We start from the raw sequence: 111,160 nt of genomic DNA on the forward strand, positions 1-111,160 counted from the left end.
ACCGGCTCACCGCGATCACGGTTGCCCCCGCGCGCGCGGCCATTGCCGTGACGGTGGTGCCGATGCCGCCGCCGCCGGCACCGGAAACCACGACGATGCGACCGTCGAGCCCGAGAAGATCGTCCATGACCTGCTATCTACTGCACCGCTTTGTCCGGACAAGATACCGCGTTCTGTCCTTTGGAGAACACTATTCCCATCGTTGGACTGGGCTGTCAAGGCCGAGACCGCGCGGTGCGGACCCTATTGTCTGGACTAGGAGGAGTTGATAGCGTCCAGCTCAAACGGCTGACGGAAGGACCTCGGCAGGATATGTCCATCGCAACGCAGCCATCCCGGTATGCGGTACCGGAGTCGATCGGCGTCGCGGACGACTGGCGACTCGAGCGGGTCACCGCGCCCAGCCGCCTATTCGGCGCCAACGGCCTGCGCACCGGCCCGGACGGGCGCGTGTACATCGCGCAGGTGACCGGCAGCCAGATCACCGCGCTGGATCACCGCACCGGGGAACTGGTGGTCGTGAGCGCCAAGGGCGGCGAGATCGTGGCGCCCGACGACGTCGCCTTCGACGCGCGCGGCAACCTGTACGCGACCGAGGTCATGGACGGCCGGGTCAGCGTGCGCGACACCGCCGGTCGGACCCGGGTGCTGCGCGACGACCTTCCGTCGGCCAACGGGATCACCTTTCATTCCGGCCGGTTGTTCATCGGCGAATGCCGCGAGGGCGGGCGCCTGCTGGAGTTGGACCTGGCCGGCGGGCCGCCGCGGGTCATGCTGGACGGCGTACCCTCCCCGAACGCGATGGAGGTCGGCCCGGACGGGCTGCTGTATTTCCCGGTGATGGGCGCCAACGAGATCTGGCGCGTCGACCCCGACGGCGGCGAACCGCAGTGCGTCGCTGGCGATCTCGGCGTGCCCGACTCGGTCAAATTCGACCCGCAGGGCTACATCGTCTCCACTCAGGTGGCCAGCGGACAGGTGCTGCGCATCGACCCACGCACCGGCGAGCGGCGGCTGCTGGCGCAGCTGAGCCCGGGGCTGGACAACTGCGCCCTCGTTGGCGACCGGGTGCTGGCGTCCAATTTCACCGGCGAGATCACCGAGATATCGCCGGACGGCGCGACGCGAACGGTGCTGCCCTGCGGTCTGAACTGGCCGCTGGATTTGACCGTGGGCCACGACGGGCGGCTCTACATCGCCGACGGCACGTACTTCTATGTGACCGCGCCCGACGGGTCGTTGCACACCGTGGGGATGCTGTTCAGCCCCGGCTATCCCGGATTCCTGCGCGGCGTCGCGGCGAGCGGGCCCGGCGAGTTCGTCGTCACGACCTCGGGCGGCCAGGTCGGGCGCTATCGGCCGGCGGCGAGCGAAACCGAGGTGCTGGCAGACGGTTTCGATCAGCTTTACGGCGTTGCGCTCGGTGCTGGGGGCGTGGTCGTTGCGGAGCTGGGAACCGGGCGGGTGTTGTCGCTGCGGCCGGGGGGCACCGATGTGCTGGCCACCGGCCTGCGCGAACCGGTCGGCGTGGCGATCGGCGCGGACGGGGCGTGCCTGGTCGCGGAGGCCGGCGCCGGGCGGGTGGTCCGGGTGAACGGATCGGGGATCGACACCGTCGTCGCGGATCTGCAACGGCCCCAGGGCATTTGCGTGCACGACGATGTGCTCTACATCGTCGACGCCGGCGCAAAGGAGTTGGTGGCGTTCGAGGCGACCACCGGGGATCGGCGGACCGTCGCCTCGGGTTTGCCCGTCGGCCCCCCGGCCGGGGTGGTGCCCAAGCCGCTGAAAGGCATGCCGCCGTTTTCCGGTCCGCAGGGTCCCTTCGCCGGCATCGCCGCTGCGGCCGACGGGACGCTCTACGTCTCGGCCGACGGGGAGGGCAGCGTCCTGGCATTGCGCCGAGCGCGGGACGGCCGCTGATGTCCCAAGCCATCTCGAGCGAGCACCGCTACCTGCAGATCGCGCGAACGCTGCGCAAGGAGATCGTCGACGGCGTGTACCCGGTGGGCTCGCAGTTGCCCACCGAACACCAATTGTGTGAGCGATTCGCCGTCAGCCGCTATACCGTCCGGGAGGCGCTGCGGCGGCTGCGCGAGGACAACCTGGTCGCGTCGCGGCCCCGCGCGGGAACGCGCGTGGTTCCCCGCCCGGCGTCCAGTTCCTATGCGCAGGACACGATGTCGATCGACGACCTGCTCGCGTTCGCGTCCGGCGCGCAGCTGAACATCGAGTCCAACGAGATGGTGACGATCGACGACGAACTCGCCGCTCAGACCGGGCTGCCGGCGGGCACGCAGTGGCTGTCCGTGCGCGGCTACCGGCGGTCCGACGGCGCGCCGGCGCCGCTGTGCCGAACGGAGTACTACATCAACCGCGACTTCGCCGCGGTCGGCAGGTTGCTGCAACGCCACACCGGCCCGATCTTTCCGTTGATCGAGGACCTGTTCGGGGTGAGCATCGCCGAGTTGCGCCAGGAGATCGCCGCGGTGTTGCTGCCGCCCGAGCTGGCCGACGGCCTCGGGGTCGCGGCGGGTACGGCGGCCCTGGAGATGCGGCGCACCTATAAGACCTCCGACGGCGAGGTCGCTCAGGTAACGGTCAACACCCATCTGTCGTCGAGCTTTCGGTACGCGATGACCATGCGCCGGGTGAATGATTAGGCCCCGCACAGTGATAGACACGGCGCGGGCGACGGAGGCATACCGGCGCGGCTTGTGGGTCACCACCACGCTGGCCGACTCACTGCGCGCCGCCGCGGAGACCTCGCCACAGCGGACCGTGGTGGTCGATGCGGACACTCGTCTCGACTGCGCCGCGCTGCACGACCAGGCGGCCCGCTTGGCCAACGCCCTGTTGGAACGCATGCCGACCGGCAGCGCGGTGTCATTCATGCTGCCGAACTGGCACGAGGCCGCCGTCATCTATCTGGCCGCGACGCTGGCCGGGATGGTGGTGAACCCGATCCTGCCGTCGCTGCGCGACCACGATTTGCGGTTCATCCTCGAAGACGTCGAATCCGCGATGATCTTCGTCCCGCACCGGTTCGGCGGTCACGACTACGCGGCGATGCTCGACCGGGTGACCGCCGCCATGAGCCGGGCTCCCGAGGTGGTGGTGCTGCGCGGCGAATCCGGGTCGCACACACCGTATCCGGCTCTGCTGGCGGGCGATCCCGATCCCGCGAGGCTACCGGTCCTCGATCCCGACGCCGTACGGATGGTCCTGTACACGTCGGGCACCACCGGCCACCCGAAAGGCGTGCTGCACAGCCACAATTCCATCCACGCCCTGATCAGTCAGATCCGTGACCAGTGGAACGTCGAACCGGGCGATACGTTCCTGGTTCCGTCGCCCATCGCCCACATCGGCGGATCGATCTATGCGTTCGAGTGTCCGTTGCTGCTGGGCACGACCGCGGTACTGATGGACCGGTGGGATCCGGCGGCGGCCGTGGCGCTGATGAACGGTGAACGCTGCACCCACATGGCCGGGGCGACACCGTTTCTGCAGCAGCTGCTGTCCGCCGCCGAACGCGCCGAAACTCGCCTGCCCGACTTGAAGGTATTCATCTGCGGCGGCGCCTCGGTGTCGCCGTCGCTGATCCGGCGCGCCGCCGCGTATTTCGACCGAGCGGTGGTCACCCGGGTCTATGGCTGCACGGAGGTACCCGTCGCGACGGTCGGCGCACCCCGGCGAGACGAAGCGGACCGAGCCGCCGACACCGACGGGCGGGCCGGGATCGCCGAGATCAAACTCGTCGCCCACGACTCCGCAGCCGACGGTGACGGTGAGATCTGTGTGCGCGGCCCGCAGATGCTGCTGGGCTACCGGCATCGGCAGGACGACGCCGATTCGTTCAATGCCACAGGCTTTTTCCGCACCGGGGACCTCGGGCGCTGGGTCGATGGCCAATACCTCGTCGTGACCGGCCGCGCCAAGGACGTCATCATCCGCAACGGCGAGAACATCTCGGCCAAGGAGGTCGAGGACCTGCTCGCCGACCATCCCGGCATCGCCGAGATCGCGGTCGTCGGACTGCCCGACGATCGAACCGGGGAACGGGCGTGTGCGGTGATCGTGCCCGCGGGCGAGTCGAAGCCAGCTGTCGCCGACCTGCTGGCGCTGCTGCAAAGCAAGGGCGTCGCGAAGTTCAAGGCCCCCGAACAGGTGGTCATCTGGGATGCGCTGCCCAAGAACGACGCGGGCAAGGTGCTCAAACATCGGATCAGGGCGGCGTTGACACAACCGGAGTCACAGGATGGGTGAGATACAGGTCGCAATCGTCACGGGCGCAACCAGTGGCATCGGCTTGGGATGCGCAAAGAGACTCGCCGAGATGGGGATGGCGGTCCTGGGCACGGGCCGCGACGAGGACCGACTGGGCGAACTGCAAGAGTCCATCGCCGAGCCGGCGCGGGTCGCGACCCTGGCCGTCGACCTGACCGACGACGACGCGCCGCGGCGCATCGTCGACCTCGCCGTCGACCGCTGGGGTCACATCGACTTCCTGATCAACAACGCCGGGGTCGGCAACCCCAAGCCGCTGCACGAAACGGACGACGAAACACTGGACTACTTCCTGGGTTTGATGCTGCGGGCACCGTTTCGGCTCGCGCGCGAGGTGCTGCCGCACATGGCGCCCGGCTCGGCGATCATCAACATCACCTCGACCTTCGCCGTCGTGGGCGGGCTCCGCGGCGGCGCCTACTCCGCCGCCAAGGGCGGGCTGACCGCGCTGACCACCCACATCGCCTGCCAGTACGGCCCCGCCGGCATCCGCTGCAACGCCGTCGCGCCCGGCGTGACCGTCACGCCGATGGTCGAGAAGCGCCTGCAGGACGAGCGGTTCCGCAAGATCAACACCGAGATGACGCCGCATCAGCGGTTGGGCACCGTCGACGACATCGCCAGCACCGTCGCGTTCCTGTGTTCGCCGGGCGCGAGTTTCATCAACGGGCAGACGATCGTCGTCGACGGCGGCTGGAGCTCGACCAGGTACCTGTCGGACTTCGCGCTGAACTCGGAGTGGTTGGCGCGGTGAAGGTTTCGCCCGCGGCTTTCGTTCGCACCACTCTCCCGCTGGACCTGTCGAGGCTGGCCGATCTGGATACCGGTCGGTACCACTCGATCTGGCTGCCCGACCACATGGTGAGCTTTTGGCCCGACGCGCTGTGGACCCCGGAGTTCACCGACCTCGCGACGGCGTCGCCGTCCCCGCATCGCCACCTCGACGGCATGGCGGTCGCCGCGGCCGCGGCGGTGCTGACCGACACCGTGCCGCTGGCGACCAGCGTCGTGGACACGGTGCGCCGCCACCCCGCGATGCTGGCCCAGAGCGCGCTGACCATTGACCATCTCTCCCGGGGGCGATTCATCCTGGGCCTCGGCAGCGGTGAGAGCGAAAACATCCTGCCCTACGGTTTCGACTTCGCCAGGCCCGTCAGCCGCTTCGAGGAAGCGGTGCGGGTCATCCGCCTGCTCTGGGACAGCGACGGGCCGGTGGACTTCGAGGGCCGGTTCTACCGGCTGGATCACGCCCGGCTGGACACCGAGCCCTACCACGGGCGCTTCCCGCCGATCTGGATCGGCGCCAGCGGGCCACGGATGCTCGACATCGTCGGGCGTTACGCCGACGGCTGGTGGCCCGCCGGGGCGTGGACCCCCGACCACTATGCCGAGATGCTCGGCGCGGTAAGGCAATCGGCCGAGCGGGCCGGCCGCGACCCGATGGCGATCACGCCGTGCTACGTGCAGGTGTGCCTGATCGGCGAGGACGACGACGCGATCGAAAGGATCGTCCGCGCCCCGCTGGTGGCCGCCGTCCTGCTGCAGGTGTCGGCGGACGTGTTGCGCCGCTTCGGCTTCGACCATCCGATGGGCGACGACTGGGGCGGCTTTCATGACATTGACCCGACGACGCTGACGCGTGACCGGATCATCGACTTCCTGGGCCGGGTCAAGCCCGAGGCGATCCGGGCGGTCGTGCCGCACGGCACCCCCCGTCAGGTCGCCGCAATCATCAAGTCGTACGTGGACGCCGGGCTCCGCGTTCCCAAGATCCTGGACTACGGGGCGATGGCCGGGCTGGAGTTCGGCGCCGCGTCGGCGGCCAACGTCCGCAAGACGGAGGACGAATTGCTGGCCTTGTGTGGGGGCCAACCATGACGGCCCGACTCGATGCGGACGCGATGCTCGCCCGCGCGCAGGCCGAGGCGGGACTTGACGACTACGGCGATCCGACGCTGCCGGAGCGGTTCCGCTTGGCCGTCGACCACCTGAACGGTATCGGCATGGACGCCAACGGCATTGACCAGGCCGAGCGCGTCTGTCATTGGCTGCTGACGTCGCGCCTGGAGATGATCGAGGACCGCAACCGCTACCCGATCGCCGCCGAGGTGATCGATCACCCGATGTTCGTGACGGGGGAGCCGCGCTCGGGTACCACGCTCGTGCACGCGCTGATGGCGGTGGACCCGCACGCACGCGCGCTGCGCTTCTGGGAGGTGATGTACCCGTCGCCGCCTCCCGGTACCACCCGCCCGGACGACCCCCGCCGCGCCCGGGCCGACGCCGACTGGCGCGAGATCAACGCCAAGATGCCCAAGTGGCTGCTCAGCCACCCGTACAACGACATGCTCGGCGACGGCCTCCCCGAAGACGAGCGCACCTGGGCCTTCGACTTTCGGGTGATGACCCCGACCGCGTGGTGGCGGGTGCCGATGCAGACCCTCGTCGGTGGTCTGCCGACCGACCCGGCCGCGCAGTACCGCCTGCACAAGGCGATGCTGCAGCAGTTTCAGTACAACCGGCCCCGGAAGTACTGGGTGCTGAAGGGATTCCACGGCTTTCGCCTCGAGGAGTTCTTCGATGCTTATCCCGACGCGAACCTACTGTGGTTGCATCGCGACCCGGTCCAGGTGGCGGCGTCGCGCACCATGATGATGGCCGACATCCTCGACGGCATCGTCGGTCCGATCGATCTCGCGGTCGAGGCGAAGAAGCACCTCGAGATGACCCGGGCCAGCATCGCCAACACCATGTCCAACCCGATGGTGGACGATCCGCGGATCCTGCACGTTCCCTACACCGACTTCGTCGCCGACCCGGTCGCGACCGTCGGACGCTACTACGCCTTTTGCGGGCGGGCCCTCACCGGCGAGGCCGAGGCGTCGATGCGGGATTACCTGGCCGACAACCGCGGCGACCGCTACGGGAAGTTCCGTTACTCCACCAGGCTGCTGACCGACATCGGTGAAAACCTCGAAGACCTGCACGCCGAGTTCGCGCCCTTCCGCGAGCGATTCGGGGTCAGCATCGAGAAGCGCGATTGACATGACCGCGCGCGAACGGCTCTCGGTCCACAACGTGACGTTCCTCGGGGCGGATACCGCTGAGCTACAGAAGAATTGGACCACCCTGGGCCTGCGACACCTGAGCGTCCTCGATACGCAACTGCTCGACCCCGGCTTCGTGCGCCTGATCCGAACCGAAGGGTACGCGGTCGAGGCGGTCTACCATCTGTTCGGCGCCGGTGCGGAATTGTCCCGGCTGATCGACGCGGCCGCGGCCACCGGTGCGCGGTGCATCTACATGCTCACCGGCGGCCGGGGTGGGCTCACCTGGGAGCGGGCGGCGGAGCGGTTTTGTCGCGCGGTCGAGCCGTGCGTGCGACAGGCGGAGCAGGCCGGCGTCGGCCTGGCCATCGAGAACGCGTCGAGCCTCTACGCCGACATCCATCTCGCACACAGCCTGCGTGACACCATCGCGCTCGCCGAGCTGGCGGGGCTCGGCATCTGCGTCGACCTGTTTCACTGCTGGGCCGAAGCCGACCTCGGTGGCCTGCTGCGGCGGGCGCTGCCCCGCACGCAGCTGATCCAATTGAGCGATTACGTGCTGGGGGACCGGGCGCTCCCGGCCCGCGCGGTGCCCGGTGACGGCGCGATTCCGATCGAACCCTTCGTGGCTCAGGCGTTGGCCGAGGGCTATCGGTTCGGTTTCGACCTGGAACTGCTCGGCCCGCGCATCGATGCGGAGGGCAGGTTGGCGGCGGCCGGGCGCGCCTGCGCGGCGGTGAGCGCGATGCTCGACAGGCTCGGCGGCTGAGGAAGGGCGGGGCGCAATGGCTTTCGGTGACGGGCCGGACGATGCGGCGCTCGACCGCGCATGGGGCGAGTTCTGCGAGCGATTGCAGGCCGCCGGCAAGCGGGCGTTCAAGGATCTCAACGCGACCTCCGGCTTGCAGCGCGCCGACGCGTTTCGCTTCCTGACCCAGAACCTGGGTCAGGCATTCGATCTGGCCCTGGAAACCCGCGACACCCGCTATCCGGTGCTGCACACCTTTTGCAATCCGACCCGCAAGCTGGGTGGAGACTGCGCCGATTTCACCTACCAACAGGTCTGGATCGACGGCGAATCGACCTACCGAATCACCGGAACCCGCGGCACCGCGCCGTTTTTCAACATCACCGTGCAGGGGGCGCGGGCGGACGGTCCGAACGTCCTGCACGAGCCGTTCGGCGACGTCCCGGAGGTCAACCTGTTCGGCCACCAACTGCGCGTCGAGCCGGACGGCACCTTCGAGCTCTACATCGGTGGTCGAAAGCGCGACCCCAACTGGCTGCCGACCACCGCGCATTCGCGCAAGCTGTTCATCCGCCAGGGCTTCGACCGCTGGGACGAGAGCCCCGCCCGGATGCGGATCGAGCGCGTCGACATGACTTCGCCGAAGCCGCTGCCCACCCCCGGCACCATGGTCGAGGCCATGCGCTGGGCCGGTGATTTCGTCACCGGGCTCATGAGCGACTGGCCCGAGTTCCCGTTCACGCACGGCGGCGTCGACGGCGAACATCCGAATCGGTTCCCCCGCCCGGACACGTCCGATGCCGACGCCAAGCGCGGCCGAACCGCCGCCAACATGTACTGGGAACTCGGCCCCGACGAAGCCCTCATCGTCGAGTTCGACGCCCACGAGGGCTTGTGGATGATCACGAACATGGGCGCCTATTTCACCAGCATGGACTTCCTGTACCGGCCGGTGAGCTACACCCCGAGCCGCGCATCGGTCGACAACGACGGCAAAGTCAGACTGATTCTGGCCCACCGCGACCCGGGTTTCCGCAACTGGATCGACACCCAGGGATTCGAACGCGGGAACCTCACCTACCGCCACATGCTCGCGGGTCAGCCCGCCACGCTGACGACCCGGCTCGCCAAACACGCCGAACTCGGGCACGCGTTGCCCCCGGAAACCGCGCGCGTCACGAGCGCCGAACGCACCGCTTTGATGTGGGAACGCTTCAACGGAATCCGCAACCGATTTCCCCTCTGATGCGGCTCCGGGCGCGCGTGTCTTCCGCGAATCCGGGCTGCCTCGCAACTAGGCTGGCTGCGATCAAGAGGAGGGGCAGCGACGTATCGGCATCAATCTTGGCGCCGGGCGACAGAGTGGCCAGGGCGCATTAACGACGGACACTGAGCCGGGCGGGAGGTACCCCGCGCCGGCGCGTTCCGCTCGGCGGCCGCGATGGGTCGCCCCCGTGCGCCGCGTCGGCCGGCTCGCGATCTGGGATCAACCGGAACGGCGCAGCGGCATCCCGGCGCTGGACGGGCTTCGCGCGATCGCGGTCGCGCTGGTGCTCGTTGGGCACGGCGGCATCCCGGGCGTCGGCGGCGGCTTCATCGGCGTCGACATCTTCTTCGTCCTCAGCGGCTTCCTGATCACCTCGCTGCTGCTCGACGAGCTCCAGCGCACCGGTCGAATTGAGCTGACCGGCTTTTGGATTCGGCGCGCGCGACGGCTGCTGCCGGCCCTGGTGTTGATGGTGCTCACCGTGGGTGCGGCGCGTGAACTCCTGCCGAGCCAGTCGCTCACCGGGTTGCGCGACGACGCGATCGCCGCGTTCCTGTGGGTCGCGAATTGGCGGTTCGTGGCCCAGAAGACCGACTACTTCACCCAGGGCGCCCCGCCGTCGCCGCTGCAGCACACCTGGTCGCTCGGGGTGGAAGAGCAGTACTACTTCCTCTGGCCGGTCCTGCTCATCGCGGTGACCCTGTTGTTGGCCGCGCGGGCCCGGCGCTACTTCAGGCGGGCCACCGTCGGCGGGGTGCGGTTCGCCACCTTCCTGATCGCCAGCACCGGCGCGCTCGCGTCGGCGGCGGTCGCCATCGTCCTGGCCTCCGACTCCACGCGCGACCGGATCTACTTCGGCACCGACACCCGTGCCGAGGCCCTGCTCACCGGCGCCGCGGCGGCGGCCCTGCTGGTCAGGGATTGGCCGTCGATGAACCGCGGCTGGTGCCTCATCCGGAGCCGGTGGGGCCGGCGGGTCGCCCGAGTTCTGCCGCTGCTCGGTCTGGCGGGGCTGGCGGCGGCGACCCACTTCGCGTCGGGCCGCGCCGGCGAGTTTCGTCACGGCCTGCTCATCGGGGTCGCGGTTGCATCCGTCGTCGTGGTCGCCCCGGTGGCGATGGAGCAGCGCGGTGCCGTCGCCCGCGTCCTGGCCCTGCGTCCCCTGGTATGGCTGGGCACCATCTCCTACGGCGTGTACCTGTGGCACTGGCCAATCTTTTTGGCCCTCAACGGCGAACGCACCGGATGGTCCGGGCTGCGGCTGTTCGGCGCGCGGTGCGCCGCCACGGTGGTGGTCGCCGCCGCGTCGTGGTGGCTGATCGAACAACCGATCCGGCGGTGGCGCCCAGCGCGGGTTCCGTTGCTGCCGCTCGCGGCGGCCACCGTGGCCAGCGCCGCCGCGGTGACGCTGTTGGTGGTCCCGGTGGGCACCGGGCCCGGCCTGCGCGAGGGCCTGCCGCCGGGAGTCTCGGCGGTGGCCGCGGTCTCGCCGTCCCCGCCCGGTGCCGCCCGGCCCGCGCCCCGCGATCCCCACCGGCCCTTCACCGTTTCGGTGTTCGGGGATTCGATCGGGTGGACCTGGATGCACTACCTCCCGCCGACACCCGGGTTCGCGTTCCTCGACCACACCGTCATCGGCTGCAGCCTGGTGCGCGGCACGCCGTATCGGTACATCGGCCAAACCCTTGAGCAGAGACCCGAATGCGACGGCTGGCCCATCAGATGGTCGGCGCAGCTCGGCCAGGATCAGCCGGACGTGGCGCTGCTGATCATCGGCCGCTGGGAGACCGTCGATCGTGTCAACGAGGGGCAGTGGACCCATATCGGCGATCCGACCTTCGACGCCTACCTCAACGGCGAGCTGCAGCGAGCGCTGAACATCCTGAGCGCCAACGGCGTTCGTCTGGTGGTGGCGACCGTGCCGTACAGTCGTGGCGGCGAGAAGCCGGACGGTCGCCTGTATCCGGAGGACCAGCCCGATCGCGTCAACCTGTGGAACACCATGCTCCGCAAAACGGTTGCCCAGCGCGGCGGCGTCCAGATTCTCGACCTGAACAAAAAGCTATGCCCGGACGGGGTTTACACGACCAAGGTCGACGGCATCAAGGTGCGCAGCGACGGCGTCCACCTCACCCCCGAAGGGGTGAAATGGCTGACACCCTGGCTCGAGGAATCCCTGAGATAGCCGTTAATCGCCCGTGCGGCAGCTGATTTCCATGCTGTCGCTCTCTCGGACGAGGAAGTTGAAGCTGACGTATCCGTTGTCCGGGTCGCGCACGCGGTCGAGATAGGGCTGCATGTCCGCGGAGCTGGCGTTGTCCGCGACGATCAGCGCGCCGGTCTTCAGGCGCGGTTCGAGCAGCTCGATCACCGGTAGGTAGAGGTCCTTCCAGCCGTCGAGCAGCACGAAATCGACGGGGCCGTCGACGTTGTCCAGCGTGGTCAGCGCGTCGCCCTCGAGGATGGTGATCACGTCGTCCAGGCCGGTCTCGGCGAAAGTCGTTTTGGCCGCGGCGATCTTGGTGGCGCTGAGCTCGGTGGTCACCACCCGGCCGGCGCCGTTGTCGCGCACCGCCGCGGCCAGGTGCACCGCCGAGATTCCGAAGGACATGCCGAACTCGACGATCGTGGCGGGCCGGGTCGCCCGCACCAGGGCGTAGAGCAGTCGGCCGGCTTCCGGCGTCACCGGGATGTAGAACTCGCTCATGGCGTCGGCGCGTTCCTGGGCGCTCATCGGCCGGTCGAAATCTCCAACCCTTTCGCGCAGCTTCGACATCTGATCTTTGGTTTCGGTGTACATCCGGTCGAGCACGGTCGCGACCTCGGGCGCCTGCAAAGTATTAGCCATGGTTTCGAGGGTAGCCGCGACGGCGGATGGGCCCGTTGGGTTAACAAAAGCCAACGTAATGGTTGCGTAAAGTAATTTGACGCGCTTTGGGTCGCGGTGCAAAATGGACGGGCAAGCACCTCGGTAGGTGAGGCGTCTGCACGGATATAGGCCACTGACCCCGAACGTCGAGAGACGCCCCGGGTCAGGACAGCTCTTCCCGGACCCAAGGGTTGAGCCCAAGTGGCTTCCGGATGATGTTCGGATACGCCGTGCAGTGCCGAAGCTCCGACGAGAGGGGTGCGACCGGCGGTTTTGCGCCGGTCATTTCGCCTTCTCCCGTTCAGGTGAGTGTGACGACACCCGCGTGTGTCCCGGCCGTGAGGAGGTGAGGGCGAGATGAGTCCCGGCGACAGTCCGTATCCCAATTCCGTCTTGTCCCGATCCGGTTCCGGCATTCATTCTGCCGCCTGATTTTCTCGGGTGCTCGATAACGCTGCGCGTCAAGCATTTTGCGGGCGACTGGGCGTATGCCACGGGCCGATCGGACCTCCCGACAGGAGACGATCATGGCTTTTGTTGTTACCCACCGTCTTACCGGTTCACAGCGGGGACGCGGCCAGTCGATGCTGCGCATCGGCCGACTGTTGGTCAGCAAGCTGCACGCGCGCAGCGCGCTGACCCCGCAGGAGCGGGCCAATCTGTACGTGTCGCGGATGCCGATCGCGGTTATCTCGGCCTCGCTGGGCGGGCATCCGTCGGACACCGCGGGCAACCGCCGGTGATTCGCTGATCCGAGCCCGAACTTGGTTGAGATAGCGAGAATTCGATGACGTCGATCTCCACGGAGCTCGAGGGCGGCGTGCGCGCCTCCGAGGCGCCGGTCCAGGCCGTGCTGGATTCGGCGCACGCCGGCGACATCGTCGGCGCGTTCGGCCGCATCCGCCGCGACGGCGCAGTGGGAGGCACCGGTGGTCGCTGGCGGCGGCTGCGGACGCTGCTGGTCATCACCGGGCCCGGCCTGATCGTGATGGTCGGCGACAACGACGCCGGCGGCGTGGCGACGTACGCGCAGGCGGGGCAGAACTACGGCATGGGGCTGTTGTGGACGCTGGCACTGCTGATCCCGGTGCTGTACGTGAACCAGGAGATGGTGCTGCGGCTGGGCGCGGTCACCCGGGTCGGCCACGCGCGGCTGATCTTCGAGCGCTTCGGCAAGTTCTGGGGGGCGTTCAGCGTCGGTGATCTGCTGATCCTCAACGCGTTGACGATTGTCACCGAATTCATCGGCGTGTCACTGGCACTCGGGTTCTTGGGCTGCCCCCGGGCGATCGCGATCCCGGCCGCCGCGGTGTTGTTGTTCGCCGTGGTGGCCGGGGGTTCGTTCCGCCGCTGGGAGGGCCTGATGTTCCTGCTGATCGCGGTGAACGTGCTCATCATTCCCATGGTGCTGATGGCGCATCCCACGCTGAAGGGAACTGCGCGGGGGCTGGTGCCGCAATTCCCGGGCGGGCTCAACTCCACCGTGCTGCTGCTCGTCGTCGCGATAGTGGGCACCACGGTCGCGCCGTGGCAGCTGTTCTTTCAGCAGTCCAATGTGGTGGACAAGCGGATCACGACCCGCTGGATCGCTTACGCCCGAGCGGATTTGATCATCGGCATTGTCGTCGTCATGGTCGGCGCGACGGCCTTGATGGCGGTGACCGCGTTCGGGTTGGCCGGCACCGCCGACGCCGGCGGCTTCACCGACGCGGGCGCGGTCGCCTCGGGCTTGTCCAGGCACCTGGGCGGCACGGTGGGCGTGCTGTTCGCGATCATCCTGCTGGACGCCTCTTTGATCGGCGCCAACGCGATCGGGCTGGCCACCACGTATGCCGTCGGTGACACCTTGGGCAAGCGACATTCGCTGCATTGGAAGATCAGCGAGGCTCCCCTGTTCTACGGCGGGTACGCAGTGCTGCTCGCGGTGTCCGCCGCGGTCGCGTTCAGCCCGGACCACATCCTCGGCCTGGTGACCCAGGGCGTGCAGGCCCTGGCGGGCGTCCTGCTGCCCTCGGCGACGGTGTTCCTGGTCCTGCTCTGCAACGACCGGGCGGTCCTCGGACCGTGGGTAAACACGGTGCGGCAGAACATCATCGCGTGGACCATCGTGTGGTGTCTGGTGGTTTTGTCGCTGGCCCTGACGGCGACGACGTTCTTTCCGGGGCTGTCCACGGCCACCATCGAGGCGGGGCTCGCGGTCGGCGCCGCGATCGGCATCGTGGGCGGGGCCGTCGCGATCATCGCCGGCCGGCGCCATCGCGACCTGCGGGACGCGGAAGCCATCGCGGGATCGCTCGGCGGCCTGGATCCCGAAGAGGTCGACGAACTCGACGACGCACCGCTGCTCACGCGCGCCGAACGTCGGGCCGTGCGCCGACAGGACCGGGCGCGCTGGCAGACCCCCAACCTGGCCATGCTCGACCGGCCGACCATGTCGCCGATCCGGAGGGCCGGGTTGTTCACGCTGCGTGGCTATCTGGTGGTGGCCGTCGTGTTCGTGATCATCAAGATCGTGCAGGCGGGAGTAATCGGCCCGGCCACGTCACTGTGAACCGTTCGGCAGCAGAACGATTTTGCCGCGAGTGTGCCGCTTTTCCAGTTCCTCGAAGGCATCGGCGACGCGGTCCAGCGAGTAGGTTCCGGCGACCTCGAAATCGATGGCGCCCCTAGCGATCAGGTCGGCCATCTCGGCAAGCACTTCCGGCGTCGACGCGTCCACACTGCCCTCGGTCTTAGCGCCGACCTCGCCGGCCTTCTGGAACGAGATGATGGTCTCGATCCGCTCGGGTGCGACGCCGAGATCCAATGCGAGCTGGATGTAGTCGGGGCCGAACAAGTCGATGAACGCGTCGATCCCGTCGGGCGCGACCTCTCGCAGCCGGTCGGCCAGGCCCTCCCCATATTCGACGGGGGTGACGCCGTGGGCGCGCAGCCAGTCGGCGTTACCAGGGCCGGCGATGCCGAGCACCACCGCCTTGCGCAGGGCCAACAACTGCACGACGAGGCCGCCGACTCCGCCGGCGGCCGCCGAAACGGCGATCGTTTCGCCCGGTTGGGGGTCGACGGCGCGAACGGCGGCATAGGCCGTCACGCCGACCACGTACAGCGAACCCGCGACCTCCCAACTCAATTCGGGGGGCTTGCGAATGAGTTGGTTTTCCGGGACGGCGGTGTGCGTGGCGTGGCTGGACCGGCGGAAGCTGAAGCCGAGGACCTCGTCGCCGACGGAAAACCCCGTGACCCCCGGTCCCACGGCGATCACCACCCCGGCGAGGTCGCTGCCCTCGCCGGACGGAAAGGTGGCGGGGAACATGTCGTGCATCGCCCCGCTTCGGATGGCCGCCTCGCCGGGGTTGATCCCGGCGGCGCGAACCTCGACGACCACCTCGTCCGGCCCCGGCGACGGCATCTCCACATCCGCCACGTACAACACGTCGCGGCCCCCATAGCGGTCGAATCGAACCGCTCGCGCCACCCCAGCCACCATCTGTCCCCTCACCCGGCGAATAGGCACTGCCTCCGGCCAGCATAGGCGTGTGCCGTCCCCTTGTTACCGTCTGCATTTCGCAGTAGCGTCATGCGCCGCGGACGGGACAGTGGATGGACACGGAGGGAACCCCATGAAGCTCGCTCGGATCACCGTCGCCGGCTGGGCGGTCGCCGCGGTAGTCGGCGCCGCGACCACCGGCTGCGGCGACTACCACCATTCGTCCCCATCCACGACGCTGCCGACCGGGGCCGCGTCGTCGACCGGTTCGAGCGCGGTGACGAGCCCGTCGGCGGGACAGCAGACGGATTACAGCAATCTGCTGATTAAGGCCAGCGACATCGGCGGCGACTTCACCACTCCCCAGCCGCCCGTGCTGAATCCGAACAACGCGGCGGGCGTCGCGCAGCTTTTCGCCAATGCCGACAACAGCCGCCGCATCGGGGACACGATCCTGATCGTCGCCGACCCGAAGGTGGCGGCGGCGGGAATCGAGAACACCAAGGCCAACTACGCGGGCAAGGTCAGTGGGACGTGGCAGCCCGTCGACATCGGTTCAAACGGGGCGATTATTTCCGGTAGCGCCCCGGGCAATTCCCAGGCGATCACGGTGCTGCTCTTCAACGAGGGCAAGGCGCTGGTCAACCTGGAATTCGACAGCGCGCCCAACGATCCGATCGATCCGGGCGTGGCGATCGACATCGGCCGCAAGCAGGACGCGGCCATCAAGGGCGCTCTGCCCGCCTAGCCCAAATCGGGTCGAGCCACCGCGGTCTCAAAACGTTGGGGCGCGGGATGCCTTTGTGCGCACCGGTTTCGGCCGGTCGGTCAGGAAACGACCTGGATGGGATCGCCGACGTTGACCTGGTTGAAGTACCAAGCCGCGTTATCGGGGCTCAGGTTGATGCATCCGTGACTGACGTTGGCGTGGCCCTGCGAGTCGACCGACCATGGCGCCGAGTGCACATACACGCCGCTCCACGTGACCCGGACCGCGTACTGTGCCGTGATCTTGTAGCCCTCGGGCGAACTCAGCGGGATGCCGATGGTCCGCGAGTCCATCACGACGGTGCGTTCCTTTTCCAGGGCGGTGAAGTTTCCGATCGGTGTGGGACGGCTGGGCTTGCCCATCGATGCCGGCATCGTGCGCAGCACTTCGCCGTTGCGGCTGACGGTAAAGGTGTGCCCGGACAGGCTGGCAACCCCGAGCAACTCGTCGCCGGTGTCAAAACCCGTCGTCAGGGCCTGCACGCCCACCGAGACGTGGGTGTGGGTGGGCCAGTAGTGGTTCGGAACCCACTGGACGACGTTGTTCTCGACCCAGTCGAAATGCCCGGGCATGTCGCTCGGCGATGTGACGTGAATCGTCCGTTCGGCGGCGGCGCGGTCGGTGACCGGCGCGGTGAACGTAACCACGACGGGATGCGCCACCCCCACCAGGGCTCCGTTAGCGGGCAAAACTGCGGCAACGCCGGGGACCGGCTCGGGCAGCGGGACGGCGGCCATGGTTCGGGCGCCGCTACTCAACGCGCCCATGCCGACGATCGCTACCATAACGAATAGATAACGAACCGCTTGACGCATGGCGCTTACCCTTTGCGATGGTTGGACCGACACAACGATATTCTACTGGTTGTCGGCGCATTCCGGTTTTCAGCAAACATTGGTATGTTCGCTGGGGCCTGTGCCACCGACGCCGCCGCCGGTCATCGGCGCGGCTGACGGCGCCGCCCACGCCCGCAAAGTGTTGAACCGTCGGCGGCTGCGCAAAACCGGTGATGGCACAACGGCTTTCGCGGCAGCAAAGGCGTGTTAGCCTCAGCCAGGCCGGTGCCCGAGGGCCTAGCCCGAACACCAAGGAGCGCGCGGGTGCTTTTCCGTCAACTGGAGTACTTCGTTGCGGTCGCCCAGGAGCGCCACTTCGCCAGGGCGGCCGAGAAGTGCTTCGTCTCGCAACCCGCGCTGTCCGCCGCGATCGGCAAGCTCGAACGCGAGCTCAACGTCACGCTGATCAACCGCGGACACAGCTTTGAGGGTCTCACGCCCGAGGGCGAGCGACTGGTCGTGTGGGCCAAACGGATTCTCGCCGAACACGACGCGTTCAAGGCCGAGGTGCACGCCGTGCGATCCGGCATCGCGGGAACCTTGCGGCTGGGCACGGTGCCCACCGCCTCGACGACGGCGTCGCTGGTGCTCTCGGCGTTCTGTTCCGAGCATCCGCTGGCGAAGGTGCAAATCCTCTCCCGGCTGGCCGCCACCGAGCTGTATCGGCGCCTGCGCCAGTTCGACCTGGACGCCGCCATCGTGCACACCGCCACCGACGATGCCCACGACGTGAACCTGGTGCCCCTCTACGAGGAGCACTACGTGCTGCTGTCGACGGCCAGCATGTTGCCCGCCGGCGCGTCGACGCTGACCTGGCCCGAGGCGGCGCAGCTACCGCTGGCGCTGCTCACCGCCGACATGCGCGATCGCCAGATCATCGACGAAGCCTTCGCCGGCCACGGGATCACCGTCACCCCACAGGTCGAAACCGACTCCGTCGCTTCGCTACTGGCACAGGTTGCCACGGGCAACTGGGCGTGCATCGTCCCGCACACCTGGCTGTGGACTTCGCCGCTCGGAGCGGATATCCGCGCGGTCGAGATGATCGACCCGGTGCTCAAGGCCGAGATCGCGCTGGCCACAAACTCTTCCGGGCCGGGCTCACCCGTCGCCCGCGCGCTCACCGCGTGCGCGCAACAGTTGCGGCTCAACGAGTTCTTCGACGCGCACCTGCTGGGCATCACGCGCCGGCGCTGACCACTGGCGGCGGAGCCGCCGCGCTGCTGGGGTTGAGCCCCGCCAGGTGCCCGCTTTCCACGCCGGCCGCCGGGTCGAGTTCGCAGTCGATGACCGACGGCCCCTTGCCGGCGATCGCCTCGGCCAGCGCGGTGCGCAGCTCCGAGGGGGTGGTGACGTGATATCCCTTGCCGCCGAACGCCTCTGCGATCAGCTCGTGACGCGCCCGCGCGTTCAGCACGGTGGGCGCGGGATCCGACCCGGTCGCGGCCGGGTCGGCCGGCGCCTCGTCGCCGCGGTAGACGCCGCCATTGTTGAGGATGACGACGGTCACCGGCAGCCGGTAGCGGCAGATCGTCTCGACTTCCATGCCGGAAAACCCGAACGCGCTGTCGCCCTCGATCGCGACGACGGGGTCGCCGGTCTCCACCGCGGCGGCGATGGCGTATCCCATGCCGATGCCCATCACGCCCCACGTGCCGGTGTCGAGCCGGTGCCGCGGCGACTCCATGTCGATGACGTTGCGGGCCAGGTCCAGCGCGTTGGCGCCCTCGTTGACCACATAGACCCCCGGGTTTTCCTGCAGCACAGAGCGAATGGCGCCCAGCGCGTTGTAAAACCGCATGGGGTGCGGGTCCTCGGCGAGCCGCTGAAGCATCTTGGCCTCGTTGCGGGCCTTGCGCTCGGCCAGCTCGTCGACCCATTCGGCGGGCGCGACAACGGGATCCGCGGCCGCCGCGTCACACAGCGCCGCCATCACCGAGCCGATGTCGCCGACCAGCGGCGCCTCGATCTGCCGGTTGCTGTCGAATTCGGATGCCGCGATGTCGATCTGGACGAATTTGGCATCGGCCGACCACTGCGGCGGCTCCCCATGGCCGAGCAGCCAGTTCAGCCGGGCCCCGACCAGCAGGACGGCGTCGGCGCGGGCGATCGCCAGCGAGCGCGCGGCCGCCGCGGACTGGGGATGTGAGTCGGGCAGCAGCCCTTTGGCCATCGACATCGGCAGGAACGGAATCCCGGTGTCCTCCACGAACTTCCGGATCGCGCCGTCGGCCTGGGCGTACGCGGCGCCCTTGCCGAGCACGATCAGCGGCCGCCGCGCCCGCCTGAGCACCGCCAGCGCGCGATCGACCGACTCCGGCGCCGGCAGCTGGCGCGGCGCCGGGTCGACGACCCGCCAAATGGTGGCGGACGCGGCCGACACCTCCATGGCCTGGCCCAGAACGTCGGCGGGGATGTCGAGGTAGACGCCGCCCGGGCGCCCCGAGATCGCGGTACGAATCGCGCGCGCCACGCCGCGCCCGATGTCCTCGACCCGGCCGATCCGATATGCGGCCTTCGCGAAAGGCCTTGCGGCGTCGAGCTGGTCGAGGTCCTGGTAGTCACCGCGCTGCAGGTCGACCATCGCGCGATTGCTGGAACCCGAGATCTGGATCATCGGGAAACAGTTCGTAGTGGCGTTGGCCAGCGCGGGCAGGGCGTTGAGGAACCCCGGACCCGACGTCGTCAGGCACACGCCCGGGCGGCGGGTGAGGAACCCGGCGGCCGCGGCGGCATTGCCGGCCGAGGCCTCCTGCCGAAAGCCGATGTAGCGGATGCCGGACGCCTGGGCGGTGCGGGCCAGGTCGGTGATCGGGATACCGACGATGCCGTAGATGGTGTCGACGTCGTTGGCCCGGAGGGCATCGACGACGAGGTGAAAGCCGTCGGTCAAGCGAGTCATGGTGGCGGCCTCCTCGGTGAGTGTTGCCGGTGGCTGGCTAAGTCATCACTGTCGTCTCGGTGCGCGTTGGTGTCCAAGACTAAGCCGCTATGCAGCGATTCACGCCGTCTATCGATAGCCGACGGCTATCGATCGTGAGCGGATCGGTATTGGACGGACACCGAGGTCTCGCGGCATGGTTCGAGCAGGAGCTTTCACGTTCAGCGAAAGGGGTTTGGCGATGAAGACAGGCAACCACACCGTCGCCGATCTGGTCGAGGTCGCGGCGAGCCGGCGACCGGACGCGGCGGCGCTCGTCGTCGGCGCCGATCGCACGCCGGTCAGCTACCGCGACCTGGTTCGCCTGGTCGACGACCTGGCCGGGCAGCTGAATCGGGCCGGCCTGTCGCCGGGTGATCGGGTCGCGCTTCGCGCGGGCAGCAACGCCGAGTTCGTCGTCGGGCTGTTGGCGGCGTCCCGGGCCGGCCTGATCGCGGTTCCGTTGGACCCGGCCTTGCCCGCCGGCGAACAGCGGGCCCGAAGCGAGGCGGCGGGGGCGCGGGCGGTGCTGGTCGACGGCCCGGCCCCCGGCGACGACCGGGAGCCGGACTTGCGGCGGTGGCCGATCGCGGTGACCGTCGGATCTGGAGAGGGCACGCCGACGGTGCGGCTGAACGCCGCGACCGCGCCGGGACAAGACGTTTCGACCCCGCAGGGGCTGTCCGACGACGACGCGATGATCATGTTCACCGGCGGCACGACGGGCGTGCCGAAGATGGTGCCGTGGACGCACAAGAACATCGCCGACTCGGTGCGGGCGGTCATCGCCGGCTACGGGCTGGGCCCGCAGGATGCCACGGTCGCGGTGATGCCGCTCTACCACGGTCACGGGCTGATCGCCGCGTTGCTGTCGACGCTGGCGTCCGGGGGCACGGTGGCGCTGCCGGCGCGGGGGCGGTTCTCCGCGCACACGTTCTGGGACGACATCGACGCCGTCGGGGCCACCTGGTACACCGCGGTCCCGACGATTCACCAGATCCTGTTGGAGCGCAACAAGACCGAACAGGCGGACAACAAGCCGGCCGCGCTGCGCTTCATCCGCAGCTGCAGCGCGCCGCTCACCGCGGAGACCGCCCAGGCGCTGGAGGAGACCTTTTCGGCGCCGGTGGTGTGCGCCTTCGGCATGACCGAGGCCACTCACCAGGTGGCGACCACCGGCGCCGGCCAGAGCGAAAGCCCGTCCGCCACACCGGGTCTCGTCGGCCGGTCCACCGGGCCCGAGATCCGGATCGCGGGACCAAAAGACGGTCGGGCCCTGCCCGCGGGCTCCGTCGGGGAGGTCTGGCTGCGCGGCACCACCGTGATGCGCGGCTACCTCGGCGACCCGGCGATCACCGCCGCGAACTTCACCGACGGATGGCTGCGCACCGGCGACCTGGGATCGCTTTCGGCCGCCGGCGATCTGACGATCCGCGGCCGAATCAAAGAACTGATCAACCGGGGCGGGGAGAAGATTTCGCCGGAGCGCGTCGAGGGTGTCCTGGCGACCCATCCCAACGTCCTCGAGGTGGCCGTGTTCGGCGTGCCGGACAAGATGTACGGGGAGACGGTGGCCGCGGTGATCGTGCCCCGCGAATCACCCGCGCCGACGACCGCCGAGCTCGCCGTGTTCTGCCGCGAGCGGCTGGCGGTCTTCGAGGTCCCCGCCACCTTCACCGAAGCCGCCGACCTTCCGCACACCGCGAAGGGCTCGCTGGACCGCCGCGCCGTGGCCGAGAAATTCGGTCGCGGGGCTCAATCCTGAGGCGCGCGCCGAGATTGCCGTGAGGGTCGTGATTTTGACGTCTGCACAACCATGGCGGCAATCTCGGCGAAACTACCGTCCCCCGTCACGCCGTGGTTTTCACCCGGGCCGCGGCGGACTCGGGCATGGGTTCGTAGCGCGCGAAAGAGCGGGTGAACGACGCGGCCCCATGCGCCAGCGAACGCAGGTCGATCGCGTACCGAGTCAGCTCGACCTGCGGCACCTCGGCTCTTACCAGCGTGCGTTCGTTGCCCGCCGCCTCGGTGCCGAGCACGCGTCCGCGGCGCCCCGACAGGTCGCCCATCACCGCGCCGACGAAATCGTCGGGCACCAGCACCGAGATCTCGTCGATCGGTTCCAGCAGGGTCACCTTGGTCGCCGCCGCCGCCTCCCGCAGCGCCAGCGCACCGGCCGCCTGGAACGCGAAGTCCGACGAGTCGACGCTGTGGGCCTTCCCGTCGAACAACGTGACGCGGATGTCGACCATCGGGTAACCCGCGTGCACGCCCTTTTCCATCTGCGCGCGGACACCCTTCTCCACACTCGGGATGAAGTTTCGCGGCACCGCCCCGCCGACCACCTTGTCGACGAATTCGAACCCGGAACCCTCCGGCAGCGGCTCCACCTCGATGTCGCACACCGCGTACTGGCCGTGCCCCCCGGACTGCTTGATGTGGCGGCCGTGCCCTTTGGCCTTGCCGGCGAAGGTTTCTCGCAGCGGGGTGCGGAGCTCGACCGTGTCCACGGTGACGCCGTACCGGTTGGCGAGTGCGTCGAGGACGACGCCCGCATGGGCCTCGCCCATGCACCACAGCACGATCTGGTGCGTTTCCTGGTTCTGCTCGATCCGCAGCGCCGGGTCTTCGGCGGCCAGCCGCCCCAGCCCGACCGAGAGTTTGTCCTCGTCGGTCTTGGCGTGCGCCTGAATGGCGACCGGCAGCAGCGGCTCGGGCATCGTCCACGGCCGCAAAACCAGCGGCTCGGACTTGTCCGAAAGGGTGTCGCCGGTTTCGGCGCGGCTCAGCTTGCCGATGGCGCAGATGTCACCCGCCACCACGGCGGCCGCCGGGCGCTGCTGCTTGCCGAGCGGGAACGACAGGACGCCGATGCGTTCGTCCTCGTCGTGATCGGGGTGCGAATGCCCGTTGCCGTTGGTCTCGCCGAAGAACGACGCAAAATGGCCCGACACATGAACCGTCGTGTCGGGCCTGATGGTGCCGGAGAACACCCGGACCAGGCTCACCCGGCCGACGTAGGGGTCCGACGTCGTCTTCACCACCTCCGCGAGCAGCGGTGCGTCGGCGTCACAGGCCAGCGTCGCGTGCGTCGCACCGTTCGGCGTGAAGACCTCCGGCAGCGGGTGTTCCATCGGCGACGGGAAGCCGCGGGTGGCGACCTCCAGCAGTTCCAGGGTGCCGACGCCGGTGCCGCTGCAGACCGGGATCACCGGGAAGAAGGAGCCCCGGGCAACGGCCTTCTCCAGGTCCTCGATGAGCACCGACTCGTCGATCGACTCGCCGCCGAGATACCGGTCCATCAGCGACTCGTCCTCGGATTCCTCGATGATGCCCTCGATCAGGCTGCCCCGCGCCTCCTCGATCCGGTCGGCGTCCGCCGGGTCCGGCGGATCGATGGTCCGCTTGCCGCCGGAATACTGGTAGCGCTTCTGTGACAGCAAGCCGATCAGGCCGTCCCCGGTCGGCAGGTAAAGCGGTAAGACCTTGTCGCCGAACGCGTTTTGCGCGGCGGCCAGCGCCTCGGAATAGTTCGCCCGCGCGTGGTCGAGCTTGGTGATCACCACGGCCCGTGGCATTCCGACCTGGCTGCACTCCTGCCAGAGCGACTTGGTCGGTTCGTCGACGCCCTCGTTCGCGGCGATGACGAACAGCGCGCAGTCCGCCGCGCGCAACCCGGCGCGCAGCTCGCCGACGAAGTCGGCGTACCCGGGCGTGTCGACCAGGTTGATCTTGATGCCGTCGTGCGACAGGGACGCCACGGCGACGCCGACGGAGCGCTGTTGCCGAATCTCGGCCTCGTCGTAGTCGCAGATCGTGCTGCCTTCGGTGACCGAGCCCGGTCGAGTCAGCACGCCGGCGGCGACCAGCAGCGCCTCCACCAGGGTGGTCTTGCCGCCGCCGGAGGGCCCGACCAGGACCACGTTGCGAACATCGCCCGGACCGTTCGCGGTGGGAGCGGCCCCCACGCCCAGCGAAGCGTTCGCCTTGTCCGCCATGACTTTCCTCCAGTTCCGCAGCGCTGCGGCGTGCCGTGGCACGGTGTGTTCTGGACCACAGGACGCCCGTAGGCAACTTTTCCCCCAACTGCCGCCCAACACAAGGCCACCGGGCAGCCACAATTGGGGGCGGATTGTCCGGCCGGATCGGTGCCGGCGCCCGTCGGGTCAGGCGTGCCAGCTCGACCAGCGCCGCACCGTGACCGCGATGACCGGGCCATCCAACGAAACGGATTGGTACTGCGGGTATTTGGCGCGCAGCAGCCGCAAGCCGTTCTCCATCGCCTCGCCGTCGACATGAATGGCGGCGAGACCGTCGGCGCGGACCCACCACAACCGCGCCCAGTCGTCGGCATAGTGGTCGACGAGCAGGCTGACCTGTGGGTTGCGTTCGATGTTGCCCAGGCGCCGCAGCAGTCGCGTCGTCTTGGGTTTCGCGTCGACGGCCGTGTAGACCACGTCGTGTTCGGCGAGGCCGGACTCGCCGACGGCGAAGACCACCGGCACCAGGTGCGGCGCGCCGTCGGGCGTGGCGGTGGCCAGGCGGGCTATCGGCGACTCTGAGAATCTGGCCTTCGGGTCGAATTCGCCCACTGCCCTAGATTAGGGCCGCCGCGCTAGGTTAACCGCATGCTGGCCGAGACCCAGATCGCCAACCTGCTGTACCGCTACGCCGAGTGCATCGACGCCGGGGACCTGGCCGGAGCGGCCGAGCTCTTCCGACACGCGCGTATCCGCATCGGCGGCTCGGACGCCGAACCGGACACCGTCGACGCGGCCCGGCTGCTGGGGATTTGGAAATCGCTGATCGTGCTCCACCCGGACGGGACGCCGCGAACCAAGCACGTGACGACCAATCCGATCATCGAGATCGATGAACAGGCCGGCACCGCGAGCTGCCGCAGTTACTACACGGTGCTCCAGCAGACCGACGAGCTGCCGCTGCAGACCATCGTCACCGGCCGCTATCACGACCGATTCGAACGCGTGGACGACCGGTGGCGGTTTTGCTACCGCGATCTGACGCTCATCGACATGGTCGGCGACGTCAGGCACCACCTGGCCCATCCCATCGCGCCCGCCCAAGGGGCCTGACCACTGTTGTGAATAGCAATCTGCATTACGGTTATACACATCGAGTCGTGTTACCCAGACCGGGAGGCTGGGCCAAATTCTGGTTCTTACTGCGTCGCAGGAGGTGACGGTATGAGCAAATGGCACCACCGCTCAGTCTGGTGGTCGTGGTCGGTCAGCGTGCTGGCCGCGGTGGGGCTGGGCCTGGGCATGACGGCGGTGCCGGCGTCCGCGTCGCCCGCTCACGACGCGCCCCTGGCGCCACTGGACCCCTCGGGCATCGTCGGCAGGGTCGGGCCCCAGGTCGTCGACATCAGCACCAAGTTCGGCTACAACAACGCCGTCGGAGCGGGAACCGGCATCGTCATCGATCCGGGCGGTGTCATCCTGACCAACAACCACGTGATCTCGGGCGCCACCGACATCAGCGCGTTCGCCGTCGGCAACGGCCAGACCTACGCCGTCGACGTCATCGGCTACGACCGGACCGCCGACGTTGCGGTCCTGCAGCTGCGTGGCGGGGGTGGCCTGCCCGCCGCCAACATCGGCGGCGGCGCCACGGTCGGCGAGCCGGTCGTCGCCTTGGGCAACGCCGGTGGTCAGGGCGGGACGCCGAGCGCGGTGGCCGGCAAGGTCGTCGCCCTCAACCAGAGCGTCTCCGCGACCGACACCCTGACCGGGGCGGAGGAGAACCTGGGCGGGTTGATCCAGGCCGACGCTGCGATCAGGCCCGGCGACTCGGGCGGCCCCATGGTCAACGAGGCCGGCCAGGTGATCGGCATGAACACCGCGGCCACCGACAGCTACAAGATGTCGGGCGGTCAGGGTTTCGCCATTCCGATCGGCACGGCGCTGGGGGTCGCCGGACAGATCCGGTCCGGCGCCGGATCGAACACGGTGCACATCGGCCCGACGGCCTTCCTGGGCCTGGGCGTGACCGACAACGGCGGCAACGGCGCCCGGGTCGAACGCGTGGTCGGCAGCGGTCCGGCGGCGGCGGCCGGGATCTCGGCCGGCGACGTCATCACCGGGGTCGACAACACCCCGATCACCGGGGCCACTTCGATGACGGACGTGCTCGTCCCGCATCACCCCGGCGACACCATCACCCTGCACTGGCGCGCCAAGGGTGACGGAGATCGCAGCGGACCCGTGACGCTGGCGGACGGGCCGCCGGCCTGATGCCGCGCGGATAATGCCCGCCTCCGGTCGGATTCGCTTGCGGCACATCGCGATTGGTCGTCTGTTTGCGGTCGTGATTCCCGATGCGCCCTGTCGGGTACCCGTGGCATCGTGGAATTGATGAACGACGCAAGAGACGCAGTCGAGCACGATCCCGCGGGGGGCAGTCACGTCGAGGGCGGCGTGGTCGAGCATCCGAACGCCGAGGATTTCGAGAATGCGGTGGCGCTGCCCGCCGACCCGACCTGGTTCAAGCACGCGGTCTTCTATGAGGTGCTGGTCCGGGCGTTCTTCGACGCCAACGCCGACGGGTCGGGTGACCTGCGGGGGTTGATGGAACGCCTGGACTACCTGCAGTGGCTCGGTATCGATTGCATCTGGCTGCCCCCTTTTTACGACTCCCCGCTGCGTGACGGCGGCTACGACATCCGGGACTTCTACAAGGTGCTGCCCGAGTTCGGGACGGTGGACGACTTCGTCGCGTTGCTGGACGCCGCCCACGAGCGGGGAATCCGGGTGATCACCGACCTGGTGATGAACCACACCTCCGAGTCGCACCCGTGGTTTCAGGAGTCCCGGCACGATCCCGACGGGCCGTACGGCGACTACTACGTGTGGAGCGACACCAGCGAGAAGTACACCGACGCCCGCATCATCTTCGTCGACACCGAGGAATCGAACTGGACCTTCGACCCGGTCCGCCGCCAGTTCTACTGGCACCGGTTCTTTTCCCACCAGCCCGACCTGAACTACGAGAACCCGGCCGTTCAGGAGGCGATGATCGACGTCATTCGCTTCTGGCTGGGGCTGGGGATCGACGGGTTTCGCCTGGACGCGGTGCCCTACCTGTTCGAGCGTGAGGGCACCAACTGCGAGAACCTGCCCGAGACACACTCGTTCCTCAAGCGCGTCCGCAAGGTCGTCGACGACGAGTTCCCCGGAAGGGTGCTGCTGGCCGAGGCCAACCAGTGGCCCGGCGATGTCGTGGAGTACTTCGGGGACGCCAGCACCGGCGGCGACGAGTGCCACATGGCGTTCCACTTCCCGCTGATGCCGCGCATCTTCATGGCGGTCCGCCGCGAATCGCGGTTCCCGATCTCGGAGATCCTGGCGCAGACGCCGGAGATCCCGGACCTGGCGCAATGGGGGATCTTCCTGCGCAATCACGACGAGCTGACGCTGGAGATGGTCACCGACGAAGAGCGCGACTACATGTACGCGGAGTACGCGAAGGATCCGCGGATGAAGGCCAACGTCGGCATCCGCCGCCGCCTGGCGCCCCTGCTGGACAACGACCGCAATCAAATCGAGCTGTTCACCGCGCTGCTGATGTCGCTGCCCGGCTCGCCGGTCCTCTACTACGGTGACGAGATCGGCATGGGCGACGTGATCTGGTTGGGGGACCGCGACGGGGTGCGGACCCCGATGCAGTGGACACCGGACCGCAACGCCGGATTCTCCAAGGCCAATCCGGGCCGGCTGTACCTGCCACCCAGCCAGGACTCGGTGTACGGGTATCAGGCCGTCAACGTGGAGGCGCAGCGTGACACCTCGACGTCCCTGCTCAACTTCACCCGGGTCATGCTGGCGGTGCGGGGCCGGCACAAAGCTTTTGCGATCGGACGATTTGAGGAACTGGGCGGGTCGAACCCGTCGGTCCTGGCGTTCGTGCGGCACGCGGCCGAGGACGGGGACACCGTGCTGTGCGTCAACAACCTGTCCCGGTTCCCCCAGCCGATTGAGCTGAACCTCCAGCAATGGAGCGGCTGCACACCGGTGGAGCTGACCGGTCACGTGGAGTTCCCACGCGTCGGACACCTGCCCTACCTGCTGACACTGCCGGGACACGGGTTCTACTGGTTCCAGTTGACCGGATGCGAAGAGGAGCCGCGCGCATGACCCACCCAGCCAAGCTGCCCTGGTCTGAGTGGCTTCCGCAGCAACGGTGGTACGCCGGACGCAACCGCGAGCTGTCGGGCGCCGAGCCCGGCGTCATCGTGCCGCTGCGCGAGGACCTCGATTTGGTCCTCGTCGACGCCCGCTACACCGACGGCTCGTCGGAGCGCTACCAGGTGATCGTGCGGTGGGACTCCGCGCCGGTGTCCGAGTACAGCACCGTCGCCACCATCGGCGCCGCCGACGACCGCACCGGGTTCGACGCGCTGTACGACGACGACGCGCCGCGGTTTCTGCTCTCGCTCATCGACTCGGCGGCCGTGCGCGGCTCGGACGGCGACCAGGTGACGTTTGCCAAGGAGCCGGGCGTCGAGCTGCCGTTGGACGCGCTGCCGCACGTCTCCGACGCCGAGCAGAGCAACACCAGCGTGATCTTCGACCGGGACGCCATGTTCAAGGTCTTTCGGCGGGTCAGCAGCGGCATCAACCCCGACATCGAACTGAACCGGGCGCTCGCCCGCGCCGGCAATCCGCACGTGGCCCGGTTGCTCGGCACCTACGAGATGGCCCCGCCGGGCGGGGAGCCGTGGCCCCTGGGCATGGTGACCGAATTCGCGTCCAATGCCGCCGAGGGCTGGGCCATGGCCACCGCCAGCGTGCGCGACCTGTTCGCGGAGGGCGACCTGTACGCCCACGAGGTCGGCGGCGACTTCGCCGCGGAATCCAACCGGCTCGGCGAAGCCGTGGCCTCCGTACACGCCACCCTGGCGGAGTGCCTCGGCACCGCCGACGCCACGTTCCCGGTCGACACCGTGCTGGCCCGGCTGTCGTCGACGGTCGCGAAGGTGCCCGAACTCGAGGAGTACGCGGCGACGATCGAGGAGCGATTCCAAAAGCTGGCCGGCGAGACGATCACCATGCAGCGGGTACACGGTGACCTGCACCTGGGGCAGGTGCTGCGGACACCGGAGAGCTGGCTGCTGATCGACTTCGAAGGCGAACCGGGGCAGCCGCTCGACGAGCGGCGCGCGCCGGATTCGCCGTTGCGCGACGTGGCCGGTGTGTTGCGCTCCTTCGAGTACGCCGCCTACGGGCCGCTGATCGACCAGGGCGCCGACAAGCAGTTGGCCGCCCGCGCCCGCGAATGGGTCGAGCGCAACTGCGCCGCGTTCTGTGACGGCTACGCGGCGGTGTCCGGCACCGACCCGCGCGATTCGGCGCAGCTGTTGGCCGCCTACGAGCTCGACAAGGCGGTGTACGAGGCCGGCTACGAGGCGCGGCACCGGCCGGGTTGGCTGCCGATCCCGCTGCGGTCCATCACCCGGCTGACGGCCGCCTAGATGCGGCTGCGCCGACGGGCCGTGTCTGACAACATGTCCCGCGTGGGGAAAGAGGTCTTCAACAGCGAGGCGAGGTTGTCGTGGGTGCTGGCCGGGCTGGCCGGCGTGCTGGGAGCGACGGCGTTCACCCACTCGGCCGGATATTTCGTCACGTTCATGACCGGCAATGCGCAGCGTGGTGCGCTCGGGTTTTTCCGCGGCGACGTCGTGCTCTCGGTGTCCGCGGCGCTGCTGATCGTGTGCTTCGTCGCCGGCGTGGTGATCGCGTCGGTGTGCCGCAGGCATTTCTGGGTCGCGCATCCGCACGGCCCCACCGTGCTCACGACCTTCAGCCTGCTGGCCGCCACCGTGGTGGACCTGCTCGACGAGGGATGGGAAGAAAACCTTCTCGATTTCGCCCCAATCATGTTGGTCGCCTTCGCTATCGGCGCGCTGAACACGTCGTTCGTCAAGGACGGCGAGGTGTCCGTTCCGCTCAGCTACGTGACGGGCACGCTGGTCAAGATGGGCCAGGGCATCGAACGCCACATCGCCGGCGGTAGCGCGGCGGACTGGCTCGGCTACTTCCTGCTATTCAGCAGCTTCGTCTTGGGCGCCGTGGTGGGCGGCTGCATCAGCCTGGTCGTCAACGGCACCTGGATGCTGGTGGTCGCCACGTCCGTGTGCGCGTTGACGACCGGGTACACGTACTTCCATTCCGACCGGCGCGCGCTGCTGAACGACAAGTCGGACCAAAAGCATGGGCAGCAGCGCTGACCGGTGCGCTGCTGCCCATGCCGTCTTGGGGCTCAGGCGGCTGGTTGTGCTGGCTGTGCCGGCTGAGCGGTGGTGTTGATGCTGTTGAGCACCTGGATGATGTCGGGCTTCATGGCAACCAACTGCTGGTTCCAGTACGGCCACGAGTGCGTCCCGTTGGCCGGGAAGTTGAACACCCCGTTGCGTCCGCCCGCGGCCACGTAGTTGTTCTGGAAGGTTTCGTTGGTGCGCAGCGTGAGGCCCTCCAGGAACTTCGCCGGCATGTTGTCGCCACCGAGGTCGCTGGGGGTGCCGTTACCGCAGTAGACCCAGACCCGTGTGTTGTTCGCGACCAACCGCGGAATCTGGACCATCGGGTCGTTGCGCTTCCACGCCGGGTCGCTGGACGGACCCCACATGCTGTTGGCGTTGTAGCCACCGGAGTCGTTCATCGCCAAACCGATCAGGGTCGGCCACCAGCCCTCGGACGGGTTGAGGAAGCCGGATAGCGAAGCGGCATAAGGGAATTGCTGCGGATAGTAGGCGGCCATGATCATTGCCGAACCACCCGACATCGACAGGCCCACGGCGGCGTTGCCGAACGGCGACACCTGCTTGTTGGCCTGCAGCCAGCCGGGCATTTCCTGGGTAAGGAACGTCTCCCACTTGTAGGTGTAGTTCTGCCCGTTGCCGGACGACGGCTGATACCAGTTGCTGTAGAAGCTGGACTGGCCGCCGACCGGCATGATCACCGACAGGCCGGACTGGTAGAACTCCTCGAAGGCCGGGGTGTTGATGTCCCAACCGTTGTAATCGTCCTGCGCCCGCAGACCGTCGAGCAAGTAGACCGCGTGCGCTCCGCCGGGCTGGAACTGCACCTTGATGTTGCGGCCCATCGACGGCGATGGCACCTGCAGGTATTCCACCGGGAGTCCCGGTTTCGAGAACGCGCCCGCGGTAGCCGCACCGCCGGCGGCGCCGACCAGACCCGACAACAGGGCAGCCCCCACAGCAGCGATGGCCAGCCGGCGCGGCATCCTCGCCGCCGCGCCACGCACCTTCCGCACCTCTTCGAAGAACGACATAGCTCTCTACCCATCCCAACTTTCATCTGCCGCGTGACGCGGTCGAATCTGTTCGCCTGCGCAGTGAAACACAGGGGGAGGGCGTAATTCGTCTGTCGTGGCCGCAGTGGCAGATCGCGGTTGGTTAACGATTGGGAGTCGGCCGGGAATCGTCACATTCCGGTCACGACTGGATCTCGAAGCTGTTCCAGTGCAACGGCCTACGCGACGAGCCGGCGCAAAAGCGTTGATGCCGTGGCGATTCCGATCAAGGCGGCCCCCACCAGCACGATGAAGTCGGCCGGGTTGAACGGGGTGCCGATCAACAACGCCCGCAGCGCGTCCACCTCGTAGCTGAGCGGGTTGACCTTGCTCAGCGCCCGAAGCCACGCGGGCATCACGTCGACGGGGTAGAGCGCGTTGGACGCGAAGAACAACGGCATCGTGATGGCCTGGCCGATTCCCATCAGGCGATCGCGGCTGAGAACCAGGCCGGCCAGCGTCATCGACAGGCAGGCGAAGAACGCCGCGCCGAGCATGACGACGGCCATCGCCGCCAGGATCCGCAGCGGGTTGACGGTCAGGCCGACGTTCATCAAGTACGCCAGCGCCAGCACGCCGACGACCTGGGCGACCGAGCGCACACCGGCCGCGAACGCCTTCCCGGTGATCAGCGCCGACGCTGGCGCCGGCGTCACCATCAGCTTGGCCAGCACGCCGGCGTCCCGGTCCCAAATGATCTGTATGCCATAGAAGATCGAGATGAACAGCGCCGACTGCGCGATGATCCCGGGCGCCAGGAAGGCGAGATAGGACACCGACCCGGTGTGGATGACGTGCAACTTGGAAAACGTCGTGCCGAAGATCAGCAGCCACAGTGCCGGTTGCACCATCCGGGTGACGAGCTCGGTCCGGTCGTGCCGCAGCTTCTGCAGTTCGACGATCGCGAACGCACCGACCCGCGCCAGCGTCGCCTGGACCCGCTGCCACCCGCGTGGGGCGCGAACCAGGGTGGCCGCCGGGGCGGTGGGGACGATGCGGGCACTGTCAACTGGCACGGCTGGCAACCTTTCTGCTGGAACGGATCTCGCGGAAGGAGCCGGGCGATTCCGTCCGGTTGGACAGGTCCTCTGCCGCATAGTGGCGGAACACGTCCTCGAGCGAGGCGCCGGGCGACACGGTCGATTTGAGCTTGGCGGGCGTGCCCACGGCCCGCAATCGACCGCGGTGCATCAGCGCGACCCGGTCACACAGCGCGTCGGCCTCTTCCATGTAGTGGGTGGTGAGCAGGACCGTCATGCCGAACTGGGCCTGCATGCTGCGCACCTGCTGCCAGACACCATCCCGGGCGATCGGATCCAGCCCGACCGTCGGCTCGTCGAGCACCAGCAGCGACGGGCGGTTCACCAGCGCCTGCGCCACTTCCAGGCGGCGCACCATGCCGCCGGAGTAGGCGCCCGCGCGCCGGTCGGCCACGTCGAGCAGCTCCATGGCGCCCAGCGCCTGTTCCACCCGCTCGGCCCGGCGGGCGCGCGGCACCCCGTACAGGCGCGCGAACCACAGCACGTTCTGCCGCCCGGTCAACGCCGGCTCGACGGAAAGCTGTTGCGGCACATAGCCGATGTTGCTGCGGATGTCGATGGTCTGGTCACGGGCGTCCATGCCGAAAATGCGCAACTCGCCCCGCTGCACCGGCGTCAACGTGGTGAGCATGCGGACCAGCGTCGTCTTTCCGGCGCCGTTGGGCCCCAGCAGGCCCATGGTCTCGCCCGGCCGCACCTGCAACGTCACGTCGTCGACCGCGGTGAATTGGCCGTACCGGTAGGTCAGGTTCCGGCAGTCGATCGCCATTGGCAGTCGTTCGGTCATGATCGCCGCTCCTGCAGTCGTCGTGTCATTGTGTCGAGAACCTCCAATCCCTTTGTCAGGGAATCGATCTGATCGTCATCGAGTTCGCCGAGCACCTCGGAAACCAGCGCCCGGCGCGCCGCCCGGGACGCGTCGACGAGCTGCTGGGTGGGCTCGGCGAGCCGCAGCTGGCCGACGCGGCGGTCCGACTCGCCGACGGTCCGGATCAGCAAGCCGTTGCCGGCCAGCTTGGACACCAAGGTGGATGCGGTGTTGGGCACCAGGCCGAGCTCCGCCGCGGCGGCGCTGACCGAGATCCCCGGTCGCCGTCCGACCAGCCACAACAGCTCCGCCTGGGCCTCGGACAGCCGCGCCGAATCCAGCCCGCGACCGGTCGACCGGCGAAGTTGCCGACGAAACCTGCCCACGACGCCGAACAGCTCGGCGACCACATCGGTGCTGGAAGTTATTGCCCCCATATACCTCTGTTTACGAGCTAAATGTGGGTGTGAGCTGTGTGTGGGCTAGATCCCAGCTACTTTTCGAGCGAATGCAGGACCACGTCGGTCAACTCGCCCTTGTCGACGGCGGCCGTCATGTAGCTGCAGGACGGTTGCCGACGGCGATCCGTCGGCGATCCCGGATTGAGCAGGCGCAAGCCGGTGTTTGTCGTCGTATCCCACGGAATGTGGCTATGGCCGAATACCAGCACGTCGCGGTCGGGGTACAGCCGCGACATGCGCGCGTCCCGGCCGGTCGCGGCGCCGGTCTCGTGGACGACGGTCAGGCGCAGCCCGTTCAGCGTCACGTCGGCGCGTTCGGGCAGCCGCGCGCGCAACGCCGGCCCGTCGTTGTTTCCCCAGCACGCGACCAGCCGCGCGGCCCTGGCTTCCAGGGCGTCGAGCAATTCGGTCGATACCCAGTCGCCGGCGTGCACCACCACATCCGCCCTCGCGACCTCATCCCATACCTGGGCGGGCAGGTCGCGGGCGCGCCGCGGCACGTGCGTATCGGCAATCAGCAGCAGCCTCACGCCGCCATCTTGCGCTACCGCTAGCCGTCCTGACTGCGGGCCTCGGCGCCCGTCTCGCCGGCGTCGAAAGTGTCGTCGGAACCCGCCGCGCCCACGTATGATCCGTCGTCGTCTCCTTCGGACGCCCGCGAGCGAGCTTCGTGCGCTTCGGGTTCTACGTCTTCCTCGGCTCGGTGGCCTTTGTTTTCCGGCATGGGACTCAGGTTTTCCCGCGCGGCGTTGCGCGAAACGGCCATGATCGGCTCCGATAGGGTGCATGCGGGCATCGTCAGCATCCCGAGGAGAACCAATGCGTACCTTCGATTCAGTGGCCGACCTCGCCGCCGCGGCGGGCGAGACGATCGGGCAGAGCGACTGGGTGACCATCACCCAGGAAGACGTCAACATGTTCGCCGACGCGACCGGCGATCACCAGTGGATCCACGTCGACCCGGAGCGGGCGGCGGCCGGCCCGTTCGGCAAGACCATCGCCCACGGTTTCATGACCCTGTCGCTGCTGCCGCGGTTGCAGCACCAGATGTACACCGTCAACGGCATCAAGCTGGCAATCAACTACGGCCTCAACAAGGTTCGCTTCCCAGCCCCGGTGCCGGTCGGCTCGCGGGTGCGTGCCCAGAGCTCGTTGGTCAGCGTCGACGACCTCGGTGACGGCGCCGCGCAGGCGACCGTGTCGACCACCGTCGAGATCGAGGGTTCGCCCAAGCCGGCGTGCGTGGCCGAAAGCATCGTTCGCTACATCTCCTGAATGCTCGGCGCTAGAACTCGGCGATCGAATGTTCCAGGCGCTCGGCCAGTCTGGCCTCGGCCTCGGCCCGCCGGGTCGGTATGTGCGCCGACGGGAAAGGCGTTGTCACGGGCTGGTATTCGCGCAGCGTCCGCCGTGCCACCGTCATCTTGTGCAGCTCGGTGGCGCCGTCGGCGATGCCCAGCGACTCGGCCGCCACCATCATCTTGACGAACGGCATCTCGTCGGAGACGCCGAGCGCGCCGTGCAGATGCATGGCGCGTTGCGCCACGTCGTGCAGCACCTGCGGCATGGCGACCTTGACCGCCGCGATGTCGCGGCGCACCTTCTGGTAGTCGTGGTGCTTGTCGATCAACCACGCGGTGCGGAGCACCAGCAGCCGGAACTGCTCGATCTGGATCCAGCTGTCGGCGATCTTCTCCTGGGTCATCTGGAAGTCGGACAGATGGCCGTGCCGCGTCTTGCGTGACACCGCCCGCTCGCACATCATGTCGAATGCCTTGCGCGCCAACGCGATCGTGCGCATCGCGTGGTGGATGCGACCGCCGCCGAGTCGGGTTTGCGCGATCATGAACGCCTGGCCCTCGCCGCCCAGCACATGGTCGGCCGGCACCCGCACGTCGTGGTAGCGGACATAGCCGTGCGAGCCGTGCTTTCCGGACTCGCCTCCGACCCCGACGTTGCGGATGATCTCGATGCCCGGCGTCTCGCCCGGAACGATGAACAGCGACATCTTGTCGTAGGTGCGAGCGTCGGGTTTGGTGACCGCCATCACGATGAAAAATGACGCGTGCTTGGCGTTGCTGGAAAACCACTTCTCGCCGTTGATGACCCAGTCGTCGCCGTCGCGGGTCGCGCCCGTCACGAACATGCCGGGATCCGAACCGCCCTGCGGTTCGGTCATCGAATAGCACGAGGTGATCTCGCCGTCGAGCAACGGCTGCAGGTAGCGCGCCTTCTGTTCGTCGGTGCCGAACAGCGCGAGGATCTCGGCGTTGCCCGAGTCGGGCGCCTGGCAGCCGAAGACCGACGGCGCCCACCGGGAGCGCCCGAGGATCTCGTTGAGCAGCGCCAGCTTGACCTGACCGAAGCCCTGGCCGCCGAGCTCGGGGCGCAGATGCGCGGCCCACAACCCCTGGTCCTTCACCTGCTGCTGCAGCGGCCGCAGGATCGCCATCATCTCGGCGTTCTTCTTGTCATACGGGTCGAGCGCCACCAGATCGAGCGGTTCCAGCTCGTCGACCATGAACTTTTCGACCCAGTCCAGCTTCGCCTGGTATTCGGGGTCCGTTTCGAAGTCCCACATCCTGGCCAACCGTTCCCCGGCGCGGCGTCGCACCGGACTCGTTGATAAGCCACCCCATCCTAGATCGGGGCGGTGGGGGATCAGTGGTCGCCGCGGGTGTCGATGACACGCTGCGCGATGTCGACGAGCTTCTCCTGGCTCTCCTGGGAGAGCGCCCGCAGCATCTCGAAGGCTCGCACGTCGTCCACGCCGTAGCGTTCCATGATCATGCCCTTGGCCTGACCGATGCGGTCTCGGCTCGACAGCGCCGATTCCATCTGTTCGCCGTGGCGCCCGGCCATGATGGCGGCGGCCGCGTGCGCGGCGAACACCGATCCGATGGTCTCGGCGTCGGTGTCCCACACGCCGGCGCGGTAGCTGAACAGGTTCAGCGCGCCGGCCGTGCGGTCGGCGGTGTAGAGCTTGAACGAGAGGCTGCTGAGCACACCCAGCCGCACCGCCGCCGGCGCGTATCGAGGCCACCGCGGCTCGTTGCGGAGGTCGTCGGTCCGCACGATCGTCTGCTTGAGAGCGGCTTCGGCGCAGGGCCCTTCGCCGAAGTCGTGCTGCAGTTTGTCGAGCTGTCCGGCCACCTCGGCAGTGTCGGCCAGCGACTCAAAGTCGCCGCCCCGTTTCACGAGCAGCACACCCGCGACGTCGGCGCCCGGTATCAGCTCGACGGCTGCGGCGGTCACATCGGCGAGTACCTGTTCGAGCGCGCGCGGCGCGGAAATCGCACGGGCGAGCTCGGCCATCCGTAGGGCCAGCGCGTGGTTGGAGGTTGGGTGTGAAAGGTCCATGGTGTTCGCTTGCGGCTTGTTCGCAGCCCTTCGGATACCCACCGTCGCGTGAAATTACCCGGGCCGCTTTTCACCGCAGCTTGGGCAGCACGTTGCCGCGGTAAAAGTTGATCGCGGTGACCGGGTCGTCCTGGGGGAAGTGCAGGAAGGGGATCGCTCCGGCGTCGAGAACCTTCTGCACGGCGTCGACATGGGGCGTGGGATCGGAGCCGACCGCCCAATTCGCGAGCACCTTGTCGATGGGATTGGACTGCGCGGCACGTTGGATGTCAACGGGATTGGGCTGGTCGACGGCGCCGGCGGTAAAGCGCCACAGGGTGGCGGCGCGGGCGGCCACGTCGTTGTTACCGACGACCGCGAAAAGTTCGGCGCGCTTTCCCAAATCGGCGGCGTCCCGCCCGGCGGCCCGCGCCCCCGCGCCGAATGCGGCGAGCAACTTCGGGTTGGTCACGTCGTGAGCCTGGGTGATCCAGCCGTCGCCGTACTGCCCGGCCAGCTTTGCGCTCTTGGGCCCGCCGGCCGCGACGAAAATCGGCGGCGGAGTCGCGGGCGTGTCGTAGAGCCGCAACGCGTTCGTCTGAAAGTAGCGGCCGGAGAAGGAGATTCGCGAACCGCTCCACAGCTGGCGGATCAGGCCGATCGCCTCGACCAGTCGGTCATGACGCTCGGCGTAATTGCCGAACGCGTTCGTGCTGGCCTGTTCGTTGAGCCGTTCGCCGGTGCCCAATCCCAGAAAGACCCGCCCCGGATTGAGGATCGCCAAGGATGCGAACGCGTGGGCCACGGTGGCCGGGTGATAGCGATAGGTCGGGCAGGTCACCCCGCTGCCAAACGAGATGCGGCTGGTGGCGCTGCCGACCAGGGCCAGGGTCAGCCACGGAAACATCGAATGGCCCTCGTCGTCCTGCCACGGCTGGATGTGATCGCTGGCCCACACGTACTGAAAGCCTGCTTGCTCGGCCGCCCGGGCGTGCGCGACCAGCTGGTCGGTGCGGAACTGCTCGTGCGAGAGCACGACCCCGACGCCCTTACCCGCCGCAGGCGGCGGACCGGTCGGTTTGCCGCGGTCGGACGGCGGCGTGCCGCAGCCCTGCGGCAGTCCGACCGCGCCGAGCACGCCCGCGCCGGCGGCCATCCGCCCGAGCGTCCGCCGCGAGATGCCGGTCACCGGCCCCGCATACCCGTCACGCGGCCCGTCACACGCACTAACGTGGCGTGGGTGGCCCCAGAGGCGCGCCCGGCGCGCAAAGCCGACATCCGCGAGCTGTCACGCACGCTGGCCCGGGCGTTCTACGACGACCCGGTCACCACGTGGATGCTGCCCGACGACAATGCGCGGCCGGCGCAGCTGGTCCGGCTGTTCGCGACGATGACCCGCCGCCACCATCTGGCCCGAGGCGGCGTGGAGGTGGCCGACGACGGGCCGGGCGTCGGCGGCGCGGCCCTTTGGGATCCGCCGAATCGGTGGCAGCACTCGCGCTCAGAAGAGCTGGCGATGCTGCCGAACTTCATCCGGGTGTTCGGCCTGCGTTCGGCGAGGGCGCGCACGGTGCAGGAACTCATGAAGCAGGAACATCCCGAGGAACCGCACTGGTACCTGGCGGTGATCGGGAGCGACCCGACGGTTCGCGGCCAGGGTTACGGCCAGGCCCTGATGCGGTCCCGCCTGGATCGCTGCGATGCCGAATATTGCCCGGCGTATCTCGAGTCGAGCAAGCCCGAAAACGTGCCTTATTACGAACGTTTCGGGTTCGGCGTCACCCGCGAGATCAAGTTCCCCGACGGCGGCCCCACGCTGTGGGCGATGTGGCGGGACCCGCGGTAGAACTGTGCCTACGAAATCGGCACGTTCGTCGGCCCACTGGCGATGTATTGGTACTGCGGGCAGTACGCGGTAATGGCCGACGTGGTGAAGAAAGCGCTGTCGGCGATGGACCAGTTGGTGTTGTCCGCGACCCCGGAAACGACATCGTTCATCGGTTCGCCCGGGTTGGCGGCGAGTTGGTCGCAAACGTAAGCCCTGGCCACGCGGATCGCGTTGTCGACGGTGCCGTACTGGATGCCGTTGCCGTCCAAAGCTTGCAGGAATGAGTCGTCGGCGACGTCCGCCAGGGCGGCCGGCGCAAACACGATCCCGCCGATAGCGGCCCCAGCGACCAGTGCTGTGAAAGGAGATGCGTGGAAAAACATGGGCCGAGCCTTTCTTGCTCGGTGAAGTTGCCCGGGACGATCGCAGCGTATGCGCCTGCTGGTTTCGCCATGTCGGGAATGGCGAAAGTTTAATCGCCGGGGGCCGGGGCAACCGATCTGCATGGCTAACGACAACGGCGACTTCCCGGCGGAAGGCGGTCCGGGCGACACCCTCAACCCGAGCGAAAGCACCGACTCCGATGAGCTGCGCAACGATGACGGCGACATCGTCGTCGACCCACCCGAGGGCTGGAGCGAAGCCGACCGCTTCGGGTTGACCGCGCGCGAGGAGCGGGAAGGCGAATCCCTCGATGACCGGCTGGCCGAGGAGGAGCCGGATGTATCCGACCAGACGCTCGACGCGACCGATGACGGCGGCCCCCGGCGCGCCCACCGCGGCCAGATCGACGGCACGCCCGAAGACGGCGACTCGCTCTACGAGGTGGTCGACGAATAGTTAGTGCTCGGTTGTTCACTCCGGCGACGGAGTGACCGGCGCTACGGAGCGCTTCGCCAGCCGGCGATGCCGATGGTGATCAGCCGCAGCTGCTTGACGGCGAGCCGCCGGATGTCTTCTATGGCCTCGGTGGTCTGCGCGTCCTCGATCGCCTCGGCGATGACGATCATCGAGTTCACGAACAGCGTCGCCAGGACGTTGAGGTCCTCGGTGCTCCACGCGTTGAGCCCGGTGAAACGGGCCAAGTCGGTGGCCAGTTCGGAGGTGATCAGCCGCAGCTCGGTGCGGATGGCGTAGCGCAGCACGGTGACCCCGCCCGAGCGTTCCCGATAGATGAATCGCCAGTGCTCGCGGCGATCGGTGATGCTGGCGATGACGGTCTCGACCGACGACTCGATCACTCGGTTCGGGTCCAACCGGCCGGCCCGCGCGCCGCGCAGGGTGTCGCGCAGGGTGCGAAACGATTCGTCGATCAGCACCAGCCCGAGGGCCTCCATCGACTCGAAGTGCCGGTAGAAGGCCGCGGGCACGATCCCGACCTCACGGGTCACCTCGCGCAGGCTCAGGCTGGAAAAGCTGCGGTCCTGCAGCAGCTTGAGGGCCGCGGCGATGATGGCGCGGCGGGTGGCCTCCTTGCGCTCCTCGCGCGACGGGTTCTCGCGTGGCCGCTCTCGGCCCGACCGATGCGGGCGTGAGCTAGGAGTACGGCTGTTCACTATGTGAAGCCTACCACAAACCAGCACTAAACCCTTGACTACCTGCGGGGCACCGGCGCACGGTGTACATATGTTCACTCAGACTTCGACCCGGAACCTCGCGCAAACTCTGCGCAAGCGCGTCCTGGGCTCAGACCTGCTAGGCCTCCTCACCGGTCCGCACGGTGTGGACCGCTACACCGAGCTGGTGGCGCCGACCTGGACGCTGGGCGAGGCCCGCGCCAAGGTCATCGACGTGCGCCGCACAACGCCGCGCAGCGTCACCCTCACACTCGCCCCCAATGAGGCCTTCGCGTCCACGCACACCGTCAAAGCCGGCCAGTACGTCAACCTCACCGTCGACATCGACGGCCGCCGGCACACCCGCTGCTACTCGCCGGCCAACGCCGAGGGCAGCGCCAACCTCGAGCTGACGATTGGTCACCACGACGGCGGGCTGGTGTCGAGCTATCTGTACGAGCGGGCCCGCCGCGGCATGGTGGTCGGCCTGGACGGGATCGGCGGCGACTTCGTGTTGCCCGCGGCGCGACCGCGGCGCATCCTGTTCGTCTCCGGCGGAAGCGGCATCACGCCGGTGCTGGCGATGCTGCGCACGCTGATCGCCGAGCGCCACCGGGGCGAGGTCGCGTTCGTGCACTACGCCCGCACCCCCGCGGAGGCGTGCTACCGCCAGGAACTCGCCGCGCATAATGACCTGCCCGGCGTCCGCGTGCTGCACGGCTACACCCGCTCGGAGGCCGGCGACCTCGCCGGCCGCTTCGGGGCGGAGCACCTGGCCGCCGCGATGCCCAGCCCGGATGTGGTGTTCGTTTGCGGACCAACGACTTTGGTCGAGGCCGTGCGGGAACACTGCGAGAACGTTTTCACCGAGAGCTTCGTGCCGCCGGTCTTCGATGCGCCGGCGAATCCGTCGGGCGGTCGAATTGCGTTCGCGGACAGCGGCATCGACGTCGTCGACGATGGCCGTTCGCTGCTGGAGCAGGCCGAGTCGGCGGGGCTGACGCCGCAGAACGGCTGCCGGATGGGCATCTGCCACACCTGCACGCGGCGCAAGACCGCCGGAACCGTGCGCAACCTGATCACCGGCGCGGTGTCGACCCAGGCCGACGAGGACGTCCAGATCTGCGTGTCCGTTCCGGTCGGCGACGTCGATCTGGCCCTTTAGGTTTCGAGCCTTGAAAGGAAATGCCATGACACAGAACACGATCACCCTGACACCCGAGCAGGCCGAGGCGTTCGGCCGCGAACTCGACGCCATCAAGGAACGCGTGATGGCGGACCTGGGCGAAGAGGACGCCGACTACATCCGCCGGGTCATCAAGACCCAGCGCGCGCTGGAGGTCGGTGGACGCGCGCTGCTGTTCCTGCCGCCGGCCTGGCCGCTGGGCACCGTGATGCTGGGCCTGTCGAAGATCCTCGACAACATGGAGATCGGGCACAACATCATGCACGGTCAGTACGACTGGATGCGCGACCCGGCGATCTCGGGCCGCACGTTCGAGTGGGACACGGCCTGCCCCGCCGATCAATGGCGGCACTCACACAACTACATGCACCACACCCACACCAACATCGTCGGGATGGACCGCGACATCGGCTACGGCATCCTGCGGATGAGCGAAGACCAGCGCTGGCACCCCTACTATCTGGGCAACCCGGTCTACGCGTTCCTGCTGATGGTGCTTTTCCAGTACGGCGTCGCGCTGCACGAGCTGGAAACCGAGCGCATCCGCTCCGGCGAGATCCGGCTGAGCGACAAGCGTGAGGTGCTGCGCGAGATCTGGAAGAAGACCCGGCGCCAGACGCTCAAGGACTACGTCGCCTTCCCGCTGCTGGCCGGGCCGTTCGCGCCGTTCGTCTTCGCGGGGAACCTCTCCGCCAACCTGATGCGCAACGTGTGGTCGTACATGATCATCTTCTGCGGCCACTTCCCGGACGGCACCCAGGAATTCACCGTCGAGGACACCCAGGACGAATCCCGCGGCATGTGGTACTTCCGCCAGGTCCTCGGGTCGGCAAACCTGACCGGGGGCAAGCTCTTTCACCTGCTGTCCGGCAACCTGTCGCACCAGATCGAGCACCACCTGTTCCCGGACATGCCGGCGCGCCGGTACGCCGACATCGCGCCCGAGGTGCAGGAGATCTGCCGCCGCTACGGCATCCCCTACAACCGCGGGCCGCTGATGCGGCAGTTCGGCACCGTCGTCCGCAAGATCGTCAAGCTGACCCTGCCGGACTCCTGGCTGCCGAAACCCGGTGGCGACCGGCCCGCCGATCGGCTTCCGGTCGCCGCATAACGTATGAGTCCCGCTTCGGTCCCGAGGCATTGCCTCGGGACCGTTCGGGGGGACAATGAGGTGCGTGGAATGGACCGGCGCGCGCTACGCGGACACCCCGACGGTGGACGCCTCGACGTGGATCGACGCGGACCCGGCGCGGGTCTGGGATCTGGTCTCCGACATCGAGCTGATGCCGACGTTCAGTAACGAGCTGAAGGCGGTGCAATGGGCCGATGGCTCGGACCGGCCGCGCGTCGGCGCCCGCTTCGTCGGACACAACGAGCACGACGCGTTCGGCCAGTGGACCAGCACCTCGCAGATCGTCGCTTGCGACGCTCCGCGCGAATTCGCCTGGGCGGTAGGCGAACCCGACAATCCGTCCGCGACCTGGCGATTCCGGCTGAAGCCCCGCGACGGCGGCACCCTGCTGAGCTTTTGGATGCAGATGGGACCGGGACGGTCGGGACTCTCGGTGGCCATCGACTCGATGCCCGACAAAGAAGAAAAGATCGTATTCGTGCGGATGCGGGAGTTCGAGGCCGCGATCGGCAAGACGCTCGCCGCGATCAAGAGGCTGGCCGAACGCGGAGTGCGTTGATGCGTACCGCGACGACGGTCGAATTGTCGCGCGCCGCAACTGAAGTAGCCGAGTTCGTCGTCGAGGCGGAAAAGCTCGGTCTCGACGTTTGCTGGGTGGCCGAGGCCTGGGGCGCCGACGCGCCCTCGGCCCTGGGCTACCTCGCGGCGCGGACCGAGAAGATCATGCTCGGTACCGGCGTCCTGCAGCTCGGCGTCCGGTCGCCCGTCATGGTCGCCCAGACCGCGATCACGCTGTCGAACCTGTCGAACGGGCGTTTCCTGCTCGGGCTCGGCGCGTCGGGTCCGCAGGTGATCGAGGGCCTGCACGGCGTGTCGTTCGGCCGGCCGTTGGCGCGGATGGCCGAGACCGTCGACATCGTGCGGCAGGTGTTCTCGGGCGGCAAGATCGCCCACTCCGGCAAGGAGTTTCAGATTCCCCGACCCGGCGGCGAGGCGGTGCCCATGCGGCTGTCGACCAGGGCCGACCACGCCATTCCGATCTACCTGGCGGCGCTGTCACCGGCGATGTTGCGGTTGACCGGGCGCATCGCCGACGGGTGGCTGGGCACCAGCTTCGTTCCGGAGGGCGCGGGCGACGCGTACTTCTCCCACCTCGACGAGGGGCTGGCGGCCGCCGGCCGCGCTCGCTCCGACATCGACATCTGTCAGGGCGCCGAGGTCGCCTTCGCCGCCGACGAGGACGAGCTGCGCGGCATGATCGCCGGCCGCAAGAAGCAACTCGCCTTCAGCCTCGGCGGCATGGGGTCGTCGAGCACGAACTTCTACAACCAGGCCTACAGCCGGCAAGGCTGGGCCGACGCCGCGGCCGAGGTCCGGGAGCGCTGGCAGCGCGGCGACCGCGATGGCGCCGCCGGGGTGGTGACCGACGAGATGGTGCTCGCCACCACGCTGATCGGAACCGAGGAGATGGTCCGGTCGCGGCTCACGGTCTGGCGCGACGCCGGCGTCGACACCGTTCGGCTGTATCCGGCGGGGGAGACGATGGACGACAGGCTGAGGACGCTCGGGCGGGCCGTCGAGCTGGTCCGCGCGACCTAGTGGGCGTGAGTCGGTGCTTCCGACACCTTCACGAGTTTCACCTCGGGCCGCGCCGGCACACCGTCGGCCAGGAACCACCGGAACGCGAGGTTGCCGCGCGGATAGTCCAACGTGGTCAACGAATTCGGGTGTGTCGTCATGCCGCGGGACAACACGATCGTCACCGAGCCGTCGTCGTTGAGCGCGGCGCTGGTGCCGTTGATGGAACACCTGGCGTCGGCCGCGCCATAGGTGGCCATGAACTGGTTCCACACCACCATGTTCCAGAACCGGCAGGCCGGCGGTCGGTGCGTGATGACCAGCGCCTCGTCGTCGTCGAGCACGAAACTGCCGTACGAATAGCACGCGTCACGCGCCGACCAGCCGAAGTTGGCATCGGGCACCTGATACGGATCGGCGAATTCGTTTGCCGCGTGCGCGGTCTCGTGTCCGAGCGCGTGCTCTTGGTCCGCTCGGGTGCCGACGGCCAGCGGCACGATGGCGAACATCGTGCGCAGCCAGGTGGCCGCCGCCCGCAGGCTCGCGGCGGTCTCGGCGTCGCCGTGCCGGATCGGGTCCGGCTCGTCTAGCGCCTCGATGTTCCACACGACCGGGCGGCCGGTCAGCGGGTCGGCCTGGTAGTCGCGGGTCATCAGCACGGCCGCGTCCGGAGTCGGGGGGAACTCGAAGCTGAAGTTGCCGTCGGTGTCGATATCGAGGTCGCTGTCGCGGACGATCGCGACGACCCGGTCCGACCACGCGCCGGGCGAGGGTTCGTTATAGGCCGTCACTGAAAAGTACACGCTGTCACCGCGATTGCCGCTGATGCGGTAACCCCGCTTCGGGTCCACCGGGCACAGGAAGTAGTAGGCGTCGGTGTTGTCGCCGCCCCAGCGACGGTCGCGCCGGAACGGCGTGTTCACCGCGACGAACTGCGGGCGGCCGGGCTCGGGGAACAGGTAGGCGTCGAGGGCCACGCCCAGCGTGGCGGCGAGCATGCGGTAGCCGTCGGCGATGTGGCGATCGTCGGTGACGGCGCGGTCGCCTTCGAGGAACGAGCGATCGAGGGCGCCGAGGGTGGCGAGCAGCTCCTGCCAGGCGGCCGTCGACTCGTGCGTCATGCGCTGATTCCCTTCAGTAGCAACGTGGTGGTGCGATCGACCCACGCGTCGTCCAGTTCCTTGGCGCGGGTGAGCAGGGCGACCAGGGTGAGGCCCGCGACGGCCTCGGCCAGTTCGGCGGCGGTGACGTCCGCACGCACCTCGCCGCGCGCGGCCGCGGCCTGCAGCCACTCGGCGAGGCCGCCGGCGATGACGCCGGCGAACCGCTCGAGCAGCGCCGAATGCAGGGTCGGGTCCGCGGCCATCTCGCCGACCAGCCCCGGCAGCGCCGCCCGGGCGGCCGGCGTCGTCAGGAAAGCCATTGTGCGGCGGACCATTTCGCGCAGGTCGTCGGTCGGCGATCCGGTGTCGGGAATCGCCGTCGCGGCGCCGATCGGGAACACCGCCTCGTGCACCAGGTGCGCCTTGCTCGGCCAGCGCCGGTAGATCGCGGGCTTGCTGGTGCCTGCCCGCTCGGCGATGGCGGACACCAACAGGCCGGGGTAGCCGGTTTCCGCGAGAAGTTCGACCGTCGCGCGCAGCACCGCGGCGTCGATACGCGGGTCACGGGGTCGGCCGAAATCTACAACCATTACGAAACTCAGAGTAACATAAGTCGCCGTGACCGATGCCGTTCGCTCCGTTCCCCTCGACGACCTGGCCCTGCCCCGATTCGGCGCCGAGGCCCAGCAGATCCTCGACATGATGGCCACGATGGCGGCCGACTGTCCGCTCGATGCCGACGCCCTGCACGCCAGGGCCAGCGCCGACACCGGCCTGGAGGATTTCGGCGCGGGCGACTACCGAGAACGACTCGACGTCTACCTCACCGACCTGCGCGACATCGACGGGCTGCACCCGGCCGGAGCCGTCAACTTCTTCGCCCAGTTGGCGCAGCTGCTGAAGAACCGGCTGCTGTTCACCGACCTGCTGAGCCGGCATCCCGAGATCGATGACATCGAGCTGCAACCACCGATCGTGATCGCGGGCCTGCCCCGCACCGGCACCACCCACCTGCACAACCTGCTGGCGGCGGCGCCCACCTTCCGCACCATGCCGTATTGGGAAAGCGTCGAACCGTTCCCGCTGCCTGCCGAGGCGGGTATCGAGCCGGATCCACGGCGGACCCGGATGGACGTCGGGGTCTCGGTCATCAACACCGTGATGCCCTATTTCCCGCTGATGCACGAGATGACGACGGATCACGTGCACGAGGAAATCCAATTGCTGGCCAACGACTTCTCGACGATGCTCTTCGAGACCCTCGCCGAGGCGCCCCGCTGGCGGCGCTACTACCAGGCGCACGATCAGACGCCCCACTACCAATACCTCGCCAGGCAGCTCAAGGCCATGCAGTTCCTGCGCGGCGGGCGGCGCTGGCTGCTCAAGTCGCCGCAGCACCTCGAGCAGGTGCCGGTGTTGGATCGGGTTTTTCCGGGCAGCGTTGTGGTGTTCACCCATCGGGATCCGGTCCCGGTGGCGCTGTCGATGATCGCGATGATCACCTACTCCGCGCGCATGCACCGCTCGCCCGTCCCGGTGCGAGAGATCGCGGCGCAGTGGGTCGACCGCCTGGATCACATGCTTACCGCGCTGGTCCGCGACCGCGACACCATCGGTCCCGAACGCTCGGTCGACATCCGCTTCGACGATTTCATGGCTGACGAGCTAGGGGTGGCGGAGCGGGTGTACGCGCTGGCCGGCGAGCCGCTCACCGAACAGGCGCGCGCGGCGGTCACAGGCTACCTGGCGGGGCATCAGCGCGGCCGGCTGGGTAACGTCGAGACCTCGTACGAGATGTTCGGGTTGACGGAGGGCGCGCTGCGGGAGCGCTTCGCGCCGTACGTCGACCGGTTCCTGACCTGAGGCGGCGGTCGACTACGTTCTGAATTCATGGTCGCTATGCCCGCGCTGGACGGTGTCGAACACAGGTACGTCGAACTCGGCGATGGCGTGATAATCCACGTCGCCGACGCGGGCCCGGCCAACGGTCCGGCGGTGATGCTGGTGCACGGCTTTCCCCAAAACTGGTGGGAGTGGCACGAGTTGATCCCTGCACTGGCCGCGGACGGCTACCGGGTGCTGTGTCCCGACCTGCGCGGGGCGGGCTGGAGCTCGGCGCCCCGCTCCGACTACCGCAAGAACGACATGGCCGACGATCTGGCCGCGGTGCTGGACCGGTTGGGGGTCGCCACCGTCACGCTCGCCGCCCATGACTGGGGTGGGCCGATCGCGTTCATCATGATGCTGCGCCATCCGGAGAAGGTCACCGGTTTTTTCGGCATGAACACTGCCGCGCCGTGGTTCAAAAAAGATCTCAAGCTCGCCCGCAATCTGTGGCGGTTCTGGTACCAGATCCCGATCATGCTGCCGGTGATCGGCCCGCGCGTGATCGCCGATCCCAAGGCCCGGTTCTACCGGCTGCTGGCGACCTGGGTCGGCGGGGGCTATTTGGTCAACGAGGACGACGTGCGCTTCTACATCGAGTGCATGCGCCAGCCGGGGCACGCGGTGGCCGGTTCGAAGTGGTATCGCACCTTCCAGAGCAGCGAGGTGTGGCGCTGGATGCGCGGCGAGTACGACGACGCCCGCGTCGAGGTGCCGGTGCGCTGGCTCAGCGGGACCATGGATCCGGTGCTGACACCGGACCTGCTGGACGGATACGCCGACCACATCACCGATTTCAAGGTCGAGCTGGTCGACGGCGTCGGCCACTGGATCGTCGAGCAGCGACCGGAGCTGGTGCTTGAGCGGCTGCGCGCCTTCCTCCGCGGCGAAACTTAAACCGCCGCGCCGCTTTTCGGCGTGTCGTGTGCGCAATTGCGGCGTCGGCAGGGCCGCTCAATCGTCTGGCTGTGGCAGCGCGGACTCATAGGCTGCCTGAAGTCGCGCCGCGACCGTGGGGCCCTTTGGGGCTTTTCCCTTGCGCGCCTGTGGCCCGAGGTGAGTCTCGCGTAGTTCGTCCATGAAGGCCTGCCACAGTGGCGGCCCGCCTGCGGCGAGCGCGTTGCCTCGGGCGGCGTATTCATCCCCGACGGGAAGGTGCCGTATTCCCCAGGCGCTGAGCTGGGCGAGAACGGGCACCAGTTCGATCGCCTGCTCGGTGAGGCTGTAGGTGACCTTCTGCTTGTGGGTGGGGTCATCGGTCTTGGTGAGCAGACCGTGCTCGACGAGCGCGCCGAGCCGGTCGGCCAGGATGTTCGACGAAATTCGCTCGGGCCCGTTGAGCAGCTCACGAAAATGCCTGGCGCCACCGAAGATAATGTCGCGCAGCACAAGCAGGGTCCAGCGGTCCCCGAAGATCTCGAGCGACAAATTGACCGGGCACGCCGATCGCGCGTCTCTGCGAACCACACCAACCTCCGAACTGGTTGCATATATGCACCAGTATGCCTTACGCTGAAACCGGTTGCAAAACGAGATCGGTTGAGGAGGCCGCATGTCATCGAAGGAGAACAACGTCGTCACTCGGCTCGATGAACGTTTCAGTGACGCCTGCACGCAGGCCACCACGTGGGCCGCAGCGAGCGATGTGCTGAAGGCCGCGGAAATCAGCTGGATATCGACCGTCCGGTCAGACGGCAGCCCACACGTCACTCCACTGGTGGCGGTGTGGCTTGACGAAGTGTTGTATTTCGGCACGGGAGAGACCGAGCAGAAGGGGGTCAACCTCGCCTTCAACCCCCACGTCGTACTCACGACCGGATGCAACGCGTGGGACCGCGGACTTGACGTGGTGGTCGAGGGTCGGGCACGCCGCGTCACCGACCGAGCAACCCTGGAGCGGCTGGCCGCGGCGTGGCGGACCAAGTGGGACGGCTCCTGGCAGTTTGAAGTGACCGAGACCGGCTTTCACCGCTCCGGTGCCCATTCACTCGTCTTCTCGGTAGAGCCGACGAAGGTGTTGGCCTTTGGCCGAGAGCGCCTGTCTCGGCCGGCGCCCAATACGATGCTGCCGCGCGTGGCCTTTACGCACACCCGCCACCTTCCGCAACGCGGGGGCGCCTTCCGCCGCGGCGAAACTTAAACGGCTGCGCCGCTTTTCGGCGTGTCGCGTGCGTAATTGCAGTGTCGCGACGGCGAAGCGCCGACGGGCGCTACTCGACGCCGATGGTGACTTCCGTGGACTTGATGAACACCGTCGCGGGTTGGCCGACCGCCAGGCCGAGGTCGACCGCCGCGTCCTTGGTGACCGACGAAGTGACAATCTGGTCCCCGCCGTCGAGCTTGACCTTCACGATCGCCATCACGCTGCCGAGGTCGACTTCCGTAATCGTTCCTTTGAGTTGGTTCCGGGTCGACAGCCGCATCGCGTCCTCCGTATCTAGGGTCTGCGATGAAGCCTAGTGTCGCGGACCGAGCAGGGCTATGGACGCGTCGACCGCCGGTTCGACGATCCCGCGCACCGGTTTGCCGTCCTCGACGGCCAGCGCGGTCAGCTCGCGCAGGCCGCCCAACAGGATCACGGCCAGCGGCGGGGTCAACGGCGGCAGCTCCGCGCGCCGGAATCCCGGGCTGGCGCTGAGATCGATCAGCAGGTTGGACAGCAACTGCACGCCGCGGCGCTGCACCGGGCGGGCGACGTCACCCAACGACGGGAGCTCGCGAATCAAGCTCAAGGTGATGGCCGGGCGGGCCTCCATGTGTTCGACATAGGCCTCGACGGCCTGACGAATCTGCCGGTGCCAGTCCGCCTCGGGGTCCACGGCCGCGGCGATGTTCTCGCCGAGCTTTTCGATGTCGGCCCGCAGCAGTTCGAGGAAGCACGCCTCCTTGCTCGCGAACTGGTCGTAAAAGGTGCGCTTGGACGTGCGGGCGTGGCGGACGATGTCGGCGACCGTGCTGGTCCGGTAGCCGCGCTCACCGATCGCGGTGGCAAGGCCGTCCAGCAGCCGGAGACGAAACGCGTCGGGCTTGCCGAGCACCGCGTCGTCGGCCGCTGCCGTCACCGCTGATGTCACGGCGGACGCCCCCTTCGGTGAATGCGGACCTTGTCAGGCTTGGTACCACAGAGTACCGTATCGGGAAAGGTTTTGGTACACCGCGGTACCGCCCCCGGACGGGGGAGATATGGGGAGCAACAACGCCATGAGCGACGTCGTCACCGCCCCGCCGGGGACCCCGGCCGTCAGGCTGCCACCCGCGGCCCGGATCCCGAAGCTGTTGTGCGGCATCGCCTTCGCGAGTTCGCGCCGCGGCATGATCAAGCGCCTGGCGCGGCGCCATGGCGACGTGTTCACGCTCAACATCCCGATCTACGGTCGCGTCGTGATCGTCGGCGATCCGCAGCTGGCCAAGCAGATCTTCACGACCGGCCCCGAGGAGCTCGGCAACATCCAGCCCAACCTGAGCCGCCTGTTCGGCACGGGCTCCGTGTTCGCGCTCGACGGGGACGACCACCGCCGGCGGCGGCGCCTGCTGGCGCCGCCCTTCCACGGCAAGAGCATGAAGAACTACGAGGCGATCATCGAAGAGGAGACGCTGCGCGAGACGGCCAATTGGCCGGAGGGCCGGCCGTTCCCGACGCTGCCGTCGATGATGCACATCACGCTCAACGCCATCCTGCGCGCGGTGTTCGGCGCCGACGGCGCCGAGCTGGACGAGCTGCGCCGGCTCATTCCGCCGTGGGTCACCCTCGGCTCGCGGCTGGCCGCACTGCCGAAGCCCGAACGGACGTATGGCCGGTTCAGCCCGTGGGGCCGGCTGGCCGACTGGCGGCGACAATACGACGCCGTCATCGACAAGCTGATCGACGCCGAGCGGGCGGATCCGAACTTCGCCGAACGCACCGACGTGCTGGCGCTGATGCTGCGCAGCACCTACGAGGACGGCTCGGCCATGTCACGCAGGGACATCGGCGACGAGCTGCTCACGTTGCTGGCCGCCGGCCACGAGACCACCGCATCCACCCTCGCCTGGGCCTTCGAGCGGCTGACGCGGCACCCCGAGGTGCTGTCCGACTTGGTCGAGGAGGCCGACAACGGCGGCAGCGAGCTGCGCCAGGCGGCGATCCTGGAGGTGCAGCGGGCCAGGACGGTCATCGATTTCGCGGCCCGCCGCGTCTACCCGCCAACATTCCAGCTCGGCGAATGGGTCCTCTCCCAAGGGGATTCGATCATCGTCAGCATCGCGCAGATCCACGACAATCCCGACGTCTATCCCGACCCGGAGCGCTTCGATCCGCAGCGCTACATCGGGGGCAAGCCGTCCACGTTCGCGTGGATCCCGTTCGGTGGCGGCACCCGCCGCTGCGTGGGCGCCGCGTTCGCCAACATGGAGATGGACGTGGTGCTGCGAACGGTGCTGCGCGACTTCACGATCGAGACCACGACGGCGCCGGGCGAGCGGTGGCACTCCCGCGGTGTCGCCTACACCCCCAAGAACGGCGGGCGCATCGTGGTTCACCGGCGCCGAGCCGCGGCGGACTGAATCAGCTGCCGGCGGTGGCCCGGCGCGGCAGCTTCCAGCCGGGCCGCACGAAGTGGCACGTGTACCCGTTGGGGTAGTGCTGCAGGTAATCCTGATGCTCGGGCTCGGCCTCCCAGAAGTCGCCGGCGGGACTGACCTCGGTCACGACCTTGCCCGGCCACAGGCCCGACGCCTCGACGTCGGCGATGGTGTCGAGCGCGATCCGCTTCTGCTCCTCGTCGAGGTAGAAGATGGCCGAGCGGTAGCTGGTCCCCATGTCGTTGCCCTGGCGGTTCTTCGTCGTCGGATCGTGGATCTGGAAGAAGAACTCCAGCAGCGTGCGGTAATCGGTGACCGTGGGGTCGTAGACGATTTCGATCGCTTCGGCGTGGGTGCCGTGATTGCGGTAGGTCGCGTTGGGGACGTCGCCGCCGCTGTAGCCGACCCGGGTCGCGATCACGCCGGGTTGCTTGCGAATCAGGTCCTGCATGCCCCAGAAGCAGCCGCCGGCGAGAATCGCCTTTTGAGGATCTGTCATTGCTTGCCCCTCCTTGCCGTCTCGCTACCCGCAGTCGCGTGTAACCCGGGGCGATCTTCCGATTATTCCGCATAGCCGGGTCTGGCCGCCGAACGTGAAACTGTTGCCGAATACCGGCGGGAAACTCGCAACCACTTCACGCTCGGACAAGGCTGTCGGCTCGGCCGGCGGCGAGCCGATGCTCGACAAACGTCAATAGAACGTGTTCTAGTTTCGGCATGACTACCCGCACGTTCTCGCGCGACGAACTCGCCGCCGCCTTCGAGAAATTCGAGGAAACCGTCGCCCGGGCGGCCGAAACCCGGGACTGGGACGCCTGGGTCGAGCAGTACACGCCGGACGTCGAGTACATCGAGCACGCGGCGGGCACCATGCGCGGCCGAGACGAGGTGCGCGAGTGGATCAAGCAGACGATGACGACCTTCCCCGGCAGCCACATGGTCGCGTTCCCCACGCTGTGGTCGGTCATCGACGAGCCCACCGGGCGGGTCATCCTCGAACTGGACAACCCGATGCGCGACCCCGGCGACGGCAGCGTCATCACCGCCACCAACATCACCATCATCACGTATGCCGGCGACGGCCTGTGGAGTCGTGAGGAAGACATCTACAACCCGCTGCGGTTCCTGCGCGCGGGGATGAAGTGGTGCCGCAAGGCCCAGGCGCTGGGGACCCTCGACGACGGCGCGGCGCGCTGGATGCAACAGAACGGTGGTCAACAGTGAGCGCCAAACCCAAGCTGGTCATCGGCGCCAACGGCTTCCTGGGTTCGCACGTGACCCGCCAACTCGTCGCCGACGGCGCCGAAGTGCGGGTCATGGTGCGCGCCAACGCCAACACCCGCAGCATCGACGACCTGCAGGTCACCCGATTTCTCGGCGACGTCTTCGACACCGACACCGTGCGCCAGGCGATGGACGGCGTCGACGACGTCTACTACTGCGTCGTCGACACCCGCGCCTGGCTGCGTGACCCGTCGCCGCTGTTCCGCACCAACGTCGAAGGCCTGCGCAACGTCCTCGACGTCGCCGTCAAGGAATCCGGCCTGCGCAGGTTCGTCTTCACCAGCACCTACGCGACCGTGGGCCGGCGGCACGGGCGCGTGGCGACCGAAGAGGACGTCATCGACCCGCGCGGACTGACCCCCTATGTCCAATCCCGGGTCCAGGCCGAGGATTTGGTGATGCGGTACGTGGCCGAAGCCGGGCTGCCCGCCGTAGCGATGTGCGTTTCGACGACATACGGCAACGGGGACTGGGGCGGCACCCCGCACGGCGCGTTCATCGCCGGCGCGGTCTTCGGGAAGCTGCCCTTCCTGATGAACGGCGTCGAGCTTGAGGTCGTCGGCGTCGACGACGCCGCCCGGGCCATGATCCTGGCCGCCGAGCGCGGCCGCGTCGGGGAGCGATACCTGGTCTCCGAGCGGATGTTCGCGCTGAACGACGTCGTGCGGATCGCGGCCGACGAGGCGGGCGTGCCGCCGCCGCGACGCGGGATCTCGGTGCCGGTGCTCTACGCCCTGGGCGCGTTGGGCAGCCTGAGGGCCCGACTCACCGGCAAGGACTCCGAACTCAGCCTCAAGTCGGTGCGGATGATGCGCGCCGAAGCCCCCGTCGACAGCAGCAAGGCGATGCGGGAATTGGGCTGGCAGCCGCGGCCGGTGGAGGAATCGATCCGCGAGGCGGCCCGCTTCTGGGCCGCCCTGAAGGGCGGGCAGCCCGCTCGAACCGAGGCGAAGGACAGCACCGCGCCGGCCGAGTAGCCCGCGGTTTCAGTTGGCGGGGCGCGGGAAGCGTTGGCGCCCGATTGGTGTTGCAAACGACATCCGCGTCTGAGGAGGAACTCATGAGCCACCCGGAAATCAAAGAACCGAGCGCCGGGCACCCGATCACCATCGAGCCGACCAGGGGCCGGGTGCAGGTCCGCGTCAACGGCGAGCTCGTCGCCGACACCACGGCGGCGTTGGAGCTGCGTGAGGCGACTTTGCCTGCGGTGCAATACATTCCGATGAGCGACGTGGTCTCCGACCGGCTCACCCGCACGGACACCAGCACCCACTGCCCGTTCAAGGGCGACGCGAGCTACTACAGCGTCACCACGTCGGCCGGCGAGACGGTCGACGACGTGATCTGGACGTACGAGCAGCCCTACCCCGCCGTCGCGGCGATCGCGGGGCACGTCGCCTTCTACCCGAACAAGGCGGAGATCTCAGTAGCCCCCGCTGGGTGATTCGGGCAGCGCCCGCTCCTGCGCCCGGGTGTCGCTGTATTCACGCATCGACACGATCAGCCCGTCGCGCGTCTCGAAGATGCAGACGAAGGGGCTGTCGTATTCGAACCCGTCGGCTGTGGTGCCGGACGCGTTGGCCTCCACCACCACGGTGTCGCCCTCCGTGTAGCAGCGGCGCAGATCGACGGTGAGCTCGAGCGTCCGCTTGCGCCAGTCGATCGATTGCCGCAGGGTCGCCTTGTCGAAGGAGATCCGGGTGTACAGGCTCCAATAGGTGAAGTCGTCGCTCAGCAGCGCAAAGCCCTCGTCCAAATCGCCGCCCTCGCTCAAGCTCTGCAGGAACATCCAGGCGAGTTCGGTGTGCGGGCCGTCGAAAGGCGTCATCACATCGCAATATTGTCGTGGGAAATCGTTAGCGGTCAATCAGATTGCAGAGATATCGGGTGAAGAGCGCGCGCACGGTCACATTCCCAGGGGCAGCCAGCTTCGGGCACACCCTGGCGCCCCTGCGCCGCGGCCCTCGCGACCCCTGTTTCCGGCTGCCCGGCGACGGCACCATCTGGCGAACCAGCCTGCTGTCCAGTGGTCCCGTCACGGCGCGGATCAGCCGGGCCGCCGCCAACGCGGCCCATTGCGTGGCCTGGGGCGCCGGCGCGCCGGAGTTCCTCGAGATGCTGCCCGCGATGCTGGGCGCCGACGACGACGCCTCGGACTTCGAACCGCGCGACCCCATCGTTGCCGCCGCCCACCAGCGCGTGCCGCACCTGCGGCTGGGCCGCACCGGGCGGGTGCTGGAGGCCCTGATCCCGGCGATCATCGAGCAGCGGGTGCCCGGCGCCGACGCGTTTCGGTCCTGGCGCGTCCTGGTGTCCAAGCACGGGACGCCCGCACCCGGGCCGGCGCCGGACGGAATGCGGGTGCCGCCGTCGGCCGAGGCCTGGCGGCACATCCCGTCGTGGGAGTTCCATCGCGCCAACGTTGACCCGGGGCGGGCACAGACCGTGGTGGGTTGTGCGCGACGGGCGGCCTCGCTGGAGCGGCTGGTGTCGCAGCCCGCGGAGCAGGTCCGCGGGGCGCTGACATCCCTGCCGGGCGTGGGTGAGTGGACCGCGGCGGAAACCGCGCAGCGCGCATTCGGTGACGCCGACGCCGTGTCGGTGGGCGACTATCACATCCCGAAGATGATCGGCTGGACGCTGCTGGGCCGCCCCGTCGACGACGCCGGGATGCTCGAGCTGCTCGAACCGATGCGCCCGCACCGCCACCGGGTGGTCAGGCTGCTGGAGGCCAGCGGGCTCGCCTACGAGCCGCGGCGGGGCCCCCGGCTGCCGGTGCAGCAAATCCACACGCTGTGACCCCTCGTGTTTTCCAGGTTGGCCATCGGGTACCCAGCAAGGCAAGTACCGTGTGCGAACCGCAGGAAGGAAGCTAGGGAAAAGCAATGACTCAGTTCACGATTCCGGGCTTGACCGACAAGCAGGCGGCACGACTCACCGAACTGCTGCAAAAGCAACTGAGCACCTACAACGATCTGCATCTCACGCTGAAGCACATCCACTGGAACGTGGTGGGTCCGAACTTCATTGGCGTGCACGAGATGATCGATCCCCAGGTGGACGCGGTGCGAAAGTTCGCCGACGACGTCGCCGAACGCATTGCGGCGCTTGGCGCTTCGCCGCAGGGCACGCCGGGCGCGATCATCAAGGACCGCTCGTGGGACGACTATTCCGTCGGCCGTGACACCGTCCAGGCGCATCTGGCCGCGCTGGACCTGGTGTACACCGGCGTCATCGAGGACATCCGCCAAGCCATCGACGAGACCGACGAACTCGACCAGGTGACCCAGGATTTGTTGATCGGGCAGGCGGGGCACCTGGAGAAGTTCCAATGGTTTGTCCGGGCGCACCTGGAAAGCGCCGGGGGCAAGCTGACCCACGAGGGCAAGAGCACCGAGAAGGCCGCGGCAAATACCGCCCGCCGCAAGTCCTAGCGACCGGCGGGGGATTCACCTTCGGCGACCGCCGAGGCTTCGGGCGTGCGCTCGGCCTCGGCGGTTTCCCGGTTCAGCCGTTGCTCCTCGTAAATTGTGACGTTGCTGCGCGACAGCACCAACGCCGCTATCCCGACGGCCAGGATCGCCCCCGGCACCACCGAAAACGAACCGGTCATCTCGGCGACCATGATCATGATCGCCAGCGGCGCGCGCGCGACGCTGCCGAAGCACGCCATCATCCCCACCACGACGAAGATGCCCGGCTCGTGCGGCACGCCGGGCAGCCCGGACAGCTCACCCAGCCGCCAGACCGCGGCCCCCGCGAACGCGCCGATGACGATTCCCGGGCCGAACAGCCCGCCGGATCCGCCGGTGCCGATCGACAGCGACGTGGCCACGATCTTGGCGATCGGCAGGGCGACGACGATCCACAACGGGATCGCCATCAGCGACGTGCGGTCGGCCGCAAGCTGCGCCCAGCCGTAGCCGCTGCTCAGGATCTGCGGGAGCACCAGTCCCAGTAACCCGACGAGCAGCCCGCCCAGCGCCGGCTTGAGCACCGGCCCGCCGGGCAGCCGGCGGGTGAGCCGCACGGTGGTGTGGAAGGTGCGGGCGTACAGGTAGCCGACCGCCGCCGCGACCAGGCCGATCACCACGAACCACAGCAGCGGCCAGGCCTTCTCGAAGCGGTACTCGGCGTCGATGTAGCCGAACAGCGGGTCGAAGCCCAGGAACGCCCCGAGCACCGCGTAGGCCGTGCCCGAGGTGATGAAGCCGGGTAGCAGGTAGCGGTAGTCGAAGTCGTCGCGGTAGGGGATCGACGCGGCCAGCACCGCCCCGCCCAGGGGTGCGGCGAAGATCGCGCCGATGCCCGCGCCGATGCCCAGCGCCACCGCCGTGTGGCCGTCCTCGTCCGAGAGGTTCAGCCGCCGGGTGAGCAGCGAGGAGAAGCCGGCCGAGATTTGCGCGGTCGGGCCCTCGCGGCCGGCCGAGCCGCCCGAGCCGATGGTCAGCGCGCTGGCCGCCATCTTCACCAGCACGGCACGGAAGCGGATGGCGCGGGGATCACCGTGGACGGCCTGGATGGCTTCGTCGGTGCCGTGGCCGGTGGCCTCCGGGGCCAGCTTCGCCACGATCAGCGCGGACAGCAGGGCGCCGCCCGTCGTCACCAGCGGGATGGCCCACGCCCGGCTGAAGCCCGTCGACCCGTGGCCGCCGCCCTCCCCGACGGGCGTCGGGATGTGGTAGCCGGCCAGGTAGCCGAGCAGAAACTCGGCGGTGTACTTCAGCGCGAAGTAGAAGACGACGGCCCCCAGGCCGGCGATGACGCCGATCGTGACGCCCAGCAGCAGCCACTTTTGCAGGTAGCCCGACTTGCGGATCGACGTTCCGAAGCGTCCGCCGGCGGCGCGGGCCGGGGCCTCCGCCGGTTGGTTCGCGGCGCGCCCCTGACCCCCAAGCATCACGTCATCTTATGCAGCGCCACCGGGCGGAGGCCGGGGAATAAGCGGACCGAAGTCCGGTTATATGGATATCTGTTACCGAGGAGGTAAATATGCCCGCTGTAACCGCGGACACGCTGACCCTGCCGCGCGTCGGCGCCGCAGGCCCCGCCGAGACCGAACGCCCGGTCCGGTCGATCACCACCGGGCCGCGGGGCTACGAGGGCGAGGGTTTCCCGGTGGTCCGGGCGTTCGCCGGGGTCAGCACCGCCGCCCTGGATCCATTCGTGCACATGGACCAGATGGGCGAGGTGGACTACCAGCCGGGCGAACCCAGGGGCACCGATTGGCATCCGCACCGCGGGTTCGAAACCGTCACCTACATGATCGACGGGAAGTTCGCGCACCAGGATTCCCACGGCGGCGGCGGCCTGATCACCGACGGCGCGACCCAATGGATGACGGCGGGTTCCGGCATCCTGCACATCGAGACGCCGCCCGCCGAGCTGGTCGAAAGCGGTGGCGTCTTCCACGGCGTCCAGCTCTGGGTGAATTTGCCGAAGAGGGACAAATTCGCGCCGCCCCGGTATCAGGCCATCGAGGGCGCCGACGCCAGGTTGCTCGCGTCCGACGACGGCGGGGCCCTGGTCCGCATCATCGCCGGCGAGATCGACGGCCACCGCGGCCCGGGGATCACCCACACGCCCATCACGCTCGCGCACGCGACGATCGAAAGTGGCGCCCGCCTCAACATCCCATGGCGTCGCGATTTCAACGCGCTGGCGTACGTGCTGTCCGGGAGCGGATACGTCGGTCCCGTGCGGCACCCGATTCGCTCCGGGCAATTGGCCGTGCTCGGGCCAGGGGACCGGATCACCGTGGGGGCCGATCGGGAGGCGATCGATGTGCTCCTGCTGGGCGGCCAGCCGATTCGCGAACCGGTATTCCACTATGGGCCTTTCGTGATGAACACCCGTGCCGAATTGGTCGAGGCGCTGCAGGACTACCAGGCCGGAAAATTCGGCAGCATTCCGCCAAATGCTTTAATGCCACACCGCGGTGGTGGCACACTTTAGAAATGTCGCCAACGGCGAGTCGCCGGCCAGGACGTCCGCCGGCCGCCAAGGCAGACGAGACGCGCCAGCGAATTATTCAGGCGGCTCGCCTGGTATTCAGCGAGCGCGGTTACGACGGCGCCACATTCCAGGCGATCGCCGCGCGCGCCGACCTGACCAGGCCGGCGATCAACCACTACTTTTCCACCAAGCGGCTGCTGTACCGGGAGGTCTTGGAGCAGACGAACGAGATTGTCATCCGGGCCGCCATTCGGCGGGCGGAGCGCGAGACCACGCTGACGGGACGGCTCACGGCGTTCATCTCCGCCGCGGTGCGCACCAATAGGGACAATCCCGCGGTGTCCGCGTTTTTGATTGGTGCGGTGCTGGAATCGCAACGCCATCCCGAATTAAGAGAAGCCGATAACGATTCGGTGGACATTGGCCGCGAATTTCTGATGTGGGCCGTCAACGAGGCGATCGAGCGCCGGGAGGTCGCCACCGATATCGACGCGTCCGCATTGGTGGAGACCCTGGTCATCGTGCTCTGCGGAGTGGGATTCTATGCCGGCTACGTCCGCAGTTACGAGGAATTGCTGGCCGTCACCGACGTGCTGCGCAGGCTGCTGGAGGGAGCGCTCTGGCGCCCCGAAGCCTGACCCGCCACGCGCAGTGAAGTTGCGCACAAAGCGTATAGGCTAACTAACTTATTCGGTAACATGGTTGCGTCATGACTGATGTGGACGCCTCCTTACCGCCTTCCCTTCGGACCGCCGGCGACAGCTGGGCCATCACCGAGCTCGTCGGCGCCACCGCGCTGGGTGTTGCCGCGGCGCGCGCGGCGGAAACGGCCGGACCCGACCCGCTGATCCGTGACGAGTTCGCCCGCCTCCTGGTGTCGTCGGCCGGTGCCGCGTGGGCGCGGCTGGCTGATCCCGAGTTGGCCTGGCTGGACGGGGACCCGCAGGGTCAACGCGCGCATCGGCTCGGCATCGACTACCAGGCGGTGCGCACCCACTTCTTCGACGAATACTTCGGCGAGGCGACCGGCGCCGGGATCTGGCAGGTCGTGATCCTGGCCGCCGGCCTGGACTCGCGGGCCTACCGGTTGAATTGGCCGCCGGGCACCGCGGTGTACGAGATCGACCAGCCCAAGGTCCTGGAGTACAAGACCGCGACCTTGGAGCGGCATGGCGCGGTTCCCACCGCCAGTCGGCGGCCCGTTCCGGTGGATCTGCGTGACGACTGGCCCGCGGCCCTGACCGCCGCCGGCTTCGACTCCACCCAACCCACCGCGTGGCTTGCCGAGGGGTTGCTGCCGTACCTGCCGAGCGACGCCCAGGACCGGCTGTTCGAGACGTTCACCGCGCTCAGCGCGCCGGGCAGCCGGGTCGCGATCGAGGCGTTCGGCATGAACAAACGAAGCAATTCGCAGCGCTGGCTGCGGATGCGGGAGCGACTCGGTCTGGACGTCAACGTGCAGGCGCTGACCTATCACGAGCCCGATCGCACCGACGCCGTCGCGTGGCTGACCGACCACGGTTGGCAGGTCGACGCCGTGAACAACCGCGACGAAATGGCCCGATTGGGCCGCCCCGTTCCCGACGACCTGGACGACGAGGGCGTCCGCAGCACCCTGCTGCGCGCGCGTCTCGGCGGGCCGACCGGCTGACTTCCGCTTGTAACTTCCGCTTGTAAAAGGACCCAAGGAGCAAACCCGATGAGCTCACTGCGCACCCACGACGACACCTGGGACATCAAGACCAGCGTCGGCAGCACCGCGGTCATGGTGGCCGCCGCCCGCGCCGTCGAAACCGAACGGCCCGACCCGCTGATCAGCGACCCGTACGCCCGGCTGCTGGTCAGCAACGCCGGTGCCGGCGTCTTGTGGGAGGCGATGCTCGACCCGGAGATCGCGGCCAAGGTCGAGGCCCTCGACGAGGATTCCGCGGCCCACCTGCACCACATGCGCGGCTACCAGGCGGTGCGGACGCACTTTTTTGACACCTTCTTCACCGACGCCGTCGCCGCCGGGATCCGCCAGATCGTCATCCTGGCGTCGGGGCTGGACTCGCGCGCCTACCGGCTGGACTGGCCGGCCGGCACCACCGTTTACGAGCTCGACCAGCCCGAGGTGCTGGCCTACAAGTCGACCACGCTGGCCGAAAACGGCGTGCAGCCCTCCGCGGATCGCCGCGAGGTGGCCATCGACCTGCGTCAGGACTGGCCGGCCGCGCTGCGTGCCGCGGGCTTCGACCCGACGCAGCGCACCGCGTGGCTGGCCGAGGGACTGCTGATGTACCTGCCCGCCGAGGCACAGGACCGGCTCTTCACCCTGATCGGCGAGCTGAGCCCGGCCGGCAGCCGGGTCTCGGCCGAAACCGCACCCAACCACGCCGAAGAGCGGCGGCAGCTGATGCGGGAACGCTTCAGGAAGGTGGCCGACGAGATCGGCTTGGAGGAGACCGTCGACGTCGGCGAGTTGATGTACCGCGACGACCACCGCGCGGACGTCGCCGAATGGCTCAACGAACACGGCTGGCGCGCGACGGCGGAGCATTCGATAGACGCGATGCGCCGGCTGGGCCGCTTGGTCGAGAACGTCCCGATGGCCGACGACAAGGACGCGTTCTCCGACTTCGTCGTCGCGGAACGTCTGTAGATGCCGCGCACCGCGGACGACTCCTGGGACATCGCCACCAGCGTGGGGGCGACCGCGGTGATGGTCGCGCTCGCCCGGGCCGCCGAGACGGCCAGCGCCGAGCCGCTGATCTCCGACCCGTTCGCCGAGGTGCTGGTGTCTGCTCCCCAACTCGAGGGGGTTCGGGAGCAAGTCGCCGCCTGGTGGGCTGGGGACCCCGACGATGAGGTGGACCACGCGGTCGGCGCTCAGCAGATGATCAACTATCAGGCGGTCCGCACGCACTTCTTCGATCGTTACTTCGCCGAGGCTGCAACGGCCGGCATCCGGCAGGTGGTGATCCTCGCGGCCGGGCTGGATTCGCGCGCCTACCGGCTCGACTGGCCGGACGGCACGGTCGTATACGAGATCGATCTGCCCAAGGTGCTGGAGTACAAGGCCGAGACGCTCGCCGCGCACGGGGCCGCGCCGGTCGTCGACCGGCGACCGGTGCCCGTGGACCTGCGGCACGATTGGCCGCAGGCGCTGCGCGACGCCGGGTTCGACGCGACCCGCCGGACGGCCTGGCTCGCCGAGGGGTTGTTGCCGTTTCTGCCGGCGGCCGCTCAGGAAGCCATGTTCGCCTCGATCGACGAGCTCAGCGGATCGGGTAGCCGGGTGGCCGTGGAAATCTTCGGTGCCGACGAACAAAAGCGCAAAGAGGCCGAACAAAAGTGGGCCGAGCTGCGGGCCAAACGCGAAGCGCGCGGCGAGGACACCTCGTTCAACCCCTTTGATCTCTGGTTTGACCATGGGGGCCGCTCGGAGCCGGCCGATTGGTTCGCCGCGCAGGGCTGGAAGACGGAGTCGGTGAGCGCGCGCGAGGAAGCGGGTCGCTTGGGGCGCCCGCCGGAGTCCGACGCACGGCCGTTTGTGAACAGCTTCGTGACGGCAACCAAACCCTGAGCTAGGGCGGATCCTTCCTACTGCTCACCCAACCGGATGGTTAGGATCGCGGTTATCACCGATGAGCGGCCACCCGCACTGCAGCGGGCGACTCTGCTCGGGAAGGACAATGATGACCACCGAATCGGTTGCACCCCACGCCCCGGACTCCACGGAATCCACGAACGGCGCGCCAGCTCAGACGGTCGACATCCCCGCCACGGTGGCCCGGCTCCGCAAGACGTTCGCCTCCGGCCGCACCCGCGACGTCGAGTGGCGCAGGCAGCAGTTGCTGCAACTGCAAAAGCTGATGGAGGAGAACGAGGAGGCGATCAGCGCCGCCCTCGCCACGGATCTGGACCGCAACAAATTCGAGTCGTTCATCGCCGATATCGCGACTACCGCCGGTGAAGCGAAGTACGCGGCCAAACATCTGCGGAAGTGGACGCGGCGCCGCTACCAACGGCTGGAGCTGCCGCAGCGGCCCGGCCGCGGCTGGATCGAGTACGAGCCGTACGGCACCGTGCTGATCATCGGGGCCTGGAATTACCCGTTCTACCTGACGCTGGGTCCGGCGGTCGGGGCGATCGCCGCCGGCAACGCCGTCATCCTCAAGCCGTCGGAAATCGCGGCCGCGTCGTCGCGGTTGATGGCCGAGCTGGTGCCGCGCTACCTGGACAAGGACGCGTTCGCGGTGGTGGAGGGCGACGGCGCGGTGAGCCAGGAACTCATCGCGCAGGGCCTGGACCGCGTGATGTTCACCGGCGGCACCGAGATCGGCCGCAAGGTCTACGAGGGCGCGGCGCCGCACCTGACGCCCTGCACGCTCGAGCTCGGCGGCAAGAGCCCGGTGATCGTGGCCGCCGACGCCGACGTGGACGTCGCGGCCAAGCGGATCGCCTGGATCAAGCTGCTCAACGGCGGGCAGACGTGCGTCGCGCCCGACTACGTGCTGGCCGACGCGAAGATCCGCGACGAACTCGTCGACAAGATCGGCGCGGCCATCACGAAGATGCGTTCCAAGGAGCAGCAGGGAATTCGCATCGTCAACCAGCGCCAGTTCGACCGGATCAGCGGTTACCTTTCGGGCGGGCACGGCAAGGTCACCGTCGGCGGCGCCTGCGACGCGTCGACCCTGCGGATCCAGCCGACCGTCGTCGTCGATCCCGACCCGGACGGCCCGCTGATGCAGAACGAGATCTTCGGGCCGGTCCTGCCGGTGATCACGGTTCAGTCTCTCGACGAGGCAATACGTTTCGTCAACTCGCGGCCAAAGCCGTTGTCCGCGTACCTGTTCACCAAGGCGCGCGAGATCCGCGAGCGGGTGATCAAGGAGGTGCCCGCCGGTGGCATGCTGGTCAACCATCTGGCGTTCCAGGTGTCGACGGCCAAGCTGCCGTTCGGCGGCGTCGGCGCGTCGGGGATGGGCGCCTACCACGGCAGGTACGGCTTCGAGGAGTTCAGCCACCGCAAGTCGGTGCTGACCAAGCCGACCCGGCCCGACCTTTCCAGCTTTATCTACCCGCCGTATACGGAGCGGGCCTTCAAGATGGCCCGCAGGATGTTCTGACGGCGTCGCCGCGCCAAATCACTTGCTAGATCCAGTTTTTCACATCAGAGAGGAACCTTATGCCCGGAGTGCAGGATCGCGTCATCGTCGTCACCGGAGCCGGTGGGGGACTGGGCCGTGAATACGCCCTGACCCTCGCCAAGGAGGGCGCCAGCGTAATCGTCAACGACCTCGGCGGGGCCCGTGACGGCACCGGCGCCGGCCACAACATGGCCGACGAGGTGGTCAAGGAGATCAAGGACGCGGGCGGCCGGGCGGCGGCGAACTACGACAGCGTCGCCGAGCCCGAGGGCGCCGAGAACATCATCAAGACCGCGATCGACGAGTTCGGCGCCGTGCACGGCGTGGTGAGCAACGCCGGGATCCTGCGCGACGGCACCTTCCACAAGATGACGGCGGAGAACTGGGACGCCGTGCTCAAGGTGCATCTGTACGGCGGCTACAACGTCATTCGTGCCGCCTGGCCGCACTTCCGCGAGCAGAGCTACGGCCGCGTCGTCGTCGCCACCTCCACCAGCGGGCTGTTCGGCAACTTCGGCCAGACCAACTATGGCGCGGCCAAGCTCGGCCTCGTCGGCCTGATCAACACGCTGGCGCTGGAGGGGGCCAAGTACAACATCCACGCCAACGCGCTCGCCCCGATCGCGGCCACCAGGATGACGCAGGACATCCTGCCCCCCGAGGTGTTCGAGAAGCTCACGCCGGAATTCGTTGCGCCGGTGATGGCCTACCTGTGCACCGAGGAATGCGCCGACAACGGGTCGGTTTTCATTGTCGGTGGCGGCAAGGTGCAGCGAGCCGCGCTGTTCCAGAACGACGGGGTCACCTTCGATCAGCCGCCGTCGGTGCAGGACGTCGCTGCGCACTGGACCGAGATCACGGACCTGTCCGCAGCGCAAAAGGCCGGATTCAAGCTCTAAGGTCATGAAAGCCTGTGTGGTGCAAGAGCTGTCCGGTCCGGACGGCATGGTCTTCACCGATATCGACGACGTCAGCGCCGACGGCAACCACGTCGTCATCGACGTCCGGGCCGCCGGGGTGTGCTTTCCGGACTTGCTGCTGACCAAGGGCGAGTACCAGCTGAAGTTGCCCCCGCCGTTCGTCCCGGGCATGGAAGCCGCCGGTGTGGTGCGGTCCGCGCCGGAAGGTTCTGGCTTCCAGGTGGGCGAGCGGGTCTCGGCCTTCGGGATCCTGGGTTCCTACGCGGAGCAGGTGGCCGTTCCGGTGCCGAACGTGATGCGCAGCCCCGCGGAACTCGATGACGCCGAAGCGGTTTCGCTGCTGGTCAACTACAACACCATGTACTTCGCGCTGTCCCGCCGTGCCGCGATGCGGCCGGGCGACACGGTCCTGGTGTTGGGTGCCGCCGGCGGTGTCGGCACGGCCGCCATCCAGGTGGCGCGGGCGATGGGCGCGAAAAAGGTGCTGGCCGTTGTGCACCGCGAGGCTGCGGCCGACTACGTCGGGTCCCTGGGCGCCGACCTGGTCGTGCCGCTGGCCGACGGCTGGGCCGACCGGGTGCGCGACTTCACCCAGGGCCGCGGGGTCGACATCGTGGTCGACCCGATCGGCGGCCCGGCGTTCGACGACGCGGTCCGGGTCCTGGCGATCGACGGCAAGCTGCTGGTGATCGGCTTCGCCGCCGGCAGCATTCCGACCGTGAAGGTCAACCGCTTGCTGCTGCGCAATGTCAGCGTGGTGGGCGTCGCGTGGGGCGAGTACCTCAACAGGGTCCCCGGTTCGGCCGCCCTGTTCGCCTGGGGGCTGAGCCAATTGGTCTTTCTCGGGTTGAAACCCCCTCCGCCGCAGCGTTATCCGCTGTCGGAGGGTCAGGCGGCGCTGCAGTGCCTGGCCGACGGCGGGGTGCTCGGGAAGCTGGTGCTCGAGCCTTAGCCCGGCGGCGGCACCGGTTGGTCCAAGAAGGCGTAGTAGATCTCCTTGGCCGCACCCGAGATGACGCGCGCTTCGAAACCGCCTGCGAGCGTGCCCAATGCCATGTCGGCGGACACCGGAGCGCCGAACGCGTAGATCAGCCCGTCCACGGGGTCGCCGTTGATCACCTGCGTGATGCCGTCGAGGAAGAGATTGAGGTCGTAGGACGGGGCGGTGATCGCGAGGGCGGTCGCGATGTCTGCCGTCGGCAGCAGGGTGGCGTAAGCCGCCGACGCTGAGCGCGCGATTGTGTTGGTGATTCTCGTGTTCGCCCATTGCAGGTTTGCGATGAGGGCGTCGGGCGAGGGCGGCGTCGGCGTCGGCCCGAGGGTCATGCCACCGGAACCGACCTGGCCGATTGTCGACGTCAGGTTGGACAGTGCGACGTGCGGAAGCGATGGAACGCCGGCGATTCCGGCATTGACGTCCTGGGTGAACGCGGCGATGCCCTGCGGTGTCGCCGTGGACAGGGCGCTCAGGACGGCTCCCGGGCTGACCGGCGGGATCACCCCGAACGGGGTGGGTACGTTCGGCGGGTCGGGTGACCAGCCCTGGGTGGTGCTGCCGTAGCCCAGGTCGACCAGGACCCGCAGATCGGGTTGGACCAGGTCCGCGATGGGATTGCCGATGATCGGGATCGCTCGAATGGGTTCCAGCAGAGGAAGGTTGGGTGTTTGCAGGATGAAGTACTGGGTCTGGGTGGGCCCGGACGTGTTCGTCAGCTGGGTGGCCGTTTGTATCTGACTGAGCGAGAAATCCTGATAGGTGCCGTGCACGGTCGCGATGCCCAGAAAGGCGTTTAGGTCCGACAGGAGGTTGATCGGATACCTGGGGAAGTCCGCGAAACCGTCGTACTCGATGGTGTAAATGCGGGTCGGGAAGGAGTTGTCGGGCGTCGCGGTGCCGAACGTCAGGCCCAGGCTCGGCATGCTCAGCCCCGGAAAGCGCGTGAGCAGGCCACCGTTGGGGTTGCTCGGGTCGCCGACGAGGGTGAAGTTCAGGGTTACGCCCGGGGGTAGCAGGCTGCCGCCCGGCGTATTGGTGGGGTTGAGCGCCTGCATTTCCAATGACGCGACCACGGTGCTCTGCGAGTAACCGAAAACGTTGATCGTGTTTCCGGGGACGGCGAGGGACTGGATCGCGTTGTTCAGGGCGGTCACACCGCGCGCCACCGAGACGTTGAAGGTCAAGTCTTTGATGCCGGTGATCGGATACAGGCCCTCGGGCGTGAAGACGCCCACATTGTTGCCGGTGTTGGGCCAAAACGGGTCGATGTATTTGGGCACGATCAGGGCGATCTGCTGCGGCGTGGGATTCGGGATCCCGCTGGGGCCCATGAGCAATGTCGTGACGGGATCACCGGGCGGAACCGCGGGCACCGCGGTCGTCAATGCGCCCGTCATCGTGCTCGAGACGGGAGCGGCGTTGCCGCCCAGCAGCGCCTCGATGTCGCCCTGGAGCGTGCCCAGTGCGTTTGACGCCGCGGCCTCGGCTCCCGAGTACGCGTTCCCGGCGGCGGCCAATGCCGCGGCGAACTGCTCATGGAACGCCCCCGCCCGCGACAGGAGGGCCTGGAAATCTTGGCCGTATCCGCCGAAGAATGCCGCGGTGAGCGCCGACACCTCGTCTCCCGCCGCGGCCAACAGGCCAGATGTCGGGCCTGCCGCAGCCGCCCGGGCGGCACTGATCGCGGAATCAACGTCCGCGATATCGACTGCGGCCTCCGCTATCGAGTGCGGTTCGGTAAACAAACTCGACATCGGCAATCGCCTTTACGCGGTTGTGGGTTCGACGGGAACGCCAAGTCATGATAGAGCGAACGCGCCGCACATCTCGCAGAATCGAAGTTTCGTCGCTGGAACCATTTGGGCCGCAGCACTATCCTTCGCCGGGAGTTCGGTCGAGCTGCTGGAACCCTAGGGCGCCGGATGCGGGGTGCCGTTCAGGATCGTGCTGAGCGCGTTGACGAAGATCAGGAATTCGACGCCCCCTGCCACCGTGCCCATCCCGATGTCGCCGGCGATCGGCAGCCCCACGGCGTTGACGAGACCCTGAACCGGGTCGCCGTTGATCGCCTGCGATATCCCGTTCAGGAACAGGTTCAGGTCGTAGGACGGGAGAGTGGTCACGAGGGCGGTCGCGATGTCCGCCGTCGGAAGCAGGGTCGCGTAGGCCGTCGACGAGTCGCCGGCGAGGGTGGTCGCGAAATTCGTGTTGGCCGCTTCGAGGGAATGGATGAACCCGCTGAGCGAGGCCGGGGACAACAGCGTGCTGGGCGACGGCAACGAAATCGGGGTGGGCGAGCCCGAGATGTCCGGCAGCGACAGGTTCGGCAGCATCGGAGGGCCCTCGGCCCGGAATGCGTTGGCGGCGTTGATAATCCCTTGCTGGCTACCGCTGACCAGGTCACCAGGAAGGGCCGCGGTCGCGCTGAGCGGCGGGAACAGCCCGAAGGGGGTGGTGACGTCCGCCGGGCCCGTCGACCAGCCGTACGCGGGGTCGCCGTAGCCCCAGTTGACGAGATACCTCAGGTCTGGTTGAAGCAGCTCGGCGAGCGGGTTCCCGAAGTAGGGAATCGCACGCACCGGTTCCAACAGAGGCAGATGCGGGTTGGGAATCATCCGGTAGGTGGTGCCGCCGCTGTAGCCCGGAGACGTCGACAGGGTAATGGCCGAATCGACCTGGGACTGCGGGATCGTCAGGTACGTGCCGTGCACGTACACGATGCCCATCACCGCGTTGAGGTCGGACAGGAAATCGATCGGGTATTGGGGGAAATCGGCGAAGCCGTCGTATTCGAGCGTGTTGTTGATGACGGTGTAGCCGGTGTTCGACGCCATCCCGCCGTAGAACGGCAGGCCCAGGCTGGGGATGTTCAGCCCGGGGAACCTCGTGAGCATCCCGCCATTGGGCGTCATCTCGTTTCCGACCAGCACGAAGTTCACGGCCGAAGTGGGCACGTGAGCGGCCGCGAGTTGAGGTAGCTCCAGCGCGGCCAGGATGGCGCCCTGCGAGTAGCCGAACACGTTGATGGGTGTGTTTCCGGCGTTGAGCTGCTGCATGATCGCGTTGTTCAGTGCCGTCAGTCCGCGGTCCACGGATATGTTGAGGGTCAAATCCTTGATGCCGGTGATCGGATATAACCCCTCCGGCGTGAACACCGGCTGCAGGTTGGTGGTGGTGAAAAAGGGCGAAATGTACTTGCCGTAAGCGGCGTTCACGTAGGCGGGCGACGGCATCGGCACGCCGCTGGCGCCCAGGATCAGTGACACGGCGACGGGCGGGTCAGCCGGTAGCGCGTTAACCACCGTGGTGGCCGTCGTGGCACCGGTGGCGCCGGTCAGCGACGCGAGGGTGGCCGACACGTCGGCTTCCGTTTGCGCGTAGGCCTTTCCGGCGGCGGCCAACGCCGCCGCGAACTCGTCGCCCCAGGCGGTCGCCTCGTGGAGCAGCGCCTGGTACTGCTGGCCGTAACTGCCGAAGAGGGACGCCGTGATCGCCGATACCTCGTCTTCGGCCGCCGCTACCAGACTCGTCGTCGGGCCGGCGGCGGCCGCCTTGGCCTCGTCGATCGCCCAACGAATCGCAGAAGTGTCCTGCGCGGCGGCCGCCAGCAAACGGGGCTGGGTGATGAGGTCCGTCACTTTCGCTCCTCCCCACGAGAATGCACTGCGCGACAGCGTTATTCGCCGTCCAATCCGCTCGAATTACACGAGACCGGCCAAACCTCTTTCAGCCGAGCGCATCTCGATCACTGAGGACCCGGGTTGGGCACCCCGGTAAAGATCGTTTCGCCGGCGTTCACGAAGTTGATGAGCTCGAAACCGCCTGCCAGCGTGACCAATCCGACGTCGGCGGCGATCGGACGGCCGAACGCGTTCATCAGGCCCCCGACCGGATCGCCGTTGATCGCCTGCGTGATGCCGTCGAGGAACAGGTTGAGGTCGTACGACGGGAGGGTGACGACGACCGCGGTGGCGATGTCCGCGGTCGGCAGCAGCGTCGCGTAGGCGGTCGAGAAGTCGCCCGTCAGGGTGCCGACGATGTTGGTGTTCGCCGACTCGATGGCCTGGATGATGCCCGTCGGCGTGGTCGGAAGCGACGCCGACGGTGGCGGCGTCAGCGCGGCGAAGCCCGTTGACGCGGCTCCCGGAAGGGAGCTCGCCAGGCTGGACATGTCGTTGGCGAAGGCGGTGACTCCCTGCTGGGTGGCACCGGGCAACAGGGCCCCCAGTTCTGTCGTCGCGCTGAGCGGTGGCAGGAAGCCGAACGGGGTCTGGATATCGGCGGGGCTGGTCGACCAGCCGAAGTTCGGGTCGCCGTAGCCCCAGTTGACGAGGAGCTTCAGGTCGGGCTGGATCAGGTCCGCGAGCGGGTTGCCGATGACCGGGAGTAGCCGCAGCGGCGTCAGCAGCGGCAGGTTCTCGGTGGGGATCATGTTGTAGGTCGTCATCGAGGGCGCCCCGGACTGCCCAAGCGCCACCGCCGAAGCGATCTGGGTCGCCGTCAGGTGCGGATAGGTTCCGTGGATGAACACGATGCCGGCGAGGGCGTTGAGGTCGGAGAAAATGTCGATCGGATAGCGCGGGAAATCGGCGAACCCGTCGTATTCGAGGCTCCAAATGGTGGTCGGGAAGTCATTGCTCGGCGTGGAGGTGCCGAAGGTGACGCCCAGGCTCGGGAAGCTCAGGCCCGGGAAGCGCGCAATCAGGCCGCCGTTGGGATTGGCCGGGTCACCGAGCAACGTGAAATACACCTGGTTCGTCGCCGGGTTGAGTGAACCCACAAAGCCCTCGGCGACGAGTTTCGGCATCTCCAGCGAGGAGATGATCGCACTCTGCGAGTAACCCAGTATCGAAACGCTATTGGTCGGGCCGCCCAAGCCGGGCGTGATCTGCTGGTTGATGATGTTGTCCAGCGCGGTGACGCCGCGGGCCAGCGAGATGTCCAGCGTCAGGTCTTTGACGCCGCTGAACGGATACAACCCCTCGGCCGTGGTCACGGGGAGCGTGAGGGCACTGGTGAAAGCGGTCAGGTAGCGGCTGCTGACGTTGGTGACGTAGCTCGGCGGCGGGTTGGCGGTGCCGGTGCCGGTCATGACCAGGATGGCTTTGACGGCCGGGTCGGCCGCCTGGGTCATCGCCGTGAATGGCACGCCGCCCGTCGCGCCGGTCAACCCCAACGTGCCGGCGATCTGGGCTTCGGCTTGCGCGTAAGCGTTTCCGGCGCCGGCCAGCGCCGCGACGAACTGCGCGTGGAACGCGGACGCCTGCTGCAGCAGCGCCTGGTATTCCTGGCCGAACGAGCCGAAGAACTGCGCGGTGATGGCCGACACTTCGTCCTCGGCGGCCGCGGCCAGACTCGTTGTGGGGCCGGCGGCCGCCGCCTTGGCCTCCTCGATCGCCGAACCAATTGCCGACGCGTCCGCCGCGGCCGTCGTCAGGATCTGGGGCTGCGTGATCAAGCTCGTCATCGGTTCTTCCCTTCCGGACACGAGGATCCCGACGACGCGACCAACCCGACGACCAGGCGCATCGCTGGAACCGGCACCCAGCTAGCTTAGGAGCGGTGGCGCCTTCGTGTTGGCATTTCGCGCAGCCGGATTTGCGTTTCGAGAACAACCGGGCGCGTTAGGGAATGAGGCTCTGAATGTCCTTGACGTTGCTCGCGAGCGCCGAAACGATGGTCAGGAATTCGACCCCGCCCGCCACTGTCCCCAACCCGACGTCGGCGGCGATCGGATAACCGATCGCGTTGATGAGGTTGCCCTGCCCGAGCTGACTCAGGAAAAGCTCGGTGTCGTAGAAGGGCAGCTCGGTGGCGAGGGAGTAGCCGATGTCGGCCGTCGGAAGCGCGACGGCGTAATCGGTCGTCACGATCTTGTTGACGGTGTCGAAGACCCGTTGCGGCGACGGGAAGTTGGCCATCGTCGTCGTCGGGTCCGGCGGCGAAGTCGGCAGGGCGAACTGCGGCACGACGGGGGGCTGCGACGCGATCTGCTGCAGGTCGACCGAGAAGTCGTGGATTCCCTGCTGGGTTCCGTTCGCCAGCGCGTTGAACACGGTGGCGGGGTTGGCATCCGGGAACAAGCCGAACGGCGTCGGCAAGTCCGCGGGGCTGGTCGAGTACCCGAGGGTGGGATCGGGACCGTAGCCCAGGTTGACCAACACCTTCATGTCGGGCTGGATCAGGTCGACCAACGGCTTGCCGATGACCGGTATGGCATTCAGCGGCTTCAGCAGCGGCAGGTCCGCCGTGGGAATCATGTAGTAGGTGGTATTTCCGGCGTAGCCCGGGGACGTCGGCAATTGAATCGCGTTGTTCACCTGCGTCGTCGACAGATCCAGATATGTGGTGTGCACGAACACGATTCCCGCGACCGCGTTCAGGTCCGAAACGATATTGATCGGATAGCGCGGGAAGTCGGCGAACCCGTCGTATTCCAGCGTGTAGTTGGCGACGTGGTAGGGCGTGTTCGCGTTCATCGCCGGATAGAAGTCGAGACCCAGGGCGGGCAGGGAGAGATTCGGGAACCGCGACAACATGCCGCCGTTGGGGTTGACCTCGTTGCCGGTCAGCACGAAGTTGAGCATGTTGACGGGGGGAGGGTTCGCACCGAACAGAGAGGTGCCGTTGGCGAGGTTCTGCATCTCCAGCGAGGAGATGATGGCGCTCTGCGAAATGCCGAAAACGGTTACCGATTGCCCCTGATTGTGGATCGTGTCGTACAGGGTGTTGTCGAGAATCGTCACGCCCTCGGACACCGACTGATTCAGGGGCAGGCTTTTGACACCGGTCAGCGGGTACAACTGCTCGGGCGTGAAAAGCGCCTCCAGGGTGTTCAACGAGCGGACGTAGAGGTTGTTGGCCCGGCTGACGAATGACGGCGACGGGATGGGGGTTCCGGTGCCGCCGATGAATATCGACACCAGGTTCGCCGGGAACGGGGGAATCGTGGCGGCGGGCACCGGCGCGGCGGGCGCAGCCGCTCCCAGCCCGAGGGTGCCGGCGATGGCGGCCTCCGTTTCCGCGTACGCGATTCCGGCGGACGCCAGCGTCTGCTGGAACTGGCTGTGGTACGCCTCCAACCGCGCGACGACGGCCTGATACTCCTGGCCGAACGCGCCGAACACGTCGGCGATGGCCGCCGACACCTCGTCGCCGGCCGCCGCCGCCAGGCCCGACGTCGGGGCCGCCGCGGCGGCGGTGGCGGTGCTGAATGCCGAGCCGATTCCCTCGATTTCCGCCGCGACCGACGCCATCATCTGCGGCTCGGCAATCACATACGTCATCGGCCCCATCCCTTCCCGACAAAAGGCGCGACTCGACCGCTGCAGGCGGACCCCGTCAGCCTAGGGCGATCTCCCGGTCCTGTCCGGCGTTTGCGCCGACGGCGCGCGGCTCAGCCGAGCAGTTGGGTGCGCAGCCGATCAAGGTCGGCCTCGGTGATGCCCGCGTCGCTCAGATAGCCGCCGAGCGAACCGAATTCGGCGTCGATCGTCTGGCGGGCGGCGGCCAGGTATTCCGGGCGCACACCGAGGACGCCGTCGGACAGCCGGGCTTCGGTGAAGGTCACCACCTCCGGCGTCAGTTCGGTGTCCCCGCGCTGCTGGATCATTTCGTAGATGTGCGTCCGAAGCTCGGGCACCGCGTCGTTGCTGCGCAAGAAGTCGGCGACGATGGCGTCGCGATCGACGCCGACCGCCTCCAGCACCGTCGCGATGACGAAGCCGGTGCGGTCCTTGCCCGCGAAGCAGTGGGTGAGCACCGGGCGCCCGGCGGCCAGCAGGGTGACGACGCGGTGCACCGCGCGCTGCGCCCCGTTGCGCGTCGGGAATTGGCGGTACTCGTCGGTCATGAAGCGCACGGCGGTCTCGTTCACCGACTCCTCGGAACCGTCGGATTCGCCCCGCAACAGCCGCTGGAAGGCCTCCTCGTGCGGCGCGGCGGCGTCGGTCTGCCCGTCGTCGGGTTGGTCGGACAGGTCGGGAACCGGCAGCAGGTGGATCTCGACGGCGTCGGGAACCAGGCCCGGGCCGCGCCGGGCCACCTCGCGCGCGGCGCGCAGGTCGGCGACGTCGGTGATGCCCAGCCGGCGCAGCGTCGCCCGGCCGTCGTCGTTTAGGCGGCTCAGCTCGCCGGACCGGAACACCCGGCCGGGCCGCAGCGCGTCGATGCCGTCCGCGACGTCACGAAAGTTCCACGCGCCGGAAAGTTCTCGCACGGCTTCAGTCATGCCGGGTAACCGCCGCGGCGAGCGCGGATTGCTCCCCGCCGATCTCGTAGCGCGCGATGGTCCGCATGTGCACCTCGTCGGGTCCGTCGAACAGGCGCATGGCGCGATGCCAGCCGTACGACCGGGCCAGCACGGTGTCCTCGCTGACGCCGGCGGCGCCGTGCACCTGAATGGCGCGGTCGATCACGTTGCACGCCACCTGCGGGGCGACCGCCTTGATCTGCGACACCAGCAGATGCGCGGCCTTGTTGCCGTGCTGGTCGATCGTCCACGCCGCCTTCTCGCACAGCAGCCGGGCCTGGTCGATTTCGTTGCGGGACTTGGCAATTGCCTCCCGCACCACGCCCTGCTCGGCAAGCGGACGGCCGAATGCCACCCGGTTGCGCGCGCGGTCGGCCATCAGGGCCAGGGCGCGTTCGGCGCCGCCCAGCGCCCGCATGCAGTGGTGGATGCGGCCCGGTCCCAGGCGCGCCTGCGCGATCGCGAAGCCGGCCCCCTCCTCGCCGAGCAGGTTCGTCACCGGCACCCGGACGTTGTCGTAGATGATCTCGCAGTGGCCGGGCTGGTCCTGGTAACCGAAGACCGTAGTCGAGCGGACGACGGTCACACCCGGCGTATCGATCGGCACCAGCACCATCGACTGCTGCTGGTGGCTGGCCGCGTCGGGGTTGGTGCGGCCCATCACGATCAGGATCTTGCAGCGCGGGTCGGCCGCCCCGGAGGTCCACCACTTGCGGCCGTTGATGACGTAGTCGGCGCCGTCGCGCTCGATGGACGTTTCGATGTTGCGGGCGTCGCTGCTGGCGACCGCGGGCTCGGTCATCGAGAAGGCGCTGCGGATCTCGCCGGCCAGCAAGGGCTCCAGCCACTGCTTGCGCTGCTCCTCGGTGGCGAACAGGTGCAGGGTCTCCATGTTGCCGGTGTCGGGCGCCGCGCAATTGAGTGACTCGGGCGCGATCTCCAGGCTCCAGCCGGTCAGCTCGGCCAGCGGGGCGTATTCCAGGTTGGTCAAGCCCGACTCGGCCGGCAGGAACAGGTTCCACAGGCCCTGCTGTTTGGCCTTGGTTTTCAGTTCCTCGATGACGGGCGGGACGGTGTGGTCATTGGGGCCGGCCTCGTGACGGTATTTGTCGTATTCGGCCTCGGCCGGGAAGACGTACTCGATCATGAAGTCGGACAATCGCTTGTGGTAGTCGATGGCTTTGGCCGACATCGCGAAGTCCATGACCGTCACGATAGGACACGCGTCATGACGCGTCATCGGACAGTCTCGTTGCCGCTCCCGCCGCGACACTTACGCCACGCACACGACACGCCCCGGCGAGTGTGCGTGGCTTCAATCTCGGCGCAGTGTCGGCGTGCTCGGCGGTGCACGATGGACGCCATGACCGACGTCGAATCCCGCCCCCCGTTCCCGCCGTTCACCCTCGAGACGGCGCTGCAGAAGGTCCAGGCCGCCGAGGACGCGTGGAACACCCGCGACCCCGAGCGCGTCAGCCTGGCGTACACGCCCGACTCGCGCTGGCGCAATCGCGGCGAGCACATCGTGGGCAGGGAGGAAATAGTCGCCTTCCTGACCCGCAAGTGGGAGCGCGAACTCGACTACTCGCTGCGTAAGAGCCTGTGGGACTTCCACGACAACCGCATCGCCGTGCGGTTCCAGTACGAGTGCCACGACCGCACCGGCCAGTGGTATCGCAGCTACGGCAACGAGCTGTGGGAGTTCACCCCGTCGGGGCTGATGGCGCGCCGCGAGGCCAGCATCAACGACGTGCCGATCGAGGAGTCGGAGCGCCGCTACTTCGGGCCTCGGCCCACATCGGAACACGGCCAAGATATTGCGCTCTGGTGACGGCGGTTAGGGTGTCTGCGGCAAGCCAAAGACATAAGGAAAGTAGATGTACGCGCCATGACAGATGCGCAGACGACGGTGGGGGTGGTCGCCGAGTCCGGGACCGACGAGCGGCGCGTCGCGTTGGTGCCGAAGGCGGTCGCGTCGCTGGTCAGTAGCGGTTTGGCGGTGGTGGTCGAGTCCGGTGCGGGCGAAGGCGCGCTGCTGCCCGACGGCCTGTACACCGAGGCCGGGGCCAGCATTGGCGACGCCTGGGCGGCCGACGTCGTCGTCAAGGTCGCGCCCCCGACGGCCGACGAGGTCGGCCGGTTGCACAGCGGACAGACGTTGATCGGATTTCTGGCGCCGCGCAACGCCGACAACGCGATCGATGCGCTGAAGCAGGCCGGTGTGCAGGCGTTCGCGCTGGAGGCGATCCCCCGCATCTCGCGGGCCCAGGTGATGGACGCCCTGTCGTCGCAGGCCAACGTGGCCGGCTACAAGGCCGTCCTGCTCGCGGCCTCGGAATCCACGCGGTTCTTCCCGATGCTTACCACCGCGGCGGGAACCGTGAAGCCCGCCACCGTGCTGGTGCTCGGCGTCGGGGTGGCCGGGCTGCAGGCGCTGGCGACGGCCAAGCGGCTGGGCGCGCGCACCACCGGCTACGACGTGCGTCCGGAGGTGGCCGACCAGGTCCGCTCGGTGGGGGCGCAGTGGCTCGACATCGGGATCGACGCGGCCGGTGAGGGCGGCTACGCGCGTGAGCTCACCGACGAGGAGCGCGCCCAGCAGCAGAAGGCGCTGGAGGAGGCGATCGCCGGGTTCGACGTGGTGATCACCACCGCGCTGGTGCCCGGCCGCCCAGCGCCGCGCCTGGTCACCGCAGCGGCGGTGGAAGCGATGAAACCCGGCAGCGTGATCGTCGACCTCGCCGGTGAGACCGGCGGCAACTGCGAACTGACCGACCCGGGCCGCACCGTGGTCAAGCACGATGTCACCATCGCGTCGCCGCTGAACCTGCCCGCGACCATGCCCGAGCACGCCAGCGAGCTGTACAGCAAGAACATCACGGCGTTGCTCGACCTGCTGATCAAGGACGGCAAGCTGGCGCCGGACTTCGACGACGAGGTCATCGCGGATTCGTGCGTGACTCGAGAGGACTCCTAGATGTACGACGAACTCTTGGCCAACCTCGCGATCCTGGTGCTGTCCGGATTCGTCGGGTTCGCGGTGATCTCGAAGGTGCCCAACACGCTGCACACGCCGCTGATGTCGGGCACCAACGCGATCCACGGGATCGTGGTGCTCGGCGCGCTGGTGGTGTTCGGGGAGGTTGAGCACCCGTCGCTCGCGGTGCAGATCATCCTGTTCGTCGCGGTGGTGTTCGGCACGCTCAACGTCATCGGCGGCTTCATCGTCACCGACCGGATGCTGGGGATGTTCAAGGGCAAGAAGAAGCCCGTGCCCGCGAAAGTGGACGAGGCCGCCAAATGAACTACCTGGTGACCGTCCTCTACATCATCTCGTTCTCGCTGTTCATCTATGGGCTGATGGGCCTGACCGGGCCCAAGACCGCGGTGCGCGGCAACCTGATCGCCGCGGTGGGCATGGCCCTGGCGGTGACGGCGACGCTCATCAAGATCCGGCACACCGACCAGTGGGTGCTGATCATCCTCGGGCTGGTTGTGGGCGTCGTGCTCGGCGTCCCGCCGGCTCGCTACACCAAGATGACCGCCATGCCGCAGCTGGTGGCGTTCTTCAACGGGGTCGGCGGCGGCACGGTCGCCCTCATCGCGCTCTCGGAATTCATTGAAACAAACGGCTTTTCGGCCTTCCAGCACGGCGAGTCGCCGACCGTGCACATCGTGGTCGCGTCGTTGTTCGCCGCGATCATCGGGTCGATCTCGTTCTGGGGCTCGATCATCGCGTTCGGCAAGCTGCAGGAGATCATCTCCGGATCGCCGATCGGCTTCGGGAGGGCCCAGCAGCCGATCAACCTGCTGCTGCTGGCCGGCGCGGTGGCCGCCGCGGTCGTGATCGGCCTGGGCGCGCATCCGGGAACGGGTGGGGTGGCGCTGTGGTGGATGATCGGCCTGCTGGCCGCGGCCGGCGTGCTCGGCCTGATGGTGGTGCTGCCCATCGGCGGCGCCGACATGCCGGTGGTCATCTCCCTGCTGAACGCCATGACCGGGCTGTCCGCCGCCGCGGCCGGTCTGGCGCTGAACAACACCGCGATGATCGTCGCGGGCATGATCGTCGGCGCCTCGGGTTCGATCCTGACCAATCTGATGGCCAAGGCGATGAACCGCTCCATCCCCGCGATCGTCGCGGGCGGCTTCGGCGGCGGCGGGGTGGCGCCCAGCGGCGACGGCGGCGGCGACAAGCACGTCAAGTCCACCTCGGCCGCCGACGCGGCCATCCAGATGGCCTACGCCAACCAGGTGATCGTGGTGCCGGGTTACGGCCTGGCCGTGGCGCAGGCCCAGCACGCCGTCAAGGACATGGCCTCGCTGCTCGAGGACAAGGGCGTCGCGGTGAAGTACGCGATCCACCCGGTCGCCGGCCGCATGCCCGGGCACATGAACGTGCTCCTGGCCGAGGCCGAGGTGGACTACGACGCCATGAAGGACATGGACGACATCAACGACGAGTTCGCGCGCACCGACGTCGCGATCGTCATCGGCGCCAACGACGTCACCAACCCGGCGGCCCGCAACGAACAGTCGAGCCCGATCTACGGCATGCCGATCCTCAACGTGGACAAGGCCAAGTCGGTGATTGTGCTGAAGCGGTCGATGAACTCGGGGTTCGCGGGCATCGACAACCCGCTGTTCTACGCCGACGGGACGACGATGCTGTTCGGGGACGCGAAGAAATCGGTGACCGAGGTCGCCGAGGAGCTAAAGGCGCTCTAGACGGGCGGGTAGGCCGGCGGCGGGTAGCCGTTGCCGTCGACGACGCCGCGCAGGCCCCACGGGACGTACTTAAAGAAGAACTCGATCTCGTCGCTCATGTCATAGTCCGGACTCGGATCCATGTCCCCACCTCTCGACTCGCGACCAGTTCGACACACCATCGTAGTCGCAGAGGCGCCGGTGCGACAGGCGGCGGTGGCCTTAAACTGTCCAACCAGTTGATTGATACTTTGCCTTATCCGGGCCTCAGCGTGGCCCGCCGGCCGTGACGATAGAGAGTACGAATGCCATCCGAGAACGGGCTGACCCGCCGCGAGGAGTTGCTGGCCGTTGCCACCAAGCTGTTCGCCGCGCGCGGCTACCACGGCACCCGGATGGACGACGTCGCCGACGTGATCGGGCTGAACAAGGCGACCGTCTACCACTACTACGCCAGCAAGTCGCTGATCCTCTTCGACATCTACCGCCAGGCCGCCGAGGGCACACTGGCCGCCGTGCACGACGATCCGTCCTGGACGGCCCGCGAGGCGCTCTACCAATACACCGTCCGCCTGCTGACCGGGATCGCGGCCAATCCCGAGCGGGCCGCCGTGTACTTCCAGGAGCAGCCCTACATCACCGAGTGGTTCACCTCCGAGCAGGTCGCCGAGGTCCGGGAGAAGGAGGCCCAGGTCTACGAGCACGTGCACGGGCTCATCGACCGCGGGATCGCCAGCGGCGAGTTCTACCAATGCGACTCGCACGTGGTGGCGCTGGGGTACATCGGGATGACGCTGGGCAGCTACCGGTGGCTGCGGCCGAGCGGGCGGCGCACCGCCAAGGAGATCGCCGCCGAGTTCAGCACGGCGCTGTTGCGGGGCCTGATCCGCGACGAGTCGATCAGGCAGCATTCCCCGCTCGGCCCGTAGCCGTCAGCCGAAATTGGGCGGCGGGATCAGATGCAGCACGTTGCCGGTCGCGCCGCTCAACAGGGACAGCAGCGTCGTGCTGGACTGGCCGAACGAGATGTTCAGGCCCGGGTTGATAGATGGAACCCACGGGTAGGTGTCCGGGAAGTACGACGGCGACAGCAGTCCGGCCTCCACGCCGATCTCGACCGCGGCGCCGTACGGACCCTGCACCGCGCCCAAGGCGAGGTCGGGAATGACCGTGAACGGGTTCGGTAGGTCGAACAGCCCGGCCGGGGTCGGGATGTTCGCGTAGTTGGCGCCCGGCCCGTAGTCGCCGTAACCCAGGTCGACGAGCACGCGCAGATCCGGCTGGAAGATGTCGGCGATCGGCGGACCGGCGTAGGGGATGGCGCGGATCGGCTCCAGCAGCGGCAGGTTCTGGGTCATGAACATGTAGTAGTCGGTATTTCCGCCGTTCGTCGGCAACGGAACGGCGGTGCCCACCTGGGTTGCCGTCAGGAGAGGGTACTGGCCGTGGACGAAGAAATAGCCCATGAACGCATTGAGGTCGGAGACGAGATTCAGCGGGTATTGCGGGGCGTCGGCGATGCCGTCGTATTGGTACGTGTAAACGCTGGTGTGCCAGGGGGATTGCGGTGTCGCGCCATTGAACGCCACGTCCAGGAACGGGATGTAGAAGCCGGGGAAACGCTCGAGGATGCCGCCGACGGGGTTGTTGGGATCGCCGATCAGCACGAAAGACAACTGGTTGGCGGGGATGGGTGAGCCGGCCGCCAAAAGCGCATTGATCTCGTTGGTGGCGATGGTGGCGCTTTGTGAATAGCCGAAAACCACGGCGCTGTTTCCCTGCGTGATTACCCCGGTGGGGCCCACGAGTGCGTTGTTCAGCAACGTGACGCCCTTGGCCACGGATTGGCCGAACGTCATGTTGCCGAGTTGGGGCGTTACCGGCCAGAACTGCTCGGGCGTGAAAAGTCCCTGCGGGATGGCCGTCGGGAAGGCGGGCTTGATGTACGAGTTGAAGACGCTGGTCACATATTTGGGGTCCGGTTGTGGGTTGTTTGTGCCGCCCATGATCAACGCGAATAAGGGGTCGCCCCCGGACGCCAACTGCACCACCGACAGCGGGGTACTACCCGTGGACGTCCCGGAGAGAACGGCCGCGTTGGTGGCCTCGGCCTGCGCGTAGGCGGCCGCCGCGGCCCCCAGGGCCTGGGTGAATTGGCTATGAAAACTCGCGGCCTGCCCGAGCAGCGCCTGATATTCCCGGCCATACGCGCCGAATAAGTTCGCGATCGCCGCCGACACCTCGTCCGCGGCCGCCGCCAGCAAACCGGTTGTCCGTGCCGCGGCGTTCGTGCCGGCCGCATCGATCGTCGATCCGATGCTTTGCACATCGGCGGCCGCCGACGCCAAGGTCTCAGGGACAGTAATTAGATCCGACATCTCCCCGTCCTTTCCCCACCGACGCCATCCCGGCCCAACGGGAGTTATCCGCAACCGTGGGTATTAGGTATTGACCGAGGGTAAATCTGTCCCGCCAGTAAGTTCGGCGTTTCGCGCAAGTTCTAAGCGTTCACACGTTTCAGGTGCCGGTCGAGAAAGGCGAGTTGATCCGCGACGACGCGCTCGAAGGCCTCGCCGACATAGATATCGAAATGCCCCTCGGGATACATTCGGACCTCGCCGCGCGGCGCCTTCGCGGCGTAGCGCAACGTCGGGACCGGGGGAGCCACCGAGTCGGCCTCGCAGACGCAGAACAGGATCGGGCACGCGACCTTCGCGGCCAGCCGGCCCGGCCGGTAGGCGATGACCTTGAACGCGAACCGGGCGGCGACCTCGTTGGGCACCGTCTGGCCCTCGGCCACCAGCCTGAGATAGCCGGGATACACGTCGGGCGCGTTCATCAAGGCGACCTCACCCGGCTTGCCCGCCGCGGGAATCATCACCGGCGGCCTGCCGAGCCGGGCCGCGACGACGTCGCGCACGGCCAGGGCGCCGACGTGCCCGAAGATCGCGGGGCTCAGCGTGCGAACGGAAGCGACGCCGTCGGTAAACGGGCATTGGGCCACGGCGGCCCTGATGCCCGGCACCCGGGCCGCCGTCGCGATCACGTGTCCGCCGCCAAACGAGGTGCCCCACACGCCGATTCGATCGTGATCGATGCCTTCGAGGGTCCTGGCGTGGGCGACCGCGGCCGCCCAGTCCGCGAGCTGCATGCCGATGTCGAGCAGTTGTCGCGGCCGGCCTTCGCTGTCGCCGAAGTTGCGGTAGTCGAATACCAGGCAGGCGTAGCCGGCGGCGCTGAAGCGTTCGGCATAGGCGTCCAGTCGCATGGTGCGCACCGCGCCCAGGCCGTGCGCCATCACCAGCAGCGGCGCGGCGCCACCGCGCTCCGGCCGGTAGAGCCATGCGCTGATCCGGTCGTCACCGGATCGGAATTGGACGTCCTGACGTTGCGTCATCAGCGTTTCCATTCTGCCCCGGCCCGGTAGGCGTCGCAGAAGTTGTGGACTACTGTCTAGAAACGTTTCGAGCGTTCGAGGGACGGAGACTCTCATGGCCATCCGCGTCGCGCACGTCGGCACCGGAAATGTCGGAGGGCTGGCCCTGGCCGAACTGATCACCAATCCTCAGTTCGAGCTGACGGGCGTGTGTGTGTCCACGCCGGAGAAGGTGGGCAAGGACGCCGGGCAGCTGTGCGGCGTCGGCCTGGATGCCGGCACCGTGACGGGTGTGGCCGCCGTTTCAGACCTCGACGCCATCCTGGCGGCCAAGCCCGAGTGCGTCGTCTACTGTGCCATGGGCGATACCCGGCTGCCCGACGCGATGGCCGACGTCATGCGCATCCTGGCCGCCGGGATCAACGTCGTCGGATCGTCACCCGGGTTGCTGCAGTACCCGTGGGGCGTCATGCCCGACAAATACATCGCTCGCGTGGAAGACGCTGCACAGCAAGGGAATTCGAGCATCTTCATCAGCGGCGTGGATCCGGGATTCGCCAACGATCTGATACCGTTCGCGCTCGCCGGGACCTGCCAGCGAATCGAGCAGGTGCGCTGCATGGAGATTCACGACTATGCGAGCTACAACGGCGTCGAGGTGATGGACTACATGGGGTTCGCCAAGCCCCTGGACGAGATTCCGATGCTGTTGCAACCGGGCATCCTCAGCATCGCGTGGGGGACGGCGATCCGTCAGCTGGCCGCCGGCCTCGGCATCGAGGTCGACGAGATCACCGAGTCCTACCAGCGGGAGCCGGCGCCCGAGGACTTCGACATCGCTGTCGGGCACGTGGCCAAGGGCACGCTGGCCGTGCTGCAGTTCGAGATCCGCGGCATGGTCAAGGGCCACCCCGCCATCGTCATCGAGCACGTCACCCGGCTGCGTCCGGACCTGCGGCCCGACCTGCCGCAGCCCGCTTCGGGCGACGGCTCGTATCGTGTCGAGATCACCGGCGAGCCTTCCTACGCGGTGGACATCGTTCCGAGCAGCCGCAAGGGCGACCACAACCACGCCGCGATCGCGGGAGCCGCCGGCCGCATCGTCAACGCAATCCCGGCGGTGGTCGCCGCGCCGCCCGGGATCAGAACGACGCTGGATCTGCCGCTGGTGACGGGTAATGGTCTCTATGCGCCAAAAGACTTGGTAGTTCAGTAAATTCGAAAGGACTGTTTAATGGGACGGGTTGACGGCAAGGTAGCGCTGATCAGTGGCGCCGCGGGCGGCATGGGCGCCGAACATGCGCGCCTGCTGGTCGAGGAAGGCGCCAAGGTCGTTATCGGCGACATCCTGGACGACCAGGGCAAGGCGCTGGCCGACGAGATCGGTGACTCCGCGCGCTACGTCCACCTCGACGTCACCCAGCCCGACCAGTGGGACGCCGCGGTCGCGACCGCCGTCGGTGAATTCGGCAAGCTGAACGTGCTGGTCAACAACGCGGGAACCGTTGCGCTGGGGCCGTTGAAGGACTTCAAGCTGGACAAGTGGCAGAAGGTGATCGACGTCAACCTCACCGGCACCTTCCTGGGCATGCGGGCGGCCGTCGAGCCGATGACCGCGGCCGGGGGCGGCTCCATCATCAACGTCTCGTCGATCGAGGGCCTGCGCGGCGCGCCGATGGTGCACCCGTACGTCGCGTCCAAGTGGGCAGTGCGCGGGCTGGCCAAGTCGGCGGCGCTGGAGTTGGCGCCGTTGAACATCCGGGTGAATTCGATCCACCCCGGTTTCATCCGCACCCCGATGACCGCGCACCTGCCCGAAGACATGGTCACCATCCCGCTGGGCCGTCCGGGCGAAGTGCGCGAGGTTGCGACGTTCGTGCTATTCCTGGCCAGCGACGAGTCGTCTTACTCCACGGGCAGCGAGTTCGTCATGGACGGTGGCCTGGTGACCGACGTGAACCACAAAGAGTTCTAGGTGCTATAACCGCGAGCATGCTGCGCGGGCTTGCTGACGTCGTCGGATCCAAGCATGTCGTCACCGACCCCGACGTGCTGGCCGGCCGCAGCGTCGATCACACCGGGCGCTATCGGGGGCGGGCCAGCGCGCTGGTGCGGCCGGGTACGGCCGAGGAGGTCGCCGGCGCGCTGCGGGTGTGCCGCGACGCGGGGGCGCACGTGACGGTGCAGGGCGGCCGGACCTCGCTGGTGGCCGGGACCGTGCCCGAGCACGACGACGTGCTGCTGTCGACCGAACGGCTTTGCGCGCTCGGCGACGTGGACACCGTCGAGCGCCGCGTCTCGGTCGGCGCAGGGGCCGCCCTGGCCGTCGTCCAAAATGCCGCTGCCGCAGCGGGTTTGGTGTTCGGGGTGGACCTGGCGGCCCGCGACACCGCCACCGTCGGCGGCATGGCCTCGACGAACGCCGGCGGCTTGCGCACCGTGCGCTATGGCAACATGGGCGAGCAGGTCGTCGGCCTGCAGGTGGCGCTGCCCGACGGTGCGCTGCTGCGCCGCCACAGCGAGGTGCGCCGCGACAACACCGGCTACGACCTGCCGGCGCTGTTCGTCGGCGCCGAGGGCACCCTCGGCGTGATCACTGCGCTGGAGCTGCGGTTGCACCCCACACCGTCGCATCGGGTGACGGCGGTCTGCGGGTTCGCCGAACTGGAGGCGCTGGTCGAGGCCGGCCGCACGTTTCGCGACGTGGACGGGATCGCGGCGCTGGAGCTGATCGACGGCCGGGCCGCGGCACTGACCTCCGAACACCTCGGTGTCGGCGCGCCCGTGCAAGGCGACTGGCTGCTGCTGGTGGAGCTGGCCGCCGACCACGACCAGACGGATCGGCTCGCCGACTTGTTGGAGGGCGCGCGGCTGGCCGGCGAGCCCGCGGTCGGCGTGGATGCCGCTGCGCAGCAACGGTTGTGGCGTGTCCGTGAATCGCTCGCCGACGTGCTCGGCATTTACGGGCCCCCGCTGAAATTCGACGTGTCCTTGCCGCTGTCGGCCATCGGCGAATTCGCAAGGCAGGCGGTCGATTTGGTAGGCGCGCATGCTCCCGACGCCCTGCCCGTGCTGTTCGGCCACATCGGCGAGGGCAACCTGCACCTCAACGTGCTGCGTTGCCCGCCCGAGCGTGAGCGGGCGCTCTATGCGCCGATGATGGACCTCATCGCGCGGTGCGGGGGCAACGTCAGTTCCGAGCACGGCGTCGGCAGCCGCAAGCGCCCGTACCTGGGCATGTCGCGGGAGCCCGCCGACATCGCCGCGATGCGCGCGGTCAAGGCCGCCCTCGACCCGACCGGGTACCTCAACGCGGCCGTGCTGTTCGACTGATCCTCATCGCGCCATACGCTGGCATTCATGGCATCCCGAATCTTCGACACGCCCATCGCCGGAATCATCAACAATGTCTTTGACGGCCTGATCGACACACCCATCGTCGGGCCATTGGTACGGCGCGGGTTGATCAAAATTCGCTATGTCGGCAGGCGTTCGGGTAAGACGATCCAGACCCCGGTCGGGTACCGCCGCTCCGGCGACGGCATCGTCATCAACGTCATGTCGCCCGATAGCAAGACATGGTGGCGAAACTTCCTCGGCGAGGGCGGGCCGATCACACTGCTCAACTTCGACGGCGCCGACCGCACCGGACACGCGCTCGCCAGCCGCGACGAGAAGGGCGGCGTCAAGGTCGTGGTGCGGCTCGACTGATCAGGAGCCGCCCTTGATCCCGACCGCGTGGCGCAGTTGCTCCAGGAATTGGTCGGCATCGTCGCTTCGGACGATGTAGTGCGAGATCGCGATCCTGATGACCGTCGCGGCCCGCACCGCGGCGTTGGGCCCGGAGAGGTGGCGTTGCAGGCCGTCGCGCATCTGCGGGATGACGCCGCCGAACTGGGCGATGGTGTGCTCGGGTTCGACGTCGACCATGCGCACCCCGGAGTACGAGTGCTGGTAGTCGACGATGAATCGCAGCACGGCGTCGAGCTTGTCGGCTCCCTTCAGCCCGGCGGTGGCCTTGACCAGACCGCTCTCGAAGGACTGCCGCTCGTAGTGCGAAAAGGCCGACAGCAACTCCTCTTTCGAGGCGAACCAGCGGTACAGCGTGGGGCGCGAGACTCCCGCCTGGGCGGCCACCTCGGACAGGCTGAGCTTGGTCTTGCCGTTGCGGCCGAGCACCTCGGCGGTCGCGTCGAGGATGCGCTGACGTGTCGACGTGTCGATCTCCGCCGCTGCGGCCGGCTGGCTCATAACTGAAACTTTACGAAGTATCGCGAGCGTGTCACGTCTTTTTCGCTTCCCGGCCAGGGCGACCTCGCACCAGCACGCATTGTTGAATGGCGCCGACCGCGCCCTGCTCGTCAAACAGTGTGCCGATCGTCGTGCCGATGCCGTCCGGCCCGTAGCTGGTCTCCGCGCGAATGCCGATCCACTCGCCGTCGGGCACCCGGAACACGTGCACCGCGAGGTCGGTGTTGAGGAACGTCCACTTGGTGATGTCCAGCTTGCTGCCGATGCCGTTGGCGCAGTCGGCCACCGCGAACAGCCGCTCCAGCGGGGTCATGGCCTCGCCCTTGACGAGGTCGACGGTCGGCTTGATCCAGGATTCGCCCGGGCCCGCGCTCAGCGGCTCGGTCAGCCACAGCCAGTCCAGGCTGTGCACGTAGTTGCGATCCCAGTCCCTCGCCCTGAGGTTGCGGTCGCGGGCCTCGGCCCGCGGCCGGGGCAGGGGAGTCGCGGCGTGGGCCACCGCCTGCGTGTCCAGCCGCTGCAGCCGCCACCCGCTGGCGCGCGCCACCGGCCGGGGTTCCCCGTCGGGCCCCGGTGCCAGCATCTCGGCGGTGACGAGTTCGATCTGTTTCCCGCCCCGCTGCACTCGCGAGCCGACCCACAGGTCGCCCTCGGCCGGCACCCCGCCCAGCAGGTCGATGACGACCCGGCCGAGCCGGGTGTCGTCGCGCTGCGCGCACCGTTCCAGCGCCCTGACCAACAGCGCCGACACCGGCCCGCCGTGCTGGATGGCGGCCGACCAGGTGCCCCGCGCCAGGTCGGTCGCCGCGAACTTCTCGCCCCGCGGGTCGGCGTCGTCGATCAGCTCGTAATAGGAGTCGGTCATCCTCTGCCTTCCGGGTGTCAGGGTAGGCCCGCGCCGGGGGTGTCAACCGTCACCGCGTCCAGCTGCGAGAGCCGGGTGCCGATCAGTCGCTGGGGATAAGCGTCGGTGCTCGACAGCAGAAACAGCGTGCGGCGCGCGGGGCCGCCGAACGCGCACGCGATCGCCACCCGCTCGCCCATGTCGATGCGGTCGGTCACGACGCCGCCCTCGGTGATCCGCTCGAACTGGTGCGCCAGCGTCATCGACGCCCACACGGCGCCCTCGGCGTCGAGCGCGATGCCGTCGGGCGGCCCGTCGAGGCCGTCGGCGAAAACCCGGCGGTCGCTCAGCGCGCCGTCATCGCGGATGGTGAACGCGGTCAGCCGGCGGCCCGTCGATTCGGCGACGATCAACGTCTTACGGTCCGGCGTGATCACCATGCCGTTGGGGAAGTCGAGGTCCTCGGCGGCGATGGTGGCGGTGCCGTCGGCGTCGAGGCGGATGATCGCGCCGCCGGAGAACGCCTGGCATCCGACGTAGGCGCGACCGGCGTCGTCGACGACCATGTCGCCCAGGTTGACCGGCGTCAGGGCGGCCAGGTCGGCGACGACCTCGACGGTTTCGCCGTCGTAGCGCAGCACCTGCCGGTCTTCGGTCGAGGCGATCAGCAGGGACCCGTCGGGACGAAACCCGAGGCCCGACGGGGAGCGCCCGGGCAGCGGGAGCGTGGTCAGCGAGCCCCGCAAGTCCACGGTGTGCACGGCTTCGCCCAGCATGTCGGAGAACCACAGCAGGCCCTCGAACCAGCGCGGGCCCTCGCCGAAGCAGAACCCCTTGGCCAGGGGCTCGGGGATCATCGGCTCAGGCCTTTACAAAACACGGCAAAAGTGTCATGCACGACGTGCGCCGGTGTCAATCTCGCCGAGCTCGCGCGCGACGGCCGCGTGGTAGGCGTCGATCCGCGCGGGATTGGCCTGCTGAAAGAGCGCATCCGGCAGCGGCGCATCCTTGGACGCCTCGATCGTCATGGTCCGGGAGAACAGCGTGACGTCCTGGCCGGGCCTGGTGAAGCGGTAGGTGACGGTGATCCGGCCCTCCAGCCCGCCGTTCCCGTCGCGGTCATGGCCGAGGCGACCGACCGAGTTGAACACGAACAGCGTCGGCCGATCGGCGATGGCCAGCTGCCAGCTGAAGATGCGGTTGCCGTCGGGCCCGGCTTCCTCCCAGGTGTCACCGACCTTCAGGGGAAGCTCCGGCAACTTGCCGATGTGCGCGCTGCCGGGATAGGTCTTCGTCCAGTTCGCCGGGTTGGTGACGAAGTCGTACACGGCCTCGGCGGAATGGGTGAAGGCGGTCTCCGAGGTACTCGTCACGATGCCCAATTGCCTTGCCTCCCTGTGTCTGTTAGATCAGCTTTACAAATCCTACTCAAAGTGTCACGCTGAGCCCGGAGCTGCTAGCGCGGAGGTGGACCGGATTTGACGAAGGCTTCTGAGGAATCCGAGCAGATCGAATGGACGGTGCAGGGTCTGCTGGACCTGTTCGACGTGCGTCCGGACGGGCAGGATCGGTTTACCGGTGACACCGGGATCGCCGTGGGCGACGAACGGCAGGTGGTGGAGGGCACCCAGGTGCTCGCCCAGGCGATTGTCGCGGTGGCCAAACGATTCCCGGACAAGTCGGTGCGCTCCGCGCACGCGGTGTTCTCCCGCGCCGTGACCGTCGGCCCGCCGATCGAACTCGTCCTCGACGTCGTGGCCGAGGGCCGTTCAACCGCCACCGCCGTGGTCGCTGTGCATCAGAATGGTCGCCGCTGCCTGAGCATCACGGTGCTGGCCGACGTCCCGACGGGCGACGTCATCCGCCACCACCTCCCGCGCCCCGAGGTGGCCGCGCCCGCGGACGCCAACCACTCGCCGATGCCGATGGTCGGGCGCGAACTGCGCCTGGTCGACGTCGTCGACGTCAACAGCCCCGACGAGGTCGGGCCGCCCGAGCTGTACGCGTGGCTGCACTACGACCCGATCCCGGAGCGGGACGATCTGGCCAAGGCGCTGCTCGCATACTTCACCGGACACCTCGGGATCTCCACGACGATGCGGGCGCACGCGGGCATCGGGACCAGCCAGGCGCACCTGACCGTGTCCACCGCACCGATGAGCATCTCGGTCGCGTTTCACGAGCCCGTGCGCTGGGACGGGTGGCTGCTCTACACGCACGAGAGCACCCAGGTCGGCGCGGGAATGTCGTACGTGCGCGGCACGGTGCATTCGGAGGACGGTGAGCTGCTGGCCTCCTTCGCCCAGGAGGCGCTGATCCGTCCGCTGCGCACCAGCGACACGGCGATCGATTCGCGCGCGCGGTTCTAGCCGCCAGGACGTATCCCATGCGCTTCACCATCACCCACCCCATGCACAGCCATCCGTACAACCCGGAGCTGGTCAGCGGCGAAGGCATCGGGAAGGTGGCCGCGGCCACCGAAGCGGCGGGTATTCACGGTTTCGGCTTCACCGACCACCCGGCGCCGTCGCAGCGCTGGCTGGAGGCCGGCGGTCACGACGCGTTGGATCCTTTTGTCGCTTTGGGTTTCGCGGCGGCGAGGACGACGACGCTGCGCCTGATTCCCAACATCGTGGTGCTGCCGTACCGAAACCCGTTCGTGGTGGCCAAGTCCGGCGCCACGCTGGACCTGCTCTCGGGTGGCCGGTTCACGCTCGCGGTAGGGGTGGGTTATCTCAAGCGGGAGTTCGCGGCGTTGGGCGTGACTTATGACGAGCGGCTAGAACTGTTCGAGGAAGCCCTTCAGGTGATCCGCGCGGTGTGGACCGGTGACGATATCTCGTTCGAGGGCAAGCATTTCAGCGCCAAGGGCATCACCGCGCACCCCAGGCCGGTCAGTCAGCCGCATCCGCCGATCTGGATCGGTGGCAACACTACGGCCGCTCGCCAGCGGGTGGCGCTGTACGGCGACGGCTGGTGTCCGTTTCCCGCCCCGCCGCAGCTGGCCCAGACTTCCGGCACCGCGGTCATCGACTCCGTCGAGCGCCTCACCGAGGGCATCGACGACCTGCGCCGCCGCTGCGACGCGGCGGGCAGGGACTGGTCGGCGATCGACATCACGTTCTCCAACTTCGAGGGCGGCAGCCCCGCGACCGACGACTTCAACGCCGACGCATACCTCGGCGGCCTGGAAAAGCTTGCGGCGGTGGGAGTGACGTGGGTCGGCGTCCACCTGCCGGGCGACAGCATGGCGCATGCGCTCGAGACCCTCGACCGGTTCCGCACGCTCGTGATCGACGCGATGTAGATGGACTTCTCAGCCGTCGACCTGAGCGCCGAGGACCAGGAATTCCTTGAGGAAACCCGGGCCTTCATCGCCAAGCACGTCACCGACGACGTGCTGTGCCGCCAGCGCGAGTTCGGTGAAAACTTCGACGAGCAAGTGCATCTGGCGCTGGGTGAAGCCGGCTACCTGGAGTCGGATTGGCGGCAAGAGTCCGAGGGCGGATTCAGCCCGGTCCGTCGGCGCATCTTTCACCTCGAGATCGCCCGGGCCCACACGCCTTGGTACCACTGGGGAACCACGTCCGTCGTGGCGCGGCTGGTGCAGCAGTTCGGCGCGCCGGAACTCACCGACAGGGTCCTGCCCGGCGTGCTGTCCGGCGAGATCCGGTTGTGCCTGGGCTACACCGAACCCGAGGGCGGCTCGGACGTCGCCACCTGCAAGACCCGCGCGGTGCGGGACGGGGACGCGTGGATCATCAACGGCTCCAAGATGTTCACGTCGAACGCGCAGAACGCCCGGTATGTCTTCCTGCTCACCAACACCGACCCGCAGGGCCCGAAACACAAGAACCTCACCATGTTTCTGGTGCCGCTCGATTCGCCGGGCATCGAGATCCAACCCATCCGCACCCTGGACGGCGACCGCACCAACATCGTCTACTACAGCGACGTCCGGGTCGACGACCTCCACCGCATCGGCGAGGTCAACGGCGGCTGGACGGTGATGCGCTCGGCGCTGGACTCCGAGCACGGCATCGTGGACCGGGAAGACCATGGCCTGCAATACGTTGGGGCGATGTCGGCGCACGGCGACATCATGGCCGAGGTGGTCGACACCGTCGCGGCGCTCGTCGCGGAGGTCGACGACGGGTCGGTGAGATACCGGCTCGGGCGGGCCGTCGCGCGGATGGAGGCGGCGCTGTCCACTCCCGGGATGTTCGGGCGCGTCGCGGTCGCGCAGACGATGCGCGACATCTCCCCGGTCCTGATGGACATCCTCGGGACGGCCTCCGCGCTACCCGCCGATGCCGAGGGCTCCGCGAGCGACGGTGCGGCCGAACACCTTTACCGGCTTGCGTTACCGCTCGGCATCTACGGCGGCACCCTTGAGGTGTTCCGCAACATGATCGCCCAGCACGCGCTGAACCTCGGGCGCCCTAGCTACGGCGGCTAGCTCTGCTCGCGACGGGTGGCGTTGATGCGGGCGGACAGCAGGCCCACGCCGTCACCACTGAGGTACCGCAGGGCTCTGGGACGCCCGGCCAGGACCGACGCGAGGTGTGCTGCTTGCCCCGTAACCGTCGGCCCGCCGGCGGAATGAGACCAGTGGACGTCCGTGGCATACAGATTGAGGCCGCGGGCTCGTGCGGCCGCGGGGACGAACGGGTTGGGAACGCGCACCTGCGTATCGAGCACAGCGCTGACGGTGGACAGGGGCACCGTCGATTCCTTACCCAATGCGAAGGCGATGTCGAGTTCGTGAATGACGTGATCGCCCAGCAGCAGACGCTTCGGAAACACGCGGCCGATGCCTCGGGGTCGGCGCGCCAGCTCCTCCAGGTCGGCAATCAGCTGAGCGGGATGGCGACGCGCAGCCAGAGCGCGGGCCAACTGGGCGTTCGCCGCGTCGAAGGAGCCCCGCTGTCGCACCATCTCCGCGGCCACGTCCCGCGCCGCGACGCCATAACCGATGACGAGATGTGCCAGCACGTCATGATTGGTCCACCCGCTACAAAGACTCGGCTCGCCCCACTGCGCCGCGGTGATGTCGCGCGCGAAATCGGCAAGTCGCCCGTCGTTGTCGCGCAGCGCGTCAGCCGGCCCCGACATTGAGGTGCTCCTTCAGGAAGTCGACTTGGTCTGCGAGGAGGGCCTCCAGCAACGGGGGATGGTAGACCTGGAAGTGGTCGCCTTCGTAGTGCCGAACCACCCCGCGAGGGGCTGAATGGCCGATGTCCGCGGCATGGCGCGGGTCCATCAACGTTTCCCGCTGTGAGACGCAAACCAAAAGCGGCGCTTCGATTTTCTTCGCGCTACGTTTGGCGCTGCTCGTCGCGATGCCGACGACGTCCGCCGCAGCCATGCGGTTATCGAATGAAGTGCCGGGCGGCACGGTTGAATACCATCCGTCCAGTGCGCCCGGGCTGGTGACGGCGGCCAGGTCGCCGGGCCGACCCACGATGGGAATGTAGCGTCGACTGGCCGAAAACACACGGCGCACAGCGTCTTCGGCGAGTGCCGGAGTCAAACGCAAGGCGGACCACACTCCATTTCGCGTGAGCGTGCCCGGGCCGTGCACGATCGGACACTGCACCACCATCGCCCGGATATCGACTTCGTGTGCTGCCGCTTGCAATACGTGTAGCGCACCCAAACTCGTGCCCCACAAGCCCAATCGGGTTGCGTCTATGGCGTCGTGCCGGCGCAGATATCCACACGCCGCCACGACGTCCTGTCGATGCCGTCGCATGTTGAAGTGCTGCCGGGGCTCGCCGCCGGACTCACCCGTGTAGCGGTAATCGAAGGCCAGCGTGGCGATGCCGGCGGCGGCGAAGCGCCGTTCGTACTGCTGCAGCATCATGCCGTGAGTTGCGCCCAGGCCATGGGCGAGCACAACGCCGGGATGAGGGCCGGGTCCCTCCGGAAGGGTCACCCAGCCTGCGCATTCTGTGTCGTGCGAAATGAACGACACCCGTGCGGTGCCGGACCACGGGTGCCCACTGTGATCATTCGACGATACGTACACCGTACGTTTGTATAATACGTACGGTGTACTTGTCAACGGCCAGGTCGATGATCAGTAGGCTGATCCCGACATGAAGGCACGATTCACCGTCGACGAGGTGCGGGCGCAGGCTCTCCAGATCGTCGACAAGGACGGGCTCGCCGGGCTGAGCATGCGGTCGCTGGCCGCGGCGCTGGGCACCGGGCCGATGACGCTCTACAACTACGTCACGGACCGCGAAGAGCTCGAGGGCCTCGTCGCCGAAGCGGTGCTCGCCGACGTACGCCTGCCGCGCCCGTCGAAAGATTGGCGCTCCGACGTCAAGGGAATCGCAACCGCCATTTGGCGGGCCGTGCGCCAGCACCCCAACGCTGCGTCCTTGGTGCTTACCCGAAGAGTTGTGTCAGCAGCCGGGTATCTTCCGGCCGAGCGACTTATCGAATCCCTTGCCCGGGCAGGGCTGAGCGACCTCGATCTGTTGGCGGCGTTTCGCGGTGTGCTCAGCCTTGTAATGGGCGCTGCGCAAGTGGAATTGGCCGGGCCATTGTCCGAAACCACGCCCGCAAGCGTTCGCGAGAAGTCGAATGTGGCAATGGCCAAACGTATCGGGCAGCTCGCGGCGGCCGAGCACCCCCACATGGCCGCGCTCGCAGAAACGTCCCAACGCTCAACGATGGCCAAGGATTTCGATCGGGCTCTCGACATGCTGCTTGCCGGTATCCAGTCCCGAGCCCGACGTTAGGCTCCCGGGGCGATTAGCTGCGGTGACTGAGCGGGAGCTCGGCGACGACATCGGCGCGGGCGTCGTCGAAGCTGAAAAACCCCTTGATGGGCAGGCTTTCGGGCGGCGGGTCCTCGTAGCTCCACGCGACGTCGTCGACCGGGCCCGCCGACCAGTACGTCGCGAAGCCCTTGTAGTTGCAGTAGCTGGACGTCTCGGATCGCCGCAGCAGATCGGTGCGCACGTGTTTCGGGTCGACGTAGAGGCGAGGCTCGAGCGCGGTCTCGAACAGGATCACCGTGTCGACGGTGTCCACCAGCGTGGTGCCGTCGACCGAGACACGTAGTCGGCGCTTGGTCGGGCGGCAGTCGACGCGGTGGTACGGGTTGGGCGGGTAGTGCACCAGCCGGCGCCCCTCCTCCAGCCAGGTGTCGACGGCGTCCCAGGGCACGCGAACGAAACCCGGCGCCTCGGGCTCCGGCTGGTTCGGTAGGTCGCCGACCTCGTCGACCGGAAACGCGTAGCTGAGCGGGCGACCCTGCCGGTGCACCAGCAGTGCCTGTTCGGTGTCGATCACCAGGCGGCCCCTGAGCAGCGCCTGAACCCGCCGCGGATGCGGCTCGACGTAGACCACCCCGGCGGGTATCTGGGGAGCGAACCGCCCGGCCGGATCAGCGGACAGCGGTCCCCGTCCTGCTACCAAAGTCATTGGCCAAAGCTTATCGGCAGGGCCGTCGGGCCGTTTGGAACATTTCCGGAGGGCGCACTGTTGTGTCGCCCGTGACGAACCAGGAAGTAGCCGGCCGGATGACTGCCGAGAGCACGCCGCCGCATGAGTCCCTGTTCCTTCCGGCAACGATCGGGCGCGCGGACCTGAAAAACCGCGTCGCCCTGGCGCCGATGACCCGCGTCAGCGCTACCGCTGAGGGACTGGCCACCGAGCGGATGGTTTCGTACTACGGCGTGTACGCCGACGGTGGATTCGGTCTGCTCATCACCGAAGGCATCTACATGGACGAGCAGGCCAGCCAGGGTTATCTGTTCCAGCCCGGCATCGCCACCCCCGCTCAGGCCAAGGCCTGGCAGCCCGTGGTCGAGCGGGTCCACGCGGCCGGCGCGAAAATCTTTGCCCAGTTGATGCACGCCGGCAGCCAATCGCAGGGCAACGTTTACACATCCTCGACCGTAGGCCCCTCCGCGGTGCGTCCGAAGGGTGCACAAGCCGCCATGTATCGCGGATCGGGTCCGTACGCGATGCCCGAAGCGATGTCCGCCGAGCAGGTTCGCGAGGTGCGCCGGGCCTTTGTGCGGGCTGCGCGCCTCGCCCGCGATGCCGGCTTCGATGGGGTCGAACTCCACGGCGCGAACGGGTACCTGCTCGACGAGTTCCTCACCGACTACTTGAACACCCGCACCGACGAGTATGGGGGAAGTGTCGCGGATCGCGTTCGCCTGGCCGCAGAGATCAGCCGCGACGTCGCGGCTGCGGTGGGATCGGAGATCACCACCGGAATCCGCATCTCCCAAGGGAAAGTGTCCGACCATCAGCACCGCTGGGCCGGGGGCGAACAGGACGCCGCGGTCATCTTCGGGGCCTTGGCCGACACGGGTATCGACTACATCCACACGACCGAGTACCGCGCGCTCGCACCGGCTTTCGATGCGGGGCCGAAGACGTTGGCCGAATTGGCCAAACGGCACAGCGGCCTGCCCGTCCTCGTCAACGGACACCTTGACGATCCCCGCGATGCGGCCGCCGTCATCGAATCCGGGATCGGCGACGTCATCACTCTGGCTAAACCAGCGTTGGCCAACCGCAATTGGCCGCACCTGGTTCGCGCGGGTCAAGCGCTCGCTGGGGACATTCCCGCCGATCTGTTTGGTCCCGTCGCCGACATCAAGGACTGGGAACTGGTCTCCGCGGGCAGCACCATCTGATCCCGGCGCCGGGCTCCGGAAACGCGTGACTCAGCGGGCCACGTCCGGGTACCAGACTCGTTGCGTCACAACCCTTTCCGTAGGGCAGCCGCGGCCGCGACATGAACGTAGGCATTCGTGTTCTCGGAAAGCCCAAATCTCGGGCTGGTATCTGCGTACGCTGGGTCGACGGCCAGGCAGGAGGAAGCGATGTCATATCTCGCGGTGGCTCCAGACTTCCTGGCACGGGCGGCATCGGAGCTGTCGAACATCGGCGCGGGACTGATCGCGGCGGACGAGGCAGCGACGGCCCCCATCACTTCGATCGCGCCTGCCGCGGGTGACGAGATCTCCGCGGCCATCACGTCGGTGTTCTCCGGCCACGCGCGGGCCTTTCAAGGCCTGACCAGCCAGGCGGCGGCGTTTCACGCCCAGTTCGTGCAGGCATTGAGCGGCGCGAGCGGAGCGTATGCGGCCGCCGAGGCGATCAACGCCCCGTCGTTGCAGACCGTGGAGCAAGACGTTTTGGCGGCGATCAACACACCCACCAATTTGTTGTTTGGGCGCCCGCTGATCGGCGACGGCGCCAACGGGACGGCGGCCAACCCGGACGGCGCGCCCGGCGGGTTTTTGATCGGCAACGGCGGCAACGGTTTTTCGCAAACGGGGAACGCCGGGGTGGTCGGCGGCGCCGGTGGGGCGGCCGGGTTGGTCGGCAACGGCGGTCTCGGCGGCGCCGGTGGGGCCGGCGCGGCGGGCGGGGCCGGCGGCACCGGAGGGTTGCTGTACGGAAACGGCGGCGGCGGCGGTACCGGCGGGGTCGCGCTGCGGGACGGCGGCCTGAACGCCTTTACCGGCGGCACCGGCGGAGTCGGTGGGGCCGCGGGGCTGTGGGGCACCGGCGGGACCGGCGGGCAGGGCGGTGGCGTCGGCCCCAACTTTGCGACGGTGTCTCCCGGCCAGAGCACTCCGGTCGTGTTGAACGGCGGCAACGGCGGCGACGGCGGGCGTGGCGGGTGGATTCACGGCCTGGGCGGAGCCGGTGGGCAAGGGGCGACCGGCAGCACAGCAGGAGCCGGCGTGAACCTCACCGTCGGGGCGGGCAGCTTCACGATGGTGAACAACACGCCCGGAGCTACTACCGTCATTTACCTTCCCGCTCCCGGCGGCAACATCAACAGCATCAGTCCAGCGAGTACGACGTTCATGACCGGCGGCGGCACGGGCAATGTGGCCGTCACGCTCCTGGCCGGCCACACCAGCGGCGTCATGCAGTTTGAAGCCCAGTCCCCGACTGTCGCGGGGGCCACGGGCCGCGCCGGCCTCCCCGGACCCAACGGTTACCTCTAGGACCGGCGACCGGGACGCTGATTAGGGTGCAAGCCATGGCCGGACCGGTAGCAGGCATCAAAGTCGTCGAACTTGGGGTCTGGGTGGCCGGACCGGCCGCCGGCGGGATCCTGGCCGACTGGGGCGCCGACGTGATCAAGATCGAGCCGCCCACCGGCGACCCCGGTCGCATGTTCGGCCGGATGCTGGGTTGCGATCTCGGCGTCAACCCGCCGTTCGAGATGGACAACCGGTCCAAGCGCAGCATCGTACTAGACCTCACCGCCGCGGACGATCGCGGCACCGCGCTCGAATTGCTTTCCGACGCTGACGTTTTCATCACCAATGTGCGTCCGGGGGCGCTGCAGCGCCTCGGCCTGGATTATGCGAAGCTGTCCGCCCACAACGCCCGCCTCGTCTACGGCCTGATCACCGGGTACGGCGAGACCGGGCCCGATGCCGACCGCGCCGCCTACGACATCGCGGCGTTCTGGGCGCGCGCCGGTCTGGCGCACCTGCTCACCCGACCCGGGGATACTCCGCCGTTCCAGCGGGGCGGCATGGGGGACCACTCGGCCGGCATGACCCTGGCCGCCGCCGTGTGTGCGGCCCTGGTCGCCCGCGATCGCACCGGCGCGGGCCAACTGGTGACCACCTCGCTGTACCGCCAGGGCGCCTACACCGTGAGCTTCGACCTGAACACCTACCTGCTGACCGGGCAACCGATCGCGGTCGGCCAGCGTGAGTCGATGGGCAACCCGGCGATGAACAACTACGCGGCGGGCGACGGCCGGCGGTTCTGGATCGTCGGGCTCGACGTCGAGCGGCACTGGCCGCCGCTGTGTCGCGCCGTGGGCCGTCCCGAGTGGCTGGACGATCCCCGCTTCGCCGACGCCCGGTCCCGCGCCGTCAACGCGGTGCAGCTAATCGCCGAGCTGGACAAGATCTTCGCGACCAAGTCGCTCGACGAGTGGGCGGAGGTCTTCGCGGGCGAAACGGATTTCTTCTGGTCGCCCGTCAACGCGCTCGAGGACGTCGTGGCCGACGAGCAGTTCCACGCCGCGGGCGGCCTGGTCGAAGTCCCGGACGGGGAGGCAGGCGTCGCGATGGTGGCCACGCCGGCGGACTTTCACGGCACGCCGTGGGCGCCGCGCTCCGTGGCCCCCGAATTGGGCCAGCACACCGACGAGATTCTCGCCGAACTCAAGGCCCGGCGCGGATAGGCACCTTTACAAATTTCCCCAGAAGTGTCACGCTGTCCGGTGACAGCAGCCCCGCCGTGAGGAACGGATTGATGGTCACTCCAACCTTCGACGTCAGCCACAGCCGCCGGGTCAGCGCCGCGCGAGCGACCCGCGCGGACGCCGAGTGCCTGCGATATCGGCTGGACGTCGTGGCAGCCAGCGCCGCCGATGTCGTGCAATCGGCCGGGGGTTGGCTCTACGACCGGGTCATGGCCGGCTGGGAGGTGACCGCGCTCCTGCCGCACGGCCGCGAATCCCGCTCGCTGCGGATCCTCGGCGTGCAGGCATTCGACGGCGAGGCGCGGCCTCACCTGACGGCGTCGAGGGGCCAGAGCCTGGCGGTCAGCGCCGAGGCGTTCACAGCCGACCCCCTCGTGCGCGAAAAGGTGCTGGAGTCGCTGGGCGACCGGTTGACCGAGGTCGCGTTGTGGGGCGACGGATGGCCGCTGGGCATCGACCGGGCGATGACCCGGACGCAACATGTGCTCAGCGCGGCGGCCCGCAGATTCAAGGGCTACGCGCTCGCGGCGGCGGGATTGCCCTGCGCGTCAGTCGATCCCACGGAGACGCTGCTCTGCGACATGGCCACCCGGCTCGACTGATGAAGAAGTACTACGGCCACACACTGCTTTACCTGCACGAGACGATCTCACTGGGATCAGGGCGAAGCGACGCCTTCACCGAAATGTTCACCGGCACCTACCAGCCGATGATGGACGAGCTCGGCGCCCGGCTGTTCGCCATCTGGGAAACCACGCCGTACAACGGTCACTGGCCCCAGGCGACGATCATCTGGGAGATCGACGGATTCGCCGACTACGCCCGGATCGGGGCCGCCCAGGCGCGCGGCGGCAGCCACGAGGTCGCCGCCGGCAAATGGTCGGAGTTCCTCGCCGGGATCGGCGCTTCGGGTGAGGGGCGGATCATGTACCCGGGGCCCAGCAACAAGACGCTGACGCAGCTGCGCGAGGCCAATTTCGTTGCGCCGCTGGTGATTCAGGAGATAATGCAGACCAAACCGGGACGCCAGGACGACTACATCCGCGAGCTGGAGCGGCTCTACGTCCCATGGTCGGAGCGCACCGGCAAGCGGTGGCTGGGTTCGTTCACCACGACCTTCCGCTACAACGAGGTCATCCACTATTGGGCGCTGGACGGCGGCTGGGAGTGCTTCGCCAACCACTACCCGTCGTTCAAGGAGAGCCCACCCGCCGAGCTCGTCACCTGGATGAGCGTGGCCCCGGCCCTGCGCGACGGCTGGGAGGACTCGATACTGCAAGCCCTACCCCCTTCGCCACTGCAGTGAGCTTTTCCTACGATCCGTTCGACGCGGAAGTCATGGCAAACCCGTTGCCGTACTACCGGATCCTGCGCGGCGAGCACCCGGTGTACTACATGCCGCAGTGGGACACCTACGCGCTCTCCCGCTTCGACGACATCTGGCGGGTGCTGGAGGTCAACGACGGAACGTTCGTCGCGACGGAGGGCACATTGCCCGCGGCGTCGGTGCTGGCCAAGCACAACACCGGCCCGCTCGACGACCCACCGCTGCACCCGCTGCCGTTTCACGCGGTCTTCGACACCGATCTGTACGCCGAGATCCGCCGCGCGCATTCGGCGCCGCTGCGGCCGAGGTCGGTCGCCGGGCTGCAAGCCCGCATCCGCACGCTGGCCAACGAGCGCCTCGACGAGCTGCTACCGCGGGGTTCCTTCGACCTGACCCAAGAATACGGCGGCATCGTCGCGGCCTCGATGGTGTGCGGATTGCTTGGGCTGCCAGACGATCTCGCACCGCAAGTGCTGGCCGCGGTCAACGCCGGCAGCCTGGCCGAGCCCGGCGAGGGCGTCGACACTGCGCAAGCCCGGCCCAACTACCTCGAATACCTCACGCCGGTGGTCGAGCGGCGCCGAGCCGACTCCTCCGGCGATGCGCTGCCCGTGGTCGACGGCCTGCTCGGCTACCGCCTGCCCGACGGCAGCGCCCTGTCCGACGTCGAAGCCGCCACCCAGATGCTGTGCATCTTCATCGGTGGGACCGAAACGGTGCCCAAGATCGTCGCCCACGGGCTGTGGGAACTCGCCCAGCGGCCCGACCAGATGGCCGCGGTGCGCGCCGACCTCGACACCAACGTGCCGGTCGCGCGCGAGGAGATGATCCGGTTCTGCGCTCCGGCGCAGTGGTTCGCTCGAACGGCGAGGAGGCCGTACACAATCCACGGGCAGACGATCGAGCCCGGCCAGCGCGTCATCACCCTGCTCGCCTCGGCCAACCGGGACGAACGCGAGTACGAACGCCCCGACGAGTTCGTCTGGAACCGCCCGATCCGTCGCTCGCTGGCCTTCGGCCGCGGCCAGCACTTCTGCATCGGCTACCACCTGGCCCGGCTGGAAATCGATGTGTTGCTGGCCGAATGGCTGCGCCGGGTGCCGGACTTCGCGATCCAGGGCGACGCCGCCACCCGGCTGCCGTCCAGCTTCCAGTGGGGATGGAACAAGATCCCGGTGGAGGTCTGACGTGTGGTCCTACCGGATCATCGCCCCCTACCAGTTCGAGCGGACCTCGATCCCCGACAAGACGCCCGAGCAGCTGGCCGACGGCCAAGTCCTGCTCCGGTTTTCGGCCGCCGGCGTCTGCGGCAGCGACCTGCCGGCCTTCCGCGGTAACAGGGGCCGGCTACCCGGCGACGACGGGCCGAGCGCCGCCGAGAAGGACGGGTTCCCGATCCACGAAGTGGCCGGCGAGGTGATCGCCAGCCGTCACCCGGATCACCGCATCGGCGATCGCGTGGTGGGCTGGGCATCCGGCTTCGACGGCCTGATGGAGCGCGTGATCAGCGACGGCAACATGCTGGCGCCGTACGACCCGGCGCTGAGCCCGCCCGAGGCGGTCGGCCTGCAACCGCTGGCGTGCGTCCTCTACGCCTGCGAGCAGCTGCCGGACCTGGCCGGCCGGCACGTCGCGATCATCGGGCAGGGCTCGATCGGCCTGCTGTTCTCCTACGTCGCCAAGGCGGCGGGCGCGCGGCGCGTCACCGGGGTCGACCCCGTCGACCGCGCCGGCCACGCAACGGCATTCGGCGTCGACGACCCGGTGCGAGCCACCAGCGACCGCTGGGTGAGCCAGCTGGCCCCCGCCGACCGCGCCGACGTCGTCATCGAAGCCGTCGGGCACCAGGTGGCCACCCTGGGGCACGCCATCGAAGCCGCCGCGCCGGGCGGCACCGTCTTCTATTTCGGCGTGGCGGACGACGAGGCCTACCCGATCAGCATGCGTCTCATGTTGCGCAACAACCTGACGCTGAAATCCGGTGTGACGCTTGACCGGCGGCGGGTCCTGGACGTCGCCGCCAAGTTCGCCGACGAGCATCCCGAGCTGCTCGGCACCTATCTCACCCACACCTTCGGCGTCCAAGACGTCCAGGGCGTGCAGGGCGCGTTCGACCTGGCCTGCCGGCCATCGCCCGAGCGCATCAAGATCGCGATCGCCCTGTGAGCGTCTTCGACGTCGACCGCCGGACCCCCATCTGGGGCGGCTGGATCACCGGACACACGCTGCTCGGCCCCGAGGAATTCGCCCGCGCCGGTTACGACTACGTCGGATTCGACGCGCAGCACGGCTACATCGACGACGCCGACATCGCCGGCATGCTGCGCCGCATCGAGCACGTGCCGATCGGCACGGCGGTGCGGCTGCCCAACGCCGACGCCGCGCCGATCGGGCGAGTGCTCGACGCCGGCGCGGACGCCGTCGTCATCGCGATGATCGAGTCGGCCGACGAGGCCGCCGCCGCGGTGGCCGCCACCCGATACCCGCCGGCGGGCTTCCGTAGCTTCGGCCCGTTGCGCGCCAGCCTGGGTCACGACACGGCCGCGCTGGAATCAAGGGTCAGCGTGTTCGCGATGATCGAGACCGCGGCGGCGCTGTCAGACCTCGAGGAAATCTGCGCCGTCGAAGGGCTGGCCGGGCTGTACATCGGTCCCGCCGACCTGGCCCTGTCGATGGGCGTGGATGTCGTTGGCGCGACCAAACATCCGGCGGTCCTGGACGCGATAGGCCGGATCCATCGCGCCGCCGCCGACGTGGGCCTGATCACCGGCATCCACGCGGGGGACGGCAAGACGGGGCGCGCCATGGCGGAGCTGGGCATCCGGATGATCACCCTGGCCGCCGAATCGCAGGCCCTGCGGCGCGGAGCGGCCGAACACCTACGCGAGGCTCGCGAACAGTGACCGAGACCGCAATACGCGAACTCATTGCCGCCTACGCCCTCGCCCTCGACGCCGGCGACATCGACGGTTGCGTGGCACTGTTCGTCCCCGACGCCGAATTCGAAGTCTATGGACGGGCTTTCGCCGGCGTCGACGGGATCTGCACGATGTTCCGGGACGCGCCGCGCGGGCTGCACCTGACCGGGGTCTCGCAAATCGACGTGAACGGTGACACCGCGACGGCCCGGTCGCAGGTGCTGTTCGTCCGGGCCGGTGACCTGCAACTGCGGCCCGCCCTCTACGACGACGAGCTGGTATGCGCCGACGGCCGCTGGCGCTTCCGGCGCCGGCGGTGCCAATTCGTCACCAGCCGCGGCCTTTCCGACAGCCCGGAGGTGCCGTCATCGTGAATCAACGCGTCGCGCTGGTGACCGGCGCCGCCGGCGGACAGGGCTGGGCCATGGCCAAACGCCTGCGCTCGGCCGGGCATTCGGTGGTCGCATGCGACCGTCGCGCCGACGAACTGGCCGCCGCGGTCGACGAATTGGGCGACGACGGGCTGATCGGGGTCCCGCTCGACGTCACCTCGCAGGCGCAGTGGGAGGCGGCCGTCCACACGGTCGTGCAGCGCTTCGGGTCGCTGACCGCGCTCGTCAACAACGCCGGCGCGCTGCACCGCGCCTCGCTGGCCGACGAGACGGCCGAGGGCTTCGAAAACGCCTGGCGGGTGAACTGTTTCGGCGCGTTCCTCGGCATCCAGTCGACGCTGCCGCAGCTGCGCGCGGCCACGAACGCGGCCATCGTCAACATCTGCAGCACCGGGGCGATCCGGCCCTTTCCGCGGCACAGCGCCTATGGGTCGTCAAAGTGGGCGCTGCGCGGGCTGACCCAGAACGCCGCGGCCGAGCTGGCCCCGTTCGGCATCCGGGTCAACGCGGTGTTTCCCGGCCCCGTCGCGACCCCGATGCTCGACGACGCCACCCAGCTGCGGCTGGCCGCGTCGTCGGCGTTCGGACGGATCGGCCAACCGGCCGAGATCGCCGACGCGGTGGCCTTCCTGGTCTCCGAGGAGGCGTCCTTCATCACCGGCGCGGAACTGGTCGTCGACGGTGGGCAATGCCTGCAGATCCAATGAACGGCAACCTGTCGGTCGGCATCATCGGCGCCGGACCCGGCGGCATGGCCCTGGGAATCCTGTTGTCCCAAGCGGGCTTCCACGACTTCACCATCTTCGACCGCGAGGACGACGTCGGCGGCACCTGGCTGATCAACACCTATCCCGGGCTGGCCTGCGACGTCAAGTCGCACCTGTACTCCTACTCGTTCGACCTGAACTCCGACTGGTCGCGGCTCTGGCCCGCGCAACCCGAGATCCTCGAGTACTTCCAGCGGTGCGCCGACAAGTACGGCCTGCGTCCGCACCTGAGGCTGCGCACCGAAATCGTCGCCGCGCGTTGGGAAGAAGATGCCCGGCGGTGGTGCCTGACCACCGGGGCCGGCGACACGCACCACTTCGACGTCGTGGTGTCCGCCGTGGGCCTGTTCACCCGCCCGCTGTTCCCGGACCTGGTGGAAGAGGAGCCGTTCACCGGCACGTTGATGCACACCTCGCGGTGGGACCATTCGGTCTCGCTCGAGGGTGCCCGGGTCGCCGTGCTGGGCACCGGATCGACGGCGTCGCAACTGGTGCCGGAGTTGGCGAAAGTGGCCGATCGGGTGTACTCGGTGCAACGGTCGCCGACCTGGATCCTGCCCAAGCCCGACCGGCCCTACACCGAACGGGAGCGCTGGCTATTCGCGCACATTCCGTTCGCCAAGAAGCTGTACCGCACCCGGCTGTGGCTGCGCAGCGAATCCAACATCTCGGTGATCGAGCACGGCAGCGAAAAGACCGAGGAGTTCAAGGCGATCGCGCTGGACATGCTCGAAAAGACCGTCGCCGACGAGGAATTGCGCCGCAAGCTGACCCCGGACCATCCGATGGGCTGCAAGCGGCTGGTGTTCTCCTCGGACTACCTGCCGGCGTTGACCCGCCCCAATGTCGAGGTGCTGGACAGCCCGGCGCGCTGCCTGCGCGGGCGCAGCCTGGTCACCGAGGACGGCGCCGAACGCGACGTCGACGTCGTGGTGTGCGCGACGGGCTACGCCGCGGCCGATTACCTGGCCGGGCTGAACGTGTCCGGCGAGGGCGGGACGACGCTGCGGGAGGTGTGGCGCGACGGGGCCCACGCGTATTTCGGCATGGCCGTTCCCGGGTTCCCGAACTTCTTCATGCTCTACGGGCCGAACACCAACGTCGGTTCGAACAGCGTGATCTTCATGCTCGAAGCCCAGGCCCGCTACATCGTGCGGGCGCTGAAACACATGCGGCGCCGGGGCAAGACGTACGTCGCCGTGCGACCGGCCGCGCTGGCGGAGTTCGTCGCCAAGGTCGACCGCTGGATGGTCGGCACGGTGTGGACCACCCAGTGCAGCAACTACTTCCGCGCCCCCAACGGGCGGGTGGTGACGCAGTGGCCGCGCAGCGCGCGTACGTTCTGGGGAATGACGCGCCGATTCAAGCCCGCCGACTTCGTTTTCTCGCCGGCTGACAAGCACGCGCGGTGACGGGCCTGGACGGCTTCGAGCGGTTGGACCCCGCGCTGCAAGCCGTCGCGACCGCGCGGACCGACTTCTCCGCCGACTCGATCGAGCTCATCCGCGAACCGTTCAACCAGCGCCGCCGGGAGGCCGCCGAACGCACCGACGCCAGGGGCGTGCGGATCGCCGACGACACGGTGGCGACCGAATCCGGCGGCGTGCCGGTGCGCATCTACCGTGGCGGCGAGGCGAATACGGTTCCGGTACTCGTCTACTGCCACGCCGGCGGCTTCGCGCTGGGAAACCTGGACACCGACCACCGGCAGTGCATCGAGCTGGCAAGCCGCGGCCGCTGCGCGGTGGTATCGGTCGACTACCGGCTGGCCCCGGAGCATCCCTACCCGGCCGCGCTGGACGACGCGATCGCGGTGCTGCGCTGGGTGGCGGCCACCGCGACGGAGCTGGGCGTCGACCCGGCGCGCCTGGCCGTCGGGGGCAGCAGCGCCGGCGCCACCCTGGCGGCGTGCCTGGCGCACCGCGCGGCCGACGGCTCGCTGCCCGCGGTCGTGTTCCAGCTGCTGCACCAGCCGGTGCTGGACGATCGGGAAACCGCGTCCAAAGCCGAGTTCTGCACCAGCCCGGCCTTCGACAGCGAGGCGGCCGAGCTGATGTGGCGCCACTACCTGGGTCCCCACGCGAGACTGCCGGGCTCCGTGCCCGCCCGACGAGTCCAATTGGGTGGTCTGCCACCGGCTTTGATCACCTGCGCGGAGATCGACCCCTTCCGGGACGAAGCCGTCGACTACGCGCTGCAGCTGCTCCGCGCCGGCGTCTCCGCCGAGCTGCACGTGTTTCCCCGGGCCTGCCACGGGTTCGATTCGCTGCTGCCGGACTGGTCGGACTCCGAGCGGTTGTTCGCCCTGCAAGGCCACGCCCTGCGGCGCGTCTGGTGCGAGGCCTGAACGCCCCTAGGATGGCGTGGATGGCGTGCTGTGGTTTCCCGATTCCGGCCGAGGACTGCGACGGCGCCTTCACCGTCGACGCGTCACGGGTCACCTTCGGGCGCGGCTGCCTCGCGGAGGTCGGCGACCGCGCGAGCGCCCTCGGGCTGCGGCGGGTGGCGTTGTTCACCGACGCCGGCGTCGCCGCGCTGCCGGTGTTCGCCACGACGCGCGACTCGCTCGTCGCGGCCGGCCTGGACGTCGTCGCCTATACCGACGTCCACGTCGAGCCCACCGACGCGTCCTTTCGGGACGCGGCACGCTTCGCGCAGGAGTGCGACCCCGACGGGTACATCTCGCTGGGCGGCGGCTCGGTGATCGACACCTGCAAGGCCGCGAACCTCTACGCGACCCATCCCGCCGATTTCCTCACCTACGTCAACGCGCCGATCGGCGAGAGCAAACCCGTGCCCGGCCCGCTCCGGCCGCACATCGCCTGCCCCACCACCGCGGGCACCGGCAGCGAGGTGACCGGCATCGCGATCTTCGACCTGGTGTCACTGAAGGCCAAGACGGGCATCGCTTCGCATGCGCTGCGCCCCACCGAGGCCGTCGTCGATCCCGACTGCACCGCGAGCCTGCCCCCCGAGGTGGTCGCCTCGGCGGGGCTCGACGTGCTGTCCCACGCCCTGGAGTCCTACACCGCGCGGCCCTACGTGCGGCGGCGCGCTCCCGAGCGGCCCAGCCTGCGGCCGATGAGCCAGGGCGCCAATCCGTGGAGCGATCTGGGTTGCCGGGAGGCGCTGCGCCTGCTGGGCCAGTTCCTGGAGCGCGCGACGAACGACCCCTCCGACGGCGAGGCCCGCGAGCAAATGATGTGGGCCGCAACGCTTGCGGGCATCGCGTTCGGCAACGCGGGTGTCCACGCGCCGCACGGCATGGCCTACGCGGTGGCGGGCCTGGTGCGTGACTTCCGCCCCACGGGTTACCCGGCCGACGAGCCGCTCGTGCCGCATGGCATGGCCGTCATCCTCAACGCGCCGTCGTCGTTCCGCTTCACCGCGGAGGCGAGCCCGGAGCGCCACCTGGAGGGGGCGCGGCTGCTCGGCGCCGACACCCGGGGCGCCGCCGCCGACGACGCGGGCGAGGTGCTCGCCGGCGAGCTCATCCGGATCATGCGGGCGGTGGGCATGCCGAACGGGCTCAGCGGGGTGGGCTACACCGAAGCCGACGCGGCGGCCCTGACCGAGGGCGCCTTTCCCCAGCAGCGCCTGTTGCAGAACGCGCCGCGCGAGATGACCAAACCGGTTCTGGGGGACCTGTTTCGGCGGGCCATGCGGTACTGGTAGACCATGAGCTCACCTCCGTCGGACAACCTGACCAGCGCCGACTTCCCGGTGCTGTGGCCGGTGCTCACCCGCTGGGCCGACAACGACATGTTCGGTCACCTCAACAACGCCGTGTATTACCAACTGTTCGACACCGCGATCAACGCCTGGATCAACACGACCGTCGGGATCGACCCGCTCGCCGCGCCGGCGCTGGGCATCGTCGCCGAGTCGGGCTGCCGCTACTTCTCCGAATTGCATTTCCCGGAGGGCCTCACGGTCGGCCTCGCGGTGACGCGCCTGGGCCGCAGCAGCGTCACCTACCGGCTCGGCGTGTTCCGGTCGGGCGACGGACCGCAACCGATCACCGCGCTGGGACACTGGGTGCACGTGTACGTCGACCGGACCAACCGCAAGCCGGTGCCGATTCCCGACGCCATCCGCTCGCTGCTGTCGACGGCCCGCGTGGATCAATAGCGCGGCCGGTCGCCCGATATGCTTGCGCGATGCCAGTTTTGAGCAAGACCGTCGAGGTCAGCGCCAACGCCGCGTCGATCATGGGCATCGTGGCCGATTTCGAGCGCTACCCCGAGTGGAACGAGGAGATCAAGGGCCTGTGGGTACTCGCCCGCTACGACGACGGGCGCCCCAGCCAGGTGCGCCTCGACGCCGATTACCAAGGCATGCAGGCGACCTTCATCCAGGCGATCTACTACCCGGGGGAAAACCAGATCCAGACCGTCCTGCAGCAGGGCGACCTGTTCACCAAGCAGGAGCAGCTGTTCAGTGCGGTGGACACCGGCACGTCGAGCCTGCTGACCGTGGACATGGACGTCGAGACGTCGATGCCGATTCCGGCGCCGATGGTGAAGTCGCTCGCCGGCAACGTGCTGGACCATCTCGCCGAGAACCTCAAGCAGCGAGCCGAGCAGCTCGCCGCGAGTTAGTCGCCCGGTCGTCGAGTGTGCGCTCGCGGCTTTCGTGTGCGCTCACGGCTTTCGGTGTGAACGCAGGGCGGGATCCCGGCCGCATTTCCGCCCAGGCAACACAAGCAAAGTCCAGACTTCACACCCAAAAGCCGCGATCGCCGTTACCGCTCAGTCGAAGTTTCCGGCCCGGTTCAGCATCACGGTCAGCCGGGCGGCCGCGTCGGTGAACTGCCAGACGGTGTGCTCGATCACCGCGGCCGCGTCGTGCCGGCGCAGCGCCGCGATCAACTCGCGGTGGTGGGCGACGGTGGCCGCGCCCCATTCCGGATCCGCCGCATACATCTCCGCCGGCATGTAGCGCGCCGCGTTCAGCAGGAACCACGCCAGCTTGATCCGGCCGCTGGCCTGGTTGAAGACGCGATGAAACGCGAACTCGATGCCCGCGATCGTCGACGGCTCGCTGGAGCCGACGGCCTCCTCGAGCGCGTTGTTGATGCGGTCCAGCTCGTCGATCTCGGCGTCGGTGATGTTGTCGGTCGCGGCGGCCGCCAGCTCCTCGGCGATCGTCGACTGCAGCCAGAAGATGTCCTTGATGTCTTGCCGGCTCAGCGGCAGGACGACGTGGCCGCGGTGCGGCTCCAGCTGCACCATGCCCTCACCGCGCAGCTTCAGCAGGGCCTCGCGCACCGGCGTGACGCTGACCCCGAGTTCGGCGGCGGTCTCGTCGAGGCGGATGAACGTTCCGGGGCGCAGCGCCCCCGACATGATCGCCGCCCGCAGGTGGCCCGCGACCTCGTCGGACAACTGCGCCCGGCGCAGTGGCCGCCGGGTCCTCGGCTGCGTCGATGTCGGTGCGTTCACGCGAGCTGCCAGGGGTTTCGCCGGATTTGCGGGTCTTGTCTTTGCGGCACTAAAGCCATAATGTGACCCACACAACACCATGTTTTATCAAATATCAACCTGACGCAAGCGGTGCGCGAGGGGAAGGGGAGACAACTAGTTGACCGCGCAACTGGCCAGCCACCTGATCCAAGCCGCCGAGCAGCCGTACCTGGCCCGGCGGCAGAACTGGGTCAACCAACTCGAGCGGCACGCGCTGATGCAACCCACCGCGACGGCGCTGCGGTTCCTGGGCAACACGGTCACCTGGCAGGGCCTGCACCGCCGGGTGATGGCGCTGGCCGACGCGTTGAGTCGCCGGGGCGTCGGCTTCGGCGACCGGGTCATGATCCTGATGCTCAACCGCACCGAGTTCGTCGAGTCGGTCCTGGCCGTCAACGCGCTGGGAGCCATCGCGGTCCCGCTCAACTTCCGGCTCACCTCGGCCGAGATCGTCTTCCTGGTCGAGGACTGCGAGGCGCGGGTGCTGATCACCGAGGCGGTGCTGGCGCCGGTGGCCACCGGGGTGCGCGACATCCAGCCGATGCTGGACACCGTCGTCGTGGCCGGCGCGGCAACCGACGACCGCGTCCTGGGCTACGAGGACCTCATTAACGAGCCCGGCGATGCGCGCGGGTCCAGGGACGTCCCCGACATCCCGAACGATTCGCCGGCGCTGATCATGTACACCTCGGGCACCACCGGCCGGCCCAAGGGCGCGGTGCTGACCCACGCCAACCTGACCGGGCAGACGATGACCGGGCTGTACACCATGGGCGCCGATATAAATAGCGACGTCGGTTTCGTCGGTGTCCCCTTCTTCCACATCGCCGGCATCGGCAACATGCTGACGTCGATGCTGCTCGGCATCCCCACGGTGATTTACCCGCTGGGCGCGTTCGACCCGGGCCAGCTGCTCGACGTGCTGGCGGCGGAGAAGGTCACCGGCCTCTTCCTGGTTCCGGCGCAGTGGCAGGCGGTGTGCGCCGAGCAGCAGGCGCGGCCCCGCGACCTGAGGTTGCGGGTGATGTCGTGGGGCGCCGCCCCGGCGACGGACGCGTTGCTGCGGGAGATGTCGGCAACGTTCCCCGGGACCCAGATACTGGCCGCGTTCGGCCAGACCGAGATGTCGCCGGTCACCTGCATGCTGCTCGGCGAAGACGCGATCCGGAAGCGCGGCTCGGTGGGCAAGGTGATCCCCACGGTCGCCGCGCGCGTGGTCGACGAGAACATGAACGACGTCCCCGTCGGCGAAGTGGGCGAGATCGTCTACCGCGCACCGACTTTGATGAGCGGCTACTGGAACAACCCGCAGGC

At 68.1% G+C, this 111,160-nt stretch carries 115 protein-coding genes and 1 riboswitch (2 of these 116 only partly in view); of the genes, 72 read left to right on the forward strand and 43 right to left on the reverse strand.

Translation table 11 applies throughout. The features are described 5' to 3' along the window. A protein-coding gene (locus A5655_RS01950) for an SDR family NAD(P)-dependent oxidoreductase (RefSeq protein ID WP_067004966.1) crosses the window boundary here: on the reverse strand, positions 1-127 show its beginning. It extends 722 nt beyond the left edge of the window; only the first 127 of its 849 coding nucleotides appear in the window; the start codon lies at positions 125-127; its stop codon lies off the left edge, out of view. A 185-nt stretch (positions 128-312) separates the two neighbouring features. Between A5655_RS01950 and A5655_RS01955 the strand changes: the two genes are divergently transcribed. The 9 genes from A5655_RS01955 to A5655_RS01995 all read left to right on the forward strand — a co-directional run bounded on the left by A5655_RS01955 (position 313) and on the right by A5655_RS01995 (position 11,537). Continuing rightward, positions 313-1,923 (forward strand): SMP-30/gluconolactonase/LRE family protein, encoded by a 1,611-nt coding sequence (locus tag A5655_RS01955; RefSeq protein WP_067004968.1) that lies wholly within the window; start codon positions 313-315, stop codon positions 1,921-1,923. Continuing rightward, positions 1,923-2,663 (forward strand): GntR family transcriptional regulator, encoded by a 741-nt coding sequence (locus A5655_RS01960; protein WP_067004970.1) that lies wholly within the window; start codon positions 1,923-1,925, stop codon positions 2,661-2,663. The genes A5655_RS01955 and A5655_RS01960 overlap by 1 nt, the downstream gene beginning before the upstream one ends. After that, the gene (locus A5655_RS01965; protein WP_197508573.1) at positions 2,659-4,269 is read left to right on the forward strand and encodes an AMP-binding protein; all 1,611 of its coding nucleotides are present in this window, start codon (positions 2,659-2,661) and stop codon (positions 4,267-4,269) included. The genes A5655_RS01960 and A5655_RS01965 overlap by 5 nt, the downstream gene beginning before the upstream one ends. Continuing rightward, the gene (locus A5655_RS01970) at positions 4,262-5,044 is read left to right on the forward strand and encodes an SDR family NAD(P)-dependent oxidoreductase (protein WP_067004974.1); all 783 of its coding nucleotides are present in this window, start codon (positions 4,262-4,264) and stop codon (positions 5,042-5,044) included. Before A5655_RS01965 ends, A5655_RS01970 begins: the two co-directional genes overlap by 8 nt. Then, the gene (locus A5655_RS01975) at positions 5,041-6,168 is read left to right on the forward strand and encodes an LLM class flavin-dependent oxidoreductase (RefSeq protein WP_067005291.1); all 1,128 of its coding nucleotides are present in this window, start codon (positions 5,041-5,043) and stop codon (positions 6,166-6,168) included. Before A5655_RS01970 ends, A5655_RS01975 begins: the two co-directional genes overlap by 4 nt. Further along, positions 6,165-7,334: a sulfotransferase gene (locus tag A5655_RS01980; RefSeq protein ID WP_067004976.1), complete on the forward strand. Its 1,170-nt coding sequence runs from the start codon at positions 6,165-6,167 to the stop codon at positions 7,332-7,334. The genes A5655_RS01975 and A5655_RS01980 overlap by 4 nt, the downstream gene beginning before the upstream one ends. A gap of 1 nt (position 7,335) precedes the next feature. After that, positions 7,336-8,106, forward strand: a complete 771-nt coding sequence (locus A5655_RS01985) for a sugar phosphate isomerase/epimerase (RefSeq protein ID WP_067004978.1) — start codon at positions 7,336-7,338, stop codon at positions 8,104-8,106. A gap of 16 nt (positions 8,107-8,122) precedes the next feature. Further along, positions 8,123-9,331 carry a DUF1214 domain-containing protein gene (locus A5655_RS01990; RefSeq protein WP_067004980.1) on the forward strand — a complete coding sequence of 403 codons (1,209 nt, stop codon included), beginning with the start codon at positions 8,123-8,125 and terminating at the stop codon, positions 9,329-9,331. 208 nt (positions 9,332-9,539) lie between these two features. After that, a complete protein-coding gene (locus tag A5655_RS01995) occupies positions 9,540-11,537 on the forward strand; it encodes an acyltransferase family protein (RefSeq protein WP_067004983.1) in 1,998 nt (665 codons plus the stop codon). A gap of 3 nt (positions 11,538-11,540) precedes the next feature. On the opposite strand, the gene A5655_RS02000 is transcribed toward A5655_RS01995, so the two are convergent. Then, positions 11,541-12,200, reverse strand: a complete 660-nt coding sequence (locus A5655_RS02000) for an O-methyltransferase (protein WP_067004985.1) — start codon at positions 12,198-12,200, stop codon at positions 11,541-11,543. 112 nt (positions 12,201-12,312) lie between these two features. After that, positions 12,313-12,486, forward strand: a riboswitch (M-box (ykoK) riboswitch). 262 nt (positions 12,487-12,748) lie between these two features. On the opposite strand from A5655_RS02000, the gene A5655_RS27660 reads away from it, so the two are divergent. Continuing rightward, positions 12,749-12,964 (forward strand): hypothetical protein, encoded by a 216-nt coding sequence (locus A5655_RS27660; RefSeq protein WP_156764652.1) that lies wholly within the window; start codon positions 12,749-12,751, stop codon positions 12,962-12,964. A 44-nt stretch (positions 12,965-13,008) separates the two neighbouring features. After that, positions 13,009-14,772: an NRAMP family divalent metal transporter gene (locus tag A5655_RS02005; RefSeq protein WP_067004987.1), complete on the forward strand. Its 1,764-nt coding sequence runs from the start codon at positions 13,009-13,011 to the stop codon at positions 14,770-14,772. Here the strand turns inward: A5655_RS02005 and A5655_RS02010 are convergent. After that, entirely contained in the window at positions 14,764-15,708 is a 945-nt protein-coding gene (locus A5655_RS02010) for an NADP-dependent oxidoreductase (protein ID WP_067004989.1), read from the reverse strand. The two genes, A5655_RS02005 and A5655_RS02010, sit on opposite strands and share 9 nt — an antisense overlap. Positions 15,709-15,841: 133 nt before the next feature. On the opposite strand from A5655_RS02010, the gene A5655_RS02015 reads away from it, so the two are divergent. Next, the gene (locus tag A5655_RS02015) at positions 15,842-16,456 is read left to right on the forward strand and encodes a hypothetical protein (RefSeq protein WP_067004991.1); all 615 of its coding nucleotides are present in this window, start codon (positions 15,842-15,844) and stop codon (positions 16,454-16,456) included. Between the two features lie 80 nt (positions 16,457-16,536). On the opposite strand, the gene A5655_RS02020 is transcribed toward A5655_RS02015, so the two are convergent. Further along, on the reverse strand, positions 16,537-17,292 hold the full coding sequence (locus tag A5655_RS02020) for a L,D-transpeptidase family protein (protein WP_067004993.1): 756 nt from the start codon (positions 17,290-17,292) through the stop codon (positions 16,537-16,539). 285 nt (positions 17,293-17,577) lie between these two features. Here A5655_RS02020 and A5655_RS02025 point away from each other — a divergent pair, with 285 nt between their 5' ends. Beyond that, on the forward strand, positions 17,578-18,510 hold the full coding sequence (locus tag A5655_RS02025; protein WP_067004996.1) for a LysR family transcriptional regulator: 933 nt from the start codon (positions 17,578-17,580) through the stop codon (positions 18,508-18,510). Here A5655_RS02025 and oxc read toward each other — a convergent pair. Continuing rightward, the gene (oxc, locus tag A5655_RS02030; RefSeq protein ID WP_067004998.1) at positions 18,494-20,215 is read right to left on the reverse strand and encodes an oxalyl-CoA decarboxylase; all 1,722 of its coding nucleotides are present in this window, start codon (positions 20,213-20,215) and stop codon (positions 18,494-18,496) included. The genes A5655_RS02025 and oxc overlap by 17 nt on opposite strands. Positions 20,216-20,435: 220 nt before the next feature. Between oxc and A5655_RS02035 the strand changes: the two genes are divergently transcribed. Beyond that, positions 20,436-21,998, forward strand: a complete 1,563-nt coding sequence (locus tag A5655_RS02035; protein ID WP_067005000.1) for a FadD7 family fatty acid--CoA ligase — start codon at positions 20,436-20,438, stop codon at positions 21,996-21,998. 85 nt (positions 21,999-22,083) lie between these two features. Here the strand turns inward: A5655_RS02035 and A5655_RS02040 are convergent, their stop codons facing one another. Both A5655_RS02040 and A5655_RS02045 read right to left on the reverse strand, forming a co-directional pair. Next, on the reverse strand, positions 22,084-24,231 hold the full coding sequence (locus tag A5655_RS02040; RefSeq protein ID WP_067005002.1) for an elongation factor G-like protein EF-G2: 2,148 nt from the start codon (positions 24,229-24,231) through the stop codon (positions 22,084-22,086). Between the two features lie 168 nt (positions 24,232-24,399). Next, positions 24,400-24,825: a TIGR03668 family PPOX class F420-dependent oxidoreductase gene (locus tag A5655_RS02045; RefSeq protein ID WP_067005004.1), complete on the reverse strand. Its 426-nt coding sequence runs from the start codon at positions 24,823-24,825 to the stop codon at positions 24,400-24,402. A 36-nt stretch (positions 24,826-24,861) separates the two neighbouring features. Between A5655_RS02045 and A5655_RS02050 the strand changes: the two genes are divergently transcribed. From A5655_RS02050 to A5655_RS02070, 5 genes are all read left to right on the forward strand, one after another. Continuing rightward, positions 24,862-25,326: a nuclear transport factor 2 family protein gene (locus A5655_RS02050; RefSeq protein ID WP_067005006.1), complete on the forward strand. Its 465-nt coding sequence runs from the start codon at positions 24,862-24,864 to the stop codon at positions 25,324-25,326. Positions 25,327-25,437: 111 nt separating this feature from the next. Continuing rightward, the gene (locus A5655_RS02055; protein WP_067005008.1) at positions 25,438-26,487 is read left to right on the forward strand and encodes a S1C family serine protease; all 1,050 of its coding nucleotides are present in this window, start codon (positions 25,438-25,440) and stop codon (positions 26,485-26,487) included. A gap of 120 nt (positions 26,488-26,607) precedes the next feature. After that, the gene (treS, locus tag A5655_RS02060; protein ID WP_067005010.1) at positions 26,608-28,386 is read left to right on the forward strand and encodes a maltose alpha-D-glucosyltransferase; all 1,779 of its coding nucleotides are present in this window, start codon (positions 26,608-26,610) and stop codon (positions 28,384-28,386) included. Further along, positions 28,383-29,723 (forward strand): phosphotransferase, encoded by a 1,341-nt coding sequence (locus tag A5655_RS02065; RefSeq protein ID WP_067005013.1) that lies wholly within the window; start codon positions 28,383-28,385, stop codon positions 29,721-29,723. The genes treS and A5655_RS02065 overlap by 4 nt, the downstream gene beginning before the upstream one ends. 33 nt (positions 29,724-29,756) lie before the next feature. After that, positions 29,757-30,479 (forward strand): YoaK family protein, encoded by a 723-nt coding sequence (locus A5655_RS02070; RefSeq protein ID WP_067005293.1) that lies wholly within the window; start codon positions 29,757-29,759, stop codon positions 30,477-30,479. 32 nt (positions 30,480-30,511) lie between these two features. Here the strand turns inward: A5655_RS02070 and ag85C are convergent, their stop codons facing one another. The 6 genes from ag85C to A5655_RS02100 form a co-directional block, all read right to left on the reverse strand. Continuing rightward, the gene (gene ag85C, locus A5655_RS02075; protein ID WP_067005015.1) at positions 30,512-31,543 is read right to left on the reverse strand and encodes a diacylglycerol acyltransferase/mycolyltransferase Ag85C; all 1,032 of its coding nucleotides are present in this window, start codon (positions 31,541-31,543) and stop codon (positions 30,512-30,514) included. Between the two features lie 200 nt (positions 31,544-31,743). Then, positions 31,744-32,580: an ABC transporter permease gene (locus tag A5655_RS02080; protein WP_369807141.1), complete on the reverse strand. Its 837-nt coding sequence runs from the start codon at positions 32,578-32,580 to the stop codon at positions 31,744-31,746. Further along, entirely contained in the window at positions 32,570-33,391 is an 822-nt protein-coding gene (locus A5655_RS02085) for an ATP-binding cassette domain-containing protein (protein WP_067005017.1), read from the reverse strand. The genes A5655_RS02080 and A5655_RS02085 overlap by 11 nt, the downstream gene beginning before the upstream one ends. Beyond that, on the reverse strand, positions 33,388-33,849 hold the full coding sequence (locus A5655_RS02090; protein WP_067005019.1) for a MarR family winged helix-turn-helix transcriptional regulator: 462 nt from the start codon (positions 33,847-33,849) through the stop codon (positions 33,388-33,390). The genes A5655_RS02085 and A5655_RS02090 overlap by 4 nt, the downstream gene beginning before the upstream one ends. A 56-nt stretch (positions 33,850-33,905) precedes the next feature. Beyond that, positions 33,906-34,403: a metallophosphoesterase gene (locus A5655_RS02095; protein ID WP_067005021.1), complete on the reverse strand. Its 498-nt coding sequence runs from the start codon at positions 34,401-34,403 to the stop codon at positions 33,906-33,908. Positions 34,404-34,423: 20 nt separating this feature from the next. After that, positions 34,424-34,639, reverse strand: coding sequence for a hypothetical protein (locus A5655_RS02100; RefSeq protein ID WP_156764654.1), 216 nt, complete (start codon positions 34,637-34,639; stop codon positions 34,424-34,426). Positions 34,640-34,692: 53 nt separating this feature from the next. Here A5655_RS02100 and A5655_RS02105 point away from each other — a divergent pair, with 53 nt between their 5' ends. Beyond that, positions 34,693-35,148: a MaoC family dehydratase gene (locus tag A5655_RS02105; RefSeq protein ID WP_067005025.1), complete on the forward strand. Its 456-nt coding sequence runs from the start codon at positions 34,693-34,695 to the stop codon at positions 35,146-35,148. A gap of 10 nt (positions 35,149-35,158) precedes the next feature. Here the strand turns inward: A5655_RS02105 and A5655_RS02110 are convergent, their stop codons facing one another. From A5655_RS02110 to A5655_RS02120, 3 genes are all read right to left on the reverse strand, one after another. Continuing rightward, the gene (locus tag A5655_RS02110) at positions 35,159-36,454 is read right to left on the reverse strand and encodes an acyl-CoA dehydrogenase family protein (protein WP_067005027.1); all 1,296 of its coding nucleotides are present in this window, start codon (positions 36,452-36,454) and stop codon (positions 35,159-35,161) included. An 80-nt stretch (positions 36,455-36,534) separates the two neighbouring features. Continuing rightward, entirely contained in the window at positions 36,535-37,233 is a 699-nt protein-coding gene (locus A5655_RS02115; protein ID WP_067005029.1) for a GAF and ANTAR domain-containing protein, read from the reverse strand. A gap of 70 nt (positions 37,234-37,303) precedes the next feature. Next, positions 37,304-38,401: a F420-dependent hydroxymycolic acid dehydrogenase gene (locus A5655_RS02120; protein WP_067005032.1), complete on the reverse strand. Its 1,098-nt coding sequence runs from the start codon at positions 38,399-38,401 to the stop codon at positions 37,304-37,306. A gap of 51 nt (positions 38,402-38,452) precedes the next feature. Here A5655_RS02120 and A5655_RS02125 point away from each other — a divergent pair, with 51 nt between their 5' ends. Next, entirely contained in the window at positions 38,453-39,058 is a 606-nt protein-coding gene (locus tag A5655_RS02125) for a GNAT family N-acetyltransferase (protein WP_067005297.1), read from the forward strand. Positions 39,059-39,066: 8 nt separating this feature from the next. Here A5655_RS02125 and A5655_RS28155 read toward each other — a convergent pair whose 3' ends face one another. After that, positions 39,067-39,363, reverse strand: a complete 297-nt coding sequence (locus A5655_RS28155) for a DUF732 domain-containing protein (protein WP_197508568.1) — start codon at positions 39,361-39,363, stop codon at positions 39,067-39,069. A gap of 181 nt (positions 39,364-39,544) precedes the next feature. Here A5655_RS28155 and A5655_RS02135 point away from each other — a divergent pair, with 181 nt between their 5' ends. Next, on the forward strand, positions 39,545-39,880 hold the full coding sequence (locus tag A5655_RS02135; protein ID WP_067005034.1) for a hypothetical protein: 336 nt from the start codon (positions 39,545-39,547) through the stop codon (positions 39,878-39,880). A gap of 41 nt (positions 39,881-39,921) precedes the next feature. On the opposite strand, the gene A5655_RS02140 is transcribed toward A5655_RS02135, so the two are convergent. Then, the gene (locus tag A5655_RS02140; protein WP_067005036.1) at positions 39,922-40,596 is read right to left on the reverse strand and encodes a TetR family transcriptional regulator; all 675 of its coding nucleotides are present in this window, start codon (positions 40,594-40,596) and stop codon (positions 39,922-39,924) included. A gap of 70 nt (positions 40,597-40,666) precedes the next feature. Here A5655_RS02140 and A5655_RS02145 point away from each other — a divergent pair, with 70 nt between their 5' ends. From A5655_RS02145 to A5655_RS02160, 4 genes are read left to right on the forward strand one after another with little or no spacing between them, the layout of a single operon-like run. Next, positions 40,667-41,761 (forward strand): ferredoxin reductase, encoded by a 1,095-nt coding sequence (locus tag A5655_RS02145; RefSeq protein WP_067005038.1) that lies wholly within the window; start codon positions 40,667-40,669, stop codon positions 41,759-41,761. A 25-nt stretch (positions 41,762-41,786) separates the two neighbouring features. Further along, positions 41,787-42,893 carry an acyl-CoA desaturase gene (locus A5655_RS02150; RefSeq protein WP_067005040.1) on the forward strand — a complete coding sequence of 369 codons (1,107 nt, stop codon included), beginning with the start codon at positions 41,787-41,789 and terminating at the stop codon, positions 42,891-42,893. 55 nt (positions 42,894-42,948) lie between these two features. Next, on the forward strand, positions 42,949-43,473 hold the full coding sequence (locus A5655_RS02155) for an SRPBCC family protein (RefSeq protein ID WP_197508569.1): 525 nt from the start codon (positions 42,949-42,951) through the stop codon (positions 43,471-43,473). Continuing rightward, entirely contained in the window at positions 43,473-44,513 is a 1,041-nt protein-coding gene (locus tag A5655_RS02160) for an LLM class flavin-dependent oxidoreductase (protein WP_067005044.1), read from the forward strand. The genes A5655_RS02155 and A5655_RS02160 overlap by 1 nt, the downstream gene beginning before the upstream one ends. On the opposite strand, the gene A5655_RS02165 is transcribed toward A5655_RS02160, so the two are convergent. Together A5655_RS02165 and A5655_RS02170 are read right to left on the reverse strand one after the other, a co-directional pair. Next, positions 44,510-45,613: a DUF1214 domain-containing protein gene (locus A5655_RS02165; protein WP_067005046.1), complete on the reverse strand. Its 1,104-nt coding sequence runs from the start codon at positions 45,611-45,613 to the stop codon at positions 44,510-44,512. The two genes, A5655_RS02160 and A5655_RS02165, sit on opposite strands and share 4 nt — an antisense overlap. Then, a complete protein-coding gene (locus tag A5655_RS02170; RefSeq protein ID WP_067005048.1) occupies positions 45,610-46,185 on the reverse strand; it encodes a TetR/AcrR family transcriptional regulator in 576 nt (191 codons plus the stop codon). The genes A5655_RS02165 and A5655_RS02170 overlap by 4 nt, the downstream gene beginning before the upstream one ends. A 28-nt stretch (positions 46,186-46,213) precedes the next feature. On the opposite strand from A5655_RS02170, the gene A5655_RS02175 reads away from it, so the two are divergent. Together A5655_RS02175 and A5655_RS02180 are read left to right on the forward strand one after the other, a co-directional pair. After that, entirely contained in the window at positions 46,214-47,458 is a 1,245-nt protein-coding gene (locus tag A5655_RS02175) for a sulfotransferase (RefSeq protein WP_067005049.1), read from the forward strand. Positions 47,459-47,485: 27 nt separating this feature from the next. Beyond that, positions 47,486-48,376: an alpha/beta fold hydrolase gene (locus A5655_RS02180; protein WP_067005051.1), complete on the forward strand. Its 891-nt coding sequence runs from the start codon at positions 47,486-47,488 to the stop codon at positions 48,374-48,376. A 57-nt stretch (positions 48,377-48,433) separates the two neighbouring features. On the opposite strand, the gene A5655_RS02185 is transcribed toward A5655_RS02180, so the two are convergent. Then, positions 48,434-48,907 (reverse strand): helix-turn-helix domain-containing protein, encoded by a 474-nt coding sequence (locus A5655_RS02185; RefSeq protein WP_231999046.1) that lies wholly within the window; start codon positions 48,905-48,907, stop codon positions 48,434-48,436. Positions 48,908-49,031: 124 nt separating this feature from the next. Between A5655_RS02185 and A5655_RS02190 the strand changes: the two genes are divergently transcribed. After that, positions 49,032-49,619, forward strand: coding sequence for a pyridoxamine 5'-phosphate oxidase family protein (locus A5655_RS02190; protein WP_067005055.1), 588 nt, complete (start codon positions 49,032-49,034; stop codon positions 49,617-49,619). A 70-nt stretch (positions 49,620-49,689) separates the two neighbouring features. Here A5655_RS02190 and A5655_RS02195 read toward each other — a convergent pair whose 3' ends face one another. Beyond that, complete coding sequence (locus A5655_RS02195) at positions 49,690-49,902, reverse strand: molybdopterin-binding protein (RefSeq protein WP_067005063.1); 213 nt, start codon at positions 49,900-49,902, stop codon at positions 49,690-49,692. A 33-nt stretch (positions 49,903-49,935) separates the two neighbouring features. Then, complete coding sequence (locus A5655_RS02200; RefSeq protein WP_067005065.1) at positions 49,936-50,541, reverse strand: TetR/AcrR family transcriptional regulator; 606 nt, start codon at positions 50,539-50,541, stop codon at positions 49,936-49,938. A gap of 139 nt (positions 50,542-50,680) precedes the next feature. Between A5655_RS02200 and A5655_RS02205 the strand changes: the two genes are divergently transcribed. After that, a complete protein-coding gene (locus tag A5655_RS02205; protein WP_067005301.1) occupies positions 50,681-52,021 on the forward strand; it encodes a cytochrome P450 in 1,341 nt (446 codons plus the stop codon). 1 nt (position 52,022) lies between these two features. Here A5655_RS02205 and msrA read toward each other — a convergent pair whose 3' ends face one another. After that, complete coding sequence (gene msrA / locus A5655_RS02210) at positions 52,023-52,538, reverse strand: peptide-methionine (S)-S-oxide reductase MsrA (protein WP_067005068.1); 516 nt, start codon at positions 52,536-52,538, stop codon at positions 52,023-52,025. A gap of 218 nt (positions 52,539-52,756) precedes the next feature. Here msrA and A5655_RS02215 point away from each other — a divergent pair, with 218 nt between their 5' ends. From A5655_RS02215 to A5655_RS02225, 3 genes are all read left to right on the forward strand, one after another. Beyond that, the gene (locus A5655_RS02215; protein WP_067005075.1) at positions 52,757-53,263 is read left to right on the forward strand and encodes a nuclear transport factor 2 family protein; all 507 of its coding nucleotides are present in this window, start codon (positions 52,757-52,759) and stop codon (positions 53,261-53,263) included. Then, the gene (locus A5655_RS02220; protein WP_067005077.1) at positions 53,260-54,300 is read left to right on the forward strand and encodes an NAD-dependent epimerase/dehydratase family protein; all 1,041 of its coding nucleotides are present in this window, start codon (positions 53,260-53,262) and stop codon (positions 54,298-54,300) included. The genes A5655_RS02215 and A5655_RS02220 overlap by 4 nt, the downstream gene beginning before the upstream one ends. 83 nt (positions 54,301-54,383) lie before the next feature. Further along, a complete protein-coding gene (locus A5655_RS02225; RefSeq protein ID WP_067005079.1) occupies positions 54,384-54,767 on the forward strand; it encodes a DUF427 domain-containing protein in 384 nt (127 codons plus the stop codon). Here A5655_RS02225 and A5655_RS02230 read toward each other — a convergent pair. Continuing rightward, complete coding sequence (locus A5655_RS02230) at positions 54,747-55,154, reverse strand: nuclear transport factor 2 family protein (RefSeq protein WP_067005081.1); 408 nt, start codon at positions 55,152-55,154, stop codon at positions 54,747-54,749. The genes A5655_RS02225 and A5655_RS02230 overlap by 21 nt on opposite strands. 56 nt (positions 55,155-55,210) lie before the next feature. On the opposite strand from A5655_RS02230, the gene A5655_RS02235 reads away from it, so the two are divergent. After that, positions 55,211-56,122: a DNA-3-methyladenine glycosylase gene (locus tag A5655_RS02235; protein ID WP_067005086.1), complete on the forward strand. Its 912-nt coding sequence runs from the start codon at positions 55,211-55,213 to the stop codon at positions 56,120-56,122. 86 nt (positions 56,123-56,208) lie between these two features. Beyond that, positions 56,209-56,757: a Dps family protein gene (locus tag A5655_RS02240; protein ID WP_067005088.1), complete on the forward strand. Its 549-nt coding sequence runs from the start codon at positions 56,209-56,211 to the stop codon at positions 56,755-56,757. Here the strand turns inward: A5655_RS02240 and A5655_RS02245 are convergent. Beyond that, entirely contained in the window at positions 56,754-58,223 is a 1,470-nt protein-coding gene (locus A5655_RS02245) for a chloride channel protein (protein ID WP_067005090.1), read from the reverse strand. The two genes, A5655_RS02240 and A5655_RS02245, sit on opposite strands and share 4 nt — an antisense overlap. 92 nt (positions 58,224-58,315) lie before the next feature. Between A5655_RS02245 and A5655_RS02250 the strand changes: the two genes are divergently transcribed. The 8 genes from A5655_RS02250 (at position 58,316) to A5655_RS02285 (ending at position 66,285) form a co-directional block, all read left to right on the forward strand. Further along, positions 58,316-59,278 carry a pirin family protein gene (locus A5655_RS02250; protein WP_067005092.1) on the forward strand — a complete coding sequence of 321 codons (963 nt, stop codon included), beginning with the start codon at positions 58,316-58,318 and terminating at the stop codon, positions 59,276-59,278. 2 nt (positions 59,279-59,280) lie between these two features. Then, positions 59,281-59,916 (forward strand): TetR/AcrR family transcriptional regulator, encoded by a 636-nt coding sequence (locus A5655_RS02255; protein ID WP_067005095.1) that lies wholly within the window; start codon positions 59,281-59,283, stop codon positions 59,914-59,916. A 71-nt stretch (positions 59,917-59,987) separates the two neighbouring features. After that, the gene (locus A5655_RS02260) at positions 59,988-60,929 is read left to right on the forward strand and encodes a class I SAM-dependent methyltransferase (protein WP_067005097.1); all 942 of its coding nucleotides are present in this window, start codon (positions 59,988-59,990) and stop codon (positions 60,927-60,929) included. A gap of 48 nt (positions 60,930-60,977) precedes the next feature. After that, entirely contained in the window at positions 60,978-61,919 is a 942-nt protein-coding gene (locus A5655_RS02265) for a class I SAM-dependent methyltransferase (RefSeq protein ID WP_067005099.1), read from the forward strand. Further along, positions 61,920-62,843 (forward strand): class I SAM-dependent methyltransferase, encoded by a 924-nt coding sequence (locus A5655_RS02270; RefSeq protein WP_067005101.1) that lies wholly within the window; start codon positions 61,920-61,922, stop codon positions 62,841-62,843. Positions 62,844-62,952: 109 nt separating this feature from the next. Next, a complete protein-coding gene (locus tag A5655_RS02275; protein ID WP_067005103.1) occupies positions 62,953-64,392 on the forward strand; it encodes an aldehyde dehydrogenase family protein in 1,440 nt (479 codons plus the stop codon). Positions 64,393-64,451: 59 nt separating this feature from the next. Next, a complete protein-coding gene (locus tag A5655_RS02280) occupies positions 64,452-65,312 on the forward strand; it encodes an SDR family oxidoreductase (protein WP_067005105.1) in 861 nt (286 codons plus the stop codon). 4 nt (positions 65,313-65,316) lie between these two features. Continuing rightward, positions 65,317-66,285, forward strand: a complete 969-nt coding sequence (locus A5655_RS02285; RefSeq protein WP_067005107.1) for an NADPH:quinone oxidoreductase family protein — start codon at positions 65,317-65,319, stop codon at positions 66,283-66,285. Here A5655_RS02285 and A5655_RS02290 read toward each other — a convergent pair. From A5655_RS02290 to A5655_RS02315, 6 genes are all read right to left on the reverse strand, one after another. Then, on the reverse strand, positions 66,282-68,084 hold the full coding sequence (locus tag A5655_RS02290; protein WP_067005109.1) for a PE-PPE domain-containing protein: 1,803 nt from the start codon (positions 68,082-68,084) through the stop codon (positions 66,282-66,284). The two genes, A5655_RS02285 and A5655_RS02290, sit on opposite strands and share 4 nt — an antisense overlap. A 156-nt stretch (positions 68,085-68,240) precedes the next feature. Then, positions 68,241-69,968, reverse strand: coding sequence for a PE-PPE domain-containing protein (locus tag A5655_RS02295; RefSeq protein ID WP_067005111.1), 1,728 nt, complete (start codon positions 69,966-69,968; stop codon positions 68,241-68,243). A gap of 107 nt (positions 69,969-70,075) precedes the next feature. After that, positions 70,076-71,797: a PE-PPE domain-containing protein gene (locus A5655_RS02300; RefSeq protein WP_067005113.1), complete on the reverse strand. Its 1,722-nt coding sequence runs from the start codon at positions 71,795-71,797 to the stop codon at positions 70,076-70,078. 157 nt (positions 71,798-71,954) lie between these two features. Further along, complete coding sequence (locus A5655_RS02305; protein ID WP_067005303.1) at positions 71,955-73,616, reverse strand: PE-PPE domain-containing protein; 1,662 nt, start codon at positions 73,614-73,616, stop codon at positions 71,955-71,957. A 110-nt stretch (positions 73,617-73,726) separates the two neighbouring features. Then, positions 73,727-74,560, reverse strand: a complete 834-nt coding sequence (locus A5655_RS02310) for a tyrosine-protein phosphatase (protein WP_067005115.1) — start codon at positions 74,558-74,560, stop codon at positions 73,727-73,729. Further along, positions 74,553-75,773 carry an acyl-CoA dehydrogenase family protein gene (locus A5655_RS02315; protein ID WP_067005305.1) on the reverse strand — a complete coding sequence of 407 codons (1,221 nt, stop codon included), beginning with the start codon at positions 75,771-75,773 and terminating at the stop codon, positions 74,553-74,555. The genes A5655_RS02310 and A5655_RS02315 overlap by 8 nt, the downstream gene beginning before the upstream one ends. A 162-nt stretch (positions 75,774-75,935) precedes the next feature. Between A5655_RS02315 and A5655_RS02320 the strand changes: the two genes are divergently transcribed. The 4 genes from A5655_RS02320 to A5655_RS02335 are packed head-to-tail and all read left to right on the forward strand — an operon-like array spanning position 75,936 to position 79,306. Next, positions 75,936-76,412: a DUF1348 family protein gene (locus A5655_RS02320; RefSeq protein WP_369807142.1), complete on the forward strand. Its 477-nt coding sequence runs from the start codon at positions 75,936-75,938 to the stop codon at positions 76,410-76,412. 57 nt (positions 76,413-76,469) lie between these two features. Next, entirely contained in the window at positions 76,470-77,558 is a 1,089-nt protein-coding gene (locus A5655_RS02325) for a Re/Si-specific NAD(P)(+) transhydrogenase subunit alpha (RefSeq protein WP_067005117.1), read from the forward strand. Beyond that, positions 77,559-77,885 (forward strand): NAD(P) transhydrogenase subunit alpha, encoded by a 327-nt coding sequence (locus tag A5655_RS02330; RefSeq protein ID WP_067005120.1) that lies wholly within the window; start codon positions 77,559-77,561, stop codon positions 77,883-77,885. Continuing rightward, a complete protein-coding gene (locus A5655_RS02335) occupies positions 77,882-79,306 on the forward strand; it encodes an NAD(P)(+) transhydrogenase (Re/Si-specific) subunit beta (RefSeq protein ID WP_067005122.1) in 1,425 nt (474 codons plus the stop codon). Before A5655_RS02330 ends, A5655_RS02335 begins: the two co-directional genes overlap by 4 nt. Here A5655_RS02335 and A5655_RS27665 read toward each other — a convergent pair. Next, positions 79,303-79,428 carry a hypothetical protein gene (locus A5655_RS27665; protein ID WP_108637325.1) on the reverse strand — a complete coding sequence of 42 codons (126 nt, stop codon included), beginning with the start codon at positions 79,426-79,428 and terminating at the stop codon, positions 79,303-79,305. The two genes, A5655_RS02335 and A5655_RS27665, sit on opposite strands and share 4 nt — an antisense overlap. Positions 79,429-79,590: 162 nt before the next feature. On the opposite strand from A5655_RS27665, the gene A5655_RS02340 reads away from it, so the two are divergent. Next, positions 79,591-80,214: a TetR/AcrR family transcriptional regulator gene (locus tag A5655_RS02340; protein ID WP_067005124.1), complete on the forward strand. Its 624-nt coding sequence runs from the start codon at positions 79,591-79,593 to the stop codon at positions 80,212-80,214. 3 nt (positions 80,215-80,217) lie between these two features. Here A5655_RS02340 and A5655_RS02345 read toward each other — a convergent pair whose 3' ends face one another. Then, a complete protein-coding gene (locus A5655_RS02345; protein ID WP_067005126.1) occupies positions 80,218-81,663 on the reverse strand; it encodes a PE-PPE domain-containing protein in 1,446 nt (481 codons plus the stop codon). 122 nt (positions 81,664-81,785) lie between these two features. Beyond that, positions 81,786-82,682, reverse strand: coding sequence for an alpha/beta hydrolase (locus A5655_RS02350; RefSeq protein WP_067005309.1), 897 nt, complete (start codon positions 82,680-82,682; stop codon positions 81,786-81,788). A 94-nt stretch (positions 82,683-82,776) separates the two neighbouring features. Between A5655_RS02350 and A5655_RS02355 the strand changes: the two genes are divergently transcribed. From A5655_RS02355 to A5655_RS02370, 4 genes are read left to right on the forward strand one after another with little or no spacing between them, the layout of a single operon-like run. Continuing rightward, the gene (locus A5655_RS02355; protein ID WP_067005128.1) at positions 82,777-83,877 is read left to right on the forward strand and encodes a diacylglycerol kinase; all 1,101 of its coding nucleotides are present in this window, start codon (positions 82,777-82,779) and stop codon (positions 83,875-83,877) included. 18 nt (positions 83,878-83,895) lie between these two features. Beyond that, positions 83,896-84,636, forward strand: a complete 741-nt coding sequence (locus A5655_RS02360) for a glucose 1-dehydrogenase (RefSeq protein WP_067005130.1) — start codon at positions 83,896-83,898, stop codon at positions 84,634-84,636. A gap of 17 nt (positions 84,637-84,653) precedes the next feature. Beyond that, entirely contained in the window at positions 84,654-85,994 is a 1,341-nt protein-coding gene (locus A5655_RS02365; protein WP_067005132.1) for an FAD-binding oxidoreductase, read from the forward strand. A gap of 27 nt (positions 85,995-86,021) precedes the next feature. After that, a complete protein-coding gene (locus tag A5655_RS02370; protein WP_067005134.1) occupies positions 86,022-86,372 on the forward strand; it encodes a hypothetical protein in 351 nt (116 codons plus the stop codon). Here A5655_RS02370 and A5655_RS02375 read toward each other — a convergent pair whose 3' ends face one another. From A5655_RS02375 to A5655_RS02390, 4 genes are read right to left on the reverse strand one after another with little or no spacing between them, the layout of a single operon-like run. Continuing rightward, positions 86,373-86,912: a TetR/AcrR family transcriptional regulator gene (locus A5655_RS02375; protein WP_067005136.1), complete on the reverse strand. Its 540-nt coding sequence runs from the start codon at positions 86,910-86,912 to the stop codon at positions 86,373-86,375. Between the two features lie 31 nt (positions 86,913-86,943). Next, positions 86,944-87,777 carry a thioesterase family protein gene (locus tag A5655_RS02380; RefSeq protein ID WP_067005138.1) on the reverse strand — a complete coding sequence of 278 codons (834 nt, stop codon included), beginning with the start codon at positions 87,775-87,777 and terminating at the stop codon, positions 86,944-86,946. A 17-nt stretch (positions 87,778-87,794) separates the two neighbouring features. Further along, entirely contained in the window at positions 87,795-88,613 is an 819-nt protein-coding gene (locus tag A5655_RS02385) for an SMP-30/gluconolactonase/LRE family protein (protein ID WP_067005140.1), read from the reverse strand. Between the two features lie 33 nt (positions 88,614-88,646). Continuing rightward, a complete protein-coding gene (locus A5655_RS02390; protein ID WP_067005142.1) occupies positions 88,647-89,138 on the reverse strand; it encodes an SRPBCC family protein in 492 nt (163 codons plus the stop codon). 96 nt (positions 89,139-89,234) lie between these two features. On the opposite strand from A5655_RS02390, the gene A5655_RS02395 reads away from it, so the two are divergent. The 3 genes from A5655_RS02395 to A5655_RS02405 are packed head-to-tail and all read left to right on the forward strand — an operon-like array spanning position 89,235 to position 92,215. Beyond that, on the forward strand, positions 89,235-90,125 hold the full coding sequence (locus A5655_RS02395) for an acyl-CoA thioesterase II (protein ID WP_067005144.1): 891 nt from the start codon (positions 89,235-89,237) through the stop codon (positions 90,123-90,125). 17 nt (positions 90,126-90,142) lie between these two features. Next, complete coding sequence (locus A5655_RS02400; RefSeq protein WP_067005146.1) at positions 90,143-91,063, forward strand: LLM class F420-dependent oxidoreductase; 921 nt, start codon at positions 90,143-90,145, stop codon at positions 91,061-91,063. Then, positions 91,064-92,215, forward strand: coding sequence for an acyl-CoA dehydrogenase family protein (locus tag A5655_RS02405; RefSeq protein WP_067005148.1), 1,152 nt, complete (start codon positions 91,064-91,066; stop codon positions 92,213-92,215). Here the strand turns inward: A5655_RS02405 and A5655_RS02410 are convergent. Both A5655_RS02410 and A5655_RS02415 read right to left on the reverse strand, forming a co-directional pair. Then, positions 92,212-92,871, reverse strand: a complete 660-nt coding sequence (locus A5655_RS02410; protein ID WP_067005150.1) for a maleylpyruvate isomerase family mycothiol-dependent enzyme — start codon at positions 92,869-92,871, stop codon at positions 92,212-92,214. The genes A5655_RS02405 and A5655_RS02410 overlap by 4 nt on opposite strands. Continuing rightward, a complete protein-coding gene (locus A5655_RS02415; RefSeq protein ID WP_231999047.1) occupies positions 92,855-93,787 on the reverse strand; it encodes an alpha/beta hydrolase in 933 nt (310 codons plus the stop codon). Before A5655_RS02415 ends, A5655_RS02410 begins: the two co-directional genes overlap by 17 nt. A 97-nt stretch (positions 93,788-93,884) precedes the next feature. Here A5655_RS02415 and A5655_RS02420 point away from each other — a divergent pair, with 97 nt between their 5' ends. After that, entirely contained in the window at positions 93,885-94,508 is a 624-nt protein-coding gene (locus A5655_RS02420; RefSeq protein ID WP_231999048.1) for a TetR/AcrR family transcriptional regulator C-terminal domain-containing protein, read from the forward strand. 13 nt (positions 94,509-94,521) lie between these two features. Here A5655_RS02420 and A5655_RS02425 read toward each other — a convergent pair whose 3' ends face one another. After that, on the reverse strand, positions 94,522-95,196 hold the full coding sequence (locus tag A5655_RS02425) for a DUF427 domain-containing protein (protein WP_067005156.1): 675 nt from the start codon (positions 95,194-95,196) through the stop codon (positions 94,522-94,524). 98 nt (positions 95,197-95,294) lie between these two features. Between A5655_RS02425 and A5655_RS02430 the strand changes: the two genes are divergently transcribed. The 15 genes from A5655_RS02430 to A5655_RS02500 all read left to right on the forward strand — a co-directional run bounded on the left by A5655_RS02430 (position 95,295) and on the right by A5655_RS02500 (position 108,982). After that, positions 95,295-96,425 (forward strand): NADH:flavin oxidoreductase, encoded by a 1,131-nt coding sequence (locus tag A5655_RS02430; protein WP_067005158.1) that lies wholly within the window; start codon positions 95,295-95,297, stop codon positions 96,423-96,425. Between the two features lie 189 nt (positions 96,426-96,614). After that, positions 96,615-97,754: a PE family protein gene (locus tag A5655_RS29075; protein WP_067005160.1), complete on the forward strand. Its 1,140-nt coding sequence runs from the start codon at positions 96,615-96,617 to the stop codon at positions 97,752-97,754. Between the two features lie 35 nt (positions 97,755-97,789). Beyond that, positions 97,790-98,956: a CaiB/BaiF CoA-transferase family protein gene (locus A5655_RS02440; RefSeq protein ID WP_067005162.1), complete on the forward strand. Its 1,167-nt coding sequence runs from the start codon at positions 97,790-97,792 to the stop codon at positions 98,954-98,956. A gap of 71 nt (positions 98,957-99,027) precedes the next feature. After that, positions 99,028-99,579 (forward strand): hypothetical protein, encoded by a 552-nt coding sequence (locus tag A5655_RS02445; RefSeq protein ID WP_067005165.1) that lies wholly within the window; start codon positions 99,028-99,030, stop codon positions 99,577-99,579. After that, a complete protein-coding gene (locus A5655_RS02450) occupies positions 99,579-100,283 on the forward strand; it encodes an NIPSNAP family protein (RefSeq protein ID WP_067005166.1) in 705 nt (234 codons plus the stop codon). Before A5655_RS02445 ends, A5655_RS02450 begins: the two co-directional genes overlap by 1 nt. Beyond that, on the forward strand, positions 100,280-101,491 hold the full coding sequence (locus A5655_RS02455; RefSeq protein ID WP_067005169.1) for a cytochrome P450: 1,212 nt from the start codon (positions 100,280-100,282) through the stop codon (positions 101,489-101,491). Before A5655_RS02450 ends, A5655_RS02455 begins: the two co-directional genes overlap by 4 nt. 1 nt (position 101,492) lies before the next feature. Then, entirely contained in the window at positions 101,493-102,470 is a 978-nt protein-coding gene (locus A5655_RS02460; protein ID WP_067005170.1) for a zinc-binding dehydrogenase, read from the forward strand. Then, positions 102,467-103,207: an HpcH/HpaI aldolase/citrate lyase family protein gene (locus A5655_RS02465; RefSeq protein ID WP_067005172.1), complete on the forward strand. Its 741-nt coding sequence runs from the start codon at positions 102,467-102,469 to the stop codon at positions 103,205-103,207. Before A5655_RS02460 ends, A5655_RS02465 begins: the two co-directional genes overlap by 4 nt. Further along, positions 103,204-103,596, forward strand: a complete 393-nt coding sequence (locus tag A5655_RS02470) for a nuclear transport factor 2 family protein (protein ID WP_067005174.1) — start codon at positions 103,204-103,206, stop codon at positions 103,594-103,596. The genes A5655_RS02465 and A5655_RS02470 overlap by 4 nt, the downstream gene beginning before the upstream one ends. Continuing rightward, entirely contained in the window at positions 103,593-104,321 is a 729-nt protein-coding gene (locus tag A5655_RS02475) for an SDR family NAD(P)-dependent oxidoreductase (RefSeq protein ID WP_255361984.1), read from the forward strand. Before A5655_RS02470 ends, A5655_RS02475 begins: the two co-directional genes overlap by 4 nt. After that, on the forward strand, positions 104,303-105,793 hold the full coding sequence (locus A5655_RS02480; RefSeq protein ID WP_197508570.1) for an NAD(P)/FAD-dependent oxidoreductase: 1,491 nt from the start codon (positions 104,303-104,305) through the stop codon (positions 105,791-105,793). The genes A5655_RS02475 and A5655_RS02480 overlap by 19 nt, the downstream gene beginning before the upstream one ends. Beyond that, complete coding sequence (locus A5655_RS02485) at positions 105,790-106,728, forward strand: alpha/beta hydrolase (protein ID WP_067005177.1); 939 nt, start codon at positions 105,790-105,792, stop codon at positions 106,726-106,728. The genes A5655_RS02480 and A5655_RS02485 overlap by 4 nt, the downstream gene beginning before the upstream one ends. A 20-nt stretch (positions 106,729-106,748) precedes the next feature. After that, positions 106,749-108,056: a hydroxyacid-oxoacid transhydrogenase gene (locus tag A5655_RS02490; RefSeq protein ID WP_067005313.1), complete on the forward strand. Its 1,308-nt coding sequence runs from the start codon at positions 106,749-106,751 to the stop codon at positions 108,054-108,056. Positions 108,057-108,059: 3 nt separating this feature from the next. After that, positions 108,060-108,512, forward strand: a complete 453-nt coding sequence (locus A5655_RS02495; RefSeq protein ID WP_156764655.1) for a thioesterase family protein — start codon at positions 108,060-108,062, stop codon at positions 108,510-108,512. Positions 108,513-108,541: 29 nt separating this feature from the next. Beyond that, positions 108,542-108,982 carry an SRPBCC family protein gene (locus tag A5655_RS02500; protein WP_067005178.1) on the forward strand — a complete coding sequence of 147 codons (441 nt, stop codon included), beginning with the start codon at positions 108,542-108,544 and terminating at the stop codon, positions 108,980-108,982. Between the two features lie 150 nt (positions 108,983-109,132). On the opposite strand, the gene A5655_RS02505 is transcribed toward A5655_RS02500, so the two are convergent. After that, the gene (locus A5655_RS02505) at positions 109,133-109,825 is read right to left on the reverse strand and encodes a GntR family transcriptional regulator (protein ID WP_067005179.1); all 693 of its coding nucleotides are present in this window, start codon (positions 109,823-109,825) and stop codon (positions 109,133-109,135) included. 139 nt (positions 109,826-109,964) lie between these two features. Here A5655_RS02505 and fadD5 point away from each other — a divergent pair, with 139 nt between their 5' ends. Beyond that, positions 109,965-111,160: the 5' portion of a fatty-acid--CoA ligase FadD5 gene (fadD5, locus tag A5655_RS02510; RefSeq protein ID WP_067005180.1), read on the forward strand. The gene runs 454 nt beyond the window's last position; 1,196 of the gene's 1,650 nt are visible here — the first part of the coding sequence; its start codon is at positions 109,965-109,967; its stop codon lies beyond the right edge, outside the window.

Origin of the sequence: Mycobacterium sp. 1081908.1, assembly GCF_001673535.1 — a bacterium.
Lineage (GTDB): Bacteria > Actinomycetota > Actinomycetes > Mycobacteriales > Mycobacteriaceae > Mycobacterium.

What these genes read in the sequence shown, in the direction of transcription:
- A5655_RS01955 (WP_067004968.1), top strand. Translation starts at nt 313, where the DNA reads ATGTCCATCGCAACGCAGCCATCCCGGTATGCGGTACCGGAGTCGATC.
- A5655_RS01960 (WP_067004970.1), top strand. Translation starts at nt 1,923, where the DNA reads ATGTCCCAAGCCATCTCGAGCGAGCACCGCTACCTGCAGATCGCGCGA.
- A5655_RS01970 (WP_067004974.1), top strand. Translation starts at nt 4,262, where the DNA reads ATGGGTGAGATACAGGTCGCAATCGTCACGGGCGCAACCAGTGGCATC.
- A5655_RS01980 (WP_067004976.1), top strand. Translation starts at nt 6,165, where the DNA reads ATGACGGCCCGACTCGATGCGGACGCGATGCTCGCCCGCGCGCAGGCC.
- A5655_RS01985 (WP_067004978.1), top strand. Translation starts at nt 7,336, where the DNA reads ATGACCGCGCGCGAACGGCTCTCGGTCCACAACGTGACGTTCCTCGGG.
- A5655_RS01990 (WP_067004980.1), top strand. Translation starts at nt 8,123, where the DNA reads ATGGCTTTCGGTGACGGGCCGGACGATGCGGCGCTCGACCGCGCATGG.
- A5655_RS02000 (WP_067004985.1), bottom strand. Translation starts at nt 12,200, where the DNA reads ATGGCTAATACTTTGCAGGCGCCCGAGGTCGCGACCGTGCTCGACCGG.
- A5655_RS27660 (WP_156764652.1), top strand. Translation starts at nt 12,749, where the DNA reads ATGGCTTTTGTTGTTACCCACCGTCTTACCGGTTCACAGCGGGGACGC.
- A5655_RS02005 (WP_067004987.1), top strand. Translation starts at nt 13,009, where the DNA reads ATGACGTCGATCTCCACGGAGCTCGAGGGCGGCGTGCGCGCCTCCGAG.
- A5655_RS02010 (WP_067004989.1), bottom strand. Translation starts at nt 15,708, where the DNA reads ATGGTGGCTGGGGTGGCGCGAGCGGTTCGATTCGACCGCTATGGGGGC.
- A5655_RS02015 (WP_067004991.1), top strand. Translation starts at nt 15,842, where the DNA reads ATGAAGCTCGCTCGGATCACCGTCGCCGGCTGGGCGGTCGCCGCGGTA.
- A5655_RS02020 (WP_067004993.1), bottom strand. Translation starts at nt 17,292, where the DNA reads ATGCGTCAAGCGGTTCGTTATCTATTCGTTATGGTAGCGATCGTCGGC.
- oxc (WP_067004998.1), bottom strand. Translation starts at nt 20,215, where the DNA reads ATGACTCGCTTGACCGACGGCTTTCACCTCGTCGTCGATGCCCTCCGG.
- A5655_RS02035 (WP_067005000.1), top strand. Translation starts at nt 20,436, where the DNA reads ATGAAGACAGGCAACCACACCGTCGCCGATCTGGTCGAGGTCGCGGCG.
- A5655_RS02040 (WP_067005002.1), bottom strand. Translation starts at nt 24,231, where the DNA reads ATGGCGGACAAGGCGAACGCTTCGCTGGGCGTGGGGGCCGCTCCCACC.
- A5655_RS02050 (WP_067005006.1), top strand. Translation starts at nt 24,862, where the DNA reads ATGCTGGCCGAGACCCAGATCGCCAACCTGCTGTACCGCTACGCCGAG.
- A5655_RS02055 (WP_067005008.1), top strand. Translation starts at nt 25,438, where the DNA reads ATGAGCAAATGGCACCACCGCTCAGTCTGGTGGTCGTGGTCGGTCAGC.
- treS (WP_067005010.1), top strand. Translation starts at nt 26,608, where the DNA reads ATGAACGACGCAAGAGACGCAGTCGAGCACGATCCCGCGGGGGGCAGT.
- A5655_RS02065 (WP_067005013.1), top strand. Translation starts at nt 28,383, where the DNA reads ATGACCCACCCAGCCAAGCTGCCCTGGTCTGAGTGGCTTCCGCAGCAA.
- A5655_RS02070 (WP_067005293.1), top strand. Translation starts at nt 29,757, where the DNA reads ATGTCCCGCGTGGGGAAAGAGGTCTTCAACAGCGAGGCGAGGTTGTCG.
- ag85C (WP_067005015.1), bottom strand. Translation starts at nt 31,543, where the DNA reads ATGTCGTTCTTCGAAGAGGTGCGGAAGGTGCGTGGCGCGGCGGCGAGG.
- A5655_RS02085 (WP_067005017.1), bottom strand. Translation starts at nt 33,391, where the DNA reads ATGACCGAACGACTGCCAATGGCGATCGACTGCCGGAACCTGACCTAC.
- A5655_RS02090 (WP_067005019.1), bottom strand. Translation starts at nt 33,849, where the DNA reads ATGGGGGCAATAACTTCCAGCACCGATGTGGTCGCCGAGCTGTTCGGC.
- A5655_RS02100 (WP_156764654.1), bottom strand. Translation starts at nt 34,639, where the DNA reads ATGGCCGTTTCGCGCAACGCCGCGCGGGAAAACCTGAGTCCCATGCCG.
- A5655_RS02105 (WP_067005025.1), top strand. Translation starts at nt 34,693, where the DNA reads ATGCGTACCTTCGATTCAGTGGCCGACCTCGCCGCCGCGGCGGGCGAG.
- A5655_RS02110 (WP_067005027.1), bottom strand. Translation starts at nt 36,454, where the DNA reads ATGTGGGACTTCGAAACGGACCCCGAATACCAGGCGAAGCTGGACTGG.
- A5655_RS02115 (WP_067005029.1), bottom strand. Translation starts at nt 37,233, where the DNA reads ATGGACCTTTCACACCCAACCTCCAACCACGCGCTGGCCCTACGGATG.
- A5655_RS02135 (WP_067005034.1), top strand. Translation starts at nt 39,545, where the DNA reads ATGGCTAACGACAACGGCGACTTCCCGGCGGAAGGCGGTCCGGGCGAC.
- A5655_RS02145 (WP_067005038.1), top strand. Translation starts at nt 40,667, where the DNA reads ATGTTCACTCAGACTTCGACCCGGAACCTCGCGCAAACTCTGCGCAAG.
- A5655_RS02150 (WP_067005040.1), top strand. Translation starts at nt 41,787, where the DNA reads ATGACACAGAACACGATCACCCTGACACCCGAGCAGGCCGAGGCGTTC.
- A5655_RS02155 (WP_197508569.1), top strand. Translation starts at nt 42,949, where the DNA reads ATGAGGTGCGTGGAATGGACCGGCGCGCGCTACGCGGACACCCCGACG.
- A5655_RS02160 (WP_067005044.1), top strand. Translation starts at nt 43,473, where the DNA reads ATGCGTACCGCGACGACGGTCGAATTGTCGCGCGCCGCAACTGAAGTA.
- A5655_RS02165 (WP_067005046.1), bottom strand. Translation starts at nt 45,613, where the DNA reads ATGACGCACGAGTCGACGGCCGCCTGGCAGGAGCTGCTCGCCACCCTC.
- A5655_RS02170 (WP_067005048.1), bottom strand. Translation starts at nt 46,185, where the DNA reads ATGGTTGTAGATTTCGGCCGACCCCGTGACCCGCGTATCGACGCCGCG.
- A5655_RS02180 (WP_067005051.1), top strand. Translation starts at nt 47,486, where the DNA reads ATGGTCGCTATGCCCGCGCTGGACGGTGTCGAACACAGGTACGTCGAA.
- A5655_RS02190 (WP_067005055.1), top strand. Translation starts at nt 49,032, where the DNA reads ATGTCATCGAAGGAGAACAACGTCGTCACTCGGCTCGATGAACGTTTC.
- A5655_RS02195 (WP_067005063.1), bottom strand. Translation starts at nt 49,902, where the DNA reads ATGCGGCTGTCGACCCGGAACCAACTCAAAGGAACGATTACGGAAGTC.
- A5655_RS02205 (WP_067005301.1), top strand. Translation starts at nt 50,681, where the DNA reads ATGAGCGACGTCGTCACCGCCCCGCCGGGGACCCCGGCCGTCAGGCTG.
- msrA (WP_067005068.1), bottom strand. Translation starts at nt 52,538, where the DNA reads ATGACAGATCCTCAAAAGGCGATTCTCGCCGGCGGCTGCTTCTGGGGC.
- A5655_RS02215 (WP_067005075.1), top strand. Translation starts at nt 52,757, where the DNA reads ATGACTACCCGCACGTTCTCGCGCGACGAACTCGCCGCCGCCTTCGAG.
- A5655_RS02225 (WP_067005079.1), top strand. Translation starts at nt 54,384, where the DNA reads ATGAGCCACCCGGAAATCAAAGAACCGAGCGCCGGGCACCCGATCACC.
- A5655_RS02240 (WP_067005088.1), top strand. Translation starts at nt 56,209, where the DNA reads ATGACTCAGTTCACGATTCCGGGCTTGACCGACAAGCAGGCGGCACGA.
- A5655_RS02245 (WP_067005090.1), bottom strand. Translation starts at nt 58,223, where the DNA reads ATGCTTGGGGGTCAGGGGCGCGCCGCGAACCAACCGGCGGAGGCCCCG.
- A5655_RS02250 (WP_067005092.1), top strand. Translation starts at nt 58,316, where the DNA reads ATGCCCGCTGTAACCGCGGACACGCTGACCCTGCCGCGCGTCGGCGCC.
- A5655_RS02255 (WP_067005095.1), top strand. Translation starts at nt 59,281, where the DNA reads ATGTCGCCAACGGCGAGTCGCCGGCCAGGACGTCCGCCGGCCGCCAAG.
- A5655_RS02260 (WP_067005097.1), top strand. Translation starts at nt 59,988, where the DNA reads ATGACTGATGTGGACGCCTCCTTACCGCCTTCCCTTCGGACCGCCGGC.
- A5655_RS02265 (WP_067005099.1), top strand. Translation starts at nt 60,978, where the DNA reads ATGAGCTCACTGCGCACCCACGACGACACCTGGGACATCAAGACCAGC.
- A5655_RS02270 (WP_067005101.1), top strand. Translation starts at nt 61,920, where the DNA reads ATGCCGCGCACCGCGGACGACTCCTGGGACATCGCCACCAGCGTGGGG.
- A5655_RS02275 (WP_067005103.1), top strand. Translation starts at nt 62,953, where the DNA reads ATGATGACCACCGAATCGGTTGCACCCCACGCCCCGGACTCCACGGAA.
- A5655_RS02280 (WP_067005105.1), top strand. Translation starts at nt 64,452, where the DNA reads ATGCCCGGAGTGCAGGATCGCGTCATCGTCGTCACCGGAGCCGGTGGG.
- A5655_RS02285 (WP_067005107.1), top strand. Translation starts at nt 65,317, where the DNA reads ATGAAAGCCTGTGTGGTGCAAGAGCTGTCCGGTCCGGACGGCATGGTC.
- A5655_RS02290 (WP_067005109.1), bottom strand. Translation starts at nt 68,084, where the DNA reads ATGTCGAGTTTGTTTACCGAACCGCACTCGATAGCGGAGGCCGCAGTC.
- A5655_RS02300 (WP_067005113.1), bottom strand. Translation starts at nt 71,797, where the DNA reads ATGACGAGCTTGATCACGCAGCCCCAGATCCTGACGACGGCCGCGGCG.
- A5655_RS02305 (WP_067005303.1), bottom strand. Translation starts at nt 73,616, where the DNA reads ATGACGTATGTGATTGCCGAGCCGCAGATGATGGCGTCGGTCGCGGCG.
- A5655_RS02310 (WP_067005115.1), bottom strand. Translation starts at nt 74,560, where the DNA reads ATGACTGAAGCCGTGCGAGAACTTTCCGGCGCGTGGAACTTTCGTGAC.
- A5655_RS02315 (WP_067005305.1), bottom strand. Translation starts at nt 75,773, where the DNA reads ATGTCGGCCAAAGCCATCGACTACCACAAGCGATTGTCCGACTTCATG.
- A5655_RS02320 (WP_369807142.1), top strand. Translation starts at nt 75,936, where the DNA reads ATGGACGCCATGACCGACGTCGAATCCCGCCCCCCGTTCCCGCCGTTC.
- A5655_RS02325 (WP_067005117.1), top strand. Translation starts at nt 76,470, where the DNA reads ATGACAGATGCGCAGACGACGGTGGGGGTGGTCGCCGAGTCCGGGACC.
- A5655_RS02330 (WP_067005120.1), top strand. Translation starts at nt 77,559, where the DNA reads ATGTACGACGAACTCTTGGCCAACCTCGCGATCCTGGTGCTGTCCGGA.
- A5655_RS02335 (WP_067005122.1), top strand. Translation starts at nt 77,882, where the DNA reads ATGAACTACCTGGTGACCGTCCTCTACATCATCTCGTTCTCGCTGTTC.
- A5655_RS27665 (WP_108637325.1), bottom strand. Translation starts at nt 79,428, where the DNA reads ATGGATCCGAGTCCGGACTATGACATGAGCGACGAGATCGAGTTCTTC.
- A5655_RS02340 (WP_067005124.1), top strand. Translation starts at nt 79,591, where the DNA reads ATGCCATCCGAGAACGGGCTGACCCGCCGCGAGGAGTTGCTGGCCGTT.
- A5655_RS02345 (WP_067005126.1), bottom strand. Translation starts at nt 81,663, where the DNA reads ATGTCGGATCTAATTACTGTCCCTGAGACCTTGGCGTCGGCGGCCGCC.
- A5655_RS02350 (WP_067005309.1), bottom strand. Translation starts at nt 82,682, where the DNA reads ATGACGCAACGTCAGGACGTCCAATTCCGATCCGGTGACGACCGGATC.
- A5655_RS02355 (WP_067005128.1), top strand. Translation starts at nt 82,777, where the DNA reads ATGGCCATCCGCGTCGCGCACGTCGGCACCGGAAATGTCGGAGGGCTG.
- A5655_RS02360 (WP_067005130.1), top strand. Translation starts at nt 83,896, where the DNA reads ATGGGACGGGTTGACGGCAAGGTAGCGCTGATCAGTGGCGCCGCGGGC.
- A5655_RS02365 (WP_067005132.1), top strand. Translation starts at nt 84,654, where the DNA reads ATGCTGCGCGGGCTTGCTGACGTCGTCGGATCCAAGCATGTCGTCACC.
- A5655_RS02370 (WP_067005134.1), top strand. Translation starts at nt 86,022, where the DNA reads ATGGCATCCCGAATCTTCGACACGCCCATCGCCGGAATCATCAACAAT.
- A5655_RS02375 (WP_067005136.1), bottom strand. Translation starts at nt 86,912, where the DNA reads ATGAGCCAGCCGGCCGCAGCGGCGGAGATCGACACGTCGACACGTCAG.
- A5655_RS02380 (WP_067005138.1), bottom strand. Translation starts at nt 87,777, where the DNA reads ATGACCGACTCCTATTACGAGCTGATCGACGACGCCGACCCGCGGGGC.
- A5655_RS02385 (WP_067005140.1), bottom strand. Translation starts at nt 88,613, where the DNA reads ATGATCCCCGAGCCCCTGGCCAAGGGGTTCTGCTTCGGCGAGGGCCCG.
- A5655_RS02400 (WP_067005146.1), top strand. Translation starts at nt 90,143, where the DNA reads ATGCGCTTCACCATCACCCACCCCATGCACAGCCATCCGTACAACCCG.
- A5655_RS02405 (WP_067005148.1), top strand. Translation starts at nt 91,064, where the DNA reads ATGGACTTCTCAGCCGTCGACCTGAGCGCCGAGGACCAGGAATTCCTT.
- A5655_RS02410 (WP_067005150.1), bottom strand. Translation starts at nt 92,871, where the DNA reads ATGTCGGGGCCGGCTGACGCGCTGCGCGACAACGACGGGCGACTTGCC.
- A5655_RS02425 (WP_067005156.1), bottom strand. Translation starts at nt 95,196, where the DNA reads ATGACTTTGGTAGCAGGACGGGGACCGCTGTCCGCTGATCCGGCCGGG.
- A5655_RS02430 (WP_067005158.1), top strand. Translation starts at nt 95,295, where the DNA reads ATGACTGCCGAGAGCACGCCGCCGCATGAGTCCCTGTTCCTTCCGGCA.
- A5655_RS29075 (WP_067005160.1), top strand. Translation starts at nt 96,615, where the DNA reads ATGTCATATCTCGCGGTGGCTCCAGACTTCCTGGCACGGGCGGCATCG.
- A5655_RS02440 (WP_067005162.1), top strand. Translation starts at nt 97,790, where the DNA reads ATGGCCGGACCGGTAGCAGGCATCAAAGTCGTCGAACTTGGGGTCTGG.
- A5655_RS02445 (WP_067005165.1), top strand. Translation starts at nt 99,028, where the DNA reads ATGGTCACTCCAACCTTCGACGTCAGCCACAGCCGCCGGGTCAGCGCC.
- A5655_RS02450 (WP_067005166.1), top strand. Translation starts at nt 99,579, where the DNA reads ATGAAGAAGTACTACGGCCACACACTGCTTTACCTGCACGAGACGATC.
- A5655_RS02480 (WP_197508570.1), top strand. Translation starts at nt 104,303, where the DNA reads ATGCCTGCAGATCCAATGAACGGCAACCTGTCGGTCGGCATCATCGGC.
- A5655_RS02490 (WP_067005313.1), top strand. Translation starts at nt 106,749, where the DNA reads ATGGCGTGCTGTGGTTTCCCGATTCCGGCCGAGGACTGCGACGGCGCC.
- A5655_RS02495 (WP_156764655.1), top strand. Translation starts at nt 108,060, where the DNA reads ATGAGCTCACCTCCGTCGGACAACCTGACCAGCGCCGACTTCCCGGTG.
- A5655_RS02500 (WP_067005178.1), top strand. Translation starts at nt 108,542, where the DNA reads ATGCCAGTTTTGAGCAAGACCGTCGAGGTCAGCGCCAACGCCGCGTCG.